Origin of the sequence: Flavobacterium soyae (assembly GCF_021245985.1) — a bacterium.
In the GTDB taxonomy this organism is placed as follows: domain Bacteria; phylum Bacteroidota; class Bacteroidia; order Flavobacteriales; family Flavobacteriaceae; genus Flavobacterium; species Flavobacterium soyae.
The window spans coordinates 115344-230686 of the sequence record NZ_JAJQXA010000007.1; the positions used below are offsets into that span (position 1 = coordinate 115344).

General features: G+C 33.6%; 106 protein-coding genes, 1 tRNA gene and 1 pseudogene (1 of these 108 only partly in view). 30 read left to right on the forward strand and 78 right to left on the reverse strand.

Translation table 11 applies throughout. The features are described from left to right. The 8 genes from LUU93_RS10910 to LUU93_RS10945 form a co-directional block, all read right to left on the reverse strand. Positions 1-438, reverse strand: partial view of a carboxymuconolactone decarboxylase family protein gene (locus LUU93_RS10910; protein ID WP_232681108.1) — the 5' portion only. 981 nt of this gene lie to the left of the window's left edge; the window shows 438 of its 1419 coding nt (coding positions 1-438); the start codon lies at positions 436-438; its stop codon lies beyond the left edge, outside the window. Positions 439-472: 34 nt separating this feature from the next. Then, on the reverse strand, positions 473-1384 hold the full coding sequence (locus LUU93_RS10915; protein WP_232681109.1) for an alpha/beta hydrolase: 912 nt from the start codon (positions 1382-1384) through the stop codon (positions 473-475). A 15-nt stretch (positions 1385-1399) separates the two neighbouring features. After that, positions 1400-1969 carry a flavodoxin family protein gene (locus LUU93_RS10920; RefSeq protein WP_232681111.1) on the reverse strand — a complete coding sequence of 190 codons (570 nt, stop codon included), beginning with the start codon at positions 1967-1969 and terminating at the stop codon, positions 1400-1402. Between the two features lie 124 nt (positions 1970-2093). Continuing rightward, a complete protein-coding gene (locus LUU93_RS10925; RefSeq protein WP_232681112.1) occupies positions 2094-3041 on the reverse strand; it encodes an aldo/keto reductase in 948 nt (315 codons plus the stop codon). A 114-nt stretch (positions 3042-3155) separates the two neighbouring features. Beyond that, positions 3156-3581, reverse strand: coding sequence for a putative quinol monooxygenase (locus LUU93_RS10930; RefSeq protein ID WP_232681113.1), 426 nt, complete (start codon positions 3579-3581; stop codon positions 3156-3158). Between the two features lie 38 nt (positions 3582-3619). After that, positions 3620-4741 carry an amidohydrolase family protein gene (locus LUU93_RS10935; protein WP_232681115.1) on the reverse strand — a complete coding sequence of 374 codons (1122 nt, stop codon included), beginning with the start codon at positions 4739-4741 and terminating at the stop codon, positions 3620-3622. Further along, positions 4734-5384, reverse strand: coding sequence for a TMEM175 family protein (locus LUU93_RS10940; protein WP_232681116.1), 651 nt, complete (start codon positions 5382-5384; stop codon positions 4734-4736). The genes LUU93_RS10935 and LUU93_RS10940 overlap by 8 nt, the downstream gene beginning before the upstream one ends. Positions 5385-5411: 27 nt before the next feature. Beyond that, entirely contained in the window at positions 5412-6197 is a 786-nt protein-coding gene (locus tag LUU93_RS10945; protein ID WP_232681117.1) for a helix-turn-helix transcriptional regulator, read from the reverse strand. Between the two features lie 179 nt (positions 6198-6376). Between LUU93_RS10945 and LUU93_RS10950 the strand changes: the two genes are divergently transcribed. Continuing rightward, a complete protein-coding gene (locus tag LUU93_RS10950) occupies positions 6377-7114 on the forward strand; it encodes a phage tail-like protein (RefSeq protein WP_232681118.1) in 738 nt (245 codons plus the stop codon). 519 nt (positions 7115-7633) lie between these two features. Here LUU93_RS10950 and LUU93_RS21710 read toward each other — a convergent pair. The 4 genes from LUU93_RS21710 to LUU93_RS10970 all read right to left on the reverse strand — a co-directional run bounded on the left by LUU93_RS21710 (position 7634) and on the right by LUU93_RS10970 (position 9849). After that, positions 7634-8203: an RteC domain-containing protein gene (locus LUU93_RS21710; RefSeq protein WP_255669457.1), complete on the reverse strand. Its 570-nt coding sequence runs from the start codon at positions 8201-8203 to the stop codon at positions 7634-7636. A gap of 134 nt (positions 8204-8337) precedes the next feature. Then, positions 8338-8718, reverse strand: a complete 381-nt coding sequence (locus LUU93_RS10960) for a DoxX family protein (protein ID WP_232681120.1) — start codon at positions 8716-8718, stop codon at positions 8338-8340. Positions 8719-8729: 11 nt separating this feature from the next. Further along, on the reverse strand, positions 8730-9170 hold the full coding sequence (locus LUU93_RS10965; RefSeq protein ID WP_232681121.1) for a nuclear transport factor 2 family protein: 441 nt from the start codon (positions 9168-9170) through the stop codon (positions 8730-8732). 40 nt (positions 9171-9210) lie between these two features. Continuing rightward, positions 9211-9849 (reverse strand): NAD(P)-dependent oxidoreductase, encoded by a 639-nt coding sequence (locus tag LUU93_RS10970; RefSeq protein ID WP_232681122.1) that lies wholly within the window; start codon positions 9847-9849, stop codon positions 9211-9213. Positions 9850-9955: 106 nt separating this feature from the next. Between LUU93_RS10970 and LUU93_RS10975 the strand changes: the two genes are divergently transcribed. Beyond that, positions 9956-10354: a winged helix-turn-helix transcriptional regulator gene (locus LUU93_RS10975; protein WP_232681124.1), complete on the forward strand. Its 399-nt coding sequence runs from the start codon at positions 9956-9958 to the stop codon at positions 10352-10354. A gap of 94 nt (positions 10355-10448) precedes the next feature. Here LUU93_RS10975 and LUU93_RS10980 read toward each other — a convergent pair whose 3' ends face one another. The 21 genes from LUU93_RS10980 to LUU93_RS11080 form a co-directional block, all read right to left on the reverse strand. Beyond that, positions 10449-11516: an alpha/beta hydrolase gene (locus LUU93_RS10980; protein WP_232681126.1), complete on the reverse strand. Its 1068-nt coding sequence runs from the start codon at positions 11514-11516 to the stop codon at positions 10449-10451. 147 nt (positions 11517-11663) lie between these two features. Then, entirely contained in the window at positions 11664-12224 is a 561-nt protein-coding gene (locus LUU93_RS10985) for a YbhB/YbcL family Raf kinase inhibitor-like protein (RefSeq protein WP_232681128.1), read from the reverse strand. A 105-nt stretch (positions 12225-12329) separates the two neighbouring features. Beyond that, a complete protein-coding gene (locus LUU93_RS10990) occupies positions 12330-13157 on the reverse strand; it encodes a helix-turn-helix domain-containing protein (RefSeq protein ID WP_232681129.1) in 828 nt (275 codons plus the stop codon). 225 nt (positions 13158-13382) lie between these two features. Next, positions 13383-14639, reverse strand: a complete 1257-nt coding sequence (locus LUU93_RS10995) for a site-specific integrase (protein ID WP_232681130.1) — start codon at positions 14637-14639, stop codon at positions 13383-13385. Between the two features lie 277 nt (positions 14640-14916). After that, positions 14917-15001: transfer RNA gene (locus tag LUU93_RS11000), tRNA-Ser, on the reverse strand. Positions 15002-15152: 151 nt separating this feature from the next. Continuing rightward, the gene (locus LUU93_RS11005; RefSeq protein WP_073487190.1) at positions 15153-15551 is read right to left on the reverse strand and encodes an acyl-CoA thioesterase; all 399 of its coding nucleotides are present in this window, start codon (positions 15549-15551) and stop codon (positions 15153-15155) included. A 5-nt stretch (positions 15552-15556) separates the two neighbouring features. Next, the gene (ribB, locus tag LUU93_RS11010) at positions 15557-16687 is read right to left on the reverse strand and encodes a 3,4-dihydroxy-2-butanone-4-phosphate synthase (RefSeq protein WP_232681131.1); all 1131 of its coding nucleotides are present in this window, start codon (positions 16685-16687) and stop codon (positions 15557-15559) included. Between the two features lie 2 nt (positions 16688-16689). Beyond that, positions 16690-18153 (reverse strand): LptF/LptG family permease, encoded by a 1464-nt coding sequence (locus LUU93_RS11015; protein WP_232681132.1) that lies wholly within the window; start codon positions 18151-18153, stop codon positions 16690-16692. An 8-nt stretch (positions 18154-18161) separates the two neighbouring features. Continuing rightward, positions 18162-18788, reverse strand: a complete 627-nt coding sequence (gene lolA1 / locus LUU93_RS11020; protein WP_488936995.1) for an outer membrane lipoprotein periplasmic chaperone LolA1 — start codon at positions 18786-18788, stop codon at positions 18162-18164. 73 nt (positions 18789-18861) lie between these two features. After that, a complete protein-coding gene (locus tag LUU93_RS11025; RefSeq protein WP_232681133.1) occupies positions 18862-21318 on the reverse strand; it encodes a DNA translocase FtsK in 2457 nt (818 codons plus the stop codon). Positions 21319-21331: 13 nt separating this feature from the next. Continuing rightward, the gene (locus tag LUU93_RS11030) at positions 21332-21706 is read right to left on the reverse strand and encodes a diacylglycerol kinase (RefSeq protein ID WP_053471127.1); all 375 of its coding nucleotides are present in this window, start codon (positions 21704-21706) and stop codon (positions 21332-21334) included. Positions 21707-21719: 13 nt separating this feature from the next. Beyond that, positions 21720-22217 carry a thiol peroxidase gene (gene tpx, locus LUU93_RS11035; RefSeq protein WP_232681135.1) on the reverse strand — a complete coding sequence of 166 codons (498 nt, stop codon included), beginning with the start codon at positions 22215-22217 and terminating at the stop codon, positions 21720-21722. A 343-nt stretch (positions 22218-22560) separates the two neighbouring features. Continuing rightward, positions 22561-22818 (reverse strand): DUF6952 family protein, encoded by a 258-nt coding sequence (locus LUU93_RS11040; RefSeq protein WP_008462029.1) that lies wholly within the window; start codon positions 22816-22818, stop codon positions 22561-22563. A 66-nt stretch (positions 22819-22884) separates the two neighbouring features. Next, positions 22885-23193, reverse strand: coding sequence for a thioredoxin family protein (locus tag LUU93_RS11045; protein WP_232681137.1), 309 nt, complete (start codon positions 23191-23193; stop codon positions 22885-22887). Positions 23194-23419: 226 nt separating this feature from the next. After that, complete coding sequence (locus LUU93_RS11050) at positions 23420-24058, reverse strand: peroxiredoxin (RefSeq protein WP_232681139.1); 639 nt, start codon at positions 24056-24058, stop codon at positions 23420-23422. Positions 24059-24183: 125 nt separating this feature from the next. Then, positions 24184-25797 (reverse strand): glycoside hydrolase family 3 protein, encoded by a 1614-nt coding sequence (locus tag LUU93_RS11055; RefSeq protein ID WP_232681140.1) that lies wholly within the window; start codon positions 25795-25797, stop codon positions 24184-24186. A gap of 2 nt (positions 25798-25799) precedes the next feature. Continuing rightward, entirely contained in the window at positions 25800-26246 is a 447-nt protein-coding gene (locus LUU93_RS11060) for a GNAT family N-acetyltransferase (RefSeq protein ID WP_232681141.1), read from the reverse strand. Positions 26247-26439: 193 nt separating this feature from the next. Beyond that, positions 26440-26781, reverse strand: a complete 342-nt coding sequence (locus LUU93_RS11065) for a tetratricopeptide repeat protein (RefSeq protein ID WP_053471121.1) — start codon at positions 26779-26781, stop codon at positions 26440-26442. Positions 26782-26802: 21 nt separating this feature from the next. Continuing rightward, positions 26803-28341, reverse strand: a complete 1539-nt coding sequence (locus LUU93_RS11070) for an MFS transporter (RefSeq protein ID WP_232681142.1) — start codon at positions 28339-28341, stop codon at positions 26803-26805. Beyond that, the gene (locus LUU93_RS11075; RefSeq protein WP_232681143.1) at positions 28328-29899 is read right to left on the reverse strand and encodes a glycoside hydrolase family 10-like protein; all 1572 of its coding nucleotides are present in this window, start codon (positions 29897-29899) and stop codon (positions 28328-28330) included. Before LUU93_RS11075 ends, LUU93_RS11070 begins: the two co-directional genes overlap by 14 nt. A 253-nt stretch (positions 29900-30152) precedes the next feature. After that, on the reverse strand, positions 30153-31361 hold the full coding sequence (locus LUU93_RS11080; RefSeq protein ID WP_232681144.1) for an anhydro-N-acetylmuramic acid kinase: 1209 nt from the start codon (positions 31359-31361) through the stop codon (positions 30153-30155). A 406-nt stretch (positions 31362-31767) separates the two neighbouring features. On the opposite strand from LUU93_RS11080, the gene LUU93_RS11085 reads away from it, so the two are divergent. Together LUU93_RS11085 and LUU93_RS11090 are read left to right on the forward strand one after the other, a co-directional pair. After that, positions 31768-32322, forward strand: coding sequence for a LemA family protein (locus LUU93_RS11085; RefSeq protein WP_232681146.1), 555 nt, complete (start codon positions 31768-31770; stop codon positions 32320-32322). Between the two features lie 91 nt (positions 32323-32413). Continuing rightward, on the forward strand, positions 32414-33280 hold the full coding sequence (locus LUU93_RS11090; RefSeq protein ID WP_232681148.1) for a DUF3137 domain-containing protein: 867 nt from the start codon (positions 32414-32416) through the stop codon (positions 33278-33280). A gap of 17 nt (positions 33281-33297) precedes the next feature. Here the strand turns inward: LUU93_RS11090 and LUU93_RS11095 are convergent, their stop codons facing one another. The 3 genes from LUU93_RS11095 to LUU93_RS11105 form a co-directional block, all read right to left on the reverse strand. Further along, on the reverse strand, positions 33298-34692 hold the full coding sequence (locus LUU93_RS11095; RefSeq protein ID WP_232681149.1) for a hypothetical protein: 1395 nt from the start codon (positions 34690-34692) through the stop codon (positions 33298-33300). 4 nt (positions 34693-34696) lie between these two features. Continuing rightward, positions 34697-36322, reverse strand: a complete 1626-nt coding sequence (locus tag LUU93_RS11100; RefSeq protein ID WP_232681150.1) for a DUF262 domain-containing protein — start codon at positions 36320-36322, stop codon at positions 34697-34699. 151 nt (positions 36323-36473) lie between these two features. After that, positions 36474-36704 carry a hypothetical protein gene (locus LUU93_RS11105; protein ID WP_232681151.1) on the reverse strand — a complete coding sequence of 77 codons (231 nt, stop codon included), beginning with the start codon at positions 36702-36704 and terminating at the stop codon, positions 36474-36476. Positions 36705-37440: 736 nt separating this feature from the next. On the opposite strand from LUU93_RS11105, the gene LUU93_RS11110 reads away from it, so the two are divergent. The 3 genes from LUU93_RS11110 to LUU93_RS11120 all read left to right on the forward strand — a co-directional run bounded on the left by LUU93_RS11110 (position 37441) and on the right by LUU93_RS11120 (position 43902). Then, the gene (locus tag LUU93_RS11110; protein WP_232681153.1) at positions 37441-40347 is read left to right on the forward strand and encodes an FAD-binding and (Fe-S)-binding domain-containing protein; all 2907 of its coding nucleotides are present in this window, start codon (positions 37441-37443) and stop codon (positions 40345-40347) included. A 384-nt stretch (positions 40348-40731) separates the two neighbouring features. After that, positions 40732-42666, forward strand: coding sequence for an amino acid permease (locus LUU93_RS11115; protein WP_232681155.1), 1935 nt, complete (start codon positions 40732-40734; stop codon positions 42664-42666). Between the two features lie 141 nt (positions 42667-42807). Next, complete coding sequence (locus LUU93_RS11120; protein ID WP_232681156.1) at positions 42808-43902, forward strand: DUF695 domain-containing protein; 1095 nt, start codon at positions 42808-42810, stop codon at positions 43900-43902. Positions 43903-43968: 66 nt separating this feature from the next. On the opposite strand, the gene LUU93_RS11125 is transcribed toward LUU93_RS11120, so the two are convergent. After that, complete coding sequence (locus LUU93_RS11125; RefSeq protein ID WP_232681157.1) at positions 43969-47898, reverse strand: starch-binding protein; 3930 nt, start codon at positions 47896-47898, stop codon at positions 43969-43971. 419 nt (positions 47899-48317) lie between these two features. Beyond that, positions 48318-49547 (reverse strand): aminotransferase class I/II-fold pyridoxal phosphate-dependent enzyme, encoded by a 1230-nt coding sequence (locus tag LUU93_RS11130; protein ID WP_232681159.1) that lies wholly within the window; start codon positions 49545-49547, stop codon positions 48318-48320. Between the two features lie 398 nt (positions 49548-49945). Between LUU93_RS11130 and LUU93_RS11135 the strand changes: the two genes are divergently transcribed. From LUU93_RS11135 to lpdA, 4 genes are all read left to right on the forward strand, one after another. After that, the gene (locus LUU93_RS11135; RefSeq protein ID WP_111365432.1) at positions 49946-50404 is read left to right on the forward strand and encodes an Lrp/AsnC family transcriptional regulator; all 459 of its coding nucleotides are present in this window, start codon (positions 49946-49948) and stop codon (positions 50402-50404) included. A gap of 151 nt (positions 50405-50555) precedes the next feature. Beyond that, entirely contained in the window at positions 50556-50801 is a 246-nt protein-coding gene (locus tag LUU93_RS11140; protein ID WP_232681160.1) for a hypothetical protein, read from the forward strand. After that, positions 50791-51081: a type II toxin-antitoxin system RelE/ParE family toxin gene (locus LUU93_RS11145; protein ID WP_255669460.1), complete on the forward strand. Its 291-nt coding sequence runs from the start codon at positions 50791-50793 to the stop codon at positions 51079-51081. The genes LUU93_RS11140 and LUU93_RS11145 overlap by 11 nt, the downstream gene beginning before the upstream one ends. 383 nt (positions 51082-51464) lie before the next feature. Next, positions 51465-52868 (forward strand): dihydrolipoyl dehydrogenase, encoded by a 1404-nt coding sequence (lpdA, locus tag LUU93_RS11150; protein WP_232681162.1) that lies wholly within the window; start codon positions 51465-51467, stop codon positions 52866-52868. A 762-nt stretch (positions 52869-53630) separates the two neighbouring features. Here lpdA and LUU93_RS11155 read toward each other — a convergent pair. Continuing rightward, complete coding sequence (locus LUU93_RS11155; protein WP_232681163.1) at positions 53631-54005, reverse strand: DoxX family membrane protein; 375 nt, start codon at positions 54003-54005, stop codon at positions 53631-53633. 207 nt (positions 54006-54212) lie between these two features. Then, positions 54213-55106 carry a DUF4349 domain-containing protein gene (locus tag LUU93_RS11160; protein WP_232681164.1) on the reverse strand — a complete coding sequence of 298 codons (894 nt, stop codon included), beginning with the start codon at positions 55104-55106 and terminating at the stop codon, positions 54213-54215. Between the two features lie 182 nt (positions 55107-55288). On the opposite strand from LUU93_RS11160, the gene LUU93_RS11165 reads away from it, so the two are divergent. The 3 genes from LUU93_RS11165 (at position 55289) to LUU93_RS11175 (ending at position 60273) form a co-directional block, all read left to right on the forward strand. Continuing rightward, entirely contained in the window at positions 55289-56575 is a 1287-nt protein-coding gene (locus tag LUU93_RS11165) for an anthranilate synthase component I family protein (RefSeq protein WP_232681165.1), read from the forward strand. A 300-nt stretch (positions 56576-56875) separates the two neighbouring features. Beyond that, positions 56876-58186 (forward strand): tRNA lysidine(34) synthetase TilS, encoded by a 1311-nt coding sequence (gene tilS, locus LUU93_RS11170; protein WP_232681166.1) that lies wholly within the window; start codon positions 56876-56878, stop codon positions 58184-58186. Further along, on the forward strand, positions 58186-60273 hold the full coding sequence (locus tag LUU93_RS11175) for a protein-disulfide reductase DsbD family protein (protein WP_232681168.1): 2088 nt from the start codon (positions 58186-58188) through the stop codon (positions 60271-60273). The genes tilS and LUU93_RS11175 overlap by 1 nt, the downstream gene beginning before the upstream one ends. Positions 60274-60575: 302 nt before the next feature. On the opposite strand, the gene LUU93_RS11180 is transcribed toward LUU93_RS11175, so the two are convergent. Next, entirely contained in the window at positions 60576-61892 is a 1317-nt protein-coding gene (locus LUU93_RS11180) for an ammonium transporter (RefSeq protein WP_232681169.1), read from the reverse strand. A 317-nt stretch (positions 61893-62209) separates the two neighbouring features. Between LUU93_RS11180 and LUU93_RS11185 the strand changes: the two genes are divergently transcribed. Together LUU93_RS11185 and LUU93_RS11190 are read left to right on the forward strand one after the other, a co-directional pair. Then, entirely contained in the window at positions 62210-63181 is a 972-nt protein-coding gene (locus LUU93_RS11185) for a Gfo/Idh/MocA family protein (RefSeq protein ID WP_232681170.1), read from the forward strand. Positions 63182-63260: 79 nt separating this feature from the next. Beyond that, entirely contained in the window at positions 63261-64796 is a 1536-nt protein-coding gene (locus LUU93_RS11190; protein ID WP_232681171.1) for a YifB family Mg chelatase-like AAA ATPase, read from the forward strand. A 136-nt stretch (positions 64797-64932) separates the two neighbouring features. Here LUU93_RS11190 and LUU93_RS11195 read toward each other — a convergent pair. From LUU93_RS11195 to LUU93_RS11250, 12 genes and pseudogenes are all read right to left on the reverse strand, one after another. Continuing rightward, positions 64933-65151: pseudogene (locus tag LUU93_RS11195) on the reverse strand (P-loop NTPase family protein); the annotation flags it as partial. Positions 65152-65397: 246 nt separating this feature from the next. Next, positions 65398-65766, reverse strand: coding sequence for a nuclear transport factor 2 family protein (locus LUU93_RS11200; RefSeq protein ID WP_232681174.1), 369 nt, complete (start codon positions 65764-65766; stop codon positions 65398-65400). 35 nt (positions 65767-65801) lie between these two features. Further along, positions 65802-66239 carry a hypothetical protein gene (locus LUU93_RS11205; protein WP_232681175.1) on the reverse strand — a complete coding sequence of 146 codons (438 nt, stop codon included), beginning with the start codon at positions 66237-66239 and terminating at the stop codon, positions 65802-65804. A 1-nt stretch (position 66240) separates the two neighbouring features. After that, on the reverse strand, positions 66241-67110 hold the full coding sequence (locus LUU93_RS11210) for an alpha/beta hydrolase (RefSeq protein WP_232681176.1): 870 nt from the start codon (positions 67108-67110) through the stop codon (positions 66241-66243). 82 nt (positions 67111-67192) lie between these two features. Further along, entirely contained in the window at positions 67193-67696 is a 504-nt protein-coding gene (locus LUU93_RS11215) for an SRPBCC family protein (RefSeq protein WP_232681177.1), read from the reverse strand. Positions 67697-67740: 44 nt separating this feature from the next. After that, complete coding sequence (locus LUU93_RS11220) at positions 67741-68241, reverse strand: SRPBCC family protein (protein ID WP_232681178.1); 501 nt, start codon at positions 68239-68241, stop codon at positions 67741-67743. After that, the gene (locus LUU93_RS11225; protein WP_073409874.1) at positions 68231-68557 is read right to left on the reverse strand and encodes an ArsR/SmtB family transcription factor; all 327 of its coding nucleotides are present in this window, start codon (positions 68555-68557) and stop codon (positions 68231-68233) included. Before LUU93_RS11225 ends, LUU93_RS11220 begins: the two co-directional genes overlap by 11 nt. A gap of 156 nt (positions 68558-68713) precedes the next feature. Further along, positions 68714-69616 (reverse strand): PhzF family isomerase, encoded by a 903-nt coding sequence (locus LUU93_RS11230; protein WP_232681179.1) that lies wholly within the window; start codon positions 69614-69616, stop codon positions 68714-68716. 65 nt (positions 69617-69681) lie between these two features. Then, entirely contained in the window at positions 69682-70869 is a 1188-nt protein-coding gene (locus LUU93_RS11235) for a hypothetical protein (protein WP_232681180.1), read from the reverse strand. A 226-nt stretch (positions 70870-71095) separates the two neighbouring features. Then, positions 71096-71548, reverse strand: a complete 453-nt coding sequence (locus tag LUU93_RS11240) for a hypothetical protein (protein ID WP_232681181.1) — start codon at positions 71546-71548, stop codon at positions 71096-71098. Positions 71549-71602: 54 nt separating this feature from the next. Then, complete coding sequence (locus tag LUU93_RS11245) at positions 71603-72556, reverse strand: hypothetical protein (protein WP_232681182.1); 954 nt, start codon at positions 72554-72556, stop codon at positions 71603-71605. A 5-nt stretch (positions 72557-72561) separates the two neighbouring features. Then, complete coding sequence (locus LUU93_RS11250) at positions 72562-72924, reverse strand: hypothetical protein (protein ID WP_232681183.1); 363 nt, start codon at positions 72922-72924, stop codon at positions 72562-72564. A 276-nt stretch (positions 72925-73200) separates the two neighbouring features. On the opposite strand from LUU93_RS11250, the gene LUU93_RS11255 reads away from it, so the two are divergent. Both LUU93_RS11255 and LUU93_RS11260 read left to right on the forward strand, forming a co-directional pair. Continuing rightward, positions 73201-73818, forward strand: a complete 618-nt coding sequence (locus LUU93_RS11255; RefSeq protein ID WP_232681184.1) for a hypothetical protein — start codon at positions 73201-73203, stop codon at positions 73816-73818. Positions 73819-73887: 69 nt separating this feature from the next. Beyond that, complete coding sequence (locus LUU93_RS11260; protein ID WP_232681186.1) at positions 73888-74118, forward strand: hypothetical protein; 231 nt, start codon at positions 73888-73890, stop codon at positions 74116-74118. A 341-nt stretch (positions 74119-74459) separates the two neighbouring features. On the opposite strand, the gene lysA is transcribed toward LUU93_RS11260, so the two are convergent. After that, positions 74460-75683 (reverse strand): diaminopimelate decarboxylase, encoded by a 1224-nt coding sequence (gene lysA, locus LUU93_RS11265; protein ID WP_232681187.1) that lies wholly within the window; start codon positions 75681-75683, stop codon positions 74460-74462. Positions 75684-75949: 266 nt separating this feature from the next. Between lysA and LUU93_RS21715 the strand changes: the two genes are divergently transcribed. Beyond that, positions 75950-76072 (forward strand): hypothetical protein, encoded by a 123-nt coding sequence (locus tag LUU93_RS21715; protein WP_255669461.1) that lies wholly within the window; start codon positions 75950-75952, stop codon positions 76070-76072. Between the two features lie 61 nt (positions 76073-76133). Here the strand turns inward: LUU93_RS21715 and LUU93_RS11270 are convergent, their stop codons facing one another. After that, positions 76134-77588 (reverse strand): glutamate synthase subunit beta, encoded by a 1455-nt coding sequence (locus LUU93_RS11270; RefSeq protein ID WP_232681189.1) that lies wholly within the window; start codon positions 77586-77588, stop codon positions 76134-76136. Between the two features lie 173 nt (positions 77589-77761). Beyond that, entirely contained in the window at positions 77762-82279 is a 4518-nt protein-coding gene (gene gltB, locus LUU93_RS11275) for a glutamate synthase large subunit (protein ID WP_232681190.1), read from the reverse strand. A 416-nt stretch (positions 82280-82695) separates the two neighbouring features. On the opposite strand from gltB, the gene sucC reads away from it, so the two are divergent. Next, positions 82696-83889: an ADP-forming succinate--CoA ligase subunit beta gene (sucC, locus tag LUU93_RS11280; protein ID WP_111377869.1), complete on the forward strand. Its 1194-nt coding sequence runs from the start codon at positions 82696-82698 to the stop codon at positions 83887-83889. A gap of 324 nt (positions 83890-84213) precedes the next feature. Here sucC and LUU93_RS11285 read toward each other — a convergent pair whose 3' ends face one another. From LUU93_RS11285 to LUU93_RS11300, 4 genes are all read right to left on the reverse strand, one after another. Next, positions 84214-84678, reverse strand: a complete 465-nt coding sequence (locus LUU93_RS11285; protein ID WP_232681191.1) for a DUF1456 family protein — start codon at positions 84676-84678, stop codon at positions 84214-84216. Between the two features lie 213 nt (positions 84679-84891). Continuing rightward, positions 84892-85911 (reverse strand): aminotransferase class I/II-fold pyridoxal phosphate-dependent enzyme, encoded by a 1020-nt coding sequence (locus LUU93_RS11290; RefSeq protein WP_232681192.1) that lies wholly within the window; start codon positions 85909-85911, stop codon positions 84892-84894. Positions 85912-85913: 2 nt separating this feature from the next. Then, positions 85914-86924 carry a dipeptide epimerase gene (locus tag LUU93_RS11295; RefSeq protein WP_232681193.1) on the reverse strand — a complete coding sequence of 337 codons (1011 nt, stop codon included), beginning with the start codon at positions 86922-86924 and terminating at the stop codon, positions 85914-85916. A 30-nt stretch (positions 86925-86954) separates the two neighbouring features. After that, entirely contained in the window at positions 86955-87746 is a 792-nt protein-coding gene (locus tag LUU93_RS11300) for an alpha/beta hydrolase (RefSeq protein WP_438821637.1), read from the reverse strand. 57 nt (positions 87747-87803) lie between these two features. Between LUU93_RS11300 and LUU93_RS11305 the strand changes: the two genes are divergently transcribed. Next, on the forward strand, positions 87804-88205 hold the full coding sequence (locus LUU93_RS11305; RefSeq protein WP_232681196.1) for an excinuclease ABC subunit B: 402 nt from the start codon (positions 87804-87806) through the stop codon (positions 88203-88205). On the opposite strand, the gene uvrB is transcribed toward LUU93_RS11305, so the two are convergent. From uvrB to trmD, 12 genes are all read right to left on the reverse strand, one after another. After that, positions 88202-90193, reverse strand: coding sequence for an excinuclease ABC subunit UvrB (uvrB, locus tag LUU93_RS11310; protein WP_232681197.1), 1992 nt, complete (start codon positions 90191-90193; stop codon positions 88202-88204). The genes LUU93_RS11305 and uvrB overlap by 4 nt on opposite strands. A gap of 416 nt (positions 90194-90609) precedes the next feature. Then, on the reverse strand, positions 90610-91506 hold the full coding sequence (locus LUU93_RS11315; RefSeq protein WP_232681200.1) for an alpha/beta fold hydrolase: 897 nt from the start codon (positions 91504-91506) through the stop codon (positions 90610-90612). An 81-nt stretch (positions 91507-91587) separates the two neighbouring features. Beyond that, on the reverse strand, positions 91588-91824 hold the full coding sequence (locus LUU93_RS11320) for a uroporphyrinogen decarboxylase (protein ID WP_232681201.1): 237 nt from the start codon (positions 91822-91824) through the stop codon (positions 91588-91590). A 133-nt stretch (positions 91825-91957) separates the two neighbouring features. After that, positions 91958-93046, reverse strand: coding sequence for a 23S rRNA (adenine(1618)-N(6))-methyltransferase RlmF (gene rlmF / locus LUU93_RS11325; protein WP_232681202.1), 1089 nt, complete (start codon positions 93044-93046; stop codon positions 91958-91960). A gap of 109 nt (positions 93047-93155) precedes the next feature. Continuing rightward, positions 93156-93818: a thiamine diphosphokinase gene (locus LUU93_RS11330; protein WP_232681203.1), complete on the reverse strand. Its 663-nt coding sequence runs from the start codon at positions 93816-93818 to the stop codon at positions 93156-93158. Positions 93819-93954: 136 nt separating this feature from the next. Next, positions 93955-94401, reverse strand: a complete 447-nt coding sequence (locus LUU93_RS11335; protein WP_232681204.1) for a DinB family protein — start codon at positions 94399-94401, stop codon at positions 93955-93957. A 44-nt stretch (positions 94402-94445) separates the two neighbouring features. Further along, positions 94446-94928: a GyrI-like domain-containing protein gene (locus LUU93_RS11340; protein ID WP_232681205.1), complete on the reverse strand. Its 483-nt coding sequence runs from the start codon at positions 94926-94928 to the stop codon at positions 94446-94448. A 5-nt stretch (positions 94929-94933) separates the two neighbouring features. Continuing rightward, complete coding sequence (locus tag LUU93_RS11345; RefSeq protein ID WP_232681206.1) at positions 94934-95755, reverse strand: DUF4249 domain-containing protein; 822 nt, start codon at positions 95753-95755, stop codon at positions 94934-94936. A 35-nt stretch (positions 95756-95790) separates the two neighbouring features. Beyond that, entirely contained in the window at positions 95791-98172 is a 2382-nt protein-coding gene (locus tag LUU93_RS11350; protein ID WP_232681209.1) for a TonB-dependent receptor, read from the reverse strand. A 138-nt stretch (positions 98173-98310) separates the two neighbouring features. Further along, positions 98311-100533, reverse strand: a complete 2223-nt coding sequence (locus tag LUU93_RS11355) for an NADP-dependent isocitrate dehydrogenase (protein WP_232681211.1) — start codon at positions 100531-100533, stop codon at positions 98311-98313. 281 nt (positions 100534-100814) lie between these two features. After that, positions 100815-101165, reverse strand: coding sequence for a 50S ribosomal protein L19 (rplS, locus tag LUU93_RS11360; protein WP_073487327.1), 351 nt, complete (start codon positions 101163-101165; stop codon positions 100815-100817). Positions 101166-101397: 232 nt separating this feature from the next. Next, the gene (gene trmD, locus LUU93_RS11365; RefSeq protein WP_232681212.1) at positions 101398-102078 is read right to left on the reverse strand and encodes a tRNA (guanosine(37)-N1)-methyltransferase TrmD; all 681 of its coding nucleotides are present in this window, start codon (positions 102076-102078) and stop codon (positions 101398-101400) included. 194 nt (positions 102079-102272) lie between these two features. On the opposite strand from trmD, the gene LUU93_RS11370 reads away from it, so the two are divergent. From LUU93_RS11370 to LUU93_RS11405, 8 genes are all read left to right on the forward strand, one after another. Further along, positions 102273-103622, forward strand: a complete 1350-nt coding sequence (locus LUU93_RS11370; RefSeq protein ID WP_232681216.1) for a hypothetical protein — start codon at positions 102273-102275, stop codon at positions 103620-103622. 114 nt (positions 103623-103736) lie between these two features. Further along, positions 103737-104645 carry an archaemetzincin gene (locus tag LUU93_RS11375; protein ID WP_232681219.1) on the forward strand — a complete coding sequence of 303 codons (909 nt, stop codon included), beginning with the start codon at positions 103737-103739 and terminating at the stop codon, positions 104643-104645. A 2-nt stretch (positions 104646-104647) separates the two neighbouring features. Further along, the gene (locus LUU93_RS11380; RefSeq protein WP_232681222.1) at positions 104648-105178 is read left to right on the forward strand and encodes an NADPH-dependent FMN reductase; all 531 of its coding nucleotides are present in this window, start codon (positions 104648-104650) and stop codon (positions 105176-105178) included. 30 nt (positions 105179-105208) lie between these two features. Next, positions 105209-106078, forward strand: coding sequence for a sugar phosphate isomerase/epimerase family protein (locus LUU93_RS11385; RefSeq protein ID WP_232681225.1), 870 nt, complete (start codon positions 105209-105211; stop codon positions 106076-106078). Positions 106079-106128: 50 nt separating this feature from the next. After that, positions 106129-106476, forward strand: a complete 348-nt coding sequence (locus tag LUU93_RS11390) for a cupin domain-containing protein (protein WP_053471048.1) — start codon at positions 106129-106131, stop codon at positions 106474-106476. Positions 106477-106685: 209 nt separating this feature from the next. Beyond that, a complete protein-coding gene (locus LUU93_RS11395) occupies positions 106686-107834 on the forward strand; it encodes an MFS transporter (RefSeq protein WP_232681227.1) in 1149 nt (382 codons plus the stop codon). A gap of 60 nt (positions 107835-107894) precedes the next feature. After that, on the forward strand, positions 107895-108827 hold the full coding sequence (locus tag LUU93_RS11400) for a peptidylprolyl isomerase (protein WP_232681229.1): 933 nt from the start codon (positions 107895-107897) through the stop codon (positions 108825-108827). Between the two features lie 94 nt (positions 108828-108921). Beyond that, positions 108922-109221 carry a c-type cytochrome gene (locus tag LUU93_RS11405; RefSeq protein WP_232681230.1) on the forward strand — a complete coding sequence of 100 codons (300 nt, stop codon included), beginning with the start codon at positions 108922-108924 and terminating at the stop codon, positions 109219-109221. 110 nt (positions 109222-109331) lie between these two features. Here LUU93_RS11405 and LUU93_RS11410 read toward each other — a convergent pair whose 3' ends face one another. Together LUU93_RS11410 and LUU93_RS11415 are read right to left on the reverse strand one after the other, a co-directional pair. Beyond that, a complete protein-coding gene (locus LUU93_RS11410; protein WP_232681231.1) occupies positions 109332-109727 on the reverse strand; it encodes a GreA/GreB family elongation factor in 396 nt (131 codons plus the stop codon). Between the two features lie 388 nt (positions 109728-110115). Continuing rightward, positions 110116-110670: a thioredoxin family protein gene (locus LUU93_RS11415; RefSeq protein ID WP_232681232.1), complete on the reverse strand. Its 555-nt coding sequence runs from the start codon at positions 110668-110670 to the stop codon at positions 110116-110118. Positions 110671-110893: 223 nt separating this feature from the next. Here LUU93_RS11415 and LUU93_RS11420 point away from each other — a divergent pair, with 223 nt between their 5' ends. Further along, positions 110894-111229: a tRNA-binding protein gene (locus tag LUU93_RS11420; protein WP_232681233.1), complete on the forward strand. Its 336-nt coding sequence runs from the start codon at positions 110894-110896 to the stop codon at positions 111227-111229. Positions 111230-111445: 216 nt separating this feature from the next. Here the strand turns inward: LUU93_RS11420 and LUU93_RS11425 are convergent, their stop codons facing one another. The 4 genes from LUU93_RS11425 to LUU93_RS11440 form a co-directional block, all read right to left on the reverse strand. After that, on the reverse strand, positions 111446-112000 hold the full coding sequence (locus tag LUU93_RS11425) for an RBBP9/YdeN family alpha/beta hydrolase (protein ID WP_232681234.1): 555 nt from the start codon (positions 111998-112000) through the stop codon (positions 111446-111448). A 19-nt stretch (positions 112001-112019) separates the two neighbouring features. Continuing rightward, positions 112020-112850: an alpha/beta hydrolase gene (locus tag LUU93_RS11430; protein WP_232681235.1), complete on the reverse strand. Its 831-nt coding sequence runs from the start codon at positions 112848-112850 to the stop codon at positions 112020-112022. Between the two features lie 150 nt (positions 112851-113000). Next, complete coding sequence (locus tag LUU93_RS11435) at positions 113001-113369, reverse strand: PUR family DNA/RNA-binding protein (RefSeq protein WP_053471040.1); 369 nt, start codon at positions 113367-113369, stop codon at positions 113001-113003. A 69-nt stretch (positions 113370-113438) separates the two neighbouring features. Continuing rightward, the gene (locus LUU93_RS11440; RefSeq protein ID WP_232681237.1) at positions 113439-115217 is read right to left on the reverse strand and encodes an ABC transporter ATP-binding protein; all 1779 of its coding nucleotides are present in this window, start codon (positions 115215-115217) and stop codon (positions 113439-113441) included. Positions 115218-115343 lie beyond the last annotated feature (126 nt).

Below are 115343 nucleotides of genomic sequence, written 5' to 3' on the forward strand. Positions count from 1 at the left end.
TACATTTACTAATGCTGCCGGACCATGACAAACGGCTGAAACAATTTTACCTGATTCGTAAAATTCAGGAACTATTTCTAACACCGCCGGGCTATCTGCAAAATCCCACATTGTACCATGACCTCCGGCAAAGAATATTCCATCATAATCTGCTGCATTTACTTCATCTAGCTTTAATGTGTTCTCTAAAGCATTTCTAAAATCGGTATCAGCCCAATATTTAGCATTTGCAGGATCATTAAAATCCTCTAATCCATCTAATGGTGCGTGACCACCTTTTATAGAAGCAATATCAACCACAACACCTTTTTCTTCAAGTTTTTCCAATGGATGTGTTACTTCACTAAGATTAAAACCAGTCGGAATACCAGTTTCTCCTTTTACATTGCAACTTGTTACTACAAACAACACTTTTGCTGTTCCTTTTCCTTTATTCATTTTTTTAAATTTTAATTGTTCATTTATTATTTAATTACAATACTTCAAAAAAGCGCACCATTTTATTAACCGCCTGCTCTACGTATTCAGGTACATCATACATCGCTATATGAGTGGCACCTTCTACTAATACTAATTCTTTAGGACCATTAGATAACTCAAAAGCCATTTCACTAAAAAGTCTTGTGTCAGCTTTACTGCCTGCTATGATAAGCATCGGTTGCGATAAATAATCTGTAATATGGTCATAAGCAGAGTAAGCCAGCAATTTATCCATACTGGCTGTTAGGAAGCGCCCTTTAGAGCTGGGATGCTGACCTCTTGGTGTTCTGTAATACTCATATCCTTCTCTTAAAAGATCCGGAGTATTCTCATTAATATCTTCAAACCTTTCAGGGACAAATGGAGTATATGACGGAGCTGCTCCATTTATTTCGGCAGTTCTTAAATTAGCCGCTGTTTCTAACATTTTTATAAGTTCAGCGGGAGGAGTTGCTGTACCTAAATAATTTCTGTATCCCTCACCAATCGGAGCTGCACTTACTGTAGCGACTGCCTTAAAACGGCGCTCAGTTTGAGTTACACTAATTGCATATCCGCCGCCAGCACAAATTCCATACACACCCATTCTTTCAGCATTAACAAAAGGTAATGTGGTTAAGTAGTCTGCTGCACAACGAGCATCTTCTACTCTTACTGTTGGATCTTCTAACAAGCGAGGTTCACCTTCACTTTCTCCCTGAAAAGAAGAATCGTAAACTAAAACAACATATCCGTGTTTACATAATTTTTCGGCATAAAGACCAATAACTTGTTCTTTTACACCACCTGCAGGGTGAATTCCAACAAGTGCTGGGTATTTTTTACTTTTATCAAAGCCTTCAGGTAGATGAAGATTTCCAGCAAGTGTATTTGCTCTGTTCTTAAATTTTACTGATTTAAACATAATTATTTTAATCTTTTAATTGATTTTTAATACAAGTCCAGCGACTCTTTTACCAAGTTGTATAGCTGTGTATTTGTCTTCTTTTCCAGGTGTTACTTCCGGAGAATCATTTTCAGCCTGAGCCATAACTCCAATCCAGCTTCCCAGTCGATTTGAACCATTAGCCTGCATTGGACTCTCTCCAAGACTAACCCATATCATACCATGCTGCATTGCTAAAGTATTTAGGTATTGAAGTGTGCTTAACTTGTCTCCGCTTGGAGTACCCGATACTGTGAACCCGGCAGCAAGTTTATCGCGCCATTTTTGCTGAAACCAACTGCCTACACTGGCATCTGCAAAAGCTTTGAATTGTGCAGAAATATTTCCCATATAAGTTGGACTTCCAAAAATAATAGCATCGCTTGCATCGAGCTTGTTAAATACTTCTTCATTTTTATAATGTCCGTTTATAATGTCATTTTGGTCGATCGAAATTAAATTTGTTGTAATTCCGGAAACTGATGATACACCTAAATTTACGGCTTCAGCTAATTTTTGCGTATGTCCGTTACCACTATGGTATAGTATTGAAACTGTTTTCATTTTATATGTTTTTCTTAATTAACTTTATGTTATAGTGTGTTTTTGAGCTTAAAAAAACTATGCTTCTATGTGTTAAATAATTTTTTTATGAATTACACCCAGCGGATTCAGAGAGATTAAAAAATTATTTTTTTTTTTGACTTTCCCATGCAGCCTTGGTATCGACACCGGTTTTATGAGCAAAATCTTCAATAAGTCTAATTTCTGATTCAGATAGTTTGATTTCCATTGCGTTTCGGGCATCTTCTATTTGTGAAGTTTTGGTAACACCAATAATAGGAAGTGTATTTTTTGCAATTGCCCATGCAATTGCAACCTGAGCTATAGAAGCATTTTTAGTTTTACCAATTTCTTTCATTGCATTGGTTAAATCTTCCAGTTTTGGAAGTACTTTATTGTAGGTAGTGCCTCTGCCACTGCCTTCAGGAAGTGGATTTTGAATATTATATTTTCCGGATAATGCTCCTTGTTCCAGAACCATATAAGCAAAAAATGTAATATCATTCTTTTTACAGTACTCAATTATACCTGTATCTTCTGAAAAGCGATACAAGAGACTGTAATGATTTTGTACTGGCGAAATCGAAAAGCCTTCTTTTGAAAGTATGTCATTTGCCTGCTTGATTTCTTCTAAATTGTGATTTGAAACTCCTACTTTTTTTACTTTACCACTTTTTAGTAATGGTATTAGGCAGGGAGTCCATTTTTGAATATCAGTAGGATTATGAATCCAATAAATGTCAATATAATCTGTACCAAGACGTTCAAAACTGCTGTTCAGCATTTCTTCAACCGGGTTAGACGATAACCCTGCCATTTGAGGAGTAAACTTAGTAGATAATATTATTTTTTCACGCGGGTAATCTTTAATAAGTTCCCCTAAAATACTCTCTGATGAACCCATGCCATAAACTGCTGCTGTATCCCAAAGTATTAATCCTGAATTAACAGCTTCATCAAAAACCTGCTTTAAATCCTCAGAGGCTAAATTATTTCCAAAAACCTGATCTCCGCCTGCAAAGCCAGTACCCCAGGACCAGGTTCCCAGTGCTACTAATGGTAAATTTTTCATTGTGATTGTTCTTTAAATTGTGTCGTAAATTTACAATCACCGTATGGGTAAATAATTGTATAAAACGGCTAACTTTTTAAAGAATAAGACTGTTTAAAAAAAGCAAACGCCATATTAATACAATGAAATCTTGTTTTTATTGCCTATTGCTATAGGAAAGACTTCTATCTGTTCAAGTGATATTACCATATCCTCAACCGTAACTTTATACTTTTTGAAATGTAGTGCTTGTGTATGTTCCTGATAAGCCTCAACACTGGCATAAGTTTCTAAAATTGTAATATGGGCAGGATTATTTTTGTCCTGTACTGCTGAATATGCCAATACGCCCTTTTCAAGATTTAAGGCATTTTTCATTTGCTCTTTGAGGGCATTTTTATAGTTTTCTAATTGGGTACCATCAACCACAATTTTTGCTATACGCATATATGTTTCATTTGACTGCGCCGATGTCTCTGTTGAAAAACTTAGTGTCATTATGAATAATAGGAATAAGATTAGATTAAATTTGTTTTTTCTATAGTTGATATTATCTTTCATAGTCATCTTTATTAAGGATTTTTAATGTTCGTAACATTTTATAAATGCAGCAATTTTTCCGCATTCTTATAACCTATTTTCTCTTTCGCTTCTCTTGAAATAGTAGCTTTTTCAAGAAATCCTCTTGTGTTTTTATCAATTAAAAAAGGATAATCGCCAGAATAAATAATATTGTCAGCGCCCAATTCTTCAATCACATATTTTAGCTGTGCTTCTGAAAATAATCCGCTTGGGGTAACATAAATATTGCTTTTATAATAATCGGATATTTTGCGGTTTAATTGTAATGTCTTGCCTAATTGGTCATCAAGTCGGTTTAAATAAAAAGGTACTAATTCGCCCCAATGACCTGAAATTAGTTTCAAATTAGGCAGTTTATCAAAAATACCTGAAGCTATTAATCGTACTGTTGCAATACCTGAATCTAGATGCCAGCCATAACCTGCTGTAGCAAACATAGCACTTGTAACAGACGGCCAATTGTCACTTTTATAATAATACTCGGCAATACTTTTAGGAATTATGGCAGGATGCATGTACAAAGGCACGTTTAACTCCTGAGCTTTGGAAAAAACAGGCAAGAATTCAGGCTCATCAAAAAAACGTCCGTTGAAAGTACCTGAAAGCATAGCTCCTTTAAATCCTAGCTGCTTCACGGCTCTGTCTAATTCTTCAGCCGCCGAATTTGGGTCAGCAGCAGGTAATATAGCAAAGCCTGCAAACCGTGTCGGGTGCATTTTTATTAACCCAGCCAGCTCATTATTTGCTTCCTGACATAGTTCGATAGCCAATGTACGATCTGTAATATTTTGTGGGCTTCCTGCTCCATAAGAAAGCACTTGTATATCAATACCACTTTCATCCATAAATTTTATCCTTCTGTTACCCACATCTTCAATATCATCAGATGTAGGCAGCACAATTGCCATCAATTCTTTTTGAACAGGATCATTAGACAAGATTCCTCCGTTTTGTTTACTATTGAATTCTGCTGCTCTTTGAGAGATTTTTTTCAGTACGAAATGTTCTTCAATGGTAATTATTTTTTTTAATGGCTTCATCATTATTTCATAATTGGTTTGCCCAAATACAGATTCGCTATTAATAGCAGAACTTATTCCTAGTACTCCGGCAGTATTTAAAAAATCTCGTCTATTCATAGGAATGTTTTTTTGTTACATTATCTTTTTTTGAGAATACAGCAAAAGCATAATTAAGCTGTATAACTACTAATAAACCAATACTTAAATAAGCATTAATGAAACAACACAGAGCCGCAATAGTATATAGTATTTGTGATTCAATTATTCTGTTTTTAATTGACTTCGTTACTGTTTTTTGTTCATCATCATTTATGCTTAAAATGTTTTTCTTTTTTGCGTAATACCAGTTGATGCCTAATAATTGTCCTAATAGACTAAGATTGAACCAATAGATAAAGATTGAAAACTTAAAGTGAATATACTGGCTTAAAAATGCTGTTGTAAAAGGCATTATTGAAATTGCCAGTAAAAAAAATAAATTTATCCAGTTCAGGTTTCTATCACTCTTATTGATATAATGAAACTGAGTGGATTGAGCCAGCCAATATATACCCATAGTAACAAAACTCAAAAAGTAGGTGAGCAGTTTAGGCGTAAGTTGTAGAAATGTAATGATAAGGTCTTTTTCGCTATGCACTAAATCGTTTACAGGAACCTTAATATCTAAAGCAAGAAAGGTTAAGGCGATGGCAAATACACCATCGCTTATGGCTTCAATTCTTTGCAGACGAAATCCTGAGATTAAATTATATTTATTCATTTTACCATAAAAATATGGTAAAAATCGCTATAATTCCGGGTAGATAAATTGTACAAAACGGCTATTCTTTAAAATGACTGTGGCGGAAATGCCAAACATTCTTTTAAAGAATCTGTTGAAATGAGATTGGTCGGTGAAACCATATAATAGTGAAGCTTCAGAAAAAGATTGTTTGCCTTGTATTACCGAGGTCAATACCGCTTTTATACGCTTCCAAAGAACGTATTGCGAGAAGGGTAATTCTACTTGTTCTAAAAACAAATGACGGGTTCTTTCCTGAGACAAATAAATATGATTTGCTACTTTTTCTAAGGTTAAGCTTTCACTTAAATTTTGATTAATAAATTCTTTTGCCTTTATGATTCGATCATCTGTGCTTTCGTTAGTAAGAGGTTTTATAGAAAGGTTAAAAATATTATACAACAATTCATCAGACAAATTTTTAATTTCAGCTGTCGATAAATCAGGCTTGGAAAAATCCAGCTTTAATTTATCTAATTGCTCCTTTGAAAGTATGGTTTCTATATCAATAAAGATTTCTTTATTCAAAATCCTTTTAAGCTGCTTTCCGAGAAAACTTTTACTTTCCACATAATAAACTAAAAAGCTTCCTACAGGTGCAGTACAAGAATGCTTAGTGTATTTATCAATAATGAATCCTTTAAGATTTTTGTATTGTTTATTTTCAATCACACTATCATAAGTAAATTTAGTACTTACAACAATTTGATAGCAACTGTGATAATGTATATCTACCACAGAAATATCGGTATAAAAACACATAACATTTGCCGTATCTATACTAAACTCCATATTTTGCAATTTTTTCAGTAAATATAGTTTTTTATTGTAAAAAGGATGTTTTGATAATGTTTGAAAAAAAAAAAATTAATTTTGATATTTGAAATTGGCATTTCAAAATTGAAATCTTTGAGTTAAGGTTTATGATTTAGTTTGGTAAAAAACAAATATTAATTTTAAATTCATTAGTTATGAAAATCAATACCTTATTATTTATGTTTTTTTTTGTTAGTTTCCTTAATGCTCAGATAGGTATAGGTACGACTAATCCTAATGGAATATTAGATATAACTTCAAGTACACAAGGCTTCTTGATGCCCCGAGTTTCATTAACAGCATCTAACAGTGAAAGTCCGGTAACAAACCCTGCAGGAGGCTCAATCATAAATGGAACATTAGTTTATAATACAGCCACAAATGGCAGTGATGCTACTATCGTTACACCCGGTTTTTATTATTGGGACAGCACAAGTTGGGTGCGTGTAAAAAATGATTTATATTATGGTTTATATACAAATTTAGCAGGTCAGACAATAACCAGTTCAACAGGTGCTAAAGTTGCATTTGGAACTACTTTAAGTTCCTCAGGGACATCAATAGTTTACGATTCTACTAATCGGACTTTTACACTTCCGGCGGGAAAAACCTATCGAATAGATTTTGCTGTAGGATGGGTACATTTTAATAATGGGGTATTTCTCCGATTTGCTCTTTATAATGATACTACTAATACAAAAATATCGAGTGTTGCACATTGTGAGGCAGTAAACGGAGGCGCTTTTACCGGAACAACTAGTTTTTTTCATTTAGTAACTGTAGGAACAACTCCATTGGTAGTAAGTGTTAGAACCTCTACAGGAAATACTACAAATACAACCTTAGGAGATACAGAAGTAGGACCTACAATTTCTATTCAATCAATCAATTAATGTATAATTTACTTTAGTAGTGTAAAAAAAAAGAAGGAATCTGTTGGTTATTGCACCCAAGAATTGGATTTATCAGCAAACTATTTCGGAGATTTATTAAGAAAGAAATTGGTGTTTCTGCACAAGAAAAATATTTAAACTAAAAGTAATAGATATAGTCAAAGAGCGATTTTTTGATATTAATAAATTCATTAAGTGAAGTAGCTTGCTTGTGAATTAAGGTTCTAATATCTACAGCATTTTATATTCAAGCAAAAGGTTGGGAGGTCTCCAAATGAGTACAGAAATTTGAATTAATTTATTATAGGCAGTTATGATTATTAACTGCCTGTTTTTTTGCACTTTGGTTATTATTAAGTTGAAATTTATTCTTTAGTATCCTCGTATCTTCTCTTACTTTTCTATCCAAAACTTTTGTGTAGTGTTGAGTAGTCCTTAAATTTTTAGGAACAAGCTATTGAACACATTCTTAAACCTAATGTTTGCAAATTTTAGCGAGACCCTAAATTTCTATTTTTTCTAGGGTCTCGCGTTTGCTCCTTTAGAGATGGAATTCGATGAATAATTTGGTAAGTCTGTAAAAGCAAAAAACCTCGAAAATCTTATGATTTTCGAGGTTTTGATACCGTTTAGGATTTTTTTCAGCGGAGAAAAGTTGTCTAATGCCAGTTTGATGTCAAATTTACCTCTTTGAAAATATTTATAATCTAAATAGATACTTCCGGAGCGGTAATATTGATAGAATTCTAATTCGTTATCGAAGAAAGCCTTTAGTTTTGAAAGCTCATTATGATAGTATTTTTTTAGTATTCGATTTCCGCCGTTGGGTCTTTTCATTTCAACCTTATATATCATATTATAATAAATAAGTTTTGAAGTGAAAAGGGGTTTTATTTCTTTGAAAAAATGAATTTCATCTAAATCCGATTTGAAATTGCTTTTTACAACAATTTTTTTGACTGCACTTATTGATTTTAAAATAAGATCAATTGCACTCTCGCATTTTTTAATTTGATTATCTATTTCTAAATCAATGAAGTTTAATTGTTCATTAAGGGAGGAAAGCAGTAGGTTTATTTTTGAGTTCAATTTATTTAGTACATAGTTATTGTAATATTTCTATAATAACGGTAAATGCAAGTATTTTAAACAATCATAAATAAGTTGGTCTCGCACATTAAACAATAGTTCAATTTGCAAGACCAACTTATTTAATTTTAAAATTATATTTCTTTGCTAAGTTCAGTTGATTTCGGCGAACCTATAAACAATGATTTATCACGTACAAAAGCAGTAACCCAGATGAAAGCCAAAGGTACAATAGGATTGAATATAGACCCATCATGAGACAATTCAGTTGCCATTGCCCCTGCAAAATAGCATGACAATAATATAAAGCCGAGGCGCATTGTCTTTGGAAAGATAAACAAAATCGCAAATCCTATTTCCATTAAGCCGAGAGTAGTTGCCGAGTTTGGTAAATTAAATTTAACTAAACCATCTACTGACCAAGGAAGATGAATGGCTTTCATAAGACCGCTTATAAATACCATAACTGTAGTTATTGATGTTAGTACAACTGCAACAATTTTTTTTGTCTTCATAAGGATGGATATTAAACGTTTAATTCTCTAGCATCAATAATAATAAAGTAGCCTATGCGCTCCTTAATGAACCATTTTCCACCTTGAAAAACATATTTGTCGTCGTATTTAACGCTGTAATCTGTGAGAATATTTTTCCCTTCAACTTCCCGAATCATTTTCATTTGTGTAAATGATATACCAGAAGCGGTATCGCCATTAACTTCTACAGTATGTTGACCATTTAAGGTAAAGTATGTCTTCACTTGAGTTGCATGCTCATTGAAATCCTTTTCCATATTCTCTCTTCCGGAAACGCTGGATATTAGATGGTTATTCATGTAAACATCGTATTTCATGTCGGGTGTGAATAAATCCATTACTTGCGATATTTTTTTTTCATCGCCTAAAGATGCGTAGGCATCAATTAAGTTTCTTAATTCTTCTTTAGCTTTTAAAATCTCTAGTGTCATAATTTTGTTGTTTTAATTTATTTTGAAAATTTATTTATGATTAATTGCTTACAATTGGTGCTTGATGTAAATAGGTTCTATCATCAACTTGTTTGATTAGAAAGTGTGCTAAGTCTGCTCTCGAAAGCCAAAAGTTTTTAACTTTACCGTCGCCAGAATATCCGATATTGAATTTGCCTTTTGGTTTTTGGTTGCTCAATTTTGGTAGTCTTACCATTGTCCAATTAAGTTTACTATTCTCAACTGTTTTTCCTAATTCTTCAATATCCTTTAATATTGAATTTCTTGCAATAATTTTAAGAATCCAAACACCAAAATCAATCCAGAAATGAAACTTATCTTTAGTATCTCTGAAGCTTGATGATACAGCAGCGACCAATCTCTTTACGTTATTCTGATGCATCGATTTGATTATTAGTTTTACGCCTTTAGAAATCGGTAGAGACTTGTCAAAATTCATCGGACCTAATAAAGTAATTACAGCATCAGCGCCTATTATGGCTTGATTTACTTTATCCGCTTCGTCCAATTCGCCTTTTATGATTTGAAGATTTTTGTGTTGAAATGTAATCTTTTCAGGATTTCTTGCAAATACTGTAACATGATATCCTGATTCCAAAGCTTCTTTAATTGTAAGGAGTCCTGAAACACCTGTTCCTCCAAATATGGTAATATTCATAACGATTATTTTTTTCTTGTTTATAATTATTTGACAAATCTATACTATATTTGCTAACAATTTATTAGTTGTTACCTAAAGGTTAGCGACTTACAAAAGCGTACTTATGGGAAATTCAAAAGAAAATCAAATAGACAGCAAAGCATTTACTGAAGAATGTAATACAGTTTTAATGGCTGTTTCAGACGCACTTTATGCGATTGGAGGTAAATGGAAACTGATGATTATAATTTCAATGGCAAGAGGAAACAAAAGATTCACTGAAATCCAGCGACAAGTAAGTGGTATTTCAGCAAGAGTACTTTCAAGTGAACTTAAAGAATTGGAAATGAATGGATTTATCATAAAGAAAGTTGCTGTTGGATATCCGATAACAATTGAATATGAATTATTGCCTTATAGCCATACACTCGAAGAGGTTGTTGGGGCTATGACAAAATGGGGTATGCAGCACCGTCAAAAAATAAAAGATGAAACAGCTGTAAGTGCTTCCAAGAAAGTTTAAGAAAGAGTGTAACTAAAGTTACCTAAAAAAGGCTGAAGTTTGCGCTTCAGCCTTTTTTATTGAACTCCCTCAAACTCTATAAATTCTTAAAATATTATATCAAATTTTTCTTAAAAAATGCTTCCAATTTATCGAACGGAATAATATCAACTTTATCATACAAGTCAACATGGACAGCATTTGGAATAATTATCAATTCTTTTGGTTCTGCTGCCATTTTGTAAATGTCTTCACTGAAGTATCTTGAGTGTGCATTTTCGCCAGCGATTAGCAACATTGGTCTTGGCGAAATCTCTTTAATGTATGTTAGCAACGGCATATTCATAAAAGATAATGGATTAGTAATCAACCAAGACCCATTTGAATTTACCGAGTTAGGATGAAATCCACGAGGAGTACAGTAATAATTAAAGTAATCTACCACAAACTGAGGCTCTCCGCCAACCAATTTTGCAGGTAAAACGCGTGGACCGGCAGCAGGAGTACCATTTTCTGCATCTTTCCAACGTTGCTCACTCATTTGCTCCAGACCTGCTGTACGTTGTTCTAGTGTCATTGAATCATTGTAACCTTTTGACATAACTCTAGTCATATCATACATACTCGTTGTAGCTACAGCTTTAACACGTTTGTCAACAGCAACCGCATTTAATGCCATTCCTGCCATTCCACAAATACCAATGATACCAATTCGTTCCCTATTAACAAATGTCTGTAATCCTAGATAGTCGACAGCCGCACCAAAATCTTCGGTATTAATATCAGGTGATGCAACGTTACGAGGCATACCTCCGCTTTCGCCAGTGTAGGATGGGTCAAATGCTAATGTCGCAAAACCACGTTCAGCCATAATTTGGGCATAAAGTCCAGAAGATTGCTCTTTTACTGCACCAAAAGGTCCAGAAATGGCAAGTGCTGATAAGGTTTCTTTTCCACGATTTTTTGGAAGATATAAATCTCCTACTAACGAAATTCCATAGCGATTTTTAAAAGTTACTTTTTCTCTTGTAACTTTATCGCTTAATTTGAAGGTGTAATGATCTTGATTGTTTGAAGTTTCCATATTCTTTTCTTTTTGATTTAATTTTGTTTTACTGTTCTGACCGTATGCCTGTCCCAATATCATTATTGAAACGATGACAATAAATTTTAATATTTTCATACTTTTTAATTTTATGTTTATTATTTTTCTATATATCAAAATCACAACGACAGTCCACTAGACATCTAACAGCAATCTATCATATTTTGATGTTTTAAGTTGTAGATTTTACTTTTCGAATACAAGTTATTTTACCACTTTTACTTCTTAGTATTGGTCATAGAAGACTAAACTTGCTTGAGCAAGTGCGTTTTTAAAGAGGTTAAATCCAACACCCGGCGGAAGTGTATTTTCATTCAAACCTAAGTGATCTGTCTTTAATGCATATATAGTTATCGTATACTTATGGATTCCTGTGTTTGGAGGGGGACACGAACCTCCATATCCCGGAACACCAAAGTCCGTTAAGGATTGTATTGCTCCTTTTGGTGTGAGTTTGGCAGAAATGTTTCCTGCACCTGAGACCAGTTCGTTGACATTTGCAGGTATATCAAAAACTATCCAGTGCCACCATCCACTGCCAGTAGGAGCATCAGAGTCGAACATTGTAATGGCAAAACTCTTAGTGTCCTGTGGAGCATTTTGCCAAGATATTTGCGGTGATTGGTTTTCGCCATTGCAGCCAAGACTGTTTAGTCTCTCTTTTGCAGTTGCCTGTCCTTGAAGATTTTTACTGGTAAGTGTAAATGTTTTCTGGGCAAAAGTAGCGGTTCCCGTAACTAGGCAAATTATTAATATTGTAATCCTTTTTATTCTTAAATTTTTCATTTTACTTCGTTTTAAATTACAAAGCAAAATTACACTAAGAGCTTTTCAACGACATTGCTAAGAGGCTCAATTTTATTTGTTATAAAGCTCAAATTCATGAATAAACTATACTTTATTTGGGGAGACTCCGTATTGTTTTTTAAAAGCAATAGAAAAATGTGAAGGATTTTTAAAACCGACCTCTACATATACATCATTTACTTTTTTACCATCCTCTTTTAGCTTAATGTAAGCAGCCTCTAATCTCCTTTTGATTAACCATTTTTGAGGTGTGAGGTTACTAATTCTTGAAAAGTCACGTTTAAATGTTGCCAGACTTCTGCCTGTATAGGATGCAATCTGTTCCATCGTAAGATCTTCTGTGTAGTTTTTGTTCAAGAAGTCAAGTATATCTACTTTCCACGGTTCGGTGAAGTCAAAAAGAATGGGAAAAAAAATATCGGAGTTATTCAATATAGCGTAAATACCTTCCAAAAGCTTTAAATTTATTATGACTTCTGTAGGTTTTACATTCTCATCAAAATAAGGTGTTAGAGATTGAAACAAGCTAATAATGTCAGCTTGGGGATTTATTTTAAAAATACCTTTCTCTGTTAATTCATATTTTTTTGGTAATTTGTCTTTATCCATTTTAGCATAAAACTCCCGTAATACAGTCCGATTGAAGACAAGAGAAATTCCTTTGTAAGAATCTTTTCCTTTACTCTTCTTGTACATAACAGCACGGTGATTTCGTCGGATAAAGACACATTCACCTGCTTTAATATTAATTCTTTCTTTATCGTTTTCGATGGTTTGCTGACCTGAATATAGATAGGATAATATATGTTCGGGTGCAGCTTCTACACATTTTTCAGCTTGTTCATTAAAGCATGACAAAAATATGCCCGAATAGCTTATTACTTTTAAGTCTTCATTTTGCTTTGTATCCATATAATGTCAATTTTTCAATTAAACTTTTAACAAAGATAGGTGTTAAGTAATAAAATTACTTTGTTATAAGGCTCAAATAGTATTGCTGAGAGGTTCACTTTGAATTTTATTTGCTTCACAAACTACTATTTACCAATATATAAGGATTTGTTACGAAGAAATGTTGTAATTCAAATAAAAGTAAATGGAATTACTAAAATTTAGCATTGATAAAATTTGAGACCACTAAGATGATTTCGTTGTTGCACTTTGGTTACTCACGTTGAGAAATTTATTCTTCAATATCATCATATCCTCACTTACTTTTCTATCCAACACTTTTGCATAGTGTTGAGTTGTTCTCAAATTCTTATGCCCAAGCATTTTACTAACACTTTCAATGGGAACTCCATTTGTAAGTGTTACAGTTGTTGCAAAAGTATGTCGGGCGATGTGAAAAGTAAGTTCTTTATCAATCTCACAAACACCTGCAATCTCTTTTAAATAAGCATTCATCTTTTGGTTTGATAGAATAGGGAGTAGTTTATTATTTCCTATACATTGAGGATGATTTTCGTATTTATCGATTATTACTTGTGTAAGCGGTAGAATAGGAATCTTTGAAGCACTCTCTGTTTTTTGACGATGGGTAAAAATCCATTTCTCTCCATCAATACCGATGCTTATATGGGATTTTGTCAAGTTTTTGACATCAATGTAAGCCAGCCCCGTAAAACAGCTGAAAAGGAATATATCACGTACAAGTGATAATCTTTCCGTTTTTAAATCTTTTTCAATGATACTTTGAACTTCTTGTTCAGTTAAATATACTAAATATACACGTTCAACTTCTTTAACTTTCGATTTATAGTTGGCAAAAGGATTTTTGTCTAACCAATCATTTGCCAAACAAATTTTGATTATTTTGCTGAAATTCTTGATGTATTTTACGGCTGTATTATTGGCACAATTTCTAACGCTTCTCAAATAGAATTCATAATCAGAAATAAAGGCATGATTTATTTTCGTAATTTCTATATCGGATACATTGTATTTCCATTCCAAAAACTCAACGGTATGCTTTAACGAAGTAGTGTAGCGTTCTAATGTTCCGGGAGCATATTCTTTGCCTACCAGTTCTTTAATTTTATTGTTGTGGTCTTGGAAGATAGGAACAAGCATACGCTGTTTTTCTTCTGAACCAAATAGCTTGTCTTTAAAATTATCAATGCTCAAATCTTCACCCTTATGGATAAGCTCCATTTGAATATCTAGTACTTTAGATTTCATCAAGTCAAGATAACTATTAATTGAACGGGCTTCTTCTGTAGTACCTTTCATTTTAGACGCTTCTGACGACCATCTGCTAGGGTCAATGAATTTTTTCGTACTGAATTCTGTTCTATCTCCGTTTACTGTAAGACGGACATAAATTGGAAATTGCCCTTTGGCGTTAACCTTGGTAGATTTTGCATAGAAATGCAGGTTTACTTTTGCTTTCATTTTACTGACTGATTAATTATTTTTCAAGTTAAATTCCTAATCCAAGCCAGACAAGATGTTTACTGAGTGAACAAGCTATTGAACACGTTGTTAACCCCAATGTTTGCAAGGGGTAAAGGATTTTAGCGAGACCCTAGATTTCTAGTTTTTTCTAGGGTCTCGCGTTTGCCCCTTTAGAGATGGAATTCGATGAATAATTTGGTAAGTCTGTAAAAGCAAAAAACCCCGAAAATCATAGGATTTTCGAGGTTTTGATACCGTTTAGGATTTTTTTCAGCGGAGAAAGAGGGATTCGAACCCCCGGACCTGTTACAGTCAACAGTTTTCAAGACTGCCGCATTCGACCGCTCTGCCATTTCTCCAGTATGTCGCTATCATTTCGTGATTGCGAGTGCAAATATAAGACGGTTTTTCGGTTCTCAAAACTTTTTTTAGACTTTTTTTGAAACTTTTTTTAAATAATTTTCAAGTATCTAATTATCAGTATTTCCGAAAAATAGATTTTAGAAAAAATTAATCCAAGTTGTCCAAAATTGGTGTTGGTTTCTTGTTTTCATCGACAGCAACAAACGAGAAAGTTCCTGAAACTACCGTTTCGCGAAGCTCAGAATACATTTGCTCCATAAAAATATCAACGTGAATTTTACAGCTCGTTCTTCCAACGCTGTCAACTTTTGCCACTAATTCGATTAAAGTACCGGCCGGAATCGCTTTTTTAAAGTCGATTTGACCTGTTGATATCGTAACTACTTTTTTACGACTGAAACGAGTAGCACAAATAAAAGCCACTTCGTCCATTAAATGAAGCGCAGTTCCTCCAAATAAAGTATCATAATGATTCGTTGTACTTGGGAAAACTGCTTTGAAAATATGTGTTTCAGATTTTAAAATTCTTTCTTCTAATGTACCCATAAAGATTAGTAAGTTACGTATTCAGTGATTTCAAGGCCATATCCAATCATTCCAACACGTTTTGTTTGTTCCGTGTTCGAAACCAGTCTAATCTTAGAAATATCAATATCGTGAAGGATTTGAGCCCCAATCCCGTAATCTTTACTGTCTATGATGACTTTCGGCGCTTTTAATGTTCCTTGAGCTTGTAATGTTTTAAGCTCAGAAATTCTGTTTAATAAATTTACAGCCGTCATATCCTGATTGATAAAAATAACAGCACCTTTTCCATTCTCATTAATTACTTTAAACATATCGTCTAACTGCTGTTCTGCATTATTAGTCAATGTTCCTAATAAGTCATTATTTACCTGCGAAGAGTGAATTCTTGTCAAAATAGGCTCTCCAAGGTTCCATGTTCCTTTAGTTAAAGCAATATGAATTTGTTTATTTGTAGTCTGCTCGTAAGCTCTTAATCTAAAAGTTCCAAAACGGGTTTCGATATCAAAATCTTCTTTTTTAATGATAAGGCTGTCATGCTGCATTCTGTAAGCAACCAAATCTTCAATCGAAACTAATTTTAAATCAAATTTCTTAGCCACTTTTATAAGTTCAGGCAAACGAGACATTGTTCCGTCTTCATTCAAAATTTCGCAGATAACACCAGCAGGTTTGAAACCTGCTAATCTTGCAAAATCAATTGCAGCTTCCGTATGTCCTGTTCTTCTTAAAACACCACCTTGTTTAGCAATCAAAGGAAAAATATGTCCCGGGCGAGCTAAATCATGCGGTTTTGTATTTGGATCAACTAGAGATTGTACCGTTTTAGACCTGTCAGCAGCAGAAATACCGGTTGTAACACCATTTCCTTTTAAATCAACAGAAACCGTAAAAGCAGTTTCCATATGATCTGTATTATTGGTAACCATGGCACGTAAATCAAGTTCCTTGCAGCGGCTTTCTGTAAGTGGTGTACAGATTAATCCGCGTCCGTGTGTAGCCATGAAATTGATCATATCAGGAGTAACTTTTTCGGCTGCGGCTAAAAAGTCACCTTCATTTTCGCGATCTTCATCATCAACTACAATGATTACTTTACCTTGACGAATATCTTCTATAGCTTCTTCAATGGTATTAAGTTGAATTTTTGTTGACATAATTATTGTTTGTTTTGAGCTGGTGAAAACCGCTCGGAAATTTTTTGAAATAGTTGTGATATTGGGGTCGTTATCGCATCAAAATTAATCAATCCGTTATCGTTTGTGGCACGATAAGTTAATAATACTGCTAATGGAGAAAGAATAAACGACGACATCCAAGAACCCATAAAAGGAGTCATTCCGCCTTCCTGCGATAATCTTTTTCCAAAAGTATTAATGAAATGAAAAGTAATAAAAATTAATACCGCAAAAACAATTGGTAAACCAAGTCCGCCTTTTCTGATAATCGCCCCCAGAGGTGCACCAATAAAAAACATTAAAAAACATGCAAAAGCTATAACAAACTTCTCATACAATGCTGTTAAGTGTTTGTTGATATCACGCTGTTTGTCCTTTAAATCTTTTTGGGTTGATTCAATAGAGAAGATGTTGCTGGTAACATTACTGCCTGCCATTTTAAGGACATCAACTTTCTGTTTATTTGTGTATAAAGACAAAAGATCATTTGGTAAAGTCTTTTTCTTTTTTTCTTTTTTATCTGGATTAATTAGAGTGCTTGATTTTCTAAATCCAACACGCTGATTTATATTCTCTGAAAATGATATAATCTCATTATCCAGGTTCTTGTTTAAAGAATCTAAAGTATAACGCAATTCATTAACATTAAGCATGGCATTTGTACCGGCGATACTTTCTTTACTGTCGTCAACTTTGTTTAATTCAGATAAATCGATGTTAATGATATGTGTTTTAAAAGCTCCTTTAATAAAAGGAAGTTTAGCACGGTCTTCATATTTTTTTGGAGTAACATCCTGATAGTAGTAACCATCGTTTAAAACAAGTTTCAAAATACTCGATTTTTCGTTGCTGATTAATTCTCCATCTTTGGCTTTAATAACAGTTTTGTTTTCTCCAAAATTATTAGCCTTTTCGTGAATAGTAACGCCTGTCAGAATATTTCCGTTTTCACCAGATTTTTTGTTTACCTTAATGTTGTAGGTTCCAACATCATTAAATTGACCTTCGGCAATTGCCATAGCAGGTTTTGCCTGTGCGATATTTTTACGGAAGTTCACAAATTTATATTCAGCAAAAGGAATAACATTATTGGCAAACCAAAACGCTACAATACTCAAAACGAATATAAAAATAATTAAAACACGCATTGCTCTTTGAAGTGAGATTCCGGAAGATTTCATGGCAGCAAATTCATAATTCTCTGCTAAATTTCCGAAAGTCATAATCGAAGCTAAAAGAACCGAAAGCGGTAAAACCAGCGGGATAATACGTGGCATAGAAAAAAGCAGGAATTTCACGACCAATATTAAGTCGAGATCTTTACCTGCCAGTTCTGATATAAATAGCCATACTGTCTGCAGTATGAATATGAAAAAAAGAATTACAAATACCGTAGTAAATGTAACTAAAAAAGTTTTTAATAAGTATTTGTCTAGAATTTTCAACCTTCTGATTAATCTAATTTATTGATGTAGTATTTCGGGTATTTACTCGCTACAAAGGTAAATTGATTTTTTGATAATGGCTGATTGGTTTTAAAAGAATTAACGGTTAAAGTTGTTTTTGTTCCGTTTTTTCCAGTTTCAATCAAATTATAGATGTGTTTTGTCTGAACATCAATGCCTAAAAGAATTTCTTTTCTTTGATCTTTTCCGGTAGTTGGTACTAATTTAATGTATTGAATCTTTCTTCCTTTTACATTTTGTACAATATCCATATTGTATTTGTAACCAGAATTAAAGAAAGTAAGCATTTTTGAAGGTGTGATAGCATTGTCGTCTTTTTCGTTTACTTTAGAAACTGTAACTTCTTCGTCTTCAGGAACAATTGTATACGTCTTTTGTCCGTCAAAAATTTTGGTAACACCCATAAAATTCAATACATATTGATTTCCTTTCATGGTTACATTTCCTTTACTATCTTGGTTAATATTCTCTTTTGCATTATTTAGAGAGTATTTAAAATCAATAACAATATTATCGTAGCTTTTTATTTTTGCAGTCACTTCGTTCAATAAATCTTTGGCTTTTTTATCCTGAGCTTGAATAGAAGTGAAACTCAAAAGCAATATAACTGCCATTTGAAAACACTTTTTAGTCATGTTAGTGATAGAATTGTTTTTGATTTCCTGAATGTTTGTTCTCATGATTGGATTAATTTTGTTCATTATTAAAGAATTGATCAAGAGCACTTAAGTCTAAAATGTTCACACTTCTTGCTTTACTGCCTTCAAACGGTCCAACAATTCCTGCTGCTTCCAGCTGATCGATCAAACGACCGGCTCTGTTGTAACCTAATTTTAATTTTCTTTGCAGTAATGAAGCAGAACCCTGCTGTGCATTAACAATAATCTCTGCAGCTTCTCTAAATAAGGTATCTCTTTCGGAAATATCCATATCAAGATTGATGCCAGTTTCTTCTCCAATGAACTCTGGAAGCAAATATGCTGTGGCATACGCCTTTTGAGAACCAATAAAATCTGTAATTTTTTCGACTTCCGGCGTGTCAATAAAAGCACATTGAACACGTGTTACGTCATTTCCATTTGTATACAATAAATCTCCTCGTCCAATTAACTGGTCAGCTCCCTGAGTATCTAAAATTGTTCTCGAGTCAATTTTTGAAGTTACCCTAAATGCAATTCTCGCAGGGAAATTGGCCTTAATTAAACCTGTAATAACGTTTACAGAAGGTCTTTGTGTAGCAATAATTAAGTGAATACCAATAGCACGCGCCAGCTGAGCTAAACGAGCAATTGGAACTTCGACTTCTTTTCCTGCCGTCATAATCAAATCAGCGAACTCGTCGACAACCAAAACGATGTAAGGTAAAAACCGATGTCCGGCTTCCGGATTTAATTTTCTTGCTTTGAATTTCTCGTTGTATTCTTTAATATTACGGACCATCGCATCTTTTAATAAAGAATAACGGTTGTCCATTTCGGTACAAAGTGAATTCAGAGTATTAACCACTTTTGCGTTATCAGTAATAATAGCGTCTTCTGTATCTGGAAGTTTTGCTAAATAATGTCTTTCTATTTTATTAAAAAGTGTAAGCTCAACTTTTTTCGGATCGACCAAAACAAATTTTACTTCTGCCGGATGTTTTTTGTATAAAAGCGAAGTTAAAACCGCATTTAATCCAACCGATTTTCCTTGTCCTGTTGCACCCGCCATCAATAAGTGAGGCATTTTGGCAAGATCGACCACAAAAGTCTCGTTCGAAATGGTTTTTCCTAAAGCAATTGGCAGTTCCATTTCAGCTTCCTGAAATTTCGCAGCGCCAATAACACTTTTCATAGAAACCATAGTTGGAGTCTTGTTTGGAACCTCGATACCAATTGTTCCTTTTCCTGGAATTGGTGCAATAATACGAATTCCTAAAGCCGATAATGACAAAGCAATATCGTCTTCTAAACTCTTAATTTTAGAGATTCTGATTCCGGCTTCCGGTACAATTTCATATAAAGTTACCGATGGACCTACGGTTGCTTTAATCTGTGCAATTTCAATTTTGTAGTTACGAAGCGTATCTACAATTTTATTTTTGTTTTCTTCTAATTCTTCCTGATTAATTGTAATTCCGCCAGTCGAATATTCTTTTAATAAATCGATAGTTGGGAATTTATAATTGGATAAATCCAAAGTTGGATCAAATAATCCGAAATCAGCAACTAGGCGAGAAGCAAGGTTTTCTTCAATAATATCTTCTTCTTCGGCTTTTTCAATAACAAATTCTTCTGTGTGTACAGGAGGAGTTTCTGTTACCGGATTTACGTTCATTTGTACAGGTTTTAAAACCGGATTCAAATCAATTTCAGACGAATGATTGATAGTTGGTTTTAAAGCTTCTTTGTTGATTTCGAATTTAGAATCATCTGTTTTTAAATGAATATTATCCAGTTCAGGATCTTCTTCAATTGCAAATTCTTCTAAATTATAAGCGCTTTCAGGTTCTAAATCCTGCTGCGGTTTTTTGATAGAATTTAATTCAGATTTTAATTCATTTTTAGTTGAATCAAAATAAGACTGTATTTTTTCCGGAGATACTTTTATTTTGAAAATCAAATAAACGATCAGTCCAAAAAGTAAGCTCAATAAAGTTCCGGTTTTCCCGATATAATCCTGAAGGAAAAGATTTAATTCATAACCAATTGTTCCTCCTAATTCTGGTGCCGAAGTAGCAAAAAAGCCAAATAAAATAGAAACAACGATAATGGCAAATAAATCCCAGAACCAAGTATTTTTTAATTTTTTGGTCGAAAGTTCTAATGCCAGAAATAATCCGGTTAAAAAGAATAAACGAACAATTATAAAGGAGGCAAGGCCGAAGCCTCTGTAAACAATTAAATCAGCGAGATAAGCCCCAAATTTTCCGAGCCAGTTTTGTACTACTTCGTCACGATCACCAATTTGAGTAACCGCACTTTGGTCTGTCTGCCATTGCCCGTTGATATAAAAAGAAATAAATGCAACTAATAATGCAATAGAAAAGAGTATCAAAAGGCAGCCCAGCACAAATTTTTGCTGCTTGGATAATGTCCAGGATCTAATGCCTGCGACTTTTGATTCGGTTTTTTTGTCTACAGTTTCTTTTTTTGTTTTTGCCATTCTTGCGTTCCGCCTATATAAATTTTGGAATATAAATTATCAAACCAATTGCTATTGCTGTCATGGCGGCAAAAAATACCGCTCCAGCAGCAATATCTTTAATAAACCCAATTCGTCTGCTGTAATCGGGGTGGATAAAATCGGCGATTTTTTCAACTGCCGTATTTAATCCTTCAATGCTTAAAACCAAACCAATGGCTAAGGTTTGACATAGCCATTCGGTTTGAGAAATATGAAAATAGAACCCGGCAATGGTCATAATAATTCCCAATGAGAATTGGACCATAACGCTGTGTTCTGTTCTTATCAATTTTACAGCTCCTTTAAAAGCGTAAGTTACACTCTTTAAACGACCTGTAACAAAGGTATTATCTTTTTGAAACTCCATTTAGTGGAAAATATTATAGTGCTGCTAAAGCCGCTTCGTAATTTGGTTCGTTTGCAATTTCAGCAACTTGTTCTGTATGAGTAATTGTTCCATCAGCATCAACTACAATAATAGCCCTTGAATGTAAACCCGCTAAAGGTCCGTCAACAATTTCTAAACCGTTTGCTTTACCAAAACTTCCTGTTTGAAAATCAGATAAATTAACTACATTTTCTAAACCTTCTGCACCGCAAAAACGTTTTTGAGCAAAAGGTAAATCTCTTGAAATACATAAAACAGTTGTATTTTCTAATCCGCTTGCACTTTGGTTGAATTTTCTAACAGACGTTGCACAAGTTCCTGTGTCAACACTTGGAAAGATGTTTAAAACTAATTTTTTACCAGCGAAGTTACTTAAAGAAGCAACTGATAAATCGTTTTGTATTAATTTGAAGTCAGCCAATTTTGAACCAACTGCTGGTAATTCGCCTGATGTATGAACCGGATTTCCTCCTAATGTGATTGAAGCCATGATTTTTGTTTAAATTAATGAGGCTCAAAAGTAAGGATTAATATTTGAATCTAAAAGTATTTGTTAAGGGTTTAAGGTGAGATTAAGGAGGTGAATTTTTATTTGGTTTCCGGATAGATTGAACGCGGGTGACACGGATTTGCTTACGCCAAAATGTGGATCTAAACGGATTTATTTCTTTTGTCTTTACGTATGAAACAAAAAAATCCGTTTAAATCTGCGACTTCACGAAGTGAATCCGCGTTATCCGTGTGCCATTTTACTACAACAAAAAAAAGCGTCTCAAAAATGAAACGCTTTCTCAGTCATGTTTTTTTGTTTTTTATTTGAAAAAGAGGTCAATTTATTTATCGATTGAACCTAAAACACGTTTCATAAATGTATTTAAAGCTTCTTTTTTATCTGTTCCCTGAGCTACAAGTTTTTGTACTTCAAGAGCACCGTACATATTCGAAATCAATTCGCCAATTACATCTAATTCTTCATCTTTAAGAGAAGGAATTTCGGTCATAGCTTCAAGAACTTCGATCGTTTCGATGATATAATCCTGATCGTTTTCTTCGATAAATTGTGTTAAATGCTTTATTACTGGTAATTTCATAATTTTTTGTTTAAGCGTTAAATCGTTTTTTTGTTTAATCGATTAAACGAATAAACAAATAACCAATTAAACAATAGCGTTTACTAAGTCGATTAAAACTTCTTGTTTGTTAGTCTGCGTTTCGCCAACTAACTGTCCGTTTACAAAAGTTGCAAATGTTGGCAGGTTGCTTACATTAGCTAATTTTCTTGATTCAGGAGAATTTTCTGCATCAACCAAAACAAAAGTGATAGCTTCATTTTCTGCTGCTAATTTTTTGAATTTTGGTTTCATAATACGGCAGTTTCCACACCATGATGCTGAATATTGTACTACTACTTTTTCGTTTTTAGCAACTAAATCTGCTAACGTATCTTCGTTTAAGTCGATTAACATTTCTTTATTTTTTAAGGTTCAAAGTTACAAAGGTTCAAAGGCTCAAAGTTTTTTAAACTGTATAAGAAATCACAACAAATTACATTTGTTGTTTGAGACCGATAAAATTCTTTGGTATTTTTTTTAGAGGAGAATTAAAGTAACAAAGGTTCAATGGGATAATTTTTTAAGCAGCAAAAAAACTTTGCAACTCTGTGCCTTTGAACCTTTGTACCTTTATAAAAAATTAGTTTGCGCTTAAGTATTCAGCAGTACTAATTCTGTCAGCAGACATAGCTTCTTTACCAGCTTCCCAGTTTGCAGGGCAAACTTCACCTTTAGTCTGGATATGAGTGTAAGCGTCAACCATTCTTAAGTATTCGTTTACGTTACGTCCTAATGGCATATCGTTTACACTTTCGTGGAAAATTTTTCCAGTTTCATCAATAAGGTAAGTAGCTCTGTAAGTTACATTTGAACCTTCGATGATAACTGAATCAGTCTCTTCGCTGTAGCTTGTAGATTCGATATCAAGAATACCTAAAATGTTAGCTAAGTTACGGTTTGTATCAGCTAAAATTGGGTAAGTAACACCTTCGATTCCACCATTGTTTTTTGGAGTATTTAACCAAGCAAAGTGAACTTCGTTTGTGTCACAAGAAGCACCAATTACGATAGTATTTCTTTTTTCAAATTCTGGTAATGCAGCTTGAAAGGCGTGTAATTCAGTTGGACAAACAAAAGTGAAATCTTTTGGGTACCAAAACAATAATACTTTTTTGTTGTTGTTTACTGCTTCTTCAAAAATGTTGATTTTTAAATTGTCACCCATTTCTGAGATAGCATCTACTGCAATACTTGGGAATTTTTTTCCTACTAAAGACATATTTTTCGTTTTACGTTAAAAATTTATTTCTGGTGCAAAAGTAGGGTATAAGTTCAGATTCTTACAATAAGACGTGATTATAAAAATTTATAAGTTGATAAATTTTGACTATTTAATGTTTTAACTTATTGGATATCAATATTTACCGGAAGAGTGCCGTTTAAAGAAATTTTATTTAAAAATTGAATTGCTGCTGTTTTTTGAAATTCTTCAAAATCCTGATACGCCTGAACCAATCCTGAAGCCTTTTTTAAATTCGGAATTATTGGTAAAGCATACGGATTTCCGAAAACGTAAACGATGCATTTTTTTGTTTGAAGTAAATCAGAAAGCAGCTCTAAAACTGCATTGTCAATTTCGAAATTATTTGCTGGCTTTGCTTTAGGAACAAATAATGAAATTAAGATTGTTTCGAAATTTTCTAATTGTTTTTTGATAGATGAAATATCCGAAACCTCTAAATTTTCTAAAGCAAATTCAGGTGAAGGTAATTTTGAATTTAAAGTTTTAAAGAAAATATTTTCGGTATTTTTATATAAATTCAGTTTGGCTAATTTGTCGTTTTTCTGTGCTTCAAATGCCAATTCTGAATTTGAATTATCAATAATGGCTGTGATCACATTTTGAGCAATCTGTAGATTTAGTTCAGATGTTTTTTCAAAATTTAATTCGCCTGAAGAAGCAGTGTTTCCAGAAAGAATTCCTGCTTTTTCTTTAGCTTTCATGATTCTGTTATAGCTTTCGAATATACGGTCTGGTGATGCATTCCTAAAGATAGCTTCGATTCCTTCGGGAACATTTTCGGCGAAGCATAAAATATCATTTCCGGCATTAAAAGCTTCCCATTCCAACTGACCTTTAGTCTCGTATAATTTAGAAACGCTGTGCATATTTAAAGCATCAGAAATTACCAAACCATCATAACCTAATTTGTCTCGTAAAAGATCCTGAATAACTGCTTTTGATAAGGTTGCCGATGTATCTTTTCCATCATTTAAACTTGGAACAGCCAAATGTCCAATCATAATCGAATCGACATTGTTTTCAATTCCTTTAATGAATGGATACAATTCATTTTCTAATAATTCTTCCAGCGTTTCTTTTAAAACCGGTAGTCCTAAATGCGAATCGACATTGGTATTTCCGTGTCCGGGAAAATGTTTCAGACAGCCTAAAACGCCAGCTTCAGACATTCCGTTTAAATATTCAACAGCAAAACTGGCTACTTTTTCTTTGTTTTCACCAAAAGAACGATACCCAATAACAGGATTATTCGGATTATTATTTATATCTGCCAAAGGCGATAAATTATACTGAATTCCGGCAGCTTTTAAATCTAAACCTATTTGTTTTCCAACTTCGTAAACCAAATCAGATTTGTTTTCAGGCAAAGCACCAAGTGTAATTGCATACGGATATTGCGGTGTTTTTTCGATACGCATTGCCAAGCCCCATTCGGCATCAATACTGATTAAAAGTGGAGTAGAAGCGGCTTTTTGGTAACGAACGATGAGTTCTTTTATTTTTTGATAGCTGTCATCATTAAAAACAACTTTTTTCTTGCTTTCATAATTTGTTGCAGCGCTCGCGCGGCTGTGAAAAAAGGTCAATCCGCCAATATTGTGTTCCTTTATTAAACGTTCGGTTTCCTGGATATTTTCTTCGGTATCGTTAATAAAAACGGCAGGAAAAAAGAATTGTCCTATTTTTTGTCGTAATGCTTCGGCGGTAATTTTCATTATTATAAAGTCTTTTTCATGCAGACGCTGTTATCCATCTTTTCGTAAGGCGGATAATTTGGAATGATTGTGTAACCTAATTTTTGATACAAATTTATGGCTTCGGGCTGGTTTTTCCCGGTTTCGAGAATAGTATAAGTATAATCAACTTCTTTAGCCCAAATTTCTAATTCGGCTAAAACTTTTGAAGCAATTCCTCTTTTGCGAAAATCAGGATGAACATACATTCTTTTGATTTCGGTCTTGTCACTTTCTTTTTCGCGAAAAGCGCCACAGCCAACAGGAATGTCATTTTCGTAATAAACGATCGTATGTTTTATTTTATCGGTTTTATTAAACTGATTGTAAAACGCATGATCATCACCATCTCTAATCGCTAAATCCTGATCTAATAAAGCTACCAACTTTATAAAATCGGGATCATCTGAATTGGTTCGTTTTATGTTCATGATTTAGAATGCTTAGATTAGTATCGTTTAATTTTCTAACACATAGAAACATAGTATTTAGTTCTTGGAAAAGGCGTTTCACTTTATTTAAATACATTCCAACACTTCGGGACTATGTGTTGAGAAACGAGTTTCTCTTTTCTATTCTTTTCACACAAAAAAATCTATGTTTCTATGTGTTTAAAAGAATGTTTTATTTCAATTTTGCTTTTTTTTGTTTAGCTAATTGTTTTTTGGTTTCAATTGCTTTATCCAAGCGGTTTTTAAAACGGAAGAGTTTTGGAAGCCCTTCGAGTCTGTCTTCGATTGTAATTTCTTCATAAACTACAATAGCTTTTTCTAAAACCCTGATTTCATTGTCGAGATCGTTTTGGTTTTTGTAGATCGTTGCTAATCTATCATAAGGATGGTTTCCTTTAAAGCTTTCTGCGACATTTTCCTCATATAATTCAATTGCTTTTTCAAGATTTCCGGTTTTTTCGAACTCAGCTCCTTTTAAGTTGCGTTCGGCCTGCAGATTTTCATTGATTTCCATAAGTAAGAGTTTGATTTGGGGTTAAACTTCTTCAGATTTTTTCCCAAAATCTTTCGGGAAAATTAAAAAACGTGATAAAATAAGACCTGGAATTGTCGCTATAAAAACCCAAATAAAGAAATTTTGATAGCCTAAATATTGCTGTATATAACCGCTCAACATTCCCGGAAGCATCATTCCTAATGCCATAAATCCGGTTGCAAGTGCATAATGCGCTGTTTTTGATTCTCCTTCGGCAACATGAATTAAATACATCATAAAGCCGGTAAACCCGAAACCGTAACCAAATTGTTCAAAAATAACTACGACGTAAATGTAATAAATTGATGATGGATGAAAGAAAGCTAATAGAATAAATCCTAAAATTGGAAGGTGCATTGCCAGAAACATTGGGAGCATCCATTTCGTAAGACCCTGCTGAGACAGTACAATTCCCCCTAATATTCCGCCCAAGGTTAAAGCAATAAGGCCAAAAGTTCCGTAAATTAAACCAACATCTTCTGTTTCAAGTCCCATTCCGCCTTTGTGAATTGTTGCCTGATTTCCATTCGTAGTAATTAATTCATCGACAAAATGAATTCTTGCTTCATTTACTTTGTTATACTCTTCGCCTTTTTTTGGTTGAGTTTCTAATATAGGTTTTTTCTCTTTTCTGGTATCAGCAGCAATTGGCAATTTCGAATATAAGAGTTGTAATTCTGAGGCCTCAAGTTTTACACCTGCTTTTACTTTAGTATTATATAAGTATAATGCCTTTTTTTCATTTGAGTCGGCAGTTTTTTGTACTAGTTCATATTTAATGGGGTCAACTAAAAAAGGTGTTAACATTTTTAACAACTGTGATTCTCCTAACCTAAAAACCAGAATAAAAATTAAAACTATTACAATTTGTTTTTTCTTAAAAAAGCTGATAAAAATAGTTCCAAAACTTTGATGGTGATGTTCTTTATTTTCTGCTAAATTAATTTCGTTTTTAGGCGTAAAAATGAAATTGTAAATGGTAATAAGAGTCATTAACAGGCCAACAAAAATCATGGTATACGACCAGGCTTTTGTATTATCACTGTATTTATGTTCTAAATATCCTGCTAAAAGTATAATTAGTCCATTTCCGGCAATCATAGAGATTCTGTAAAATGTACTTCTTATTCCTAAAAAGAATGACTGTTCTTCTTTTGGTAAAACCAATAAATAAAAACCATCACTTGCAATATCATTTGAGGCAGAAGCAAAAGCTGCAGCCCAGAATATTGCCAAAGTAACAAGGAAAAAATTTTGTAAGGGAATAGTGAATCCAACAATTAAAAAAGCAATAGAAATAAGCAATTGCATCCATAAAAACCATTTTCGTTTTGTTCCATAAAGCTCAACTAATGGACTCCATAAAGGCTTGATTACCCAAGGAAGATAGAGCAAACTTGTATACAGACCAATATCTTCATTAGTTATTCCTAACTTTTTATACATCAAAACCGAAACGGAGATGATAATAACATAAGGAAATCCAGAAGCGAAGTTAAGAAGCGGAATCCAGAACCAGGGTTTATTATCTGTTTTCATTAGGCTGAGCAGGTGAATAGATTTTAAAATTCTTTTTTAAGTCGGCAGCAGTTGGGGTGCTTTCGTTTGCAAAATAATCAATAAATGTCACAGCACAAGCTTTATACATGTTGATTTTTTCTGCAGGAATAGAAAATGATATAATGCCGTCTTTTTCGACAGCTCTTACTTTGTCAATTATTTTCTCGGCATCGTTTGTATTTACTTTAGAAATATGTTCTCCGCCATAAATTACAATGTAACGCACCTTTGTATTAAGTGGATTTTTGATGCTGAAATTATATTTTAAAGTATCTTTTGTAAAATCTGTAATAACCGGCGTATCAATAATAATACGTTTCAAATTTGGAACTGCAGCAGGAAGCGCCGGATATTTATATTGGTTTTCTTCTAAAAGACGAACAATATCAAAGTTTTTGTCCATGAACCATTTGGCGCTGAAATAAGCACTTCCGGAAACATTTTTAAAACTTCTGGCAAAATCAATCTGGTTTGGAATTTCATAAACAAAATTCCAGCTTTTGTCGCTGTCACCTCTAATTTTATAAGAGGCGTGACCAATATAAACAGCAGTATTATTAGAATTTTCGGCCCACCATTTTACCAATTTCGAATAAGATGCTCGGGTGTTATTCATACTCCAATACAATTGAGGCAGAATGTAATCGATCCATTTTTGATCCATCCATAAAACAGGATCTGCGTATAAATCGTCGTAATTTGCAGTCGATTGAGTGTCAGAACCTCTTGGGTCAACAGATTTATTTCGCCAAACCCCAAATGGACTGATTCCGAATTGAACCCACGGTTTGCTTTCTTTTATAGTTGTTGAAATAGTGTGTACAAAGTTACTCACGTTGGCACGACGCCAATCGGGAAGACTTAAACCTGCGCCGTATTTTCTGTATGAAGCACTGTCGTTAAAAACTTTTCCGGGAACAGTATACGGGTAAAAATAATCATCAAAATGAATCGCGTCGATATCGTATTTGTCAACGACTTCTTTTACAACTTTCGTTAGATGCGTCTGAACTTCGGGTAATGCAGGGTCGTAATAATATTTTCCACCGTATTCGATCATCCATTCCGGATGTTTAAAAATATCATGGTTCGGACTTAACTGCTGTTTATTTAAATCAAAAGTTGCTCGATACGGATTCAGCCATGCATGAAATTCAAAACCTCTGTTATGCGCTTCTTCAATCATCCATGCCAAAGTATCGTAATACGGACTTGGAGCCATACCTTCTTTTCCGGTTAAAAATCTAGACCAAGGCGCTAATTCTGTTGGGTAAAAAGCATCGCCCACACTTCTAATCTGAACAATAACAGCATTGTAGTTTAGTTTTTTGTAAGTATTTAAAATTTCTAAATAATCAGCTTTTTCTTTTTCAACAATATCAGATGCGGTTTTTGGCCAGTCAATATTTACTACGGTTGCAATCCAGACACCTCTAAATTCATTTTTAGGATGCATTATTTTTTCTTGTGAGTTAGATTTTAATCCAAAGAAAAATAAAAGTATGATTGAGTATAGTAAGTGCTGATTTTTATGCATTTTAATCTTTAATTTTAACAAGAACCAAAAATAGTTTGTTTTGCTAGGAATTCAATGAATTCTGCTAAATTTTATTTTAAATGTTTTTTTGCCACGAATTACACAAATTTCCACCAATTTTTTATTCTCAAAGTATTAAAAATAATTCGTGATAATTCGTGTAATTCGTGGCAATCATTTTTATAGCCACAGATTAAAAGGATTATTTGGATTAATCTTTTTAATCCTTCTAATCTGTGGCAAACTTATTTATTTAGTCCGGAAAAGAAATTTTCCCCATTGTTACGGATGGAATTCCTTTTTTTGAACCAAAATTATAATTTCCTCCCGCTACGGTTTCATTAGCCAAAACGGCAAACAAAACGGCTTCTTTTGCATCGCCTGAAATTCCAAGAACATCGCTTTTGTCAAATTTACAAGACAATAATTCTTGTAACCATTTCACCAATAACGGATTTCGTGCGCCTCCGCCAGACATATAAACTGTAAACTCTTCGATTGGTGTTTTAGTATTTTGTACAACAAACAAAACTGCTTCGGCAATTGTCTCGGCACTAAGGCGTGTTAAAGTCGCAAGCAAATCTGGTGCCGAAATATTTTCTAAACCTAATTTCACCAAAGCCGAGTTCACAAATTCATGGTTGAATAATTCCTGGCCAATCGTTTTTGGAAAACTTTTTTGGAAGAAAGCATTGCTTTTTAATTCGCTTAAAAGTTCCTGATTTACGGTTCCGCTTTTGGCGATTTCGGCATCTTTATCGTAACTTTTTTCAGGGAAATACTGTTTGGTGCAAATATCGATTAACGTATTTGCGGTTCCCGTATCGGTTACAAAAACCTCTTCGGCGTTTTGTGAAGCTGGTAAATAAGTGAAATTTGCGATTCCGCCCATGTTGAGCATAATTCGGTTTTCACCTTTTTTGCTGAATAACAAATAATCGCCATAAACAGCCAAAGGCGCGCCTTCACCGCCCGCCGCAACATGTTTTTGCCTGAAATCAGATAAAGTTATAATTCCGGTTTTTACCGCAATATGATCGCCGTCGCCAATTTGTAAAGTCGCATTGGGAAATTTTTCCTGCTGATGCAGAAACTTTGGTGCATGTAAAACTGTTTGTCCGTGCGATGCGATTAAATCAACTTCGCTTGCGGAAATATTCCATTTTGAAAGACAATCATTAATCATTCCGGCATGTAAATCTGCAATCCATTCGTTGAGTAAAACCAAATGCTGAAAATCGATTGTTTTTTTAGCAAACACTTTTCTGATTTCGGTTTTAATATCTTCGCTGTAATCGATGGTTTCAAATTGTTGGATTTTTACGAGCGTGTTTTCGCCTTCGCCAGAAATTTCACAGAGAGCCAGATCGAGTCCGTCAAGAGAAGTTCCTGACATTAAACCTAGTATTTTTCGAGTCTCTTTTTGAGCAATTTCGTAAAGAGAGCTTATATTTTTATTCATTAAAATGATGTTTTAAAAAAGCATTTTATTTGGAAACGCTAAAATGGGATTTTTTACATATAAATATAAGTAAACTTTGAGATTTATTTTTTAAAGGCTGTACGTAAATGTTTTTTAAACACATAGAGACATAGTTTTCTTTGTGGGTAAAGGCGTTTCACTTTTTTTGAACAAACATAGATAGAGGTTTTTTAAAATTAATATAAGCACAATGCATTTAATATAGCCAGTGGTTTTAAAAGGAATGAGAATATTATGCGACTATGTGTAAAATCTTGATTTTATTAATCCTTATTATTCACTCCCAAAAAACTATGTTTCTATGTGTTTAAATAAAAACACAATGCTAAACAAAACTTACTTCCGTTTTTATATATTTGTTTTCAAACTAATTAAAAAATAAACCATGATTGTTGTTATTATCCTTTTTGTTTTCATCATAATCGGAGTGTTCATTTACAATTCCCTTATCGAAAAAAGAAACCAGGTTACTAATGCTTTTTCTTCTATTGATGTAATGCTGAAAAAACGTTTTGACTTGATTCCGAATTTAGTGGAGATTGTAAAACAATATACCAATTACGAACAAAGTACCTTAACTAAAATCGTAGAACTTCGTTCAAGAGCAACTTCAGGTTCTTTAACCGATGCTGAAAAAGCAAGTTTAGATACGGAATTAAGCACGGCTGTAAAAGGTTTAATGGTAACGGTTGAAAATTATCCGGATTTAAAAGCAAATACCAATTTCCTAAACCTGCAAAGTACATGGACAGAAAGTGAAGAACAAATTGCTGCTGCGAGAAGAACGTACAATGCTTCGGTTACGAGTTACAATAACGCTATTATGATGTTTCCGGGAAATCTGTTTGCAGGAATGCTGAATTATACCAAAATTGATGTTTTAGCAACGCCGGAAGAAGAACGTAAAAATATTAGTGCAAAAGAACTTTTCAATAATTAATGGATTCAGGAATTAATAATAATTCAGCCTTGCAGGAGGTTTTGAATACATTAGAAGTTGAGAGAAAAAAGATTGCCGAAACTTATAAAACGTGCTACATTTTATTTGGCCTTGCTATTGTAATTCTGGTAATTGGTTTATTGATCAGGTTTCCCCGACTTTAGGTTTTCTGGGATTTGCTGTTTCTGCCATCACTGGCATCGTAATGCATTTTAGAATTGGCGACGATGTTAAGAAATACAAAATGGCTTATAAGACCAATGTTGTAGGATCTGCATTAAAAAATATCAACGAAAGTTTAACGATAACGCCGCAAAGCGGACTTCCTGAATATGAGTTTAGAAGTTCTGAGCTTTTTACAACCGAATCTGATCGTTATAAAACACAGGATTTAATAAGCGGAACCAACGATAAAACTTCATTTTGGTTTGCCGAAGTTCACGCTGAATACAAAACCGAAACTAGCACAAAAAACGGAACCCGTACACAATGGCACACGATTTTTAAAGGAATTGTTTTTGTAGCGGATTTCAATAAAAACTTCAATGTTTCGACAGTTGTTCGTCCAAAAGGTTTTGGAGAAGCTTTTGGTTCCTGGTTTTCCAAAAACGTTTTTAGTTTTGGAAACACCGATGTTATTGAATTAGAAAACATCGACTTCAGCAATAAATTTGTAACCTATTCCAGTAACCAAATCGAAGCGCGATATATTTTAACGCCAGCCATGATGGAAAGAATTCTGGACTTAAACGGCAAATGCGACGAAACAATTTCGGTTTCGTTTATACATTCTAAAATGTACATTGCTTTTCCGTTGTCGGAAAATTATTTTGAAGCGCCTATTCATTCTTCGCTTTTAGATCCCGATTTACTCTCTGGCGATCTTTCGATTGTGAAATTCATGCATGATATTGTTCATGAATTGGATTTGAATACTAGGATTTGGGGGAAACTATAGTACTGATGGAAAAATTATTAGATATTAACCACATTATCGTCTACTAATGCCTTTAAATAGCTTTCCATTTTTTCTAACAGTTCTATTGATTTTTTTATTTCTCGAATAGTAAAAGTTGGCATTCCTACAGCATTAGCATGTGACATGGTATGCATTGTTACTTTTTGATATAACTTTAATTCTTTTAAAATCTTTTGAAAGTTTGAATAATCACCATTTTTAAAAGGGGCAATTTTTTCATTTAATCTATGAACTAAATTATTATTGTTATTTTCTAGTAATATAACTTCTATTGCTTCAAGTAAATCTGACGCGGTTTTTCCTTCTGTATAATATGCAGGTTGGTTTTTAATTATTCTTTCAAGAATCTTTTTACTATCTTCTACAGCACCGATCATTAATAATTTGGAATATTCGTAAAGTAAAACTTCAAATTTTTTTCTAATCCTGTTACCGATATTTTCTAAATCGTCATTACTGTGATTTGCAGGAATATTTATAAAATCATGTTTAATTTTTTCAACTCTTTCTATTTCAGATTTAATATAAAGCTTATGATGATTGTTGATTTCATATAAATTCGAAAATTCCCATTCATTATTTTTTTTGCTCTCATGAATATTAAACATTATGAGGTTATAAAAACTTATATTATGAGTAAAAATTAAAATTTGAGAATCGTTAAATTTTTCAAATATATATTTAATAATAAAAGTTCTATTTGAAATATCTAAACTGGTAATAAAATCATCTAATACTAAAATCTTTTTTTTATTTTCATCTTTTGATTTATCAATTGCATTTAATAAAAGCAATAAAATGATTATATTTAGTTTAGCTTCATTAAAGTATTTTTTTATTTCGAGTTTACTTTCAAGATTACGCCCTGAATCGATAATTTTTATTGAATAACCATCTTCGTTATCTATTTCGATCGTAATAGGTTCAAGAAAATTTTCTAAGGCTTCATTAACTCCATTTTGTATTTCTTGCGAATGTAGAATACATAATTGCGAAATATCAGAAATTTCAAAACACATTTTTTCTAAAAGATCCTTTAAATTTATTCTACTTTCAATAATAAGGTCTTCTATTGAAATCATAAATACTTGATATCCTGTTGTTACAAAAGTTTGATATTTTTCATCATTAATTTCAATTTCGAATTCAGAATTAGAAATTTTATTATTGTAAGAACTCCATAATTGATTTTTCAATTGTTCAGAATCTTCCGGAGTTGGAGCTGTTAGTATCGATTCAATTTTCTGTTTAAAAAATATAACTTTAATAGATTCGTAAAGAGAACTTTTACCTGCACCATTTTCTCCATAGAGCAATAGATTCTTGTTGTTTAATGGGAGTACTATTTCGCTATTAAAGGCTTTAAATTTTTCAACTCTTAGTTTATTCATAATATTATTCTGTGAAAAATGTAACTAATCTATTTTTAAGTTCTTTATCTCTTTTCTCTAAATCATGATAAGAAAAATTCTTATTACTGAAGATATATTTAATTTCTTTAATTTCTGAATGACTATAGTATTCCTTTTTCTTTATAATAGAAATATTTTTCTTAGGAATATCAATAATAACTTGATTTCCTAAAATATCAATTATACTATTTAAATCGATATCTCTCCAGTCATCTGAAAGTAATTTTTTATCTTTGAGATTTATAATTTTATCAGTGTTATATGTAGGTAATGCTGTTTTTTTCGTTATATAGAAAGCTAATAACGCAAATCCTTTCTTTAATCTTCCTAAATAGTTAAAATAATCTTGGGTAATATCATTTCGATAATAAGAACCAATGGTTAACCCTGAAGAAGTTTGTTTAATAATATTATAAATTTCAAATTTTACTGTTGATGTGGATCCTAAATAATATATATATCTTATAAGCGATTTTAGAAAATATGTAAAATCATTATCAAGATTAATTTCAGTTACAAATAAATAATTTACGATAGCATATTTGGGATATTGATTAGTATATGCATCAATAATTTGAATCCATTTCGCTATTTCTGTTTCTTTTATTTTCTCTTGATTAATTACCTCTAAAATTTCTAAGATTTTAAAAAGATCAGCTAAAACATCTTTATATTTTTTAACTTCTAAAGGAGAAAATTTTTCATTGGTAAAAAATTCACGAAGATTTGTTTCACTCAATGTAATTCCTTCTTTCCCTCTAATTATATGAGAGTAATAACGAAAAACATCATCAATATTTAAATTTAGATTGTCGCATCCACTTTTAAAATCAGTCCAGTAATCTATAAATATTTTTTCCTCTTGTATATTTTTTGCTTTATTATATAATTTTGCTTTAAAGATATCGGCATCTTCAAGATTCATTCCTCTATTATTAATTGTTTCAAAGATAACTAGCGCTTTTTCATTTGCTTCATCTTGTGTTTGACCGCTTAATTCAATTGGCAAGAGATATACTTGTTTGAGGATATATGAGGTGAAATCCTTTAAATCGTTGCGAATTTCTTGAAAAAATTTTATCCAACTATAAAAATAAAGAATATTGGCTTCAAATCTGCTATTGCATAATCTTTCACTTATTTTTCCATTTTTATCAATAACATTAATAAAACGAGATTCTAATTTGCTATAATCATATCTCAAGACTTCATTTAGTGCATCTCCATCATTTGCTTCAAAAACATCAGATCGAACTCTTGACACAATGTTATTGCCTTCCCAATCTTCTTTTTCTAGTAAAAGTTGTAAAATTTTTATTTCTGGTTGAAATAAATAAAGAGTTTTAAAAAGTAAAAGAGAGGTAATAAGTCTTTGCTGACCATCTACTACCTCTAAAGTATCTTTATTACTATTTGATTTAGCAATTATTATATTCCCTATAAAATAATCCTGATGAGAATCGAATGCTACTACTAAGTCATTATATAATTGAAAGCAATGATCATATTCCCAAGAATAGGGTCTTTGATATGGCGGTATGACATATTGTTCCTCAATTTTGAAAATTTTTAATAATTCCTTTTGTTCTGCACTTAATGATAATGCCATTTTTTGAAGATTTTATTATTATAATATTCTAAACAAAGATATTCAAATGTAAGGAAGCTTTTTGTAGTAAATGACTTTTTGATAATTTTTATGCCTAAAAATCCTTGATTTTGATATCAAGGATTTTTGTTTACCCTAATCTAAATTCTCATTATAAATCCAAATAAGGATTTAAAGTTTCAGCTAATTCATTGAGCCAGTAAAAGCTGTCTCTTAATTTGGTGATTTCGTTTTGAAGTTCTTCGTGTTCGCTCATAATACCTAATGCAAGTGTAAAATTTACCTGCCTTAATGTTTTAGCCATTTCTTCAGGTTCAATTCTTTCGTTGAAAAAATTCAAAAGCCTGATTTGGGTTTCTTTTGAAATTGTGTTTTCATTCATAAAGTCGTAGTTTAAAAGAATAATAAAACCCTTGTAAATTAGCGGTTCTTACGCCTACGACAGCGTTTACGGTCGTTTCCGATACCGTCCACATAATACAAGGGCAAGCCAATTTCGTTCTTAAGGTCGCAGTTTAAGAGTTGTAAATGTATTAAAAAAAACGACAAAAAGTAAGAAAAATAATATATTTCATTAAAGCTTAAAAATGAGCCAAATACACTAACAATCTCTACGTGGTAAATATAAAGCGTTATTTTTAAAAAAGATAAACTCAAATAAATTTCCATGCAATTTGTCATTTCGACCGAAGGGAGAAATCACACTCGTAACCACAAAGATTGTCGATTATGTTTGCGTAATTTCTAGTGCGATTTCTCCCTTCGGTCGAAATGACAAGATTGGGGAAATTTGTTATGTAAATGTTTACCAATTCTTTCTTATGAAACCAAATGCCCTAGCCCTGATGGAAGCGGCATCCTTTTGTGGCGGGGTTCGCCACAAAAGATATAGCGGACAGCAGGAAATAGCTCCTAAAAAATAAAACTCCAAATTCCAAAAATAGGATTTACGTTTCCATAAGCCTTCGACTACGCTCAGGGTGACAATTAGTTTTGGAGAGAAAACCTTTGTCCCTTTGCTGCTCTGTGAATTTGTATCTTTGTACCTTATAAAAACACCTAAAAAAGAAGTATTTTTGTAACTCAGGATCATGAATTTTAGACAAAAATAAGTCAGAATGTCAATAAATAAGGAGTTACAAGAATTAGCCGCATCGTTAGAAGGTACACTTTTATACGATGATCTTCATAAAACACTATATTCTACAGATGCATCGGTGTATCGAATTCGGCCAAATGCGGTGGCTTTGCCTAAATCTACGGCAGATATCAGTAGGTTAATTCGCTTTGCGGCAGAACATAATATTTCGATTACGCCAAGAACGGCCGGAACTTCACTTGCAGGACAAGCAGTTGGCGACGGACTTGTGGTTGATGTTTCGAAACATTTTACCAAAATATTAGGTTATAATGCCGAGAAAAAAACGGTTACAGTTCAGCCAGGCGTTATTCGTGACGAATTGAACTTATATCTAAAACCTCACGGCGTTTTCTTTGCGCCAATAACTTCCACATCAAATCGTGCAATGATTGGCGGAATGGTGGGAAATAATTCATCTGGAACAACTTCGATTCGTTATGGTGTAACGCGTGATAAAATTGCTGAGGTAAAAGCGATTTTGAGCGATGGAACAGAGGTAGCTTTTGGCGAATTGACTTCGGCGGAATTTATCGAGAAAACCAAAGGTGATTCTTTAGAAAATAAAATTTACAAAAGCGTTTACGACGAACTTTCGGTAAAAGAGAATCAGGAAGAAATTATAAAAGAGTTTCCGAAACCAGAAATTCATAGACGAAATACAGGTTACGCCGTTGATATTTTGTTACGATCAGAATTATTTGGCGGAACAGAACCTACTATAAATCTAGGAAAATTGCTTTGCGGAAGCGAAGGAACTTTGGCCTTTACGACCGAAATTACTTTAAAAGTTGACGATTTACCGCCAGCGCACAGTATTATGGTCGTTGGACATTATCACACCATTCAGGAATCTTTAGAATCTGTTGTGGTGGCGATGAAACATCATTTGTATACGTGCGAAATGATAGACGATACGATTTTGGATTGTACGAAAACGAATCGTGAACATATTAAAAACCGTTTCTTTTTAGTTGGCGAACCCAAAGCGATTATGTTGTTTGAAGTTGCGTCTCACACTTTAGAAGATGCCGAAAATCAGGCGAATGCTTTAATTGCAGATTTAGAAAAACACAATTTTGGTTACGCTCTTGTTAAAATTTACGGAGCTGATATTGATAAAGCCAACGAACTGAGAAAAGCCGGTCTCGGACTTTTAGGAAGTATTGTAGGAGACGATAAAGCTGCCGATTCTATTGAAGATACAGCGGTAGAATTAAGCGATTTACCAGCGTATATTACAGAATTTTCGGCAATGATGTTACGCCACGGACAAGAAGCGATTTATTATGCGCATGCGGGTGCAGGAGAATTGCACTTGCGTCCGGTTTTGAATTTGAAGAAAACATCTGACTTAAAATTATTCAGAACCATAGCGACAGAAGTAGCGCATTTGGTAAAAAAATACAGAGGTTCGTTAAGCGGTGAACACGGAGACGGAATTGTACGCGGTGAGTTTATTCCGTTTATGATTGGCGAGAAGAATTACGAATTGCTGAAAAGAATCAAATTAGCGTTTGACCCGAATTCGGTTTTAAATATCGGGAAGATTGTCAACGCTTTGAAAATGGACGAAAACCATCGTGTAATTTCAGGAAGGGTAGAACCCGATATTAAAACGTTTCAGGATTTTTCAGACAGTTTAGGAATTTTACGTGCTGCCGAAAAATGTAACGGTTCTGGCGATTGTCGAAAAATGCCATCGGCAGGAGGAGCGATGTGTCCGAGTTATCGTGCGACACGAAACGAGAAGGAAACGACTCGTGCAAGAGCAAACGCTTTGCGCGAATATTTGACGTATTCTGAAAAAGAAAACAAATTTGACCAGAAAGAATTATACGAAGTTTTTGAGTTGTGTGTAAGCTGTAAAGCATGCGCAAGCGAATGTCCGAGTAATGTTGACGTTGCGACTCTAAAAGCGGAATTTTTATACCAATACCAAAAAGCAAACGGATTTTCTACCCGAAGTAAAATTTTTGCTAACAACGCAAAATTGAATAAAATGGGAAGTTTGTTTCCGTCGATCACGAATTTTATTTCGAATCAGCCGCTTGTTAAAAAATCAATGGGAATTGCGGCAGAAAGACAAGTTCCGCTTTTGGCGAAAAAGACTTTTAGAAAATGGTATGAAAATAATAAACCAAAAAACGCGGATTTTCCAAATGGACAATTGTATTTGTTTGTTGATGAATTTACGAATTATTATGACGTAAATATCGGGGTTGATGCTTTTGAATTACTAACTAAATTAGGTTACGAAGTTTTAATTGTAAATCATGAAGAAAGCGGGAGAACCTATCTCTCAAAAGGGTTTTTGGAAGAAGCGAAAAAGATTACCGATATTAATGTCAATATATTCAAAGACTTAATTTCAAGTAACGCGCCGTTAATTGGAATTGAACCTTCGGCGATTTTGACTTTTAGAGATGAATATTTGCGATTGGCATCGGATAAAGAAAGTGCTGAACGATTGTCACAAAATGCTTTTACAATCGAAGAATTCTTCAAAAAAGAAATCATTGACGGAAAAATAACGCCAGATTCTTTTTCTGAAGAAACGAAAGAAATTAAAATTCACGGACATTGTCATCAAAAATCATTGAGTTCTGTTGAAGCGACTTTCGCCATGCTGAATCTTCCAAAAAATAATACGGTTACAATTTACAATTCGGGCTGCTGCGGAATGGCGGGTTCTTTCGGTTATGAAAAAGAGCATTATAAAGTGAGCATGCAAATGGGAGAGGACACGCTTTTTCCAAAAGTACGCAACACTGCCGAAAATGTAAAAATTGCTGCTGCTGGGACGAGCTGCCGCCATCAAATTTATGATGGAACAAAACGTGAAGCACAGCATCCGGTTAGTATTTTGAGGAATTGTCTGCGTTGAGAAATGCCATGCGGATGACAAGGATTCACTTCGTGAAAAAGCGGATGAACGCGGATTTTTTGTTTTATTTTAAGTTTAGCCACAGATTAAAAGGATTAGAATGATTTTTATTTCACGCAGATTTTAATTATATCTAATTTTAAATTAAATCTGCTTAAATCTGCGAAATCTGCTTGAAAAATTATTTAGATAAAGATTGAAAAATCATTTTAATCCTTTTAATCTGTGGCAAAAAAACTTTGTGACTTAGTGTCTTTGCAGCAGAAAAAAAACGCCTGTAAAAACAAAATCGTTTTATATATTTGAAATAAGGATAATTTTTGCATTATTTGCAAAATAAAACCATAACAACTGAATTAAATTAATTTATAATACAAAACATATATGGCATTTTCAAGTTTATTCCGAAAGAAAACAGTACAGGATATTCTGAAGCAAGTTGCTCAGAATGAATCAGATGGTCATAATGCACTAGGAAAACATTTGACTACCAAAGATTTAACTGCTTTTGGAATAGCGGCTATTGTTGGAGCGGGAATTTTTAGTACAATTGGAAAAGCCAGTGCAGACGGCGGACCAGCTGTTATTTTCTTGTTTTTGTTTACAGCTTTGGCTTGTAGTTTTGCAGCATTTGCTTACGCCGAATTTGCCTCGATGGTTCCGGTTTCGGGAAGTGCTTATACCTATTCATATGTTGCTTTTGGAGAAATTATCGCCTGGATTATTGGCTGGGCTTTAATCATGGAATATGCCGTAGGAAATATAACCGTCGCTATATCGTGGAGTGACTATTTTACGGGACTGCTCCAGAGTGGCGGCATTCATTTGCCACAATGGATTCAGATGGATTATTTAACCGCTTCAAACGGATTTAAAGATGCCGAAGCTTTAATGCGAGGCGGAAAATCATTCGAAAATTTAAGTGTCGCTTTGCAGCAAGCACACACAGCGTGGACAACTGCGCCAACTATTGGATCTTTCCATTTCGTTACCGATATCCCTGCATTATTCATTATTATTTTAATTACAGCTTTGGTTTACAGAGGAATGAAAGAATCTCGTAACGCGAGTAACTTAATGGTTGTTGTAAAACTTTGTGTGGTGTTGTTAGTAATTGCTGTAGGTGTATTTTATGTAGATACAGCAAACTGGGATCCATTTGCTCCAAATGGAGTTGGCGGGGTTTTAAAAGGAGTTTCGGCTGTTTTCTTCGCTTATATTGGTTTTGACGCTATTTCGACAACTGCCGAAGAATGTAAAAACCCGCAGCGCGATTTACCTCGAGGAATGATGTGGGCGATTATCATTTGTACGATTTTATATATTGCTATTGCCTTGGTTTTAACCGGAATGGTAAAATACCACGAATTAAATGTCGGAGATCCTCTTGCATTTGTTTTTGATAAATTAGATTTAAAATGGATGTCGGGAATTATTGCTGTAAGTGCAGTAGTGGCAATGGCGAGCGTTTTATTGGTTTTTCAAATGGGACAGCCACGTATCTGGATGAGTATGAGCCGTGACGGTTTACTGCCAAAGAAATTTTCTACTGTTCACCCAAAATTCAAAACTCCATCTTTTGCTACAATCGTAACAGGTTTTGTAGTAGCGATTCCGGCTTTATTTTTGAATTTGACAATGGTAACCGATTTATGCAGTATCGGAACTTTATTTGCCTTTGTGTTAGTTTGTGCAGGAGTTTTGGTATTACAGAACAAACCTGAAATTCCAAGAGGAAAATTCAAAACGCCTTATATTAACTCGAAGTTTATTCTTCCGGTTTTAATGATCGTTGGATTGTATTATGCTTTTGCTTTCAATAATAAAGCGACAATGGCTTTTATTAATAATGAGCCACAAATTTATGATGCTGCTTCAATCGTAACATCTTTGGATAAATCAGAATCTGAAAAAGTTTTCAAATATTTAGAAAGTATCGAAGTAAACAATAAAACTGCCGAAACTTCGGATTTAGAACATTTATTAGGACAATATCAAGACGACGAAGCGAAATATGCTGAGGTTGTAAAAGGTTTACCAATTGCAGATTCTGCTAAATATGAATCAGGATTTAGTTTATTCAAACACAAAATTCCAATGTGGATATTCTTATTCGTTTTGGTTGGACTAGCAGTTTGGGCTTTTAGAAGAAATCTGTCTTTAATTCCGCTTTTAGGATTGATCTGCTGTCTTTATATGATGGCCGAATTAAGCGTTTGGAACTGGATTTATTTTACGATTTGGCTCTTAATAGGACTATTTATTTACTTTACTTACAGTAGAAAAAATAGTAAACTTAATACAGAAAATATAGGGTAAAATTAAAATTAAATACCATAGAAGCCGTTCTGAGTACTTCAGAACGGCTTTTTGCATTCTTGATATTTTATAGAAATATTCCTATGTTTTAAAAACGCTTTTCCTTAAGTTTGTTTCTAGTGAAATTTTAATTAGTAATACATGAGTTTTCTAGATAAAATATTGGGCAAAAAAGAAGCTCCAATACAATCTTATAATGATTTCTGGAATTGGTTTTCAGCAAATGAAAAAGCGTTTTTTAAAACCGTTCAAAGCGGAGAAAATATACATCAAGGTTTTTTTGATAAACTTGCCCCAAAGCTAGATGAAATGCACGAAGGAATTTATTTCCTTGCCGGAATGTTTGACGATCAGACAGCCGAATTGGTTTTAACGTCAGACGGAGCAATTAGAAATATTTATGCAATTGAGGAATTAGTTGCTAATGCCCCTAAAATTGAAGGCTGGAAATTTACAGCTCTAAAGCCGGCTTCAGATATCAATAATATAGGTATTACTTATCAGGATTTTGAGTTCAGTAAAGAAAACCTGAAATTTTACCCTCGCATTCATGAAGAGTATCCAGACGAAATTGATCTGGTAATTGTTTATGATCACTTTGTTGAAGAGAAAAAATCTAATATAGCTAACGGAGTATATATTTTTCTAGATAATTATTTGGGAGAACTGCATTCTGTAACTTTAATTGATAACTTGGCTGTTACAGGCCCAGAAAATGTTTCTGAAGAATTAATTCCGATCGAAAAATTAAAAGATTATTTAATTTGGAGAGAAAAGGAATTCGTCGAAAAATACGAAGGGACAAGACATAATACGGAGAATGATAGTTATGCTAATTTTGAAGGAAAAGGGAAGGATGGTTTGGTAGTTTTGGCATTAATAAATACAACGTTAATTGAGTGGGATAAAAAAGCGTCGCATCCGTGGATTTTTATTGTTGGAATTCCTTTTGAAGATTGTAACAACGGCGGATTGCCAGATGAAAGAACGTATAAATTGCTAGACGAAATAGAAGAAGAAATGATTCAAATTTTGCCAGATTCTGACGGGTTTTTAAATATTGGAAGAGAAACGGCAAACAATAAAAGAGAAATCTTTTTTACTTGCAAAGACTTTAGAAAACCAGCCAAAATTGCCGATGAGTTAATTAAAAAATACAGTGGGGTTTTTGAAATAAGCTACGAACTCTACAAAGATAAATACTGGCAGTCATTTAGACATTTTGAGCCGAGATAAATTGCAAAAAACCGTTCTGGAATTATTCAGAACGGCTTTTTTATTGAAATTAATAATTTAATAGATTTATTTTTTTACAATTTTTTGCATTGTTTCTACGCCATTTTCTAAACGGATGGTAATAAAATATAATCCAGAGCTTAAACGGCTTACATCAATACTGCTTGTATTAGATTTTCCTTCCTGAACAATACTTCCTTGAGCAGAAATAATAGTGTAATTGCTTATTGCAATAGTAGAGTTTATAAGAAGTGTCTGATCTGCGGGATTAGGGTATAAACGAACAGCATAGGTTTCTTGTGCTTCTTCTTTATCAGCTACATTAATTGCTGTTTTTGCCGTACTTGCTCCCCATGTGTACGAGTAGCCATCAGTTTTACTTAATAAATCGGCAGTTTGATTTGCAGAACCGCTAGAGCCATTATTGAAAATAACATTGATCGATGTTGGTCCAGTGATGGTGTATTTGTAAAAACCATTGGTATCAGCTGTCATTGTTACACCTGGCCAAGCAGCATTAGCCACACTTCCTGATGGAACGGCATTCCAATAATATACTTTTGGAGCAGAAATCCAAGTTGTTGGAGGTTTAAAATATACTGTAAGTGTTGGAACTGCAGTAAAAGTGTAAGTTTCTGTTTTTACAGCTGATGAAACTCCAGACGTATTGACAACAAAAGCCTTTAAAGTTGTATTTGTAGTAAAAGCAAAAGATTTACTGCCAATTGCCGATGCAGAGTTTGTTGTTGGAGTTGTACCGTCTAAAGTATAATATAGAGTAGAAGACGTTTCGTTTGCGGTTAAAACAACATTGACAGTGGTTCCAGTTGTAAATGTTCCTCCTGGTTTAGAATTGGTGAAATCTGGAGCAATAACAGGGCATCTGTTTGCAGGTTCTGCACTCAGCCAGCCAGAATCATAATATTTAGTTCCTGCTGTAGTATTTAAATCTCCAGTTTTTAGGTTTCCATCATTAAATAGTAAATTCGAAGCACTTACTGTTGACGGAAAAGTATATTTATACCAATCTCCACAATCTTGCGTCATTGCAACGCCAGGATAAGTTACTGCAGGAGCAGTTCCTGTTGGAGACCAATAATAAATTTTAACTGAAGAACTCCAATTAGATGGTTTCTTAAAATAGACCGTAAAAGCAGCAGGAGTGCTAAAAGTATAGGTTTCTGTTTTTATGGAAGAACTAACTCCCGCAGCATTCTTGACAAAAGCTTTAAGTGTCGTTGTACTAGTTATTGTAATTGCTTTTGAACCCACTGCAGAAGCAGAAGCTGTAGTAGGATCTGTTCCATCAAGAGTATAATAGATTACAGAAATGCTTTCGTTTGCTGTTAAAGTCAGATTTAAAGTGGTTCCTGTAGTGAAATTTCCACCTGCTTGCGAAAATGTGAAATCGGGAGCGACAGAAGGACATCTGTTTGCAGGTTCAGCACTTAGCCAACCGTTATCATAAAATTTGATTCCACCAGTTGAACTTAAATCGCCTGTTTTTAGGGAACCATCATTAAACAATAAATTTGAAGCGCTTACTGTCGATGGGAAAGTATATTTATACCAATCTCCACAATCTTGCGTCATTGCAACTCCTGGATAAGTTACTGCAGGAGCAGTTCCCGTTGGTGACCAATAATAAATTTTTACAGCAGAGTTCCAGTTGGATGGTTTTTTAAAATAAACCGTAAATTCTGGAAGTGCACCAATAGTATACGTTTTGGTTACAATATCAGATTGATTGCCGTCTTTATCTACTGCAAAAGCTTTAATCGTTGTAGTTTGTGCAATGTTGATTGTTTTTGCTGACTCCACAACTGGCGAAGCTGTTGTTGGAGTAGAACCATCAATAGTGTAATATAATTTTGGTTTTGGATCTGTGCTGTCTGTTGCTGTAATAGTTACATCTATAGCCGTAGTCGAATTTCCAGCATCTGGTGTAAAAGCAATTTTTGGTGCAACATCTAAGTTTTTTCCAACCCAAACGTGCTGAATTTTAGATTTAGTGGTATTTCCTTTTTTATCGGTCACTTCCACATAATAGTCTAATAATTTTTCTGATATTCCAGCAATTTCAGCAGAATATTGATTTGCTATTACATCTGGAAGCATGTATAAATCAGCTTGCGGATTATTGGTAACATTTCCTTTCGGGAAAACTCTTTCTGCCATAGGCAGCGTTATCCAGCTTCCTACTTCGCTTCCGCCAGCATAAGTTTCATTTTGATTGGAATTCAGATTGTTTTTTCCGTCAACATCAATTCTATACTTTAATTCTGCTCTTTCAATTCCGCTTACATCATAAGCAAAAGTATATACGGTAAAGTCGGCAGAGTTTAAGAAATCTTTATACGCATAAGGCGCTCCATATCCTTTTTCACCAGGATTATAAGGCCAGCGCTGCGGAATAAAAACAGATGGTTTTGTTGCATCAGCTCCTGGATGTGCATCTAAAGTTGGTTTTGCAAATTGCACGCATCTATTAACAGCAAGAGTAGTTTTTATTTCTAAATCTTCAGCTAGTCCATAATAAGCATTTCCACTGTCATAGCCAGCCATTAAAAAGTGCCATGCTTTTTCAGCAGGACTTACTGCAGCGGTCGGATTTACAATTTCGCTCATTCTAAGATTATTGCCTTCCAATTGCTCAGCCATAATTGCATGATTTTCTCCGGCAGTTGTTATCGCCTGATTCATCATATCTTCAGTCCAGCCATTTGGATTAAATTTTTTAGTAACCGGATCAAAGAAAGGCCAAAGCCAATTGGTAAATTGAGGATGTCCAAAATCTCCATCGGCATTTACCCATGCGCCGTCTTCAACGTGTACAACCGCCGACTCTGGAACAGGATTATCGTATAAATATTGTGGAATTGTAGTTGCAATATTTCCATTAGCAGAAGATGCATGAGAAAATCCCGTCACCGATTCGTTGTAATAAGACGATCCGCCGCCCCAGGCATTATCGCCATCATGAGCAAATAATACCAATGGCGGTCTTGGCGAAGTCGATGCTTTTGCCACAATTGGAGCAATTAAGGAAGTGCCTATTGCGGCATATCCATCTTCGTAACTTTCGTAATCAGCCATCGGAACTACAGTGATTTTATATTCCTGAGCAGTTTCAGGATCAACATATTTCGCTTTATAAGGAAGATAAGAATAAGGTACGGCAAACTGTCCGCCACGGGCATCTTTTTGCGCAGAGAACCAAGTTCCTCCAAGAGTTTCTACCTGATCTGCTTTATTTGGAAGATCACACATGCTTCCGCCAGAGCCATATTTTATTGGATAATCGGCCAAAGTTCTTGACAAATGACTGTTGGCAATTACAGACCATTCGATGCCACATTCAGCTAAAGTTTTTATAATTCTTTCAGAAAAAGCACATTCTGCTGGCCAATATCCTTTAGAATTATGAGTTCCAAATAATTGAGCACTATAGTATTGATGTGCTTTTATCTCTTTCTTTAAAGCCTCGTCACTCAATAAAGGAGAAAGCGCATGATGCATTGTAAAAGAAACTACCTCCATACGAGAAAATCCGCCTGAAGTTTTCCAGGCTTTTGCATCTTTGATATTTTGTGTCCAAGAATTCGAATATCCCCATTGATTTGCTTGTGCCAATTCATTGACATTTTCCATCAAAGAACCGCCGTAGGTAATTTGTGCTCCCGCTTTGCTTAAATCACGAATAGAATTAATAGCATTTTTTGGCGCAAATTGATAAGCGGCAACCCGATCTCCTGCTCCAAAAATTTCTTCAAGATTGTTTGTCGGGTGAGCCAATCCGTTTTTATCGTTATTGGCACCCGAGACTTTCAAGTCTTGAGATTCTTTTACGATTTGATATCGATTTGGGTTTTCCTTACTTATATCTCCCCAATAAGTCGGTTGATGCAGATGCCATAAGTAAGAAGTATGCACTTGTGCTTGCAAAAAAGCAAAGGGAATGCATAAGGCATAAAACAAGAGTAGGTTTTTTTTCATAATTTCGGTTTAGTTGGTTAAATGGTTAAATTTCTGACAAAAGTATGTTTTATTAACACTTGAAATACCTAATAATTTGAAATCCAATTACTACAACGTTTTAGTGTTTAAAACTTTATCAGAAATAATGAGTTAAAAAACATTAATCGTAAAATTTGTTATTTTTTAATATGAAATTGATATTTGTAAATTTTAAACACTTGTAAATGAGTGTTTTTGGTAAATAAAAAATCCGCTTTGAGAACGATCTCCAGCGGATTCAAAACAATCTAAAAAAATGTGCAAATTTATTTATTGAGAGATGTATTTTATTTATTGTGGATAATTTTTTCTCTCGCGGATTAAGCAGATTATTTTGCTAAAAAAAAGATCAGCCCCATCTGCTACATCTGCGAGGGGAAGTAAAAAAACTTAGAATCTTAGCAACTCAGAACCTTAGAATCTTTTTTTAAAACTCCAAGCTCTTTCATACAAGCTTTCATCATTTCGTAAGTACGTTGAATATCATTATCCAATCCGATAGAAAAACGGATTAAACCATCAGTTAGTCCCATTTCTTTTTGCTCTTCTAACGGAATCTCACTAGAAGTTGAAGTTCCAGGCGCGCTGAATAAGGTTTTATAAAAACCTAAACTTACCGCTAGATAACCTAGATTTCGTTCTTGCATTAACTCCATTAATTCATTGGCTTTTTCCAAAGAACCAACATCAATTGTCAGCATTCCGCCAAAACCATATTCCGGATTAATCATTGTTTTGTACAATTCATGACTCGGGTGACTTTTCAATCCAGGATAAACCGTTTTTAAGCCATCTTTTTCAAATTGATCGGCCAGAAAATGCGCATTATGGCTGTGCTGTTTAATTCTAATATGAAGCGTGCGCAGGTTTTTCATCACACTTGCCGAACGCAAGCTGTCCATTGTCGGACCTAACAACATGCTTGCGCCAGAATTTACATTTTTTAGCGAATTGATAAATTCTTTAGAAGCGCAAGTTACACCGCCAACCGTATCACTGCTTCCATTAATGTATTTTGTCAAACTATGAATCACAATATCAGCACCCAATTTAGCAGGAGAAACTGATAAAGGTGAAAACGTATTATCAACAACCAATTTCAAATTGTGCTTTTTAGCAATTTTAGCTAAACCTGCAATATCAGCAACTTCCAATAACGGATTACTAACCGTTTCGCAATACAAAACTTTCGTATTTGGCGTAATTGCAGCTTCTACAATATCAAGTTTAGTAATGTCTACAAAGCTCGTTTCAATCCCGAATCTTGGTGTAAAGTTTTTCAGAAAAGCGTAAGTTCCGCCATAAATAGTTCGGCTCGAAACAATATGATCGCCCGCGCCGCACAATTGCAATAGAGTAGGTGTAATCGCTCCCATTCCCGAAGCCGAAACATTTGCCGTTTCTGTTCCTTCCATCGCAGCCAAAGCCTGATCCAAATACAAATTACTTGGCGAGGAATGGCGAGAATACAAATAACAGCCTTCCATATTGCCTTCAAAAGTATCAAACATGGTTTTAGCCGAAAGAAAAGTATAAGTCGAAGAATCAGAAATCGACGGATTCACACCGCCAAATTCGCCAAAATATTGCAAATCCTGAATTTTATCTGCTGGGTTGAAGTTTTTCATTATAGTAAGTTTTTGTTTTTTTTGTTTCAAGTTTCAGGTTTCAAGTTCCAACAACCTGAAACTTGAAACCTGAAACAAAATTATCAGGAGCTATTTCCTGCTATCCGTTTCAATCTTTTGTGCCTCCCGATAGCTATCGGGACCGGCACAAAAGGATTTCCACTTCTATCAGGGCTAGGACTCTCGTTTTCAAAAGAAATTCTATTCAAAATAAGATCTAATAAGAAAATTAATCAACTATAAAATGAAAAATTAGAATTTAAAACTATAAAAGTATATTTGTGCTGATTTTTAATCTAAATTTGATGTAAAAAACACAGTTAAATAGATTTTCTTTCTTTTGTGATAAACTATCAACCATCAACCAAAAACCATCAACCAAAAACCATCAACTAAAAATGACTTTAGACGCTACAGATAAAAAACTCCTGGTTTTACTGCAAACTGATAGCAAAAAGACCAATAAAGAATTGTCCTTAAAACTTAATCTTTCGGTAACTGCTGTTTATGAAAGAATCAAAAAATTAGAACGAGAAGGAATAATAAAAAACTATGCTGCCTTAGTAGATAAATCCAAAATTGAAAAAGGTTTTGTAGTTTTCTGCCATTTAAAACTCATTCAACATACTAAAGAATTCTTAACCAAATTCGAAAGCGAAGTCATAAAACTCAATGAAGTTCTAGAATGCCATCACGTAAGCGGCGATTACGATTATATTCTAAAAGTCTTGGTAAAAGATATGGAAGCTTATAGAGAGTTTTTAGTTACAAAACTGACTTCACTGCAGCATATCGGAAGTACGCAAAGTATGTTTATGATTAGTGAGGTGAAGAATTCGACGGTGATTTCGTTTTAGAAGGTTCAAAGGTTCAGAGAAGCAAAGGAGCAAAGGTTTTTTTGTAGAGACGCACTGCAGTGCGTCTAACATTACGTTAAATACATAAATGGAAAACATTAACAAAATTCAAAGCTAAAAAAACTTAAATTTGAGTTTAAATACAAACAAAATGGAAACGAAGGAATTAAGACGCAAGCTTATAAAGGATTTTGGTAAAATCATTGATGACGATTCAAAATTAGAAATTTTGGAAAGCGTTTTTGATGCCATCAATCACGATGAAAAAGAGTCAATCGTTCCAGATTCACATTACAATAAAGTTGCTGAAGAAAGAGAAAAATATTTGTCTGGAGAAATAGAAGCAAGTACTTGGGAAGAAGCAGAGCAACGACTGAATGCTAAATATGGTTTTTAAAATCAAAATTTTACCATTGGCAGAAAAAGAAATTGATGAATCTATTGAATTTTACGAAAGTAGAAGTAAAGGTTTAGGAAAACAATTTCTAACTTATTTAAAATCTTATCTAAAAGTTTTAAAAACTAATCCAGAATTATTTGAAATTAAAAAAAAGCCAGGTTATAGAGAAATGACGTTGGTTAAATTTCCATTTGTTATAATTTATGAGATTATTGGTGCTGAAATAATTATTTATTCAGTATTTCATACTTCAAGAAATCCAGAAAGAAAACCTTAGATTGAAGGTTCAAAGGTTCAGAGAAGCAAAGGAGCAAAGGTTTTTCTGTAGAGACGCACTGCAGTGCGTCTAACGTCCAGTTTGTCATCCTGAGGAACGAAGGATCACACTAGAAACTCCATAAAGTAATTCCGTAAAGCAAGTTGCCAATCTTTACAGAATCCCTCGTGTGATCCTTCGTTCCTCAGGATAACAAGCTTGAGTATAAATTTTGCGCCTCGACGTCTTTGCGAGACTAAAAAAAAACAAAAAAACTTTGTGTCTTAGAGCCTTCGTGGCAGAAAACCTTCCTCCAAAATTTCACACAAAAAACATTGAAAATTAAACTTTAAACAAAACTTTATTGCTTAATTTTGTAACCGCTAAAATAAAAACAAAATACTATGAGTTCATTTGACGTAGTCATTATAGGTTCAGGTCCTGGCGGATATGTATCAGCAATTCGTTGCGCACAATTAGGTTTCAAAACTGCAATTGTAGAAAAATATAATTCATTAGGCGGAACTTGCCTTAACGTAGGTTGTATTCCTTCAAAAGCATTATTATCTTCTTCTCACCATTATGCTGAAATTGCTCATTTTGCAGATCACGGAATTGAAGTTTCTGGTGATGTAAAAATCAATTTAGAGAAAATGATTGCACGCAAACAAGCCGTTGTAGATCAAACCGTAGGTGGAATTAACTACCTAATGGAAAAAAATAAAATTACTGTTTTCAATGGTTTAGGTTCTTTCGTAGACGCAACGCACATTGCAGTTGCAAAAGCTGACGGAACATCAGAAACTATCGAAGCAAAATATACTGTAATTGCTACAGGTTCTAAACCATCATCTTTACCATTCATCAAAATTGATAAAGAAAGAATCATCACTTCTACTGAAGCTTTAGCTTTAAAAGAAGTTCCAAAACATTTAGTTATCATCGGTGGTGGAGTTATCGGAATCGAGCTTGGACAAGTTTACTTACGTTTGGGAGCGCAAGTTTCTGTAGTGGAATTCATGGACAGAATCATTCCGGGAATGGACGGTTCCCTTTCAAAAGAATTGACTAAAGTGTTGAAAAAACAAGGAATGAAATTCTACGTTTCTCACAAAGTAAAATCAGTAGAAAGAAACGGCGATGCTGTTGTAGTTCAGGCTGAAAATGCAAAAGGAGAAACAATCACGCTGGAAGGAGATTATTCATTAGTTTCTGTTGGTCGTCGTCCTTATACAGACGGATTAAACGCTGACAAAGCCGGAGTTAAAATTTCAGACAGAGGACAAGTTGAAGTAAACGATCATTTACAAACTAATGTTCCTAATATTTATGCAATTGGTGACGTTGTTCGCGGGGCAATGTTGGCGCACAAAGCAGAGGAAGAAGGAGTAATGGTAGCTGAAATTTTAGCAGGTCAAAAACCGCATATCGATTATAACTTAATTCCGGGTGTAGTTTACACTTGGCCAGAAGTTGCTGCGGTTGGACAAACTGAAGAGCAATTGAAAGCAGCTGGAATAAAATACAAATCTGGAAGTTTCCCATTTAAAGCTTTAGGACGTGCAAGAGCAAGTGCTGATTTAGACGGATTTGTAAAAATCCTTGCTGACGAAAAAACTGATGAGGTTTTAGGAGTTCACATGATTGGAGCGCGTACAGCCGATTTAATTGCTGAAGCGGTTACTGCTATGGAATTCAAAGCTTCTGCCGAAGATATTTCAAGAATGAGCCATGCGCATCCAACTTTCGCGGAAGCGGTAAAAGAAGCAGCATTGGCAGCGACAGAAAATAGAGCTTTACACGTATAATTTTTTACGTACAATCATATTTAAAAACCGTCAGGAATTATTTCTGATGGTTTTTTTATTTTACAGCAAATTTTAATGCCTAAAAAAATATAAACTTGGAGAAAAATTTTGTAAATTAGATGTGTAATTCAGATGTAATCTTTATGGTAATAAAAATATTACATCTTGATAACTAGATATATAGCTCCAGTTTTTGTTAGGAGCAAGAATCGCAATCTGTTTTTTATTCTTGCGGCTCTATTATTCCTAAAAAAGCTGCTGCAGTTACCAATTTTGATAAAGCCGGATATTTAAGATGGCATAAAATCGCACGATCAGATTACAATTGGGAAAGAAACTTAGATAATGTTACCGCCAAATATTCTCTCAACGATAACCGGTACCATTAGAGTCGATAATAAGGGCTATGGTGTCAAAAAAGACAAGTGGGAACAGAGCATCGGGAAAGCCAAATTTGTCAGAAAAGACAATGTTGGTATGCTCAAAGTCTCATTTTTTGGTCCTTTATTCAGGATGTAATGTTGTTGCAGCAAACAACGATTATAAACATACTCTTGTTGCGGGCGAAAGCTTAAATACATATGAATCTTTCTGGAGAAACTACAATGCCAGAAAGTATTAAAAACAGTTTTTCTTATCAAAACTCAGGAAATTAGAGTATATCATATTCAGACTTGGTTTGGGTAAAATACGATAAATCAAATTAAATAAAAAACCCGGCATTCTAAATGTCGGGTTTATTTGTTTTTATACGATAAATAATTAAGGCGTAAACACAGTTTTATAATTATCCCAATATCTGTAAATCAAGAATAAATTGCCTAGAAAAAGTAATCCGGCAATTGGCAGGCCTTCAGGCGTTAAAAAGTAATTGATAAACAAAATATTGATCGTAATTGGTAAAATCAGAATATTTGCCAAAGTCACAAAACGACCTGTTACAAATGAAAGACCACAAAGCAGTTCAACAGTTTTTGCTAACGGAAGCAAATAAGTTGAAGCAACTAAACCCATATTAAAAGCCTTAAAATTTCCTGTTGTTTCTGGTTCCGGCGCAAGTTTAAAAAAGAACGAAATAGAAGCAAACAGCAGAAGAAGGCCGATCAAAACGCGGACAATAATAGTAGCAATTTTCATAATACTTAGAATTTGAATAGGTTAAATGATATAATTAGTGTGCTGATAATACAAATCAATATTCTTCAAATAAAACGGAAATCTATTTTAAGTCTTATTTTATTGAGAATTTAACAATCAATAATATTCTACTTTGGGATTAGTTTAATGCTGTATCAAATATAATGATTTTTTTATTACGAAATTGTTGTTTTATTAACACTTTTCTTATTTTTTATAATATTTTTTATAAAGAAAGAATCCGCTGATTACAAGTAATATAATTGGCCAAAGATTAATGAAAAAAACTAATATTGCCTGCAAAATATACCATCCGCTTTTTAAAGCATCAATAATCTGGATCCCTAAATTAGGTTTGTACGCAGAACTGTCTTTTTCGCCCGCAGTTATTTCCTGTTTGATAGTTTCATTTTGATAAAGCTGTAAAGTAATTGTGCTGAAATTAACCTGGTCCTGCATCGATAAATTCTCAATGATGCGATTATCATTTTCTTCTTTTTGGTTAGCCAGCGTATTTTCGGCATCAATAACATCATTTATTTTTTTGCCTTTAGAATCAATGGCTTTTTCTACTCTTTTTTCGCTTACAGCACCTCTTTTTTGCGAAAGCTGATTGGCAAGTAACTTTATTGAAACATCATCGGCCTGTATTATTCTGTAATCTAAAAAGTCAATTTGTTTGGCAATAGTTTTAATAATGGTGTCGAGCTTTGTATTTGGAACACGAATTGTAATATTATTTTCTACTGAATATTTAGTAGTTTCAAGTGTACTGTCCTGGCTGATTTTAGTTTTAATCTGATCGTGAATGTTACTTTGTAAATTTGTATAAGTAACAAAACCGCCAAATTTTTGAACAGCATTTTCAATTGCGTAAGTAGATTTGACGACATTTTTAACTTTGAATTTAATATCAGCAGTTCGGATAAATTTCTGTTTGCTGTCTTTTTGTTCGACTGCTGCAGAAGATGAAATAGCAGTACTGTCTGCCGTCATTTTAGAATCTGCTGATTCCTCAGAAGCGTAATCTGCTTTTTTGCAGGAAAATAATAAAATAATAATAGTTAAGGCGGTCAAACCTAATTTTGCAGTTGTTTTCATAAATGTTTAAAATTTGATTAATGAATAAAATATTTTGATGGTATTAATTTGTTTAATTTGTTAAAATGTTTGTGAATTAATATAAAATCGATGTACTAAAAAGCGTGCCAATAATTTTTATCGAATCTTTTATCGAAGGTCTTTTTTTGTTGTAATTTTGAAATTTAAAAATCCATTCATTTTTGAGAGTTTCTATTACCAAGCCTATTTCAAACCCGGAGCAGTTTAAACAACAGCTTTTAATCTGGGCACAGCAATTTCGTGAAGTCATTTTTTTAGACAGTAATTCTTATCCGCAGCGATATTCAAGTTTTGATTGTTTATTGGCTGTAGATGCTTTTACATCATTAAAAACTGATTTTCACAACGCTTTTGATGACTTAAAACAATATCAGCAAACCACAAGAGACTGGCTGTTTGGTTATTTATCTTATGATTTAAAAAATGATATTGAAGACTTAAAATCAAATAATTTTGATGGATTAGAATTTCCGGATTTGTTCTTTTTTCAGCCAAAAAAAATATTTGTATTAAAAGGAAATCAGCTTGAAATTCAATATTTGCTGCTTTGTGATGATGAGGTTGAAGATGATTTTAATGAGATAGTCGAAAGTCAAAAGTCAAAAGTCGAAAGTGCAGCATCTTTAAAAATTGAGCAGCGTATTTCCAGAGATTTATATGTTGAAAAAGTAACTAAAATGCTTGAACATATTCATAAAGGCGATATGTATGAAGCAAATTTTTGCATGGAATTTTTTGCCGAAAATGCAATAATTAATCCGTTAGAAAAATTTGAGAAACTGAATGAAATTTCACAAGCACCATTTTCAGTTTTCTTCAAAAATCACAAACAATATTTACTTTCTGCTTCACCGGAACGTTATCTGAAAAAAGTGGGAGATAAAATTATTTCTCAGCCTATAAAAGGAACTTCAAAACGATTTTTAGATTCGGCAGAAGATCAAAAATCAAGAGAACTCCTCGAATCTGATGCAAAAGAACGTGCCGAAAATATTATGATTACAGATTTAGTTCGGAACGATTTATCACATACAGCACAAAAAGGTTCTGTTGAAGTTGAAGAACTTTGCAAAATCTATTCTTTCTTGCAGGTTCATCAAATGATTTCGACCATAACGTCAAAATTAGATCCTGAATATTCTCCGGCAGACGTTTTAAAAACAACTTTTCCAATGGGAAGTATGACAGGCGCGCCAAAGATTTCGGTTATGAAAATCATCGAAAATCTGGAAGAAACCAAACGCGGACTTTACAGCGGCGCCGTTGGTTATTTTACACCCGAAGGTGATTTTGACTTTAATGTTGTAATTCGAAGTATATTGTACAATCAGGAAAAACAATACGTTTCGTTTTCAGTAGGAAGTGCCATAACATCGCTTTCAATTCCAGAAAAAGAATTCGAAGAATGTTTATTAAAAGCTAAAGCAATGCACGAAGTTTTACAGTAAAGAAGGTTTGCCACGAATTAAACAAATTTCCACTAATTTTTTTTCTTCAATTTGATGTAAAAAAATATAGCCACAGATTTAAAGGATTAAAAAGATTTTTTTTGTTTCACGCAGATTCTGCAGATTTAATTTAAAATTTAGAAATAAATCATTTTAATCCTTTAAATCTGTGACAAAAAAACTACTCAATCTGCATGAAAATAATTCGTGAAAATTCGTGTAATTCGTGGCAAATAAAAAAAATCACCGCTTAACATTTCATTTAAAAATAGATAAAATTTAATTTGTTACTTTTATCAAATGCTTTCAAAATTTCAAAATCATATCGCATCCAGATTTCCATTTTTAGTCGAGAAAAAGCTTTTTCTTGCTGTTAGCGGGGGCTTAGACAGTATGGTTTTACTACATTTATTGAAACAATTGCCGTATGAAATTGCTGTTTTGCATTGCAATTTCCAGCTTCGCGGTTTAGAAAGTTTCGGAGATCAGAATTTTATTCAGGAATATTGCGATCAAAATAATATTCCCGTTTTTATAACGCAGTTTGATACCGAAGCTTTTGCAAAAGATTATAAACTTTCTACTCAGGTTGCCGCGCGGGAACTTCGTTACAATTGGTTTTATGAACTTCTGAAAGAAAAAAAATTCGATTATATATTAACAGCGCATCATGCAGATGATAATCTGGAAACTTTTATTATTAATCTAACCCGCGGAACAGGATTAGAAGGATTAACCGGAATTCCAGAAGAAAATGATAAAATAATACGTCCGCTTCTGCCATTTTCAAGAGAAGAAATTCTGAAATATGCCGAAGAAAATAATATAAAATGGAGAGAAGACAGCAGCAATGCATCTAATAAATATTTGCGAAATAAAATTCGCCACGATTTAGTTCCCATTCTTAAAGAAATCAATCCCAATTTTTTAAACGCATTTCAAAAAACACAATCGTATTTGCAGGAATCGCAGGTTATGGTTGAAGATGCGTCGATTATGATTTATCAGCAGGCTGCAAAAGAAGTTGGAGAGGATATTTATTTTGATTTGAATCAGCTAAAAAAACTTTCGAATTATAAATCGTATTTGTACCAATGGCTGAATGAATTTGGCTTTTCGGCGTGGAACGATATTTATGATTTAGTTGATGGACAATCAGGAAAACAGGTTCTTTCGGAAGAATTTAGATTGCTGAAAAATCGGGAAACATTGATTTTAAGCCCGATTTTAGAAATATCTGAAAAAGAAGAATTTCAAATCGATGCGAATGATACAGAAGTTAATTTTCCCTTAAAATTGAGACTTTGTAACGTTGATCACATAAGTATAGATTCAAATAGAACTATATTTGTGGACGCCGAAAAAATCGGGTTTCCTTTGGTTTTGCGCAGATGGAATGAAGGAGATGTTTTTCAGCCTTTTGGAATGAACGGAAAGTCTAAAAAAGTGAGCAAACTTTTTAAAGACGAAAAACTATCACTGATCGAAAAGGAAAAAACATGGATTTTAACATCTGATAATCAAATCGTATGGGTTGTTGGAATTAGGCAGGATGAACGTTTTAGAATAAAAAACACCACAAATAAAATACTTAAAATAGAATTGCAATAATGAACTTTAATCAAAACCATCAAATGATATTTGCTAAAAATATCTGGAATAAAATCACTGTCTTTTTTCTGTTTTTCTTTTTTGCTTTGGCGGGTAATGCTCAAATTTTAGAGCCTGTAAAATGGAATTCTAAAATTGAAAAAAAAGGAAATAATGCCGTTTTAATTTTTGACGGTACGATTGAAAAAGACTGGCATATGTATTCGCAATTCACTCCAGAAGGCGGACCGCTTGCATTAGAAATAGTCTTTAAAAATCAAAAAGGAAACTATGAATTAATTGGCAAAGCCAAAGAAGGTAAAACCAGAACTGCTTTTAATGATGTTTTTGGTGTAAATGAAACTTTCTTTGAAGGAAAAGCGCATATCGAGCAGGAAATTAAAATTATTAACCCGAATCTAAAAACGGTTGATGTAGATTTTGATTTTCAGGTTTGTAAAGAAGTTTGTATCAATTCAAATAAGAAATTTTCTATTACAGTTCCTTCAACCTTTAAAATGGATGAAGTTCCGGTTATAGCACCAGCACAATTAGACGAAACTAAAAGAACTGGTTTAGCAATTGATACCGTTAAAAAAGAAGCAGAAGTAACGAAAGATCAAACAGTAAAAGCAGAAACTGAAAAAGAGATAAATGAAGAAATTCCTGCTCCGGCACCAGCCAGAAGTTTGTGGTCAATCTTTTTTATTGCGTTTTTATCAGGATTTGCAGCCTTGCTGACACCTTGTGTATTTCCGATGATTCCTATGACAGTAAGTTTCTTTACAAAACAAAGCAAAAGCAGGGCAAAAGGAATTAGAAATGCTATTATTTACGGACTTTCTATTATCGCTATTTATGTAATTTTAGGGCTTATTGTTACTAAAATATTTGGTGCCGATGCCTTAAATGCATTGTCGACAGATGTTTGGTTTAACCTTATTTTCTTTGTGATCTTAATCATTTTTGCTACTTCATTTTTAGGAGCTTTCGAAATCATGCTTCCAAATTCATGGGCAAATAAAGCAGACCAGCAGGCAGATAAAGGTGGAATAATTGGAATATTATTCATGGCTTTGGCTTTGGCAATTGTATCATTTTCATGTACTGGGCCAATTGTTGGAACTTTATTGGTTGAAGCGGCTTCAAATGGAGGAATTGCTCCAATTGTTGGAATGTTAGGATTTTCATCGGCATTAGCTTTACCATTTATGTTGTTTGCTATGTTCCCGGGCTGGTTGAATTCATTACCAAAATCTGGCGGATGGTTAAACACTGTAAAAGTTGTTCTAGGATTTTTAGAATTAGCATTGGCATTTAAATTTTTATCAAATGCCGATTTAGTTTTACAATTGCATTTCTTAGAAAGAGAAGTTTTCATTGCAATTTGGATTGCTATTTTTGCTGCATTGACTTTATATTTATTCGGAAAAATTACTTTGCCTCATGATAGTCCGTTACAGCATATTTCTGTTGGAAGATTGTATTTAGGATTACTTACTTTAGTATTTACAATGTATTTAATTCCCGGACTTTGGGGAGCACCATTGAAATTAATCAGCGCATTTCCGCCGCCGCCGCAATATAGCGAAAGCCCGTTTGGAGTAGGAGGATCTGGTAATTCAGGTTTGAGTACTGATGTAAAAGGACTTCCTGAAGGAGCAGAATTAGGCCCGCATGGTATTATGGTTTTCCACGATTACGAAGACGGATTAGCGTATGCAAAAGAAATCCATAAACCAATCATGCTTGATTTTACAGGTTATGCCTGCGTAAACTGCAGAAAAATGGAAAACAATGTTTGGTCTGAACCAACGATTTTACCAATCTTAAAAAATGATGTTGTTTTGATTTCTCTTTATGTTGATGATAAACGCGAATTGCCAAAAGAAGAGCAATTTGTAACCGCTGCCGGAGACAAAATCATTACAGTTGGCGATAAATGGACAGATTTTATGATCTCTAAATATAAAACCAATACACAGCCTTTATATGTAATTACTGACTTAGAAGGTAATAATCTGCACACTTCTAAACCAACAATTAGTTATGTAAGTGCTGCAGAATATTTGAAGTGGTTAAAAGAAGGAATAGCGAACTTTAAGTAAGTTATGAATTGTGAGTTATGAATGAAGAGATATTCTAATTTTTAATTGCTGGTGATTCAAAATATCAGCACCTTCAAAAACATAGCCCGGGTTTCAACCACGGGAACGTAATCAATATCAAACCTCTATTCTATGCGTCCCGTGGTTGAAACCCGGGCTATGTTTTAAGAAGTTTGTCTTTAGATATTTGTCGATATGAAGCTTTAATCTAAAATATTTAAAAGGTTAATTCAAACAAAAAAGCACTCTAAAATATATAGAGTGCTTTTTTTATCAGCAAGTAGTATATAAAAATTAATTTCTTATAAGAATTCTCCGTGTTGAGAGATATCTAAACCTAATTCTTCTTTTTCTTCAGTAACTCTTAGAGGAGTAATTTTATTTACAATGAAGAATAAAATATAAGAACCTACAAAAGCGAAGATTGAAACTATAACTAAAGCAGTTAATTGGTTGATAAATAAAGTTGGAGTTCCGAAGATTAAACCTTGATTATCTCCAACAACAGGGTTAATAGCTTTTGAAGCAAAAACTCCAGTTAATAACATACCTACCATACCACCTACACCGTGACAAGCAAATACATCCAGAGCATCGTCGATTTTTCCTTTAGGGAATTTGCTTACTACAAGGTTACTTACAATTGCAGCAAATGAACCAATGAAGATTGCGTGAGAAATACTAACGAAACCTGCTGCAGGCGTAATTGCAACAAGACCTACAACAGCTCCAATACAAGCTCCAAGTGCAGATAATTTGTGTCCTAAAATTTTATCAAGGAAAACCCAAGCCATTGCAGCAGCGGCAGCAGCAACTGTAGTAGTTCCTAAAGCCTGTACAGCTAAACCATTTGATCCTAATGCAGATCCTGCGTTAAAACCAAACCATCCAAACCATAGTAAACCTGTTCCTAATAATACATAAGTAATTCTCGCAGGGTTAACTTTTTGAATTTTTCTTTTTCCTAAAAAGATTGCTCCGGCTAATGCAGCCCATCCAGCACTCATGTGTACAACAGTTCCACCAGCGAAGTCAAGAACTCCCATTTTAAAGAAAACTCCATCAGGATGCCAAGTCATGTGACATAAAGGTGAATATATAAATATAATGAATAAAACCATGAACAATAAATAAGCCCAGAAACGTACACGTTCTGCAAATGCACCTGTAATTAATGCAGGAGTAATGATGGCGAATTTTGCTTGAAATAATGCGAATAACATAAACGGAATTGTTGGTGCAAGGCTCCATGCTGTACTTGTTCCAACACCTTCAAAGAATAAATTAGTAGATGGATTTCCGATAATTCCTCCAATTGTAGGGCCAAAAGCTAATCCAAAAGCAACAACAACCCATAAAATTGTAACAATTACCATTGCCATAAAACTTTGAAGCATAGTACTGATAACGTTTTTCTTACCTACCATACCTCCGTAGAAAAATCCTAATCCCGGAGTCATTAACAATACAAAAGCAGTTGCAACGATCATCCAAGCCGTATCTCCTGTATCAAACTTTACAGCTTCTGCCGGAATTGGATTATCGGCGATGATGAAATTCGATATAAAGGTTAGTACCAAAATAGTGATAAGAATCACACTTAAAATAATTTTTCGCATAGTTATTTAGTTTTAAAATTTTTGATAAAAGTATAAAATGATTTAATACCCCCTAATAAAATAGAGTCTAATGTTTAATTTTTGTTAATTTTTAAATTTAACCCCCTCAATTTTAAAACTATTTGTTAAAACAGACTTAAAATTTACATTTTGGCAGCGTTTTTTTTTACTTGGTTTTCAAATCGAATATTTTTCCTATTTTTTTAATACACTTTTTTGAGTTAAACTTGTTGTTTGTTATCTAAAAACATCTAATTGTGTTTTTTTGTTGAAGTAAATATAATGTTTTTAACACTTTTTATAATTAAAATTTAAGAATGAAAAATAAAAAAATAAAGTGGGGAATAATTGGTTTGGGAAATATTGCTCATCAATTTGCCACAGATTTATTATTAGCAGCAGATGCAGACTTGCTTGCCGCTGCTTCACGGGATATTTTGAAAGCTGATGAATTTGCAGCAAAATACAATGCAGCAAAAGCATACGACTCTTATGAAGCTCTTTTTGCAGATCAGGAAGTTGATATTGTTTATATAGCAACGCCTCACGATTCGCATGCCGAATTGTCTATAAAAGCACTTGAAAGCGGTAAACATGTTTTATGCGAAAAACCAATTGCACTTTCTTATAAAGATGCAGAGCGTATGATTGAGGCTTCTAAAAAACATAATAAATTTTTTATGGAAGCTTTCTGGACACGTTTTATTCCGGCTGTTCAGGATGTTTTGGCAAAAGTTGAAAGTGAAATTATTGGCGAACCCAATTACATAAAAGCCGATTTTGCTTTTATAGGAAATGATGTAAAAAGAAGCAGACTTTTTGATAAAAACCGAGGCGGCGGCGCATTATTTGATATTGGCGTTTATCCATTATTTCTCTCCTATATAGTATTCGGAATTCCGAAAGAGATAATGGCAAAAGCTCTTTATCATAAAAATGGAATTGATTTACAAACTTCAATGATTTTGCAGTATGATAAAGCGCAGGCAGTTTTACATTCTTCTATAGTTTCAGAATCTGATATGAAAGCTATTATCGGTGGAACAAAAGGCCGAATCGAATTAAATTCACCGTGGTTTATGGCTGATGGATATTCTGTTTTTAAAAATGAACAAGAAGTTGTTTATAATTTGCCAACTTTAGGGAAAGGATATGCACATGAAATAATTGAGTGTAATAATTGTGTCAGAAATAATCAAATCGAAAGTAAACTTTGGTCACATCAAAATAGTTTGGATTTGAGTGGAATGGTTGAAGAAATTAAAAACCAAATTAAGCTTCCATTTTAGAGCTTTTTATTTGTAATAAAATATTTACATTTAATATTTTTTTTCATTAGTTTTAAAAACAATTAATGAAAGGAATATTATGTTAGTAAAAGTTTACGGAAGTGCTGTTTTTGGAGTTGAAGCCACAACGATTACGATCGAGGTTCATATGGATAAAGGTATTGGTTATCATTTAGTTGGTCTTCCGGATAATGCCATTAAAGAAAGCAGTTATCGAATAGCGGCAGCTCTCAAAAATAATAATTTAAGTTTTCCCGGAAAAAAAATCACCATAAATATGGCACCTGCCGACCTTCGAAAAGAAGGTTCGGCTTATGATCTGCCTCTTGCAATGGGAATTTTAGTAGGTTCAGATCAGATAAAAGCACTGGAAATTGAACAATATATTATTATGGGTGAACTTTCTCTTGACGGAAGTTTACAGCCTATTCGCGGTGCTTTGCCCATTGCCATAAAAGCAAAAGAAGAAGGTTATAAAGGTTTTTTTCTGCCTATTCAAAATGTAAAAGAAGCTGCAATTGTTGCCGGTTTAGATGTTTACGGCGTTTCGAATCTGCAGGAAATTATTGATTTTTTTGCTGGAAAAGGGATTCTTGAACCAACTTTAATTGATACAAGAGCTGAATTTTACAAAACGCTGGATTTTCCAGAATTTGATTTCTCAGATGTTCGCGGACAGGAAAGTATAAAACGCTGTATGGAAATCGCGGCAGCAGGCGGACATAATATTATTTTAATTGGTCCGCCCGGAGCCGGAAAAACAATGCTCGCCAAACGTGTTCCAAGTATTTTACCGCCAATGACTTTGCGCGAAGCGCTTGAAACCACTAAAATTCATAGTGTTGCCGGAAAATTAAAAGAAGTTGGGTTGATGAATCAGCGCCCGTTTAGAAGTCCGCATCATACTATTTCAAATGTTGCTTTAGTTGGCGGCGGAAGTTATCCACAGCCGGGTGAAATTTCAATGGCGCACAATGGCGTTTTGTTTTTAGATGAATTGCCGGAATTTAAACGAGATGTTTTAGAAGTAATGCGTCAGCCGCTTGAAGATCGAGAAGTAACTATTTCGAGAGCTAAATTTACGGTTACATATCCGTCATCATTTATGCTTGTGGCAAGTATGAACCCAAGTCCGAGTGGTTTTTTTAACGATCCAAGTATGCCCAATACTTCATCGCCGCACGAAATGCAACGCTATATGAGTAAAATTTCGGGTCCGCTTTTAGATCGAATTGATATTCATATCGAAGTTACTCCGGTTCCGTTTGATAAACTGGCAGACGACCGCAAAGCCGAAAGCAGTGTAGAAATTCGTAAACGTGTAACTGCTGCGCGCGAAATCCAAACGAAACGTTTTGAGGAGGTCGAAAATATCCATTACAATGCACAAATGAGCAGCAAGTTAATTCGCGAATATTGTGCATTAGATGAACAATCAAAAGAACTTTTAAAAAATGCCATGGAACGTTTAAACCTTTCTGCAAGAGCATATGACAGGATTTTGAAAGTTGCCAGAACTATTGCGGATTTAGATAATGCTCCAGTTGTGATTTCGCAGCATATTGCGGAGGCTATTCAATATCGAAGTTTGGACCGTGAGGGATGGCTTGGATGATTTTAGATTTCGGATTTTAGATTTTAGATTGTAAATGTATTGAACACAAAGTATTGTCATTCCGAGGAACGAGGAATCGCACGCACTGTTGTCGAGTTTCTAGTGCGATTTCTCGTACCTCGAAATGACAAAAAATTTAATTCAACTCAATAAAATCCTCAATATGGATTTCTTCCAAAAAAAGAACATCATGCGAAACCACAATTAAAGTTCCTTTATATTCATTAATTGCAGCAGTCAGAATTTCGATATTTTGAATATCAAGATTGTTTGTTGGTTCATCAAGAATGATAATATCCGGAGTCTGATTATTAATCGTTAAACAGCAAAGCATTAAACGCATTTTTTCTCCTCCGCTTAAAGCGAAACAAGGTTTGTTCTAGTCATTTTGCGAAAACAGAAATTTATTCAGCTTCATTTTTATATCATGTTCCTGCAAGCCAGAAACATTAAATTTCTGAGCTTGTTCATAAACCAAAATTTGATTTTCAATAAGCGAATAATCCTGATCGATATAAATTGTTTTAGAATCGGCTTTGTAAACTGTTCCTGTCTTGGGCTGTAATTCGCCAGCAATATTTTTTAAGATTTGAATACCGGATTACTCAAATTTTAAATTGGCATTTTTAGACATTAAATAGGAGGTAAGCTTTTTAATTTTTCCATTTTTCATTTCAAAAACATCACAAAAAACGGCATCGAGTTTATTTCCGTTTTTCATATTTCCCTGAACGGCGCCTTCGGCAATTACGATATCATTTTCTTCAATTAATTTTATAATCTGAATCGTTGGACTGCCTACAAAATTGTCATTTTCGATTTCCTTATCAAATGCTTCTTTACCCACATGCTGATAAATTCCGGGCATTTCCCAAATTACATCATCTGTAAGGCAAGCAAGAACTCTGTCATGATCGCTTACTCTAAAAGCGGCCATGTATTCGTTTACGGTTTGTTTATTTGGTGTCATGATTAAAATTTTAAACTAAATTAAGAATATTATTTCTAAGATTTAATCCCTAAGAACCATTTCATTGTTTTTAGTTTTTCTGATTCTAATGCAGTTAAATTAGTTTTTTCCAATTCAGAAAATACTTGTTTAATGGTTTCAATTCCGTAATTATCTTTAAGCCAGAAAGGTAATTCTTCTACACTTCTATTCCAGTTTTTTAATATTCTACTGAGGATTGAAGCCGCGCTTTCTTCTGTTTTTGGATTTATTTTTTTCAGAATTATCCCGGCATATTTTTGATCTGTATAAACAGAATCAATTCTTTTTTCATTTTCAAAAATCTGAATAATACCCTCAATAATTACTTTGTTATTGACCTTTGGCAGAATTTGAATCAATTGACGAATGCGCAAATCTCCAACCAGATTTATTTTATCCACGGAATTAAATAGTTCATTTTTTAAATCTTCAGGTGTAGTTGGAAACTTCATTTTATTCTTTGCTTTTTGGATAAAAGAATTTAAAAGAATTCGAAACTGCCGGATGTAAAATTGTACCGTGGTTTTCTGCAGGGAAATAATCAAAATAGACTTTGATGTTTTTACTTTTTGAAGCTTTTATTTTATCGGCCAGTAAATTAGCATCAACTTCCATAACTCGCGGAACTTGGGTTGGAGTAAGTCCTTCTTTACCTACAGCAATGTAAATCTCTGTCTGCTGATTGAAGTTTTCCTGAAAAATTTCAGAGTCCTGATTTAAAACAGAACCATTGTCCCACCATAAACTCGGGCTTACAATTACATATTTATTAAAAAGAGATGGTTTTTTAAATAAGATTTCTGTTTCCAGTAATCCGCCCAAAGATTGGCCAATAATCGTTTTAGAATTGTTTGTTTTGTATTTTTTATCAATAAAAGGCTGTAATTCTTTTTCGATAAAAGCAATAAATTTATCTGAATGTCCAGTTGTTGGAAATCGGTTTTTATCATTTTCAATAGTTGTGGGGAAAGTGAAATCCCTTCTTCTATCGACAGTTGCAATACCTACAACCATCGATTTTGGAACCTGATTGATCCATTCAAAACTATTAAACTGTACTAAACCCGAAATATGAATAAAGTCTTCATCGGCAGAACCATCCAATAAATAAATTACCGGGTATTTTTCCTGATCTTTTGGATTATAACCTTCAGGAAGATAAATATTTAAAATTCTATTTTCGCCTAGTTCCTTAGATTGAATTTCATCTATAACCCCTAAAACAAAAGGTTTGGTCTTTTCTGTGGTTTTAGATTTGCTGCTTTGGCTAAAAATTAGTGTTGAGGAAAGAAATAAAAAAGTGAGGGTAAAAAATTTGCTCATTATTGAACTAAAATGATTTGTAAAGACGAAAGTTACAATTTTATTTCTTGCAGCTTTCGTCTTTTATACCATTTGCAGCGATTTATTTTGCTTTTCCGGCAAAAATATCGTCTAAACCTTCCATTGCAATTGTAAAACCTTCTTTGAAACCCATTTCGATGATTTTCTCCAAATCTGATAATTTATCATGTTTAATTGCAATATCAACGATGGTTGAATTTCCCTGCTCAGAAAAATTCACATTCCAATTTGATCTCGGAAAATCAGTATTTAAGTTTCCTTCGCTGTCGCTAAAAGCATCCAGATATTTAAAGTTGGTTTTTGGACTAATCGAAGTAAAATCAGCAATTGCCCAATGTTCTTCACCTTGCGGGCCAACCATTGCGTATAATCTGCGTCCGCCTTCTTTAAAATCCATGTTTTTTGTTCTGGATTTCCATGGAGCAGGCGCCCACCATTGATCTAAAATTTCAGGTTCTGTCCATGCAGACCAAACGTTTGCTAATGATGCATCAAACTCACGTTTTACATTTACAGTACTATTTTCTTTGTCTACAGTAAAATTCATTAAAAGATTTGATTTCATATTCTTTAGATTTTAAATTCATTATTACTTTATTGAAACTATTTCTATTTTCGTGCTTCAAAGATTTTATCCAAACTTTGCATTGTAGCAGTAATTCCTTCTTTAAAGCCCATTTCGATTATTTTTTCTAATTCTTCCAGGCTGTCTCGTTTAATTGCAATATCAACAACTGTTAAATCGCCTTTTTCAGAAAAGGTTAAATCCCAATATGAACTGCCGAAAATTGAATTTGGATTTCCTTCGGCATCGCAAAAAGTTGAAGAATGTTTAAAGTTTGTTTTTGGAGAAATCGAGGTGTATTCAAAAAAACTCCAGCGTTCATCGCCTTCCGGGCTAACCATGGCATATAGTCTTTTTCCGCCTTCTTTAAATTCCATACTTGTTGTTTTAGATTTAAACGGAGCTGGTGCCCACCATTGGTCTAAAATTTCCGGTTCTGTCCAGGCTGACCACACATTTGATAAAGATGCGTCGAACTCGCGTTTTATGTTTACGGTTTTATTTTCTTTGTCTACAGTAAAATTCATTAATAGATTAGATTTCATTTTCTTTAGATTTTAGATTAATTAATACTTGATCCAGCTGACTAAAACGGCTTTCCCATATTTTTTTGAATTGTTCGAGCCACTGGTCAACTTCTTTCATTTTTTCAATTTTTAGCTGATAATAAATTTCCCGGCCTACTTTTTTCTCGTCGAGTAATTCACATTCGTTTAGAATTTTAATATGCTTCGAAACTGCTTGTCTGGTAGTATTAAATTGCTCTGCAATTGCATTTGGTGTTAATGCATTGGCAGAAATTAAAACTAAAATCGCTCTTCGAGTAGGATCGGCAATCGCCTGAAAAATATCTCGTTTCATTTTTAAATACAAATTACGCAACTAATCAGTTGCAAATATAAGCAACTTTTTGGTTGCGCAAAATGTTTTTGCGATTTTTTTATAGAAATGTTTTGTTTGATTGGAGTGGAAACGTATTACTATACGTTTCTAAGTGCTGTAAATAGGAAGATGTTCTTAAATTTCTATTTCGGTTTTGAATACAACAACGGCATCACCTTTTATTTGAATCAAATCAGGTTTATCGTTTTGAATCGTAACCCTAACTTTTACGATACCAAGCCGGTCTATTTTCTCTCCTTGTTTTCCGTTGAATTCAAATAAGTCATTTTTAAAATCAACAATCTTGTTTTGTACTAAATAACCACCCAGCGGTCCATTTGCATTACCGGTAACAGGATCTTCGTTTATGCCAATTGCAGGAGCAAACATTCTGCCATAAGTTAAGATGTCTTTGCTGTCAGAATCAAACGTAAAGACAAAATAACCGTTACAATTAATCTGTTTACTTAAATCGGCTAAATCATTATATTTTGGTAACAAAGCATTAAGTTTCGCTCTGCTTTTAATCCCAATCATAACCTTTGAATGTCCTGTAGAAGCAATCTGAATTGGGCAGTTTTCATCAATATCAGTATTGTCCAGTCCTAATGCGTCTATCATTTTTTTGGCTGTATCGTCATCAAATGCGGGACTGACTTCAAAATTTCCCTGAGTCATTACAATTTGATAATCTCCATTTTCCTTAATGATCTCAAAAGGAAGAATGCCAACTTTAGTTTTCATTTTTAATACACATGAATCTAAGTTGTCTTCAAGAGCCTTGGCATACATTGCGGCAATTGTAGCGTGACCGCAGATTGGGACTTCTATACTTGGCGTAAAATATCGTATTACACCATCACAGTCATTATCGTCCGGAGAGAATAGAAAGGCCGTTTCAGAATTATTTAATTCTCTCGCAATCTGCTGCATTTCATAATCCTTTAATCCGTCTGCATTTACAACTACTCCCGCAGGATTTCCTTTAAATTTTTCTTTTGTAAAAGAATCAATTTGATACGTTATGAGTTTTTTCATGGTTTTTGGTTTAAAGGAAAAATGTTCAAAATTGATCTTAAATAATTTTTGAATGCAAATTAGTGCTATCCTCTAAATTTATTTCGAACAATAATATCTTTCAATTTAGCTTTCAGGTCTTCGCCCGTATCATAAACCATTTGCTCGTTGTTTGGAAACGGAACGGCACGTTTATTAAAATACGAAACGTAACTATCATCGCAGGCATTTCGATCACCTTTATAAGTCGAATAAATATTTTCAAAAATATACTCACTGCTTACGGGAAAAGTCTGCAGCAGCTGATTCGTTTTTAAATCAACATAATCTACTTTTGCCGTTACCTGACAAGATTTAAATTGTCTGAACTCATAAATATTAGCACGAAGCATTCTGTAATTGTCTACTTTTATTTCTCTTCCTAAACTATCTTTTACAGGTCTTCCGCGATTGTCAAGAAGTGTTTTTACACCATCCTTAACCTGTCTTTCTTTAATAAATTCTTTCTCTTTAATCTGTTCCGGAGAAATAGCGATTTGTCTGAAATTGATAATCAGACTGTAATCATAATTTACATTTTTTTGTCTCGCATTATGGTAAACCGTCCATTTATCGTCGAGTCCGTAAGTTTTAAAATCTAATAAATCATCCTGAAGCAGCTTCGGAATCACCATATTTGTTTCGTTTTTAGCATAAACATCCACAAAATCAGTTCCTTTAAACTGAGCGTCGTCCATCAGCTTTTTGGTGTTTTTGTAATTTGGGTTTATGCTTTCCAGATAATAAAAATCATCATACGCTTTTCTAAAATCCAGTTTATTGTTTGATTTTAAAAGTGCCGAGGCATTTTCGTATAAATATTTTGAAAGTGCATTTTTACTGCTTACAATTTGGCTTGAATAATTATCAAACGGAAAATTGGCATTTTTTCCCTGTTTCAATAAGGGCAGGGGCAATAAAGGCCTGATTTTTTCCTGACGATTATTCAGTTGTAAATACGTATTGTAAATACGTTCGGCATTTGCCGGATTGGCTTCTTTTGACATCATATCAAGATTGCGCAAATCCCTGTCTTTTGCTTTTGCAAAGGCTTCTTCAAGCAAATACACATAATCTTGTTTTCCTTTAGAATCCTTATTGGTTCTCAAAGCTTCTACAGCACGATCAATTGCACCGTCGTAATTACCATCGCTTATTAAAGCTTGAGTTGTCTTAACGCCGCATGAAGAAAAGGCTAAAAATAATATAGAAAATAAAAAAGTAATTTTTTGCATGGTATTCATTTTTGAAGGTGTAAATATATCTTTTTTAGCTTTCAACAACTATGCCTTTTTAAAATTTTTTAGAAGCAGGGAATTCTGTTTTTCGTTATAACCTTTAGTCCCGCTTTCGCCTTTATCTCTCCATTCCATTACGAGGATATCGGCTCTGTCGGGGCTAAGCCAGAACAATAGTTTTCATAAGAAATCAAACAAATTTCGTTTCCTGATTAAAAACAATTTATTTATTCAAAATTGCCTCTATTTTGGCTTCAGATTTTTCCTTAATGGGACTGTCAGGATGAAAACTCCAGATGATTAGAAATTTTCCTTTTGCCAGATATTCTTCCGGATGTTCATCCGTTGGCTGACCGTCTTTTCCCCATAAAAGTCCTTGCAGAAATCGATCGCCTTTAAATACGTGATCAAATTCAAAATACATAATAGATCCGCTGTCTGCTCTATTTTTAAAACTTTGAATTTGTTTGCTTTTTACGGTTCCAACAATGTTGCTGTACGTTTCGATATCAGTATAAAAATTGCAAGCCTGGGGAGTAACACAGATCTGACCGTCGTTAGGAGTATAACCTTTGGGAACTTCTTTGGTTTTTAGTTTTAAATCTGCAAGTGTCTGACTGAATACATTTGCCGTAAATAATAAGAATAATGCCGATAGGGGAATCGTAATTTTCATAGGTTTTTAATTTGATTTAGGTTAAGTTTTTTATGGTTTTAGTTTGATATACATTTAAGAGTTTATAAAATTCACAATAATATCATAAACATTATTCCAATTGATAAGCAGTCCGATTGAAAATGAAATTACATTACAGATTATAGAAACTAAAAACGCTTTTTTATAGTCTATTTTTAATAATTTATAGATTATAACCGATTCAATAAGTATTGCAAAACATTCGCTAAATGCGATATAAGGAAATCGAGATGTTATAAAGGCAGGAAAAACAAACCAAACGTAAGGTAAAGTTGAAAATGAAGTTATAAATCCTGTAATTAACAACAACTTATTTGTTATGTTTAGTTTCTTGTATCTGGTTTTAAATAGAAGAAATAAAATAAGGGTTTCGATGAAAATTGTAACCAGAAATGCGAGTAAAAAATGAAATATTTTAGTGTTGGGATAAATTTCAATTACTCTGTCGTCATTTTTAAAAGGATAAACATCGCTTTTGCTTTGTTCTTCATATGCATATTCTTTTACCGAAAACGGTTCTCCATTACTATATTCCAGTAATTCGGTACTTTTATATAAAATGATTCTTGTTTTGGTAAGTTTTACAATTTTATAATGTTCTTCGAGAAATGACATAGGATCGTCATTATCGGTATATCCGCCTTCACTGCCGATGGAAATATTAGCCTTCAGAACATTTTTATCTTCTAACCAATTAAGATTATCTAAATTTTTATTTAAAAGATAGCTTTTCTTGGCAGCCACGATATAAAACATGTTGAATTTATATCCTTTGTGAATACAATCTTTAGAATTTATAATATACGATTCAGTAGAGTGATCTCCTGACACTTGCTTTATGTAGCCAATAAAAGAATAATCAGGAAACTCATCTATGTTTATTATTTTGACGCATTTTCTATAATAATGTGTGTTTTCGGGAACGACATCACAGTAAGATGCTTGAAAAAAGAATAAAAAGAGTACTAAGAAAAGTAGGTTTTTCATGTTTTTTATCCTCTTCTAATTTTCACCTGATAAACAATCTCCCAAAATATAATTGAAAAAACTGCATTTGCAAATATTGCCGTTTTAACCTGATACGGATCGTAATTTAAAAGCAGATGTAAGTTTGTAAACTTCAAAGCCAGAAATAAAGCCAAAGCAGCAATCCCAATAGCGAAAAGTATATTTAATAAAGGCTTCCATTTTAAAGCCAAAAAAGCATAAATAAGGTTAAAAAAAGCAAACCCGCAGCCCAAAGTTATATACGGATCTGTTTTTAATTTTTCTCCCAGCAATAATAAAACAGAAGTCGAAGTAAGATATAAAAAGAAGAGAATTGAATAAAGGAGGATTCGTATTTGTGGTTTCATTTTTTATATTTTGTTTAATGCAAGTTATATAAATAATTCCAGTGATATAATTCTTGTATCGAGAATTTGCAGCATTAATTATGCAGTGTTTAAAAATAAGTATAAATACGCTGTTTCTAATTGATTTTTTGCCTTAAATTGTCAATAAATTAGAAACCTGAACGATAAATCTTAGGGCAGTTTTAAGAATGAAGTTTTAATATAAATTCTGGATTGCGGTAAACTAAAAGCTAAAAGCATCTAAAAGCAAATTTTTAATCCCAAATTATTTAAATAATGGACAATATTAAATTAAATTTCATCAACAAATCAAATGATATAAATAACAGCAATATTGTTATTTTTCAGCAAAATGTAGCTCAGGAGTTTGGAAAAATTGCAGTTGCATGGAAAGTATTTAAAAACTGTGGCGTGATGGAGAATCATCCTTTTGAATATTCACCGAATTTTGGTGTTACTGCTGCTGATTCTTACGGGAATTTTTGTCCAATGGTTCCTGCTGATGCCGGAAATACGTATGAGTTTGTCGAAAATGAATTTGATTTTGTTCTTCAGGTTTCGGCAAGAAAAGCAGCCAATCCTTCAGAAATCGAAGTAACTAACTTGCGGCGTACCGGTGCAATTGATGTAAGCTGTTATAGAAATATGAGCCCACTGGCAATAAGAACAAAAGTGGCTCCGGGAGAAAAAGCTTATTTTGAATTTGAACCACGAATTTTTATTGGACTTGCTCCTGAAATACAAGTGGGTGATATATTAAATTCTGATATTATTTCTACTATTAATACAGAAATTAATTTGCTTGGAATTACGAGTGCAGACATTGTGCTTACTGGAGGCGGAGCAGGTCCAAATTCTGCTCCATTTAATTTTGTTTTAGAAAATGTAAAATAATTTGAAAATTTTTGACAGCTAATTTTTTAAAATAAACGGAATACTCTAAAGAATATATTTGGAATTCAGATGATTGGAACCGAAATGCTAATAGTTCCTTATAACGGGGTAAAAATTACGACTAATGCAAATTACGCTGTATCTACATGTTCACCGAAAATACAAAAATTAGTTTCTGTTTCTGTAGTGGCGGCCGATTATGCCTATAACATTGATGGTATTGCTGTTAAAATTGAACTTCTTCAAGATGGTTTTTGGTATGATATTATTATACCTGAAAACGATAAAATTACATCCTAAAAATCCTATACTGAGTTTACTGTAAAAGGCTTAAATGGTGGTTTAGGAAGATTAAGATTAGAGACTACTACTGCAGGAGTTTTTCTGAATATTCGATTTAAATATGGTGAACACGAAAGAAAAGTAATGGGATATATCATGAAAATTCAGGAAGCTTATTATGAAGAATGAGTTTAATGTTTTAAGTTTTCTCCTGCTAGCTGGGCTTCGACTTCGCTCAGCCTGACAGACGTTCATTAATCTAAAATCTATCCTGAGGCTTTGGGACTGAAATCTACAATAAAAAAATCCCGCCTCAATTAAGAAACGGGACTTCGAGTGATATTCTCTTTTTTTTTATTTTAAACTGTTGCTGCAATTTCTTGCGGTAACGGAATTTGATTTTTAAGTAAATCTTCGAATGTTTCGTGAGCACGAATCAAGATTCCTTTTCCGTTCATCCATAGAACTTCGGCTGGTTTGTATCTTGAATTGTAGTTCGAAGACATTGAGAAACAATATGCTCCGGCATTTCTGAAAGCTAAAATATCGCCTTCGGTAATTTCCGAAATTTTGCGGTTGTTGGCAAAAGTATCGGTTTCGCAAATGTATCCTACAACAGAGTAAAAACGCTCTTTTCCTTTTGGATTTGAGATGTTTTCGATATAATGCTGTGAACCGTAAAACATTGGACGAATTAAGTGGTTAAAACCACTATCGATTCCGGCGAAAACTGTTGAGGTTGTTTGTTTTACTACGTTTACTTTTGCTAAGAAGAAACCTGCTTCGCTCACCAAAAATTTTCCTGGTTCGAAAATCAGCGTTAAATCTCTGCCATATTCAGCACAGAAAGAATTGAATCTTTTTGATAATTTTTTACCTAATTCTTCGATGTCTGTTTCGATATCGTCTTTTTTGTAAGGAACTTTGAATCCGCTTCCGAAATCTAAAAACTCTAAATCTTTAAAGTGTTTAGCGGTATCGAACAAAATTTCGGCAGCATATAAGAATACTTCGATATCTAAAATATCAGATCCTGTGTGCATGTGAATCCCTACGATGCTCATTTTTGTATTCTCTACAATTCGCAATATATGTGGAATTTGATGTACAGAGATTCCGAATTTACTATCGATATGTCCAACAGAAATATTAGCATTTCCTCCCGCCATTACGTGTGGATTGATACGGATACATACCGGAATTTGTGGATATTTTGTTCCGAATTGCTCCAGAATAGATAAGTTATCAATATTGATTTGTACACCCATTGCGGCAACTTCTTCGATTTCTTCAAGAGAAACGCCGTTTGGTGTAAAGAAAATTTTGTCAGGATCATAGCCAGCATGAAGTCCCAATAAAACTTCCTGAATTGATACAGTATCTAAACCAGACCCGATGTTCTTTAATAACTGAAGAATCGCAACGTTTGACAATGCCTTCATGGCGTAATTAACTCTTAAGTTTTCTACTTTAGAGAAAGCTTTAGTTAACCTATTGTACTGAGATTGGATTTTTTCGGCATCATAAACATATAATGGACTTCCAAATTGGTCTGCTAACTGCAGTAAATCTTTTGCTTGCATTTTTTAAATCATTTTGAGCAAAGTTATTACACTTTTAACTAACTGCAAATTATTTGTAGAAAAATAACAAATTGTAACAAATTGTTTTATTTTAAACAAAAAGTTGCTTATTTTGAATTTCTGTAACCTATTTAAAAGGTGCAAAGGAACAGAGATCCAAAGGTACAAAGGTTTTTTGCCACGAATTACACGAATTTCAACAAATTTTTAATTGTAGATTTTCCGCAAAATGCTAGAAACATAGCCCGTGGTTGAAACCACGGGCTATGTTTGAAATTGAAATCGGTAAGAAAATAAAAATTCGTGTAATTCGTGGCAAAAAAACAAAACCCCTGAATATAATTCAAGGGTTTGTAAGTAGTTATGTTGTTTATTGGGATAAAGATTAAATAAAATGCAAGGAAAAAAACTTAGAACCTTAGCATCTCAGTATCTTAGAATCTATAAAAATTATAAACTCGGTAAATCTCCTCTTCCTTTAGTAGGCAGGTTGGTAGAGCCCATTAAGAACAAATCTACCTCTCTTGCTGCTTCGCGACCTTCTGAAATAGCCCACACGATTAATGATTGTCCTCTTCTCATATCACCAGCAGTGAAAATGTGAGGAACGTTTGTTTGATAATTATGAGCTTTGTAATTGCTTCTTATATCAGTTTCGATTCCTAATTGCTCGCTTAATGTTTTCTCTGGACCTGTAAATCCAAGAGCTAATAAAGCTAAATCGCAAGGCCAGATTTTCTCAGAACCTTCTTTTTCGATTAATTCAGGTCTTTGTCCCGGAGTCATTTTCCATTCTACTTCAACTGTTTTTAATCCGGTTAATTCGCCTTTATCGTTAGAAATGAATTCTTTTGTATTGATCAACCAGTTTCTATCACAGCCTTCTTCGTGAGAAGATGAGGTTTTTAACTGCAAAGGCCAGAAAGGCCAAGGAGTTGACTCGCTTCTTCCAACCGGAGGTTTTGGTAAAATCTCAAAGTTAGTTACTGATTTTGCTCCGTGTCTGTTTGAAGTTCCAATACAGTCAGAACCTGTATCTCCACCACCAATAACGATTACATCTTTACCAGTAGCTTTAATTTGGTCTGGAATTGATTCTCCGTATAAAACTTTAGTCTGCTGTGTTAAGAAATCCATTGCCTGAACAACACCTTTGCTTTCGATTCCTTTAGTTGGCAAGCTTCTTCTTTCAGTTGCTCCACCGCATAAAACGATAGAATCAAAAGTGTTTAATTCTGCTACGCTAAAGTTTACACCAACGTTTACATTAGTTTTGAAGGTGATTCCTTCTGCTTCAAGAATAGCCACACGTCTGTCGATGATTCCTTTTTCTAATTTGAAATTTGGAATTCCGTAACGTAATAAACCTCCAATGGCATTGTCTCTTTCAAAAACTGTAACGGTATGCCCAGCTCTGTTTAATTGCTGAGCGGCTGCAAGACCAGCAGGTCCAGAACCAATAACGGCAACTGTTTTTCCTGTTCTCTTTTTTGGTAGCTGAGGTTTAATCCAACCTTCAGCAAAACCAATTTCAACAATATTTTTCTCGATGTTTTCGATTGATACCGGATCTTTGATGATTCCTAATACACATGCTTTTTCGCATGGAGCAGGGCATAAGCGTCCTGTAAATTCCGGAAAGTTATTAGTAGATTGTAAAATCTCTAATGCACTCTGCCATTCTTCCTGATGCACCATGTCGTTGAAGTCAGGAATTAAATTTCCTAACGGACAACCACTGTGGCAAAATGGAATACCACAATCCATACATCTTGAACCTTGTTCTTTTACTTTATCTTTTGCTAACGGAATAGTAAATTCGTTGTAGTTAGAAACACGTTCTGCTACTGCTAAATTACTTTCGTCGGCTCTGCTATATTCTTTAAATCCGCCTATTTTACCCATGACATTTTAATTAAATCTAAATGATTAAAATTCCAATTCTTAAATTCCAAATTCCAATTTTTTTAACCGCAAAGAGCGCAAAGGCTTTTTTTGATATTCTTTGAGAGTTTTTAAGTTCACAAAGCTTTGAGGTTAGTTCGATCTAAAATCTAAAATCTGAATTCTAAAATCATTTATCCCGCTATTAATTCTTCTATTTTTTTCTCTTCTGCAATTCTTTGTAATGCTTTTTTGTAATCTGTCGGCATTACTTTTACGAAGTGCTTTTGTTGATTATCCCAGTCTGCTAAAATTCCTTTTGCTAATGGACTGCTTGTGTACAATGAATGATTTCTAATCAATCGTTTAAGTTTGGTAAGATCTTCTTCTTCCATTGGATCGAATGCAACCATTTCCATGTTACATACTGTTGAATCGAATTTCTTATTTGGATCGTAAACATAAGCTACACCACCGCTCATACCAGCTGCGAAGTTTCTTCCTGTTTTTCCTAAAACCACCACTGTACCACCGGTCATATACTCGCATCCGTGATCTCCAATTCCTTCAACAACTGCTGTTGCTCCAGAATTTCTTACGCAGAAACGCTCTCCGGCAATTCCATTAATATAAGCCTCTCCGGTAATAGCTCCGTAAAGGGCAACGTTTCCAATAATGATATTATCCTCTGGTTTAAAAGTTGCAGTAGGAGGTACTTTTACAATTAGTTTTCCTCCAGACAGACCTTTTCCTAAGTAATCATTACAGTTTCCGTGAATTTTAAACGACAATCCGTTTGTTGCAAATGCACCAAAACTTTGTCCGGCAGAACCTTCAAAATCAACTAAAATAGTGTCATCAGGTAATCCTTGTGCGCCATAAATTTTTGAGATTTCGTTACTCAAAATCGCACCTACAGAACGGTCTGTATTTTTAATTTTAAATGTTACTCTTGTTTTTTCTTTTCTATAAATAGACGGAATCGCTTCTTTGATGATATCAAAATCTAATACGTTTTCAAGCTGGTGATCTTGTTGTGTTGTGTTGTGATTTGGAACCGTTTTAGCTTTTTCCGGTTTGTATAGAATTGTAGACAAGTCTAAGCCATTTGCTTTATAATGTTTGATGGCTTTGTTCACATTTAATTTTTGTGACTGGCCCACCATTTCTTTTAAAGTTCTGAATCCTAACTGAGCCATGATTTCTCTTAATTCTTCTGCAATAAAATACATAAAGTTAATTACGTGCTCTGGAGTTCCTTTGAAATTTTTTCTCAATTCTGGATCCTGAGTTGCAATACCAACCGGACACGTATTTAAGTGACAAGCTCTCATCATGATACATCCAGAAGCTACAAGCGGAGCAGTGGCAAAACCAAATTCTTCAGCTCCTAATAAAGCAGCGATAGCAACGTCACGACCTGTTTTTAACTGTCCGTCACATTCAAGAACTACACGGCTTCTTAAATCGTTTAAGATTAAAGTCTGCTGAGCTTCGGCTAAACCAAGTTCCCACGGAATACCTGTGTGTTGTAAAGATGTTAGTGGAGCGGCACCAGTTCCTCCGTCATAACCAGAAATTAAGATCACGTCAGCTTTTGCTTTGGCAACACCGGCAGCGATAGTTCCAACTCCAACTTCAGAAACTAATTTTACGTTTACACGTGCTTCACGATTGGCATTTTTTAAGTCATAAATCAACTGAGATAAATCCTCAATAGAGTAAATATCGTGGTGTGGCGGAGGTGAAATCAAACCCACATAAGGTGTAGAGTTTCTAGTTTCAGCAATCCAAGGCACTACTTTTTCTCCAGGCAGCTGGCCACCTTCACCAGGTTTTGCACCCTGAGCCATTTTAATCTGGATTTCTTTAGCGTTTGTCAAATAGTTGATTGAAACACCAAAACGTCCTGATGCAACTTGTTTGATTGCACTGTTTCTGGAATCTCCGTTAATTTCTTTCTGGAAACGTTTTGGATCTTCTCCACCTTCTCCAGAGTTACTTTTACCACCAATTCTGTTCATTGCAATGGCTAAGTTCTCATGTGCTTCCTGACTGATAGAGCCATAAGACATCGCGCCCGTTTTAAATTTCTTCACAATTTCTGTCCAAGGTTCTACTTCGTCAATAGAAATTGGGTCCAAATTGTTGAATTCAAATAAACCTCTAATAGTCATTAAGTTTGAGCTTTGCTCGTTAACGGCATTTGAGTATTCTTTATAACTTTCCGGGCTGTTTAAACGAACCGCTTGTTGTAATTTAGAAATAGTGGTTGGGTTAAACATGTGTTTTTCGCCACCACGTCTCCATCTGTAAATACCTCCAATTTCAAGAGAAAGCAAGTTTGCAATTTTTGAATTTGGGAAAGCTTTTTGGAAACGTTTTTTCACTTCTTTCTCCACTTCCATTAAACCAATTCCTTCAATTCTAGATGGAGTGTAAGGGAAGTATTTAGAAGTAAATGTTTTATTTAAACCTAAAATCTCGAAAATCTGGGCAGCTCTGTATGAATGTAATGTAGAGATACCAATTTTATTCATGATTTTAACGATTCCTTTTGCAATTGCTTTGTTGTAGTTTACAACTGCATAATCAGCTTTTACTCCGGTAATGAAACCTTGTGCTACCTGATCGTAAATAATTTCGTTTACCATGTATGGATTGATTGCACTTGCACCGTATCCGAACAATAAAGCAAAATGATGAGGTTCACGAGGTTCTGCAGATTCGATTATGATTCCGAATTTAGAACGAACCTGTAAAATATTCAATGAGTGGTGAATGTAAGAACAAGCCAATAACATTGGAATTGGAGCTAATTCTTCGCTCACGCCTCTATCAGAAAGAATGATAATATTGCATCCTTCATTTACTGCTTTGTAAGTTGCCTGAACACATTTTTCAAGTGCACGCTCTAAACCGTTAACTCCTTTTTCTATTTTATATAATGTAGAAATAGTAGCCGATTTAAAATCTACGTGATCAATGTTTCTGATTTTATCCAAATCCTCGTTTGAAATAACCGGATTCTGGATTTTTAATTTTTTACACTGTTTAGATTCAATTTCGAAAATATTGAAATCTCCTCCAACCGCTAAACTAATATCGGTAATGATTTCTTCACGAATACCATCCAAAGGCGGGTTGGTAACCTGAGCAAATAATTGTTTGAAATAGTTGTACAACAATTGAGGCTGGTCTGATAATACTGCCAAAGGTGTATCGTTACCCATAGAACTGATTGCTTCAGCACCTTGTCCTCCCATTGGGTTGATGATTGTTTTTAAATCTTCAATTGTATAACCAAATAAACGCTGTCTTGTCTGGAAATCTAATTTCTCAACCGGAGTTGGATTATTCGTATAAGGAACTTTTGCTAAAGGCAATAAGTTAGCGTCTAACCATTCCTGGTACGGACGTTTTGTAACGATTGCTTTTTTAACTTCTTCGTCTTCGATGATACGGCCTTCATTCATATCAACCAAGAACATTTTTCCTGGCTCTAAACGACCGTGCTGAATTACATCTTCAGGATCGATATCTAGTACACCAATTTCTGATGACATGATTACGAAACCGCTTTTTGTTAATGTATAACGAGAAGGACGCAATCCGTTTCTGTCTAGTAATGCACCAATTACGTTACCATCTGTAAACGGAATAGAGGCTGGGCCATCCCAAGGCTCCATAATACAAGCGTTAAACTCGTAGAATGCTCTTTTTTCAGGAGACATTGTCTGGTGTTTTTCCCAAGCTTCAGGAACCACCATCATCATGGCTTCTGGCAACGAACGACCTGTCATTAATAAAAGTTCAACCACCATATCCATAGAAGCAGAATCTGATTTTCCTTCTAAGATAATTGGGAATAATTTTTTGATATCATCGCCAAAAACTTTGCTCTGCATAAGCTCTTCACGAGCACGCATACGGCTTACGTTTCCACGAAGTGTGTTGATCTCACCATTATGACACATGTATCTAAACGGTTGAGCTAAGTCCCAGGATGGGAATGTGTTTGTAGAGAAACGCTGGTGTACAAGTGCTAAACGAGTCACCAGGTCCGGATCTTTCAAATCTATATAATAACGGCTGATGTCTTCCGGCATCAATAGACCTTTATATATTATAGTAGTTGTCGATAAACTAGTAAAATAAAACATGTGGCTTTCAGAAGTTTTAGATCCTCTTACGGCATGTTCAGCAATTTTTCTAGCTGCAAAAAGTTTTGCATTAAATTCTTGTTCAGTTAATTCCTGTCCATTTTTAGAAACGAAAACTTGTTTAACTGTTGGTTCTTTTTCTGCGGCGATCTGCCCTAAATTTTCAACTTCAACAGGTACATCTCTCCAACCCAAGATCTTTAAGTTTTGATCTTTAATAGTTGCTTCAAATGCATTGATACAAAAAGACACCTGGTTTTTGCTTTTTGGTAAAAAAACCATTCCTACTGCATACTCACGCGTTTCCGGGATTTCAAAGTCACATACTTTCTTAAAAAAATCATGTGGGATATCAAATAAGATTCCCGCTCCGTCTCCAGTTCTTCCATCAGAACTAACGGCACCACGATGTTCCAATTTAATTAAGATGTCTAATGCTTTGTGAATAATATCATTTGATTTAATACCATTCAAATTACAAATAAATCCTGCACCACAATTGTCGTGTTCAAATTCAGGCAGATAAAGCCCTTGTTCTTTAACTTTCATTCTTGATATTTTTTCTACAAAAATAAAGATTTCGTTAAACATAATGTATTAAAATTATACTTTTGCTTACATTTTTGTTGTAATATTAGAAAAAGGCTTCTTAATTGACAATAATATTATATTAACCATTGCGAAATGATAAAATGATAATCCAAATTAAAATATATTAAGAAAAATCATCGCAAGGCTAATAAATACGGTGATGTTTTTGTTAAATATCAAACGTTTTAGTGGTTTTGAGTTAACTTTAACAAATCATTTAGTTAACTATTTCTTTGCGTTGTGAAATAATAAACGTTTAATACCTATTAAGTGTCATTTTTTAATAGAAAAAGATTTTACTTTTAAGTTGTATTTTGTTACTTTTGTCGCACTTTTATTCTGAAATAAATTCAGAACCAGACAAATTCTATATTATGAACATACACGAATATCAAGGAAAAGAAATTTTAGCAAGTTACGGAGTACGCGTTCAACGCGGAATTGTGGCTAACAATGCGGTTGAAGCTGTAGCTGCTGCAAAACAATTAACTGCCGAAACTGGTACAGGATGGCATGTAATAAAAGCACAAATTCACGCAGGTGGTCGTGGAAAAGGCGGTGGAGTTAAGCTGGCAAAAAACTTACAGCAAGTTGAAGAGTTAGCAGAACAAATCATCGGAATGCAGTTGATTACACCTCAGACTCCGCCTGAAGGTAAAAAAGTTAACAAAGTATTAGTTGCTGAAGATGTTTACTATCCTGGTGAAAGTGAAACTTCTGAGTTTTATGTTTCTGTTTTATTGAATAGAGGTACAGGACGCAACATGATTATGTATTCTACTGAAGGTGGAATGGATATCGAAGAAGTTGCTGAGCATACTCCACACTTAATCTTTACTGAAGAAATTGATCCATCTGTTGGATTACAAGGTTTTCAAGCAAGAAGAATTGCCTTTAACCTAGGTCTTTCTGGTAATGCTTTTAAAGAAATGGTGAAATTTATCGATGCATTATACAATGCTTACATTGGTTCTGATGCTTCTATGTTTGAAATCAACCCGGTTTTAAAAACATCTGATAACAAAATCTTAGCTGTTGATGCTAAAGTTAATATCGACGATAACGCTTTATACAGACAAGCTAAATATGCTGAAATGAGAGATATCCGTGAGGAGAATCCAATCGAAGTTGAAGCTAAAGAAGTAGGTTTGAATTATGTTGACCTTGACGGTACTGTAGGATGTATGGTAAACGGAGCTGGTCTTGCAATGGCAACTATGGATTTAATTAAATATGCTGGTTTTGAGCCTGCTAACTTCCTTGACGTTGGTGGAACTGCTGATGCAAAACGTGTTGAAACAGCTTTTAGAATTATCCTGAAAGATCCAAACGTAAAAGCTATCTTAATCAATATCTTTGGAGGAATCGTTCGTTGTGACCGTGTTGCTCAAGGTGTTGTTGACGCTTACAAAAACATGGGAGACGCTATCAATGTGCCAATCATTGTTCGTTTGCAAGGAACAAATGCTGAAATTGCAAAAGAATTAATTGACAATTCTGGTATGCCAATTTTATCAGCTGTTCAATTCCAGGAAGCTGCTGACCAAGTTAAAGCTGCTCTTTCTTAATTAAATAAGAAAATATCATTATATAGAAAATCCCTTCGATTCTCGGAGGGATTTTTTTTGTAATTATGTCAAAAAACATTCTGTTTGAGAATATTTTTTAAGACAAAGTATATCGTAGAGACGCACAGCAGTGCGTCTACGCAACGTATTTTCCATTATGGATTCACGAGACGTAGACGCACTGCTGTGCGTCTCTACGATATTCTGCGTAAAAAACTCTAATTAAAAAATAAGCCACAGATTAAAAAGATTAGAAGGATTTTAAAAATCTGTGTTAATCTTTTTAATCTGTGGCTAAAAATTTTACCGTTCTTTGCGGTTAAATTATTTCTTATTCTTACCGTTTTTGTAAACCACTTTTTCTACCACAACTGGTTTTCCATTTCCTTTTGGGAATGATTTCTTTTTAGGTTTTCCAGCTGCTGAACCCGACTTTGATGAACTTTGGTCGCCTCTATATTTTTCTGAATCTTTTGGAGCAGCTTTAAACTCAGGTCTTTCTTTAGAAGTTTCTTTCTTCGGAATTTCTGCTTTATGTTTTGCTAAAACATCCGTTGGGTTTTTAGGATTTTCTTTCGTTCCTCTTAAATGAATAACCAATCCGTTTAAGAAGTTTCTCAAAACCTGATCGCCGCATTCCATATAATTAGGATGATCTTCGGCTCTAAAAAAAGCACCCAATTCTGATTTTGAAATTCTAAAATCTACTAATTCTAAAATCTCAACTATTTGGTCATCACGGAGCATCAAAGCCACGCGAAGTTTTTTAAGTATATCGTTATTTGTCATCGTTTATTTTTTGCAAAGGTACGGTTTAAAAACAATTCAGCCGATTTATTTTTTCTGCCACGAATTGCACTAATTTTCACGAATTAATTTTTTTATGTTTTTTGCCACAGATTAAAAGGATTATGAGGATTTATAATTGCTTAAGAAAATCATTAAAATCTTTTTAATCTGTGGCAAAAAAAAACGTGCAAATTCGTGGTAACCTTAATAATGCTATGAATTCAAAACCGCAGCAAGTTTATCTAAATCTTCTTTGAGATGATTTGCTGTAATTACAATTCGATTTAGAGGCTCAGCGTTTTTGGTATATTTAAAACTGGCAATAATAATTTTTTCGGTTTTTAATTTTTCAACTAATTCCTTTGATGAAAGATAAATCAAAGGATAGTTTTTGTCAAACTTAATATTGTTGTTTTGGATTAAAATCGAATCTAGATACTTTAAATTCTCCAGCAGTTTGATGTGCTGTAAAGTATAAATTTCTGCAGCATCAGAAAGAGTTTGTACAAAAGCAGGGTTCATTCCCGCTGCACTTGTAAAAGTTTCCATTTCTTTTATTTCATTGATAAAACCAAAATCAGCAGCAATTACTCCACCGGTTAATCCGAAAGCTTTTCCGAGAGAAGAAACCATGATTTTTCTTTTAACTGGATATTGAATTGAGGAATAAATTCCAGCTCCATTTCCACCTAAAATCCCAAAAGAATGCGATTCATCTAAAATTAAAGTAACTTCTTTATGACTTGGAATTTGTTTTAAAAAGGATAAATCAACAGGCTTCGTTTCAAAAGAAGGAACACCATCCGTAAGAATGGCTATTTTCTCCTGTTTTGAATCTAATAAACGCTCATTTAATTTATTATTAACGAATAATGGTAAACTATTTTCAATTCTGATTGCATTGTGCGTATCATTAAAATGAAAAAAACAATCTGTCTGCGTTTTCATTAAATCTATAACCAATTTTCCGGCCAGCATTCCTGAAGAAATCGTAACCGTACTTTCTGAACTTATATGAGACGCCAGAAATTTTTCGCCTTCATCATAAGCCTTTAATTTGATATTGGCAGTTCTGGAACTTCCGTAAGTTGTTCCCCAATTAAGAATGTTCTTAATCACCAAATCCTGAAAATCTTTGTTTGTTGGCAATCCTAAATAAGCGGTTCCGCCAAAATACAAATACTGTTCTTGGTCAATTTCAATAATACGGTCGGGAAATTTTTCTACTATCATTTTTATAGAAGCGTAACTCCGGTTCCGTTAAGTTCAGAATAACTCACAGCACCATTTTTTATGGTTACTCCGGTTGCAATATCTTGTGCTAAAAGTAACGCACCATCCATATCAACATAATCAAGCTGAGGTAATAAATGGGCAATCGCAGAGATTCCAACAGTAGATTCGGTCATGCAGCCTACCATTGTTTTTAATCCCAATTTTTTAGCTTCTTCAATCATTCTTTTGCCGGGAGTTAAACCGCCGCATTTTACCAATTTGACATTTACTCCGTGAAAATGATTGTGACATTTGGCAACATCTTCTTCAATAATACAGCTTTCATCGGCAATAATAGGAAGAACAGAATGTTTAAAAACCTCTTTGTGCGCTTCCCAATTATCTGCTTTCATAGGTTGTTCCAGAAACTCAACGCCCAGTTTTTTTAATTCAATGGCATTATTAATTGTTTCCTCAACGCCCCAGCCGCAGTTGGCATCGATTCTAAAAATAGCATCAGTATGTTTTCTAAGTTCTTTTACAATGGCAATATCTTCTTTGGTTCCTAATTTAATTTTATAAATAGGCCAGGGAAGTTCCTGCATTTTTGACACCATTTTTTCAATAGAAGCAATTCCAATCGTATAATCCGTAAGCGGATTTCTTTCGGTTGTATAATTCCATAATTCGTATAACTTTTTACCTTTTTTACGAGCATACAAATCATTATAGGCCAAATCTAAAGCACAAAGTGCAAACATGTCGTCTTTTAAAAACGGATGAATTTTTGCCCAAAATACTTCTGGAGTCTCATTTTCTGTATTTTCAATAATGCTTCTGATTTTTTCTAAATCCTGCATCATCATTGGAACCGTTGTTTTGTAATACGGATTTGAAGTTGCTTCCCCAAAACCCGAAAAACCATCACTTTGCAATTCAACAATCAGCGAAGGCTGAAAATCAATAGATTCTCTTGAAATCGTGAAAGTGTGTTTTAGTTTTAGGTTATATTCTCTTAAAATTAGTTTCATGATTTTTGTGCTGTTTTTTTATGTTTTTTCTCAATAATTAAGCCAAAGAACCGCTTTTACAAAACCGTCCCGCCATAATTTTTCATTATGTTCGCCGCCTTTTACAATTTTAGATTTGGTAAGATGAAGACAGTAACAACGTTTTGTGTCTAATAATTTTTCCATTTTGGTCATGTCCTTCACCATATTTTCATCTTCTTTATCGCCGCATAAAAAGTAAAATTTGGTTTTAATTTTTGGTATCTTTTCTGTAAAAGTGAAAATATCGTTTGTATACCAAAATGAAGGCGAAAAAACGCCGGCTTTGCCAAATACTTTGGGGTATTTTAAAGCTCCATAATAAGAAACCAAACCGCCCAATGAACTTCCAAAAATGATTGTATTCTTAGCTTTTGTCTTAGTTCTGTAGTTTTTATCGATATAAGGTTTTAATGTTTTTACGATAAATTCTAAATAATTATCCGCATTTCCTCCGCCGTATTTTTCGTTTTTAAAAGGTGTTAATTCTTCGATGCGTTTTTCATTTCCGTGTTCAATTCCAACAACAATAACCTGAGCTTTTAAACTGTCTAGTTTTTCGTCGACATTCCATTCGCCTGCATAAGAAGTTTTGGCATCAAACAAGTTTTGAGCGTCGTGCATATAAATCACGCTGTATTTTTTGGCTGAAGCCGAATAATTTTCGGGAAGATAAATCCAGATTTTCTTTTTGGTCTTTAATTGAGGTGCGTCAATTTCGAAAGTGGATACATTTTTTGAAGCCGTACTTTGTGCATTTCCGGAAATCATCCAAAGAAATATAAATATGAAAAATCCCCTCATCATTAGATTTTGTGTTTTTAATTTAAAAGCAATATTTTAGCTAAAAATAATAAATTGATGAATACCGAAGCACAAAAGAAAAGTTTACTTTTAGAATTGATTGCCTTTTCTACAGTTGATGGGCAATTGCATAAAAGAGAGTATGATTTTTTGTGGCACGTTGCTCAGGAATTAAATATTAGTTTGGATGTTTTTCATGATTTGTTCCATCAGGAAATTAAACCTGTAGTTGTAAAATCAGAATTTCAGCGCATTCAGCAGTTTTACAGATTGGCTTTAATCATGCACTGCGACGGAATTTTACATGAAAAAGAGGCAATAGGAATTCAGCAGATTGCAATCGAAATGGGATTAAATCCAAGTGCAGTAAAGCGTATTTTAGATTTAATGAAAAAAGCTCCAAATGCCATGATTGAGCCTAAAGTTTTATTAAGGGTTTTTCAGGAACAACACAATTAAGGTAATTGTTCCTGTAATTTTTTGATATCGTCACGCAGTTTTGCGGCCTGCATAAAGTCTAATTCTTTCGCCGCTTTTTCCATAGATTTTCGTTTCTCACGAATCATTTTTTCAAGATCAGCTTTAGACATATACGCCGTTTCTGGTTCTGCAGCGACTGACAGAGTATGGCCTAGTTCGTATTCAACCAAAGGATTTTTGGTAAAAGCACTTTCTATTTTTTTGTTTAATGCCTGAGGAGTAATATTATTTTCGACATTAAAATTAATCTGTTTTGTTCTTCTATAATTGGTTTCGTCGATTGTTCTCTGCATACTCGCCGTAATTTTATCGGCATACATAATCGCTTTACCATTTAAGTTTCTCGCCGCACGACCAATTGTCTGGGTTAACGAACGGTGGTTTCTTAAGAAACCTTCTTTATCAGCATCTAGAATTGCTACAAGCGAAACTTCGGGTAAATCTAAACCTTCACGAAGTAAGTTTACACCAATTAAAACATCAAAAATGCCTTTTCGTAAATCCTGCATGATTTCGATACGTTCCAAAGTATCTACTTCAGAATGGATGTAACGGCATCGAATGCTGACTTTAGTTAAGTATTTGGCTAATTCTTCGGCCATTCTTTTAGTCAAAGTTGTCACCAAAACTCTTTCGTCTAATTCACAGCGAACCTGAATTTCTTCAATTAAATCATCTATTTGATTTAAACTTGGACGCACTTCAATAACCGGATCTAATAATCCTGTTGGACGAATAATCTGTTCGACATAAATTCCATCCGATTTCTGTAATTCATAATCAGCCGGAGTTGCCGAAACGTAAATTACCTGATTTTGCAAAGCCTCAAACTCTTCAAATTTCAAAGGTCTGTTGTCCATTGCAGCTGGTAAACGGAAACCATATTCAACCAGATTTTCTTTACGGCTGCGGTCGCCTCCATACATGGCATGAACCTGCGAAACCGTAACGTGGCTTTCGTCAACAATCATTAAAAAATCATTTGGAAAATAATCCAGTAAACAGAAAGGTCTTGTTCCGGCTTGTCTTCCGTCAAGATAACGGGAGTAATTTTCAATTCCGGAACAATAACCCAATTCACGAATCATTTCTAAATCGAAATTGGTTCTTTCTTCTAAACGTTTGGCTTCTAAATGTTTGCCTATTTCTTTAAAATAATCAACTTGTTTGACCAAATCCTGCTGAATCTCCCAAATAGCGCCTTGAAGGACTTCGGGCGAGGTTACAAACATATTGGCTGGGTAAATAGTCAGTCTTTTAAATTTCTCAATAACCTGAGAAGTCTTTGCATCAAAAGATTCTATTTCTTCAATTTCATCTCCAAAAAAATGAACTCTGTAAGCATCATCCGCATAACTTGGATAAATTTCTACCGTATCGCCTTTAATTCTAAAAGTTCCCGGATTAAAATCGGCTTCAGTTCTGGCATACAAACTTTGTACAAGGCTATGCAGCAATTTAGTTCTAGAAATAACCTGATCTCTGGTTATCTCAATTACATTCTTCTTAAATTCAACTGGGTTTCCAATACCATATAAACAAGAAACAGAGGCTACAACCAAAACATCACGTCGACCGGAAAGCAGGGAAGAAGTAGTACTTAAACGCATCTTTTCAAGCTCTTCATTGATAGATAAATCTTTTTCAATAAAAACTCCTGTTACAGGCATAAAAGCTTCCGGCTGATAATAGTCGTAGTAAGAAACGAAATATTCAACCGCATTATTCGGGAAAAATTGTTTGAATTCTGAATACAGCTGCGCAGCCAAAGTTTTGTTATGTGCCAAAACCAGAGTTGGACGTTGTACTTCCTGAATAACATTAGCGACGGTAAATGTTTTACCAGATCCTGTAACTCCTAATAATGTTTGATATTTTTCTCCGTCGATTACACCTTGCGCCAATTTTTGAATCGCTTGCGGCTGATCTCCTTTTGGACTATATTCTGAAGCTACTTGGAAACTCATTTTTTTATTGATGAAAAGTTGGTTTTGTAAAGATACAAAGTTTGAATGCTATAAAAAAGATAAAAAAGGTGGCGATTTGTATAGTCCCTACGGGGCATTTTAAAATATGATAATCATTTATTTCTACCGATATTAAATCTCTACGAGATAATTTTTTCGAATTTATTTTAAGATACAAGTGAAATTTTTCAACCAAATTTAATAGCCAAATGATAATTTTTCTAACAAATAATTTGCCATTAAGCATATCTCGTAGAGATTAAATATCGGTAGAAAAACAAATATTCGTTTGTACAAATTGTCCCGTAGGGGACTACATTTAAGATACAAGTTTGCCACAAATTTCACGAATTTTCACGAATTAATTTTTCTATAATCCAATTAAATAAATTCGTGGAAATTCGTGGCAAATGATCTTATTCTAAAAAATCAATAACGGCATCTTTTATGATTTTTGTTTTGCTGTTGGATAAGTGCTTTTGTGCACGCTCTAAACTTTCTTCAGAATTAATAACATCTTTGTCGCCAATTAAAATCAGAATAGGATTATTGATTGATTCTAATTCTTTATCTGAAAAAGGCATCATTTTTAACATACTCGAATTTGATTTGGCGTATTTATTAGCCAAGTAAAATTGCCTGTTATAGATAGGACTAATTTTTTCAGGATGCGTAGAAAATGTTTTTAATGTTTTGCTGAATTTCTTTTCACTAGGAAAAAGTTTTAAAAGTAAAGCTGATGATGTTTTTCTAGGTTTGTCAATGAATTTAAAAGTTTGTGCCGGACTTAGCAGTACAATTTTATCTATAGAATTTTCTTTTTGAATGGCCAATAATACTGCAATCCATCCGCCTCGGGAAGCCCCAATTATGTCGAATTTCTTTAATTTATAATGATCGAAAATTTTGTTGTACCAAATGACAATTTCTTCTGAAGAAAGCGGCTTTGCTGTTAAATGAGATTTGTTGGGTTCCATTATAAAATCGATGGCATAAATGCGATGATTTTTAGTTAAAGTTTTAATGTTAGGATACCACATCGTTGAACTGGCATCCATTCCGTGGAGTAAAACTAAATCCTTTCCGTTTTTTGGTCCGGCAATGATGACATGGGCAGTTCCAAAACTTGTTTTTACATTTTCTTCGGTATACGGAATATCCCAAAGTTTTAAAGCCTTGTTATAAGCGGTTTGATATTTTTGTTCTTCGCTTTTGGTTTTAAAGACATAATCTTCAAATTTTGCCTTTTTACTTGAAGCGCAGCTTGTTACTAAAAATAAGAGTATTGCTAATCTGGAGTATAATTTTGACATGGTTATAAGTTCAATTTGAACTTAAAGTTACGATTATCGAAAAAGGAAATTGTATCAGAATTTTGTTTTAAAATATCATAATTACAATCTGTTATGCTTTTTTGTCAAATGATAGATTTGAACAAATGATAAAATTGCATTTGGGATAATAATCGGTAAAAGCCATTGACTTAAATCTCTGTAATCTTTTAAAAAGATGCCGTAAACTACAAAACAAATACATCCAAATAAGTTTATGAGTCGTATTGTTTTAAGATCTTTAAGCAAAAAACCTCCAACAATAAAAACAGATGCGAGATAACCAATATATTCTGCCATAACCTTGATTTTAAATAGTTTACTAAATTTAGCAAAACCAAATTATATAATCAAGAGTTTAGTTGAAAATCAGTAATATAGGGTGTTGTTTTGTTGGTCTAAAATTTTAAATTGTAAGTAGTAAATTTCTAAATTACTTCTTTTTCCATTGCTCAATTTTGCCTTTCATTTCATTATGTGAATGAAAGTTACTTTTTTTGATATTTTCTTCAGCAGTTTCTAAATCGTCATTATATTCTTGTGAATAGTTTTCAGATGAATTTTTGTGATTATCTAATTTCCAAGACTTTTGTTGAGCTTCATTTAAAAAACTCCACGCTACAATACGGCTATTTTTCTGACCCTGCGACATTTCAATTGTTTTAACTTCAACAGCATTTACTTTTTTCAAAGTTTTGTAAATCGAAGAAAGATTTTCTTTTTTAGAAACCAAAGTTGTAAACCACAAAACTTGCGAAGCATATTTTGCGCTTTCGTAAATCATTTGGGTTACAAAACCAATTTCGCCGCCACTGCACCACAATTCTGCATTTTGGCCTCCGAAGTTTAAAACTGGATTTGTGTTTCTTTTTTCCTTTGGATTTAGATTGGAAACTTTTCTCGAGGTGCTTTTATTGGCTTCTTCTGCTGATGCGTGAAAAGGCGGATTACACATTGTGAATGTAAATCGGTCTTCGGGAATTATAATGTTTTTAAAGATAAATCGGGGTTCTGTTTGTTGCTGTAAACTGATTGCATCGATTAATCTTGGATTAGCTTCGATAATTTTGCTGCAGTTTTCGATTGCTTTTTTGTCAATATCAGTCGCAACAAAACTCCAGTTGTAAATTGAATTTCCTAATATCGGATAGATTAAATTTGAACCAGATCCGATATCTAATCCTAAAACAGAATTTCCTTCTGGAATTTGATTATTGTTTGTTTCAGCTAATAAATCAGCTATATAATGAATGTAATCTGCACGGCCCGGAATTGGCGGACAAAGATAATTTTTAGGAATATCCCAGTTTTGAATATCGTAATAGGTTTGCAGTAAAGCTTTATTTAGAGTTTTTACTGCGAGAGGATTACTGAAATCAACTGTTTCGATTCCGTATTTATTGATGGAAATAAAAGCTTTTAATTCAGGACAATTTGAAATAAGAAGTTCAAAATCATATCTGGAACGATGAAGATTTCTTGGGTGTAAATTGTCTTTTTGGGAATTGTTTTCTGCTTTCATTTTTATTGATTTCTGTGTATGCTTAAACCGGATTGAAATCCGGCCCTACAAAATGAACCGAGCCTCTGGCTCTTTTCGTTAGGAATGTTTTTATTTGTTTAAAAAGAAATTAATCAAAACATTCCATTAATAACAAATCACCATTTGTGTGATTAATAGTAACTAAACCGTCGTTTGCTACTGAATTGCTGCTTCCGGTTCTGTAACCCATTGTTAGGGTATCATTATTCAATTCGTATTTTAAATTGGTAGAATAAATTCCGTTCACAACACCAATTGGGATTAGTGAAATTGGAGTTTTTGCTGTATACCATTTTTCAAATTTTCTTGGCAGAAGAAATATTTTTGAATGATCGTCGAGAATTACAATTTTAAGTGTATCTCGATGACGAACAATATTAGTAAGATTTGTAATAGTATGATCTGCACGTTTTCCGGTTGCCCAGACTACGTTTACGGCAGGAATTTTTCTTTCAACGAGATAATCGCAGGCTTTTTCAAGATCTGTTTTTTCCTGATCTTCAGTATGTACAATTTCTATTGGATATTGCGATGTTCTGTAAATCTCTGGATCAAAGCCTCTGTCAAAATCCCCTAAAAGTACATCGACTTTAATACCCAATTCAATAACTCTTTCTATTGCCGAATCTAAAACGATAACAAGCGGAGACCATTCTAGCAATTGCCCTAATAATTCAGGATCGCAGGCTGCTCCATTTGCAATTATTAAAGCTGGTTCCTGATCGTCGCGAACTATATGATGTGATGACATGTGAGTTTTTTTGAATGTAGGGCAAAGGTACGGCTTGAATTTTAGATTTTAGAGTGTTGATTTTAGATTTTTTTGCCACAGATTAAAAGGATTAGAATGATTAATCTTTTTAATCTTTTTAATCTGTGGCATATTATTATATATCTAATAATCTTCTATGATAATTGATCTGCCCTACATGATACGCTAAATGTGTCGAAAGATGAACTAAGAAAAATCCTGTTGTCATTTCTTTTTCAAAAACAATCTCAGGATATATTTTGCTTAAATCTTCTTCAGTTAAAATATCCAGCACGTCATTTACAACTATAATTGTATTTTCAATTTTATCGATTAATTCTGATTTTGGAATATCTTTTAGAGAAAATTCTAAAGGACGATTTCGGATATATCCAGTTTTTCCAATTTGGGCTCCAATGTAAGTATTGATGTTTCCAATTAAATGCAGCGCAAGATTCCCGGCAGAATTAGAAATGTTTTTGTCAACGGCCCAGATTTGTTTTTCGAATTCGTATGATTCAATTTCAAATTTGAGTTTGTTTAAATCCCTGTTAAAAAGTATTTTTAGTGTTTCGATTAACATGTTTTTTAGTTGTAAATTAAGAAGAATAATTCATAGCGAAGAGATTAATTCCTGTTTTTTATCGGAATCCAGATTTCTTCTTCCGATTTCGGATCGTCATTTTTGTACTTATGATCCATTACGGCAAAATGTGGCCTGTCGTCAACTAAATATTCTGAATTTGGAAGCCATTCTGCAAAAATTGCATGATAGGTTTTATGTCCTTCTGATGCTGGTCCGTAATGTACAAAAACGGCGTATAAACCGTCTGGAATAATTAAAGTTTCCATTTCTGACGGGACTTCGTCATAATTTTCAACTTCTACTGCAGCCCATTTTTGAAAAGTTCTGCCCGGGTCAAAATTATCAAAATGCGCGGGAGAAAACACTTCCAGCGAATATAAATTTTCATTAATTGTATTTTTGATTTCTTTTCGTTTTGGCATAAAATTATTCCATAACTGAAATGTTTTGTTTTCGATAAATGACATTTCAATACGTTTTCCGATAAGCTTTTTTTCGTTTAAAGTTTCAATTCTGGCTTCCATATTTATTATTCTATTTTGAATTTTTTTGTCTGGCTTTCACTAAGTGAAAAATAACCTAAGGGGTAATTTGCTTTATCCGTTGTATTGATGATGTTTCCTTTTACGGTTGCGGGCGGCGATTGAAAAGGCCCGCCAACATTACTGCCGGCAATGCTTACCAAAATACTCATATAATTATAGTATTGTTTTGAAATGCCGTAATGCGTTATTTCTATTTCGTCTCCAGCTTTGAGTTCATCGTCATCAGAAACACTAAAGAATTCATTTCCCTGAAAAAACTTATCCTCATCAGCATAAAAATTAGATGTGATTTTGTTTGAGTACACATATTTATATAAATAGAAATTGTCTGCGTCTGCAGGGTCGTTATAATAGGCTCTTATTTCGATATCTTTTCCTGTAAATCCGCCTTCGTTATTTTGTTCAATACGTGTAATTGGTGCTACAGATTTTAAAGTTTCAGAAGCTGTATACGTATTTCCTCCGCTAATTACGGTAAGCGTGTAAGTTTCGTTAATTTCAGGAACAAAATTATTGCACACATAACGTCCCGTTTTTGGAACTTCTGTAAAATTAAATTGTACATTTTCACTGTTTTTAATATAAATAACAGCCCCGGAAACAGTTGGGATTACTGATTCAAAATAGCCTGTAGTTGTCGTTAATTTTATTGTCTGCTGTTTTCCGGTGGTGCCTTTCTGCCAGTTTATAGCAGCTTCGACAACTAATTTTGGAGGTGCAGTATCCAGATCAACATCTACAACATCTTCGCAGCCTGTGAAGAAAGCCGATGTAAAGAAGACGATTAATGCGATTACTTTTTTCATACTATATTTTTTTATTTTCTTTACAGAAATGAATTTTAAAATTTGAAATTATAACTAACGGCTGGAACTATTCCGAAGATTGATAATCGTACAGCTTCATTTAAACCTGTGTCGGCATTTTGCCTAAAGTTAATTGAGGCGGCATTGCTTCGGTTGTACAAATTATAAATGCTGAAAACCCATTCGCCTTTCCAGTTTCTGCCTTTATTTTTTCTCGGTGTTAAAGTTGCCGAAACATCTAAATGATGATAAGCCGGAAGATGATTTTCATTTCGAAGACCATAACTTGGAACTGTAATTCCCAAATATTCATATTGCCCGTTCGGATAAGTAACCGGCTGTCCGGATTGCAAAGCGAAGTTAGCTCCAAAAGACCATTTTTCGTTTAAATTATAAGCAGAAGTTATCGCTAAATTATGTGTTTTGTCGTAAGCAGAACTGTACCATTGACCATTATTGATTCCAATTTCTTCCGGCGTTCTTCCAGGTGTCTGCTGTTCTGATTTTGATAAAGTATAAGAAACCCAGCCGTTAAATTTGCCTTCATTTTTTTTAACCATTATTTCTAAACCGTAGGCACGCATTCTTCCGTTCAGGATAACTTGTTCGATAGCATTATTGGCAATTAAATCGGCACCGTCAATATAATCTAATCTGTTCTGTATTTTTTTGTAAAAAGTTTCGATTTCCAGCGAATATGCACCTTCTTTAATATTTCGGAAATATCCTAAAGCAGCCTGATCTGCAATTTGCGGTTTTATATAATTATCACTTGGCATCCAAACGTCTAACGGAGTGGGAGATGAGGTATTTGAAATTAACTGAAGGTACTGCGTCATACGATTATAACTCGCTTTTATGGCTTGATTATCATTTAATTGATATGATATTGAAAGCCTTGGTTCAAAATTATTATAATCCTGAATTACTTTGTTTTTGCCGAAATACTTTGTTGAAGTCGGGGTTCCCTTTTCATAAATCTGCATATCTGAATTGAAAACAACCGGACTATTATTGTCATAATAATTGATGGTTGAAGAACCCAAACGATAAAATAAACTGTAACGTAATCCATACGCCAGCGTTATTCTCTTCGAAAGTTGATTTTCGGCATCTAAATAAATCGAAGGTTCAAACGCATATTTTTTATCCAATTGATCGGGATTAATTCCAGAAGTAGTATTACTTGGTATAATAGTTCCCGGATTAAATTCGTAGTAAATTCCGTTTAAACCATAATTCAGTTTGAATTTATCTGAAATATAATGTTTGAAATCGTATTTGATATTATAGTTTTGAATTCCCGAATCCCATTTAAAACCAACATAGTCCAAGTCAAGTCCGTAATAATAATCGCTATAGATTAACGATAAATTAGAGAATAATTTATCAGAATATAAATGGTTCCAGCGCAGGTTTAAAGTTGAATTTCCGTAAATATTAGTGAAACTTTTGTTTAAACTAAAAACATCGCGCCCAAAATATCCCGATAAATATAAATTGTTATTGTCGTTTAATTTATAACTCAGTTTAGCATTTAAATCATAAAAATAAGCAGAATTGTCTTTGTTGTCTTCTGAAAGTTTTAAAAATAAATGGGCATAAGAGCCTCTTCCGCCAATTAAAAAAGAACCTTTGTCTTTTACAATTGGACCTTCCAGAAGCAATCGGCTTGAAACTAAACCAATTCCTCCATTCATATGAAAATCTTTACTGCTTCCGTCTTTTTGGTAAATATCTAAAACAGAAGAAGCTCTTCCGCCAAAACGTGCCGGAATTCCTCCTTTATATAGTTTTAAATCTTTAATAGCATCGGGATTAAAAACAGAGAAAAATCCAAAAACGTGAGAGGAATTGAAGATTGTTGCTTCATCTAACAAAATTAAATTTTGATCTGCGCCGCCGCCGCGAACATTAAATCCAGAAGCTCCTTCGCCGGCATTTGTAACTCCCGGAAGTAATAAAATTGATTTTAAAACATCGACTTCACCTAAAACTACGGGCATTTTTTTTATGGTTGAAATAGAGAGTTTGTTAACGCTCATTTCTGGCGATTTGATATTTATTTTTCCCTTATTATCTGTAATAACAACTTCCTGAAGTTCTTCTCCGCTTTCGCTGATGGAAAAATTGTTTTTGGTATTTTGGTTTAAAGTGATGGTTTGCTGAATAGTTTGATAGCCCACATAACTAATTTCGATTTCATGCTCGCCGCGAGGAACTGTGATAGAATAAAAACCGTATTCGTTTGTTGTAGTTCCTATTTTTAAAGCCGGAATATAAATATTGACGCCAATTAAGGTTTCGTTGTTTTTTGAATCTTTAATAGTACCGCTTAGCGTAAATTTATCCTGAGAGAAAGAATGAAGTGTGGTAAAAATAATGATAAGAAGGAAACTAATCTTTTTTGTAATCATCGTTTTGGTTTTGAGTTACATAGTTAGCAATTCTTACTAAATATTAGAGTCCAACTATTGTTAAACATTAGTTAAGAATAAAAAAGGGCAGCCTGTAAAAGCTGCCCTTTTTGTCTATATTTTAAAAATATGCATTTCTTATTTTATTTTTGCAATAATTGCATTAAATGTTTCACTAGGACGCATTGCTTTGCTTACTAGCTCAGGAGTTGGCTGATAGTATCCGCCAATGTTTTGAGCTTTTCCCTGTGCACCAATTAATTCTGCATCGATTTTAGCTTCGTTTGCTTCAAATTCTGCAGCAATAGGAGTAAAGATCGCTTTTAATTCTGCATCTTTATTTTGAGCAGCTAAAGCCTGAGCCCAATAGAATGCAAGGTAAAAGTGAGAACCACGGTTATCAATTTGTCCAACTTTACGTGCCGGAGATTTATCGTTTGCTAAGAATTTATCGTTTGCTTCGTCAAGAGTTTCAGCTAAAATAATTGCTTTAGAATTATCTAAAGTTTGTCCTAAATGTTCTAATGAAGCACCAAGAGCTAAAAACTCTCCAAGTGAATCCCAGCGTAAATATCCTTCTTCTGTAAATTGCTCAACGTGTTTTGGAGCAGATCCTCCAGCGCCAGTTTCGAACAATCCGCCACCGTTCATTAAAGGAACGATAGATAACATTTTTGCAGAAGTCCCTAATTCTAAAATTGGGAATAAATCTGTTAGGTAATCACGTAAAACGTTTCCTGTTACAGAAATAGTATCTAAACCTTTGATGATTCTGTCTAAAGTAAACTCTGTTGCAGCAACCGGGTTTAAAATACGGATATCTAAGTTTGTAGTATCGTAATCTTTAAGATATTTTTGAACTTTTGTGATCAATTCTCTATCGTGCGCTCTGTTTTCGTCTAACCAGAAAACAGCCGGAGTACTAGATAAACGAGCTCTGTTTACAGCTAGTTTAACCCAGTCCTGAATAGGAGCATCTTTTGCCTGGCACATTCTGAAAATATCGTTTGTTTCAACATTTTGTTCCATTAAAACAGTTCCGTTTGCATCAACAACACGAACAACACCGTTACCTTTTATTTGGAAGGTTTTATCATGAGATCCGTATTCTTCTGCTTTTTGAGCCATTAATCCAACGTTAGGAACACTTCCCATTGTTTTAGGATCAAAAGCACCGTGTTTTTTACAGAAATCAATAGTTGCAGTATAAATACCAGAATAAGAACGGTCTGGAATAACTGCAATAGTATCTTGTGCCTTACCATCTTTGTTCCACATTTGTCCAGAAGTACGGATCATTGCCGGCATAGAAGCATCAACAATAACATCAGATGGAACGTGTAAGTTTGTAATTCCTTTGTCAGAATTAACCATTGCCAAAGCTGGTCCGTTTTCGATTGCTTTAGTAATATCAGCTTCAACTTCAGCCTGCTCAGGTCTTCCGGCAATTTTTGCGTAGATATCACCTAAACCATTTCTAGTGTCAATATTTAATTCTGCAAATAAAGTTTCGTATTTTTTGAAAAGATCAGCAAAATATACTTCAACGATAGCGCCAAAGATAATTGGATCTGAAACTTTCATCATTGTGGCTTTTAAATGCACAGAAAGTAATACACCTTCTTTTTTAGCCTCTGCAATTGCTTCAGCAGCAAAAGATTTTAATTTTTTTACACTTAAAACAGAGCTGTCAATGATTTCACCGGCTTTAAGCGGAGTACTTGCTTTTAAAACAGTTGTAGTTCCGTCTTTAGGAACAAATTCGATTTTTACATCGTTTGCTTCGTTTACTGTTAATGATTTTTCACTTCCGTAAAAATCACCGCCAGTCATTGAAGTTACTTTAGTTTTTGAGTCAGCAGACCATGCACCCATTGAGTGCGGATTTGCTTTTGCAAAGTTTTTAACGGCTCTTGGAGCTCTACGATCAGAGTTTCCTTCACGTAAAACAGGGTTTACAGCAGAACCTAATACTTTTGCATATTTTGCTTTAATTTCCTTTTCAGCATCGTTTTGCGGATCTTCCGGGAAATTAGGAACGTTGTAACCGTGAGATTGTAATTCAGCAATAGCAGCTTTTAATTGTGGTACAGATGCTGAAATGTTTGGTAATTTGATAATGTTAGCTTCTGGCTTAGTTGCTAATTGGCCAAGTTCTGCAAGAGCATCTCCTGTTTTTTGAGCATCTGTTAAAGACTCAGGAAAATTAGATAAAATTCTTCCTGCCAAAGAGATGTCTCTAGTTTCAATAGCAATACCAGCTGTCGAAGTAAAAGCTTGAACAATAGGTAATAAAGAATAAGTCGCTAATAAAGGCGCCTCATCAGTTAAGGTGTAAAAAATTTTTGAATTCTGTGTCATTTTTTTTTTTTTTATAATCGTGTCGTCAAAGAATGGCGATGTAAAAGGTATGAGTTGGCTCAAAATGAGCGGAGCAAATATAATAAAAACAGTCCGAAAACGGTTTAGTTTTCCTGATAATTGCTGAAATTATCAGATTGCTAATACGATTTCGTAAAATTGCTAAATCGATGATTTTGATATTAAAAAATTACGGTTTTGACACTGCTTAAAATAAAGGCATAAAAAAAACTCGTTTCAAATAACATGAAACGAGTTTTTTATAACAGATTGATAAATGATTATCTTCTTTTATCTTTAATCTTAGCTTTTTTACCAGTAAGTTCTCTGAAGTAGAAAATTCTAGCTCTACGAACTGCACCTTTTTTGTTGATTTCGATTTTTTGTAAAGCTGGTAAGTTTACTGGGAAGATACGCTCAACTCCAATAGCTCCAGACATTTTACGAATCGTGAAAGTTTCTGTGTTACCAGAACCTCTTCTTTGAATAACAACTCCTTTAAAAAACTGAGTTCTTGTTTTTTCACCCTCTTTAATTTCGTAGAAAACTGTGATAGTATCTCCAGCTCCAAATTCAGGGAAATCTTTTTTAGCAACGAATTCGTTTTGAACGAACTTTAATAAATCTGCCATGATAATTTTATTATTATAGTTTTAATAGAGTAACATTCACGGATCTCGCCAGAGGTTAGTCTAATTCGGGTGCAAATGTAAAAAATAATTATAAATTATGAATTATAAATTTGAAATTATTTTAAGTTGTTGATAAAATGATCTTTAAGGGTGTTTTTTGTTTCAAGTTTCAGGTTTCAAGTTGCTTTATTTTGAGAACTTGAAACAAAAAAACTTTAAACTTGAAACAACTTTAGTTTCCTTCTAACAAATCCGGACGTCTGTTTTTTGTATGTTCGTAGGCCTTATCCTCACGCCATTTATCTATTTTGGCAAAATGCCCGCTGGTTAAAACTTCGGGAACTTTCCATCCTTTATAATCTGCAGGTCTTGTATATATTGGCCCTGAAAGTAAATTGTCCTGAAAACTATCGGTCAACGCTGAGGTTTCATCGCTTAAAACACCAGGAATTAAACGAATTAATGCATCTGATAGAACTAATGCGCCCAATTCTCCGCCGGATAAAACGTAATCACCAATCGAAATTTCTTTAGTAATAAAATGATCTCTAACACGCTGGTCAACACCTTTATAATGTCCGCATAAAATGATAATGTTTTCGTACATCGACATTTTGTTGGCCATTTTTTGATTTAAAGTTTCGCCGTCAGGAGACATATAAATGATTTCGTCATACTCACGCTGACTTTTAAGATGCGTAATACAATCATCAATAGGCTGAATTGTCATTACCATTCCGGCGCCGCCGCCAAAAGGATAATCGTCTACACTTTTTTGTTTATTAGTGCTGTAGTCACGAAGATTATGAAAATGTACTTCGACCAAGCCTTTATCAATGGCACGTTTCATAATCGATGCCTCAAAAGGGCTTCTTAATAATTCAGGTAAAAGTGTAACAATGTCAATTCTCATTTTTCTTCAATAATTTGGGGCAAAGATAATATTATTAAATAATAAGTGGACGTGCTAATACTTTCGAAAACAAAATCATATATAGTTATTTTTTTATTATAGTAAAATCTTGTGAGAATAACTGTAGAATATTTATTTGTTTTTATATTCGCTTTAAGTAAAAAGCAAGAAAATTTAAAAAAAAGATTAAAATTATGAGTGAAAGCAATTTGTTGTCACAAGATCTTCAAATAGAGTTAAAATTTAAGTATACGCCTTGGTTTTTTATTTTAGACCAATTTTTAAGATTTATATTGTTAATAGCCTATTTGAAAGATTACTTTTCTACTGCAGCATTTCTTTCCATTCAATATTTTATTTTGTTAGTTATAATATTAATTTACAATAGTTATAAAAATAAATTAAAAGAAAAGTATTCCTTATATATTAATTCAAAATATCAACATGAAGACCCAAAAATTACCATTGAAGAAGAAATTCCATATGGTTTAGTTATATACCAAATCTTATTTGGTTTTATATTCTCTTTTTGGTTTTTCTATCATACGTTTGAATCACATGCTTGGTATATGTTTATTTTGATATTCTTGTTTTCAATAATTTCGGCATGTGTTTGTGTATTACCTCTTATTTTTACTGTACGCTATAGAGAAACTATTGGAATAATTAGTGCTAAAGCACAATTATGCAAGATTGTTAAAGATAAGAATAATGAAAATGATATAGTCTATGAGGATGTGAGCGTTAATTATCCAGATATTTTTGTGTCTGATAAATTGATAGGTTATGGAACGATAGAATTAGATCCAGTTGACCTAAATGATACTCGAATCGCAAAATTAGAAAGTGAAATGAAAAATATTACTTATCGATCAGAAGCTTGGATGTTGGAAAGTGTTTTTTTGGGAGGACTTGCATTTTCGGGTTTTCTAACAGTAGCATCGGCTAATTTTCTAGGTAAAGAACCGGTTGTTTTTAATAATTTCATTTTACATTTTAAAAGTTATTTTGAAAAATGTTTTGATAATGAAATTATTAGTTGGTTTATCCAAATTGAAGACAGTTTTAATAGGAGTGATTTGTATATTTTAATTATGTTGTTGTGTCTTTTAAGTAGTGTGTTTTTTCTTCTTGTGCTTATTCTACGTTTAAGATTAAATAGTTTATCATTGAATATGGATCATTTAATTAGGATTTTAAATATATTTAATGCTAAAGAAGAAGAGCTTTTTAATTTAAAATTAGAAAATGATTTTGGAGAATATCAAATTCGTAGATTAGAGAAAATTGAAAAAAAAATTGATACGGCTTTAACAGATGCCGATAATCTTCTAAAAGAATTAAAACCTACTTCAATTATGATGAATACGTACAGAACTATTGCTGTATTTTTATTTTATATAGTCTTAATTTTATCTGGATTTTATTTTATGCCTTTTGTTGCGATCTTGATTTTGTTTTTATTCCTATTTACTCAAATTTTTGGTTATTTTCAGAAATATTCAAAAATTGAGAGAATAAGAAATCTTATAAAAAAGCATTGATTGAAGATAAATATGAAATGGAGTATTTGCATCAGTTAATTGTTGAAAATCTAGTTTAAAGTAATTTCATTTCTTACAAGTATTTATTATTTTATTAATTTTTGAACAAAATAAATGAAAAAAATAACCTTCTTCATTCTTATATTATTATGCGCTTGTAACAAAGAAAAAGCTAAAGAAACCTCAAAACAGGCTCCAAAACAAATTCCAGAAGAAGCGTCCTATTTTAAGGATATCAAAACTAATGACGTTAAATTGCCAAAACCATCTTATGGAGATTGGTTGTTTTCTCATCCCGAAGATGGACAGACTTTTGAACAATATTATAGATCAAAACACATTGTTCCGACTAAAGAGGAAAATATTATTTACATAAAACCGATTGGAAATTTTAATTCTTTGCAAAAGAAACAGATTCAGCTTGTTAATGAGTATTTAGAACTCTTTTTTCAATTAAAAACAAAAACATTAGAACCAATTTCTAATGATATAGTTCCAAATTCAGCAAGAAGAATGTCTACTGAAGGACATGAACAATTATTAGCTGGATATCTTCTAAATGATGTATTAAAAGAAGAAAAACCGGAAAATAGAATTGCATTAATGGGACTTTCAGAATTGGATTTATATCCTAAACCCGAATGGAATTATGTTTTTGGACTTGCTTCTTATCGTGATAAAGTGGGTGTAAGTTCTATTTACAGATTTCAGGATGGTGAACTTACTGCCGAAAATTTTAATTTGTGTTTGACAAGACTGCTTAAAACAAGTTCTCACGAAATAGGACATATGTTTGGAATACATCATTGTATTAATGCTGATTGTGTAATGAATGGAACTAACAGTTTATCTGAAACTGATAGAAGTACGATTAGATTGTGTTCTGTCTGCCAGAGAAAATTAAATTCATGTATTCAATATGATAATAAAAAGAGATTAACCGACTTAGACAATTTTTTTAAAAGAAATAATCTTACTGAGGAATCTGATATAATGAAAAAAGATATTTCAGTCATTCGATAAAAATGAAAGCAATAAAAATATTTGCCATAACAGGCAGTACAAGGAAAAACTCAAGTAATTTTAAAATTCTAAAGCATATTTCAGCACATATAAAACCGAATTTTGAAGTTGAAATATTTGAAGATTTAGATCGGATTCCACATTTTAATTCAGATTTAGATACAGAGAATCCGCCAGAAGAAATTAATTTGTTGAGAAATAAAATAATTGGGGCTGATGGAATTATAATCTGTACCCCGGAATATGTTTTTAGTCTGCCCGGAAGTTTAAAGAATGCTTTAGAATGGTGTGTGTCGACCACTATTTTTTCTAATAAAAAAGTGGGATTAATAACCGCTTCAGCATCAGGAGAAATGGGGCATGAACAGCTTTTGTTGATTATGAAAACCCTTGAAGCTAAATTTGACGATAATACGCAGCTTTTAATTCAGGGTATTCGCGGAAAAATCGATGCTGAAGGAAAAATTATAAATGAAGGAACAGAAGTTGCGCTTCAAAACTTTATAAATAACTTTGAGAATCAATTTTTATAGTAGATTTACTTTTCTAAAATTCAGATCAAAATGGTTACAAGAAGAAACTTTATTATAAACACAAGTCTGGCTGCTGCGGCAGTTCTGGCTTTACCATCATTGGCATTTTCTATGAATAAAAAAGAAATAGGTTTGCAGTTATATACATTGCGTGAGGAACTTCCGAAAAATGTAAAACAAACTTTAGAAAAAGTTGCTGCGTCAGGATATACAAATGTAGAAACGTATGGTTTTTCTATTAAAGATCAATTTTGGGGATTGTCTCCAATTGAATTGAAAAAGATATTAGACGATAACAAACTAAAAGCGGTTAGCGGACATTATAATTTAGGAAGCTATTTATATGATGAAAATACTGCCGAATTAATAGCAGCAATTGAAGCAGCAAAGATTCTTAAAAGTGAATTTTTAACCGTTCCGTGGATTGATGAACCTTTTAGAAAAATAGAAGATTATAAAAAGATTGCGCTGCGTTTGAATCAGGCTGCAAAAATGTGCAAAGAAGCGGGTTTAAAATTAGCGTATCACAATCATGATTTCGAATTTCAAAAACATGATGGCGTTACCGGCTATGAAATTTTATTAAATGAAACTGATAAAAACCTGGTTTATTTTGAATTAGATTTATATTGGGTAGTTCGTTCAGGAAATGATCCGCTAAAATTATTCAAAGAAAATCCGGGACGTTTTAAAATGTGGCATGTAAAAGACATGGACAAAATAAATCCAGCTTTAAATACAGAAATTGGTTCAGGATCAATTTATTTTAAACCTTTCTTTAGAGAAGCAAAACAATCCGGAATGATTCACTTTTTTGTAGAACAGGAAAATAATTATGCTGGAGATTCTTTTCAATCCATTAAAACAAGTTTTGATTTTATTTCAAAAGAATTGATCTAAAACGGAATCATCAAAATGGATTATTTTTATAAAAATCAATTTTAAAAGTTATGCAGAATATCAAAACAAGCAAAGAATTTATAAAAGGAGACGAAATAGAGTGGGAAGTTGTTGGAGAAGGAATTAAACGAAAAATTCTGGCTTTTGATGATAAAGTGATGCTTGTAAATGTTCATTTTGAAACAGGAGGAATTGGTGTTTTACATGAACATTATCATTCTCAGGTAACCTACATTGCAAGCGGAAAATTTGATGTAACCATAAGCGGAGTTACGCAAACTTTAAAAGAAGGCGATAGTTTTTATATTCCGCCTCACGCAATTCATGGAGTTGTTTGTTTAGAAAGCGGAATGCTTACAGACGTTTTTAGCCCAGCAAGAGAAGATTTTTTGAAATAAATAAAGAAAATCAGTAAATATCTGCGTCTTCGCGATAGCGAATCCGTTTAATCAGCGTCAATTTTTGGAACACTGATGACGCAGATTTGCTATTGCGAAGATGCAGATTTACACGGATTTTATAAAAAAAATAACTTTAATTATAAGTTCAGATTAAATATTGATGGTATTTTTGCAAAATGAATTTATCTAAAACCAACGTCCTGTTTATGGCAGTTTGCACTGGTCTTATAGTTGCAAATCTTTATTACTGCCAGCCTTTGATTGTTTTAATTGCCAACGAATTTAAAATTCCAGAAGCCAGCGCCGGAACTATAACTTATTTAACTCAAGCGGGTTATGCTATTGGTTTGTTTTTTATGGTACCGCTTGGTGATAAATTAGAACGAAAAAAGCAGATTTTAATTACCACTTTTGCTTCAGTAATTGCATTACTTATTGCAGCAACGGCAAAAAGTTTTCTTATTCTGCAAATAGCTTCTTTATTAATCGGAATCACTTCGATTGTACCGCAGCTTATTTTGCCTTTGGCCGCTTCGTTAAGCACATCTGAACAGCGGGGAAAAGTTATCGGAACCATTATGAGCGGTTTATTGGTCGGAATTTTACTTTCCAGAACTTTAAGCGGTTTTATTGGAGAAGTTTTGGGATGGAGATCGATGTTTTACATCGCAGCCATAATTTGTCTTTTAATCTTTTTTGTCATTCAGAGTAAATTCCCGGTAAACAAACCTCAGTTTCAGGGAACTTACGGTCAATTAATAAAGTCTTTATTTACACTTATAAAAACACAGCCTGTTTTGCGAGAAGCTACAGCAATCAACGTTTTCAGCTTTGCTCAGTTTGGAGCTTTCTGGACTACAATGGTTTTATTGCTTTCAGGCGAACCGTTTCATTTTAACAGTGCCACAATTGGTTTATTCGGAATTGTTGGTGCATCGGGAGCTTTGGCCGCGCCTTTGGTTGGGAAAATCGGAGATAAAGGAAATTCAAGAATTGCAGTTGGTTACGGCTGTTTATTAATCCTGATAAGTTTCCTGATTTTTTATTTTTCTATAGAAAGCGTAATCGGAATTGCGATAGGAATTGTTTTTATTGATATCGGAATTCAGGGAGTTCACATCTCAAACCAAACCAGAGTGTATTCACTATTGCCAGATGCCAGAAACAGACTAAATACGGTATTTATGTCGTTTAGCTTTTTAGGAACTGCTGCCGGATCTGCCTACGGATTATTATTGTGGAAACTGGGCGGATGGCACGCTGTAACAATTGGCTGTATGGTTTTATCGGCACTGTCATTAACCGTTTACGGACTGACTTATAAATCATCCCGAAGCGTTGGGACTAAAAAATAAAAAGCACAAATTGATTAAGAAATTAATTTGTAAATTTGCGTTCAATTAAAAAATAACAACATGGAAAACGGAATATACGCTAAATTCAACACAAGTAAAGGTTCGATTTTAGTTAAACTTACACACGACTTAACACCAGGAACCGTAGGGAATTTTGTAGCTCTTGCAGAAGGAAATATGGAGAATAAAGTAAAACCTCAAGGACAAAAATTCTACGACGGATTAAATTTTCACAGAGTAATTCCTGATTTTATGATTCAGGGTGGATGTCCTAAAGGAACTGGAACTGGAGATCCGGGATATAAATTTGATGATGAATTTGTATCAAGTTTAAAACACGATCGTCCGGGAGTTTTATCTATGGCAAATTCTGGACCTGGAAGTAATGGTTCTCAGTTTTTTATCACACACGTTCCAACTCCTTGGTTAGACGGAAAACACAGTGTTTTTGGTCACGTTGTAGAAGGACAAGATGTAGTTGATGCTGTTGCTCAGGGAGATGCTTTAGAAACTTTAGAAATCATTAGAGTTGGAGAAGAGGCTCAAAAATGGAATGCTATTGAAGCTTTTATTGGTTTAAAAGGTGCTCGTTTAAAACGTGAAGCAGCTTTAAAAGCTGAGTCAGAAGCAAAAATGGAACAATTAGCTGCTGGTTTTGATAAAACAGAAAGCGGTTTACGTTACAAAATGATCCAAAAAGGTGAAGGCAAAAGAGCTGAAGCTGGAAAAACAGTTTCTGTTCACTACGAAGGTTCTTTAGAAAACGGAAAAGTTTTTGATTCATCTTACCCACGTAAAAAACCAATCGAATTCAAATTAGGAATTGGACAAGTTATTGAAGGATGGGACGAAGGTATTGCTTTATTACAAGTGGGTGACAAAGCTCGTTTTGTAATTCCATCTGATTTAGCTTACGGACCATCAGGAGCTGGAGGAGTTATCCCGCCAAACGCAACTTTGATTTTTGACGTTGAATTAATGGACGTAAAATAAAGAATTTAGAAGCAATTTAGTATTGTTTTAAATAGCAATCCCATTCGCCTGCCGAATGGGATTTTTTTTATATTTACTATAAAAACCAGAGACAATGAAAAATATTTTAATCCTTGCGGCACTTGCTTTATTTGCAGTTTCCTGCGGAACTCAAAAAACAACAGCTGTTGCAGCTACTCCTGCCGAACCTGCAAAAACAGTGGTATTAACTCCTGAATTAGAAGCAGGTAGAGATTTGTATGAAAACAATTGCGCAAAATGCCACAAATTGAAAGATCCAAAGAAATATACAAAAGAAGAATGGGGACCAATTTTGGTTAGAATGGGCAAAAAAGCTAAGTTAGATGAAACCCAAATGGCATCAATTACAAATTATATTGATTCACAATTGTAATTCTGTATTTAAAAAAGCATAACAAAAAACCTGTTCAAATTATTGAACAGGTTTTTTGGTTTTCAAATAGATATAAAAAAACACCTTCACAGAATGAGGTGTTTAAAAAGTTATGAATGATGTACAGCCGTATTGTCTACCGCGATTATTTTTAAAGTTCTGATGCCGGCCGGCATTTCCCAGTCAACTTCGTCATTTTCTTTAAAACCAATAATAGCAACGCTTAAAGGTGCCAGAATTGAAATTTTAGATTGCTTTATATCAGCAGATGATGGTAAAACAATCTGAACTTTCATTTGCTTCTTCGCTATTACATCTTCAATCGTTACAAAAGAATTGATTCTGATAACAGTGCTGTCAAGTTCGCTTTCTTTGCTTATTACAGCACGGTCTAATTCTTGCGAAAGCTGATTTGCTTCTTTAGTATTTGTCGAATTTTTACTTTTTAAAATCAATTCCCTTAAAAATTGATAATCTGATTTACAGAAAGTGGGTGTTGGTTTCATATCTATATTGAATTTATTGTTATAAAATTTGAATGATTTTTCTTCTTTTATGCTTTCTAAAGCGAGTTACTGCTCAGCCCGTTCTTAAAACAAGATAAGCGACTAAAGTATTTATTTTGAAAAACAAAAAAGTATCTGACTAAAATTGAATTTTTGTCAAATAAATAATGTTTAAATTGATGTAAATCCTCCGCCTGAAAGAAGAATTGAAATAGACGGAGGCCTAATTAATAAAGGCCTTACTATGTGAAATAAATACAGCAGAGAGCGGTTTTCCTGTAAGGGAAAACAACGGGATAAAAACTGTAAATATTGTTATAGTGTTCACAATGAGTGATTTTAATTATGATCTGCAAAGATAAGTAAAGTTTTTTGATTCTTACAAATTTTATTTCCATTTGATATTACACCCAATACTCGGCTTCTGAATTTCATTTAAAATTCGGTTATAAATCAAGGCATCAATGGCATTTCTTAAATCAGTTCCGCTTAACGGAATTCCGTTTCCGGGTCTTGAATCGTCTAATTGTCCTCTGTAAAACAATTTGTCCTGATTATCGAATAAATAAAAATCAGGTGTGCAGGCTGCATCGTATGCTTTTGCCACTTCCTGCGTTTCATCAAATAAATATGGAAAATCAATTTTATGCTGTAAAGCAAAATCAGTCATTAATTCAGGAGAATCCTGCGGATATTTTACGATATCATTGCTTGAAATAGCAATAATACCAAGCCCCTGAACGCGGTAATCATTTGAGATCATTACGATTTCATTAATAACATGAAGCACAAACGGACAATGATTACACATAAAAATAACAAGTGTACCTTTTGATCCTTTTAAATCCTCAAACGAATAAATGTTATTCGAATTTGTATCTTTTAGATTAAAGTCTGGAGCAAGTGTTCCAAGCGGAATCATATTTGAAGGAGTTCGTGCCATTTTTTACAGAAAATTAATTCTCAAAAATAGCTTTAATAATCTGTAAATAAAAGAGTATAAGAAGAATTGTTATTCTGCTTAGAGTTTTTTTGCCACAGATTTTACAGATTAAGATGATTATTAAATTTGAGCACTGATATTAACCGCCGGCATCAAAAAATGATTATAGAATTAGTTGTATTAATTACAAAATTTATAGGTTTGTAAATAAACACTTTTAAAAATGGATTTAAGCTGGAACGAATTTGAAAGAACTGATATACGGGTAGGAACTATCATCGAAGTAAATGATTTTCCCGAAGCAAGAAAACCTGCTTTTCAACTCACAATAGATTTTGGTGTCGAAATTGGTATCAGAAAATCATCTGCACAAATTACAAAACGCTATCAAAAAGAAGATTTAATAAACAGACAAATTGTAGCGGTTGTAAATTTCCCTAAAAAACAGATAGGAAAATTTATGAGCGAATGTCTTGTTCTTGGCGCTGTAGGAGAGGAGGGAGATGTTATTTTATTGGCTCCGGATTTTAAAATACCAAATGGACTTCGTATAGGATAAGTTTACAGTCGCAGTTTTAAGTTTGCCACAGATTTAACAGATTAAAATGATTTTTAATTTTTGCCACGAATTGCACCAATTTACACGAATTATTCTTTGAACTCTAGCTTTGTGAACTTTAATGAATCAAAAATTCAGCAAGCTTTTAATAAAAACTTTGCGAACTTTGCGTAAAAACCTTTGGCGTACTTTGCGGTTAAATTCGTTTGCATAGCTTTAGTTTTTAGTATCTATTTTCGCAATTAATTGTTCTAATATCAACTGTCCTTCTTCCCAATATCTTAAATCAGAGTCAGAGTTAATGTGCCCTTGTTCACCAATGTTTACAAAAGCACTTCCCCATTTTTCTGCAAAATATTGTTTTCTTTCAAGTGAGGCGTAAGGATCATTTTCGCTTGCCACAACTATTGATGGAAAAGGCAATTTATAAAGCGGCATTGGAGAAAAATTTCTAATAACATCCGGTGTATGTTCAGGTGAATCAACATCGGCTGGAGCCACAAGTAAAGCTCCGATTATGTTTTTATTTGAATGTGTTTCTGCCCAATGCAATACTAGTGAAACAGCAAGACTATGTGCTACTAAAATCGTTGGGCTTTCCAATTTAGAAACGGCTTCGTTTAGTCGTGCAATCCAATCTTCGCGAACAGGTTCGTCCCAATTGTCCTGAACCAAACGAATTGAATTTTTAAATTTTTCATGCCAAAAGGTCTGCCAGTGTTTTTCTCCGGAATTTCCTAATCCGGGTAAAATTAATAGTTGTGTTTCCATTGCCGTGGAATTATATTGTTTATTTTTTGGTTCGTTTTTCTTTTACAATTCGGTTGACTTCGTTTACCAGTAACGGAAAACCAGGTTCAGTCATTCCGTGGCCGTAACCGTCTAATTCGTAAAGTTTAGTCTGCGTATGACCGACTAGTTTCATCATTCTTGCCATGTATGCATTTTCTTCATATCGGCCTAACATTTCCAGTTCGCGATCTCCGGTAATTAATAAAAGCGGCGGAGCATCGGCGCGAACGTGGTATAAAGGCGCAAAAGCATCAATTGTAGGTTGTTTTTCCGGGATTCCGTTTTCTCTTCTAACTTCAAAATGCGTAATGCATTGTCCGCTAAACGGAATTAATCCTGCAATTCTGTTAGCATCAATTCCTTCTTTTTGAAGATATTTTTTATCTAAGCCAATCATCATACCCAAATATCCTCCTGCAGAATGACCGGAAACGAATATTAAAGAAGAATCACCGCCATAACTGCTGATATTATTAAAAACCCAGCTTACCGCTGCAGCCGCATCTTCGATAGCTTTTTCTGCTTTTGCTTTTGGAGACAATCTATAATTTACGCCAATAATGGCGAAACCTTTATTTTTTAAAGCTTCAGGAATTTCTTTATTTCCACCTGTTAAACCTCCGCCATGAAACCAGACAATCGTAGCAAAGCCTTTTGTGTTTTTTGGATAATAAATATCCAGAACACATCTTTCGTTAATGTAACTGTCGGATTTATTTATTTCTGAAGAATAATACTGAATATTTGATTTGGTTTCATATTCTAATTTTTGGGCAAATGATGAAATTCCAATAAATAGAAAACAAAGTAAAATAGTTAGCTTTTTCATTTTTAAAAAATTGAATTGCATTAAATAATCTTAAATTCCAAAAATCTAAAATCTACAGTTTACAATCTAAAACCGATAACTTAAATGTATAAAAAAAGTCCAAAAATGCAGCACATATTGGACTTGAACTTTTAGAAAAGTTATATAAGATTAAATATCGTCAAAATCAATATCAGTAAAGCTGGATCTTGGTGTTTCAGCTTTATCAGAACCGTATTCTTTCTTAAAATCTTTTTGATGTCTTTCAGAGATTACTTCTTCGCCTTTGTGGTTCAAAACGTATGAAGTCATTTCTTCTAATATTTCGGCAAAAGCACTAAAATCTTCTTTATATAAATAAATTTTGTGTTTTTTAAAGTGAAAAGAACCATCTTCTTCGGTAAATTTTTTGCTTTCGGTAATCGTAATATAATAATCGTCAGCTTTAGTAGCTCTCACATCAAAGAAATAAGTTCTTCTTCCTGCTCGTAATACTTTAGAAAAAATCTCTTCTTTTTCTAACATGTCATTTTCTCTCATAATACGTTCTATCATTTTTGGTAATTAATAGTACTCAAAAATCATAAAAATTTATCGATTACACAACAATTAAAGTAATTCTTTTTCCGAAAGTTGTTTTAAATATAACGATGCATAGTAACCTTCCTGATTTATTAATTGATTATGAGAGCCTTGTTGAATTATTTCACCATCCTCAAGAATGATGATTTTGTCGGCATTTTTGGCAGAAGAAACCCGATGACTGACAATTATTGTAGTTTTATTTTTACAAAATTCAAATAAATTATGTAGGATAGTTTCCTCAGTTTCGGTATCAACTGCAGACAAACAATCATCAAAAAGTAAAATAGCAGGATTTTTTATAATTGCCCTTGCGATCGATACACGCTGCTTTTGCCCGCCGGAAAGAGTGATTCCTCTTTCTCCTAAAATAGTGTCGTATTGCTTGTTAAATGTGATGATATTATCATGAACGACAGCATTTTTTGCAGCTTCAATAACTTCTTCGTCAGTTGCATTTTGATTCCCGAATTTGATGTTGTTTTTAATCGTGTCAGAAAACAAGAAAGCATCCTGAGGAACAATTCCGATGCTGTTTCGCAAATCATTTAAATTTAAAGAACTGATTTCGTTTTGATCAATTGTAATTCTGCCATCGGTAACATCATACAAACGGGAAATCAAGGATAATATGGTAGATTTTCCAGAACCGGTTTTTCCTAAAATTGCCAGCGTTTCTCCCTTTTTTACTGTAAAGCTTACATTTTTTAAAGCTTCAATATTCGTATCTTCATAGGTATAACTTACATTTTCAAAAGCAATTGAGCCGTGTATATCTGATGGGTTTTGATTGTTGTTTTTAATCTCCGGTTCAATTTTCAAAAATTCGTTTAAACGCTTTTGAGAAGCCTCTGCTTCCTGAACCATTGACGAAACCCATCCAAGAGAAGCAACAGGCCAGGTTAGCATATTAACGTACAAAATAAATTCGGCAATTGTACCAATATTCGGAATCGTGCCGTTGATATACATAACACCTCCAAAATAAATTACAACCAAATTACTAATTCCTATAAGGGCAATCATCAAAGGCCCAAACAGCGACTGGACTTTTGCTAAATCCAAACTCTTGCGTTTACTTTCTTCCGCAAGATTTATCATGTTATTTTGATGCTGATTTTCTAAAGAATAGGCTTTTATAACTCTGATTCCTGAGAAAATTTCTTGTGTAAAACTAGAAACTTTAGATAAATACTGCTGAAAAGTAGTGCTTCGTTTATTGATTTCTGAACTTAGTTTGAAAATGCAATAAGATAGAATAGGTAAAGGCAGTATAGTGTATAAAGTAAGTAAAGGCGAAACATTATGCATATATAATAATACGATTGCAAAACGGATAAATGTATTTATGGTGTACATTACGGCCGGACCTACATACATACGAACTTTAGAGACATCTTCGCTGATTCTGTTCATTAAATCTCCCGTACGGTTTTGTTTGTAAAAATTTTGAGAAAGTTTTTCGTATTGTTTAAAAACTTCATTTTTTAAATCAAACTCAATATGGCGCGACATTACGATCAATGTTTGGCGCATTAAAAAGGTCAGGAATCCTCCAACAATTGCACTTCCTGTGATTAAGAGTACGTTATGAATTAATTCCTGCTGATAAAAATCTATAATTATAGAAGATTTTCGATCGGCATCAGATAATTTTAAAAACCGTTCGATAACATCAAAAGAGCGGCTGACAAGTTTTGGAGTAAATAAAAAGAATATTTGTGCGATTATAGTGATTAAAATACCTAAAGAGAAACTGTATTTATATTTGATAAAATATTTGTTTAAATAGCTTAATTCTTTCATTTTTTTAAGAGATTCGATATTGAATTGATTTGAATTTATGAATTATTATTAATTAAAATTATAATAAAATGTAATTTAATCAAAACAATTATATTGTAAAATTGTTATTTTAAAGATAAAAAATTA

What these genes read in the sequence shown, in the direction of transcription:
- LUU93_RS10915 (WP_232681109.1), bottom strand. Translation starts at nt 1,384, where the DNA reads ATGTTTAAATCAGTAAAATTTAAGAACAGAGCAAATACACTTGCTGGA.
- LUU93_RS10920 (WP_232681111.1), bottom strand. Translation starts at nt 1,969, where the DNA reads ATGAAAACAGTTTCAATACTATACCATAGTGGTAACGGACATACGCAA.
- LUU93_RS10925 (WP_232681112.1), bottom strand. Translation starts at nt 3,041, where the DNA reads ATGAAAAATTTACCATTAGTAGCACTGGGAACCTGGTCCTGGGGTACT.
- LUU93_RS10930 (WP_232681113.1), bottom strand. Translation starts at nt 3,581, where the DNA reads ATGAAAGATAATATCAACTATAGAAAAAACAAATTTAATCTAATCTTA.
- LUU93_RS10935 (WP_232681115.1), bottom strand. Translation starts at nt 4,741, where the DNA reads ATGAATAGACGAGATTTTTTAAATACTGCCGGAGTACTAGGAATAAGT.
- LUU93_RS10940 (WP_232681116.1), bottom strand. Translation starts at nt 5,384, where the DNA reads ATGAATAAATATAATTTAATCTCAGGATTTCGTCTGCAAAGAATTGAA.
- LUU93_RS10945 (WP_232681117.1), bottom strand. Translation starts at nt 6,197, where the DNA reads ATGGAGTTTAGTATAGATACGGCAAATGTTATGTGTTTTTATACCGAT.
- LUU93_RS10950 (WP_232681118.1), top strand. Translation starts at nt 6,377, where the DNA reads ATGAAAATCAATACCTTATTATTTATGTTTTTTTTTGTTAGTTTCCTT.
- LUU93_RS10960 (WP_232681120.1), bottom strand. Translation starts at nt 8,718, where the DNA reads ATGAAGACAAAAAAAATTGTTGCAGTTGTACTAACATCAATAACTACA.
- LUU93_RS10965 (WP_232681121.1), bottom strand. Translation starts at nt 9,170, where the DNA reads ATGACACTAGAGATTTTAAAAGCTAAAGAAGAATTAAGAAACTTAATT.
- LUU93_RS10970 (WP_232681122.1), bottom strand. Translation starts at nt 9,849, where the DNA reads ATGAATATTACCATATTTGGAGGAACAGGTGTTTCAGGACTCCTTACA.
- LUU93_RS10975 (WP_232681124.1), top strand. Translation starts at nt 9,956, where the DNA reads ATGGGAAATTCAAAAGAAAATCAAATAGACAGCAAAGCATTTACTGAA.
- LUU93_RS10980 (WP_232681126.1), bottom strand. Translation starts at nt 11,516, where the DNA reads ATGAAAATATTAAAATTTATTGTCATCGTTTCAATAATGATATTGGGA.
- LUU93_RS10985 (WP_232681128.1), bottom strand. Translation starts at nt 12,224, where the DNA reads ATGAAAAATTTAAGAATAAAAAGGATTACAATATTAATAATTTGCCTA.
- LUU93_RS10990 (WP_232681129.1), bottom strand. Translation starts at nt 13,157, where the DNA reads ATGGATACAAAGCAAAATGAAGACTTAAAAGTAATAAGCTATTCGGGC.
- LUU93_RS10995 (WP_232681130.1), bottom strand. Translation starts at nt 14,639, where the DNA reads ATGAAAGCAAAAGTAAACCTGCATTTCTATGCAAAATCTACCAAGGTT.
- LUU93_RS11005 (WP_073487190.1), bottom strand. Translation starts at nt 15,551, where the DNA reads ATGGGTACATTAGAAGAAAGAATTTTAAAATCTGAAACACATATTTTC.
- ribB (WP_232681131.1), bottom strand. Translation starts at nt 16,687, where the DNA reads ATGTCAACAAAAATTCAACTTAATACCATTGAAGAAGCTATAGAAGAT.
- lolA1 (WP_488936995.1), bottom strand. Translation starts at nt 18,788, where the DNA reads ATGGCAGTTATATTGCTTTTGAGTTTCACTTCTATTCAAGCTCAGGAT.
- LUU93_RS11025 (WP_232681133.1), bottom strand. Translation starts at nt 21,318, where the DNA reads ATGGCAAAAACAAAAAAAGAAACTGTAGACAAAAAAACCGAATCAAAA.
- LUU93_RS11030 (WP_053471127.1), bottom strand. Translation starts at nt 21,706, where the DNA reads ATGGAGTTTCAAAAAGATAATACCTTTGTTACAGGTCGTTTAAAGAGT.
- tpx (WP_232681135.1), bottom strand. Translation starts at nt 22,217, where the DNA reads ATGGCTTCAATCACATTAGGAGGAAATCCGGTTCATACATCAGGCGAA.
- LUU93_RS11040 (WP_008462029.1), bottom strand. Translation starts at nt 22,818, where the DNA reads ATGAAATTACCAGTAATAAAGCATTTAACACAATTTATCGAAGAAAAC.
- LUU93_RS11045 (WP_232681137.1), bottom strand. Translation starts at nt 23,193, where the DNA reads ATGTTAATCGACTTAAACGAAGATACGTTAGCAGATTTAGTTGCTAAA.
- LUU93_RS11050 (WP_232681139.1), bottom strand. Translation starts at nt 24,058, where the DNA reads ATGTCTTTAGTAGGAAAAAAATTCCCAAGTATTGCAGTAGATGCTATC.
- LUU93_RS11055 (WP_232681140.1), bottom strand. Translation starts at nt 25,797, where the DNA reads ATGAAAATTACCGCCGAAGCATTACGACAAAAAATAGGACAATTCTTT.
- LUU93_RS11060 (WP_232681141.1), bottom strand. Translation starts at nt 26,246, where the DNA reads ATGAACATAAAACGAACCAATTCAGATGATCCCGATTTTATAAAGTTG.
- LUU93_RS11065 (WP_053471121.1), bottom strand. Translation starts at nt 26,781, where the DNA reads ATGGAAATCAATGAAAATCTGCAGGCCGAACGCAACTTAAAAGGAGCT.
- LUU93_RS11070 (WP_232681142.1), bottom strand. Translation starts at nt 28,341, where the DNA reads ATGAAAACAGATAATAAACCCTGGTTCTGGATTCCGCTTCTTAACTTC.
- LUU93_RS11075 (WP_232681143.1), bottom strand. Translation starts at nt 29,899, where the DNA reads ATGCATAAAAATCAGCACTTACTATACTCAATCATACTTTTATTTTTC.
- LUU93_RS11080 (WP_232681144.1), bottom strand. Translation starts at nt 31,361, where the DNA reads ATGAATAAAAATATAAGCTCTCTTTACGAAATTGCTCAAAAAGAGACT.
- LUU93_RS11085 (WP_232681146.1), top strand. Translation starts at nt 31,768, where the DNA reads ATGATTGTTGTTATTATCCTTTTTGTTTTCATCATAATCGGAGTGTTC.
- LUU93_RS11095 (WP_232681149.1), bottom strand. Translation starts at nt 34,692, where the DNA reads ATGAATAAACTAAGAGTTGAAAAATTTAAAGCCTTTAATAGCGAAATA.
- LUU93_RS11100 (WP_232681150.1), bottom strand. Translation starts at nt 36,322, where the DNA reads ATGGCATTATCATTAAGTGCAGAACAAAAGGAATTATTAAAAATTTTC.
- LUU93_RS11105 (WP_232681151.1), bottom strand. Translation starts at nt 36,704, where the DNA reads ATGAATGAAAACACAATTTCAAAAGAAACCCAAATCAGGCTTTTGAAT.
- LUU93_RS11110 (WP_232681153.1), top strand. Translation starts at nt 37,441, where the DNA reads ATGTCAATAAATAAGGAGTTACAAGAATTAGCCGCATCGTTAGAAGGT.
- LUU93_RS11115 (WP_232681155.1), top strand. Translation starts at nt 40,732, where the DNA reads ATGGCATTTTCAAGTTTATTCCGAAAGAAAACAGTACAGGATATTCTG.
- LUU93_RS11120 (WP_232681156.1), top strand. Translation starts at nt 42,808, where the DNA reads ATGAGTTTTCTAGATAAAATATTGGGCAAAAAAGAAGCTCCAATACAA.
- LUU93_RS11125 (WP_232681157.1), bottom strand. Translation starts at nt 47,898, where the DNA reads ATGAAAAAAAACCTACTCTTGTTTTATGCCTTATGCATTCCCTTTGCT.
- LUU93_RS11130 (WP_232681159.1), bottom strand. Translation starts at nt 49,547, where the DNA reads ATGAAAAACTTCAACCCAGCAGATAAAATTCAGGATTTGCAATATTTT.
- LUU93_RS11135 (WP_111365432.1), top strand. Translation starts at nt 49,946, where the DNA reads ATGACTTTAGACGCTACAGATAAAAAACTCCTGGTTTTACTGCAAACT.
- LUU93_RS11140 (WP_232681160.1), top strand. Translation starts at nt 50,556, where the DNA reads ATGGAAACGAAGGAATTAAGACGCAAGCTTATAAAGGATTTTGGTAAA.
- LUU93_RS11145 (WP_255669460.1), top strand. Translation starts at nt 50,791, where the DNA reads ATGGTTTTTAAAATCAAAATTTTACCATTGGCAGAAAAAGAAATTGAT.
- lpdA (WP_232681162.1), top strand. Translation starts at nt 51,465, where the DNA reads ATGAGTTCATTTGACGTAGTCATTATAGGTTCAGGTCCTGGCGGATAT.
- LUU93_RS11155 (WP_232681163.1), bottom strand. Translation starts at nt 54,005, where the DNA reads ATGAAAATTGCTACTATTATTGTCCGCGTTTTGATCGGCCTTCTTCTG.
- LUU93_RS11160 (WP_232681164.1), bottom strand. Translation starts at nt 55,106, where the DNA reads ATGAAAACAACTGCAAAATTAGGTTTGACCGCCTTAACTATTATTATT.
- tilS (WP_232681166.1), top strand. Translation starts at nt 56,876, where the DNA reads ATGCTTTCAAAATTTCAAAATCATATCGCATCCAGATTTCCATTTTTA.
- LUU93_RS11175 (WP_232681168.1), top strand. Translation starts at nt 58,186, where the DNA reads ATGAACTTTAATCAAAACCATCAAATGATATTTGCTAAAAATATCTGG.
- LUU93_RS11180 (WP_232681169.1), bottom strand. Translation starts at nt 61,892, where the DNA reads ATGCGAAAAATTATTTTAAGTGTGATTCTTATCACTATTTTGGTACTA.
- LUU93_RS11185 (WP_232681170.1), top strand. Translation starts at nt 62,210, where the DNA reads ATGAAAAATAAAAAAATAAAGTGGGGAATAATTGGTTTGGGAAATATT.
- LUU93_RS11190 (WP_232681171.1), top strand. Translation starts at nt 63,261, where the DNA reads ATGTTAGTAAAAGTTTACGGAAGTGCTGTTTTTGGAGTTGAAGCCACA.
- LUU93_RS11200 (WP_232681174.1), bottom strand. Translation starts at nt 65,766, where the DNA reads ATGACACCAAATAAACAAACCGTAAACGAATACATGGCCGCTTTTAGA.
- LUU93_RS11205 (WP_232681175.1), bottom strand. Translation starts at nt 66,239, where the DNA reads ATGAAGTTTCCAACTACACCTGAAGATTTAAAAAATGAACTATTTAAT.
- LUU93_RS11210 (WP_232681176.1), bottom strand. Translation starts at nt 67,110, where the DNA reads ATGAGCAAATTTTTTACCCTCACTTTTTTATTTCTTTCCTCAACACTA.
- LUU93_RS11215 (WP_232681177.1), bottom strand. Translation starts at nt 67,696, where the DNA reads ATGAAATCAAATCTTTTAATGAATTTTACTGTAGACAAAGAAAATAGT.
- LUU93_RS11220 (WP_232681178.1), bottom strand. Translation starts at nt 68,241, where the DNA reads ATGAAATCTAATCTATTAATGAATTTTACTGTAGACAAAGAAAATAAA.
- LUU93_RS11225 (WP_073409874.1), bottom strand. Translation starts at nt 68,557, where the DNA reads ATGAAACGAGATATTTTTCAGGCGATTGCCGATCCTACTCGAAGAGCG.
- LUU93_RS11230 (WP_232681179.1), bottom strand. Translation starts at nt 69,616, where the DNA reads ATGAAAAAACTCATAACGTATCAAATTGATTCTTTTACAAAAGAAAAA.
- LUU93_RS11235 (WP_232681180.1), bottom strand. Translation starts at nt 70,869, where the DNA reads ATGCAAAAAATTACTTTTTTATTTTCTATATTATTTTTAGCCTTTTCT.
- LUU93_RS11240 (WP_232681181.1), bottom strand. Translation starts at nt 71,548, where the DNA reads ATGAAAATTACGATTCCCCTATCGGCATTATTCTTATTATTTACGGCA.
- LUU93_RS11245 (WP_232681182.1), bottom strand. Translation starts at nt 72,556, where the DNA reads ATGAAAAACCTACTTTTCTTAGTACTCTTTTTATTCTTTTTTCAAGCA.
- LUU93_RS11250 (WP_232681183.1), bottom strand. Translation starts at nt 72,924, where the DNA reads ATGAAACCACAAATACGAATCCTCCTTTATTCAATTCTCTTCTTTTTA.
- LUU93_RS11255 (WP_232681184.1), top strand. Translation starts at nt 73,201, where the DNA reads ATGGACAATATTAAATTAAATTTCATCAACAAATCAAATGATATAAAT.
- LUU93_RS11260 (WP_232681186.1), top strand. Translation starts at nt 73,888, where the DNA reads ATGATTGGAACCGAAATGCTAATAGTTCCTTATAACGGGGTAAAAATT.
- lysA (WP_232681187.1), bottom strand. Translation starts at nt 75,683, where the DNA reads ATGCAAGCAAAAGATTTACTGCAGTTAGCAGACCAATTTGGAAGTCCA.
- LUU93_RS21715 (WP_255669461.1), top strand. Translation starts at nt 75,950, where the DNA reads ATGTTTGAAATTGAAATCGGTAAGAAAATAAAAATTCGTGTAATTCGT.
- LUU93_RS11270 (WP_232681189.1), bottom strand. Translation starts at nt 77,588, where the DNA reads ATGGGTAAAATAGGCGGATTTAAAGAATATAGCAGAGCCGACGAAAGT.
- gltB (WP_232681190.1), bottom strand. Translation starts at nt 82,279, where the DNA reads ATGAAAGTTAAAGAACAAGGGCTTTATCTGCCTGAATTTGAACACGAC.
- sucC (WP_111377869.1), top strand. Translation starts at nt 82,696, where the DNA reads ATGAACATACACGAATATCAAGGAAAAGAAATTTTAGCAAGTTACGGA.
- LUU93_RS11285 (WP_232681191.1), bottom strand. Translation starts at nt 84,678, where the DNA reads ATGACAAATAACGATATACTTAAAAAACTTCGCGTGGCTTTGATGCTC.
- LUU93_RS11290 (WP_232681192.1), bottom strand. Translation starts at nt 85,911, where the DNA reads ATGATAGTAGAAAAATTTCCCGACCGTATTATTGAAATTGACCAAGAA.
- LUU93_RS11295 (WP_232681193.1), bottom strand. Translation starts at nt 86,924, where the DNA reads ATGAAACTAATTTTAAGAGAATATAACCTAAAACTAAAACACACTTTC.
- LUU93_RS11300 (WP_438821637.1), bottom strand. Translation starts at nt 87,746, where the DNA reads ATGAGGGGATTTTTCATATTTATATTTCTTTGGATGATTTCCGGAAAT.
- LUU93_RS11305 (WP_232681196.1), top strand. Translation starts at nt 87,804, where the DNA reads ATGAATACCGAAGCACAAAAGAAAAGTTTACTTTTAGAATTGATTGCC.
- uvrB (WP_232681197.1), bottom strand. Translation starts at nt 90,193, where the DNA reads ATGAGTTTCCAAGTAGCTTCAGAATATAGTCCAAAAGGAGATCAGCCG.
- LUU93_RS11315 (WP_232681200.1), bottom strand. Translation starts at nt 91,506, where the DNA reads ATGTCAAAATTATACTCCAGATTAGCAATACTCTTATTTTTAGTAACA.
- LUU93_RS11320 (WP_232681201.1), bottom strand. Translation starts at nt 91,824, where the DNA reads ATGGCAGAATATATTGGTTATCTCGCATCTGTTTTTATTGTTGGAGGT.
- rlmF (WP_232681202.1), bottom strand. Translation starts at nt 93,046, where the DNA reads ATGAAAGCAGAAAACAATTCCCAAAAAGACAATTTACACCCAAGAAAT.
- LUU93_RS11330 (WP_232681203.1), bottom strand. Translation starts at nt 93,818, where the DNA reads ATGTCATCACATCATATAGTTCGCGACGATCAGGAACCAGCTTTAATA.
- LUU93_RS11335 (WP_232681204.1), bottom strand. Translation starts at nt 94,401, where the DNA reads ATGTTAATCGAAACACTAAAAATACTTTTTAACAGGGATTTAAACAAA.
- LUU93_RS11340 (WP_232681205.1), bottom strand. Translation starts at nt 94,928, where the DNA reads ATGGAAGCCAGAATTGAAACTTTAAACGAAAAAAAGCTTATCGGAAAA.
- LUU93_RS11345 (WP_232681206.1), bottom strand. Translation starts at nt 95,755, where the DNA reads ATGAAAAAAGTAATCGCATTAATCGTCTTCTTTACATCGGCTTTCTTC.
- LUU93_RS11350 (WP_232681209.1), bottom strand. Translation starts at nt 98,172, where the DNA reads ATGATTACAAAAAAGATTAGTTTCCTTCTTATCATTATTTTTACCACA.
- LUU93_RS11355 (WP_232681211.1), bottom strand. Translation starts at nt 100,533, where the DNA reads ATGACACAGAATTCAAAAATTTTTTACACCTTAACTGATGAGGCGCCT.
- rplS (WP_073487327.1), bottom strand. Translation starts at nt 101,165, where the DNA reads ATGGCAGATTTATTAAAGTTCGTTCAAAACGAATTCGTTGCTAAAAAA.
- trmD (WP_232681212.1), bottom strand. Translation starts at nt 102,078, where the DNA reads ATGAGAATTGACATTGTTACACTTTTACCTGAATTATTAAGAAGCCCT.
- LUU93_RS11370 (WP_232681216.1), top strand. Translation starts at nt 102,273, where the DNA reads ATGAGTGAAAGCAATTTGTTGTCACAAGATCTTCAAATAGAGTTAAAA.
- LUU93_RS11375 (WP_232681219.1), top strand. Translation starts at nt 103,737, where the DNA reads ATGAAAAAAATAACCTTCTTCATTCTTATATTATTATGCGCTTGTAAC.
- LUU93_RS11380 (WP_232681222.1), top strand. Translation starts at nt 104,648, where the DNA reads ATGAAAGCAATAAAAATATTTGCCATAACAGGCAGTACAAGGAAAAAC.
- LUU93_RS11385 (WP_232681225.1), top strand. Translation starts at nt 105,209, where the DNA reads ATGGTTACAAGAAGAAACTTTATTATAAACACAAGTCTGGCTGCTGCG.
- LUU93_RS11390 (WP_053471048.1), top strand. Translation starts at nt 106,129, where the DNA reads ATGCAGAATATCAAAACAAGCAAAGAATTTATAAAAGGAGACGAAATA.
- LUU93_RS11395 (WP_232681227.1), top strand. Translation starts at nt 106,686, where the DNA reads ATGGCAGTTTGCACTGGTCTTATAGTTGCAAATCTTTATTACTGCCAG.
- LUU93_RS11400 (WP_232681229.1), top strand. Translation starts at nt 107,895, where the DNA reads ATGGAAAACGGAATATACGCTAAATTCAACACAAGTAAAGGTTCGATT.
- LUU93_RS11405 (WP_232681230.1), top strand. Translation starts at nt 108,922, where the DNA reads ATGAAAAATATTTTAATCCTTGCGGCACTTGCTTTATTTGCAGTTTCC.
- LUU93_RS11410 (WP_232681231.1), bottom strand. Translation starts at nt 109,727, where the DNA reads ATGAAACCAACACCCACTTTCTGTAAATCAGATTATCAATTTTTAAGG.
- LUU93_RS11415 (WP_232681232.1), bottom strand. Translation starts at nt 110,670, where the DNA reads ATGGCACGAACTCCTTCAAATATGATTCCGCTTGGAACACTTGCTCCA.
- LUU93_RS11420 (WP_232681233.1), top strand. Translation starts at nt 110,894, where the DNA reads ATGGATTTAAGCTGGAACGAATTTGAAAGAACTGATATACGGGTAGGA.
- LUU93_RS11425 (WP_232681234.1), bottom strand. Translation starts at nt 112,000, where the DNA reads ATGGAAACACAACTATTAATTTTACCCGGATTAGGAAATTCCGGAGAA.
- LUU93_RS11430 (WP_232681235.1), bottom strand. Translation starts at nt 112,850, where the DNA reads ATGAAAAAGCTAACTATTTTACTTTGTTTTCTATTTATTGGAATTTCA.
- LUU93_RS11435 (WP_053471040.1), bottom strand. Translation starts at nt 113,369, where the DNA reads ATGAGAGAAAATGACATGTTAGAAAAAGAAGAGATTTTTTCTAAAGTA.
- LUU93_RS11440 (WP_232681237.1), bottom strand. Translation starts at nt 115,217, where the DNA reads ATGAAAGAATTAAGCTATTTAAACAAATATTTTATCAAATATAAATAC.